General features: G+C 68.0%; 112 protein-coding genes, 3 tRNA genes and 1 pseudogene (1 of these 116 cut by a window edge). 67 read left to right on the forward strand and 49 right to left on the reverse strand.

Translation table 11 applies throughout. From position 1 onward, the window contains the following. The first annotated feature begins 35 nt into the window (after window positions 1-35). On the forward strand, window positions 36-1,982 hold the full coding sequence (locus FHU38_RS24500; RefSeq protein ID WP_167176837.1) for a glycosyltransferase: 1,947 nt from the start codon (window positions 36-38) through the stop codon (window positions 1,980-1,982). Window positions 1,983-1,998: 16 nt separating this feature from the next. On the opposite strand, the gene FHU38_RS24505 is transcribed toward FHU38_RS24500, so the two are convergent. Beyond that, a complete protein-coding gene (locus FHU38_RS24505; RefSeq protein ID WP_167176839.1) occupies window positions 1,999-2,241 on the reverse strand; it encodes a hypothetical protein in 243 nt (80 codons plus the stop codon). Window positions 2,242-2,349: 108 nt separating this feature from the next. Here FHU38_RS24505 and FHU38_RS24510 point away from each other — a divergent pair, with 108 nt between their 5' ends. The 4 genes from FHU38_RS24510 (at window position 2,350) to FHU38_RS27845 (ending at window position 5,830) form a co-directional block, all read left to right on the forward strand. Beyond that, entirely contained in the window at window positions 2,350-3,132 is a 783-nt protein-coding gene (locus FHU38_RS24510) for an ESX secretion-associated protein EspG (RefSeq protein ID WP_167176841.1), read from the forward strand. Between the two features lie 129 nt (window positions 3,133-3,261). Then, complete coding sequence (locus FHU38_RS24515; RefSeq protein WP_167176843.1) at window positions 3,262-3,732, forward strand: hypothetical protein; 471 nt, start codon at window positions 3,262-3,264, stop codon at window positions 3,730-3,732. Window positions 3,733-3,764: 32 nt separating this feature from the next. Beyond that, entirely contained in the window at window positions 3,765-4,319 is a 555-nt protein-coding gene (locus tag FHU38_RS24520) for a DUF3558 domain-containing protein (RefSeq protein WP_167176845.1), read from the forward strand. A gap of 5 nt (window positions 4,320-4,324) precedes the next feature. Beyond that, entirely contained in the window at window positions 4,325-5,830 is a 1,506-nt protein-coding gene (locus tag FHU38_RS27845) for a WXG100 family type VII secretion target (RefSeq protein WP_313886901.1), read from the forward strand. 60 nt (window positions 5,831-5,890) lie between these two features. On the opposite strand, the gene glfT1 is transcribed toward FHU38_RS27845, so the two are convergent. The 3 genes from glfT1 to wzm are packed head-to-tail and all read right to left on the reverse strand — an operon-like array spanning window position 5,891 to window position 8,501. Further along, window positions 5,891-6,805: a galactofuranosyltransferase GlfT1 gene (glfT1, locus tag FHU38_RS24530; RefSeq protein WP_009152065.1), complete on the reverse strand. Its 915-nt coding sequence runs from the start codon at window positions 6,803-6,805 to the stop codon at window positions 5,891-5,893. Next, window positions 6,798-7,604 (reverse strand): galactan export ABC transporter ATP-binding subunit Wzt/RfbE, encoded by an 807-nt coding sequence (gene wzt, locus FHU38_RS24535; protein WP_167176849.1) that lies wholly within the window; start codon window positions 7,602-7,604, stop codon window positions 6,798-6,800. Before wzt ends, glfT1 begins: the two co-directional genes overlap by 8 nt. Before the next feature lie 6 nt (window positions 7,605-7,610). Beyond that, the gene (gene wzm / locus FHU38_RS24540) at window positions 7,611-8,501 is read right to left on the reverse strand and encodes a galactan export ABC transporter permease subunit Wzm/RfbD (protein ID WP_167177227.1); all 891 of its coding nucleotides are present in this window, start codon (window positions 8,499-8,501) and stop codon (window positions 7,611-7,613) included. 224 nt (window positions 8,502-8,725) lie between these two features. On the opposite strand from wzm, the gene FHU38_RS24545 reads away from it, so the two are divergent. Genes FHU38_RS24545 through pseI form a run of 4 tightly spaced genes read left to right on the forward strand, consistent with a single transcriptional unit; the run spans window position 8,726 to window position 11,373 of the window. After that, the gene (locus tag FHU38_RS24545) at window positions 8,726-9,355 is read left to right on the forward strand and encodes a hypothetical protein (protein WP_167177229.1); all 630 of its coding nucleotides are present in this window, start codon (window positions 8,726-8,728) and stop codon (window positions 9,353-9,355) included. A 29-nt stretch (window positions 9,356-9,384) separates the two neighbouring features. Then, window positions 9,385-9,843 (forward strand): hypothetical protein, encoded by a 459-nt coding sequence (locus FHU38_RS24550; protein WP_167176851.1) that lies wholly within the window; start codon window positions 9,385-9,387, stop codon window positions 9,841-9,843. Then, complete coding sequence (locus FHU38_RS24555) at window positions 9,836-10,324, forward strand: GNAT family N-acetyltransferase (RefSeq protein ID WP_167176853.1); 489 nt, start codon at window positions 9,836-9,838, stop codon at window positions 10,322-10,324. The genes FHU38_RS24550 and FHU38_RS24555 overlap by 8 nt, the downstream gene beginning before the upstream one ends. After that, on the forward strand, window positions 10,321-11,373 hold the full coding sequence (gene pseI / locus FHU38_RS24560) for a pseudaminic acid synthase (RefSeq protein WP_167176855.1): 1,053 nt from the start codon (window positions 10,321-10,323) through the stop codon (window positions 11,371-11,373). Before FHU38_RS24555 ends, pseI begins: the two co-directional genes overlap by 4 nt. 12 nt (window positions 11,374-11,385) lie before the next feature. Here pseI and FHU38_RS24565 read toward each other — a convergent pair whose 3' ends face one another. Next, window positions 11,386-12,522: a DegT/DnrJ/EryC1/StrS family aminotransferase gene (locus FHU38_RS24565; protein ID WP_167176857.1), complete on the reverse strand. Its 1,137-nt coding sequence runs from the start codon at window positions 12,520-12,522 to the stop codon at window positions 11,386-11,388. Continuing rightward, window positions 12,515-13,498 (reverse strand): UDP-N-acetylglucosamine 4,6-dehydratase (inverting), encoded by a 984-nt coding sequence (gene pseB / locus FHU38_RS24570; RefSeq protein WP_167176859.1) that lies wholly within the window; start codon window positions 13,496-13,498, stop codon window positions 12,515-12,517. The genes FHU38_RS24565 and pseB overlap by 8 nt, the downstream gene beginning before the upstream one ends. A 48-nt stretch (window positions 13,499-13,546) precedes the next feature. Here pseB and FHU38_RS24575 point away from each other — a divergent pair, with 48 nt between their 5' ends. From FHU38_RS24575 to FHU38_RS24585, 3 genes are read left to right on the forward strand one after another with little or no spacing between them, the layout of a single operon-like run. Then, window positions 13,547-14,278, forward strand: a complete 732-nt coding sequence (locus FHU38_RS24575) for a cytidylyltransferase domain-containing protein (RefSeq protein WP_167176861.1) — start codon at window positions 13,547-13,549, stop codon at window positions 14,276-14,278. 7 nt (window positions 14,279-14,285) lie between these two features. Beyond that, entirely contained in the window at window positions 14,286-15,257 is a 972-nt protein-coding gene (locus FHU38_RS24580) for a spore coat protein (RefSeq protein WP_167176863.1), read from the forward strand. Beyond that, window positions 15,254-16,777: a hypothetical protein gene (locus FHU38_RS24585; protein ID WP_167176865.1), complete on the forward strand. Its 1,524-nt coding sequence runs from the start codon at window positions 15,254-15,256 to the stop codon at window positions 16,775-16,777. The genes FHU38_RS24580 and FHU38_RS24585 overlap by 4 nt, the downstream gene beginning before the upstream one ends. 28 nt (window positions 16,778-16,805) lie before the next feature. Here the strand turns inward: FHU38_RS24585 and FHU38_RS24590 are convergent, their stop codons facing one another. Then, the gene (locus tag FHU38_RS24590) at window positions 16,806-17,393 is read right to left on the reverse strand and encodes a bacterial proteasome activator family protein (RefSeq protein ID WP_167176867.1); all 588 of its coding nucleotides are present in this window, start codon (window positions 17,391-17,393) and stop codon (window positions 16,806-16,808) included. A 182-nt stretch (window positions 17,394-17,575) separates the two neighbouring features. Between FHU38_RS24590 and FHU38_RS24595 the strand changes: the two genes are divergently transcribed. After that, window positions 17,576-18,775 carry a cysteine desulfurase-like protein gene (locus FHU38_RS24595; RefSeq protein WP_167176869.1) on the forward strand — a complete coding sequence of 400 codons (1,200 nt, stop codon included), beginning with the start codon at window positions 17,576-17,578 and terminating at the stop codon, window positions 18,773-18,775. 7 nt (window positions 18,776-18,782) lie between these two features. On the opposite strand, the gene FHU38_RS24600 is transcribed toward FHU38_RS24595, so the two are convergent. Further along, window positions 18,783-19,754, reverse strand: a complete 972-nt coding sequence (locus FHU38_RS24600; RefSeq protein WP_167176871.1) for an NAD(P)H-quinone oxidoreductase — start codon at window positions 19,752-19,754, stop codon at window positions 18,783-18,785. Between the two features lie 120 nt (window positions 19,755-19,874). Between FHU38_RS24600 and FHU38_RS24605 the strand changes: the two genes are divergently transcribed. Further along, window positions 19,875-21,404 carry a M28 family metallopeptidase gene (locus tag FHU38_RS24605; protein WP_167176873.1) on the forward strand — a complete coding sequence of 510 codons (1,530 nt, stop codon included), beginning with the start codon at window positions 19,875-19,877 and terminating at the stop codon, window positions 21,402-21,404. A gap of 58 nt (window positions 21,405-21,462) precedes the next feature. On the opposite strand, the gene ypfJ is transcribed toward FHU38_RS24605, so the two are convergent. Further along, window positions 21,463-22,362, reverse strand: coding sequence for a KPN_02809 family neutral zinc metallopeptidase (gene ypfJ, locus FHU38_RS24610; RefSeq protein ID WP_167176875.1), 900 nt, complete (start codon window positions 22,360-22,362; stop codon window positions 21,463-21,465). Window positions 22,363-22,879: 517 nt separating this feature from the next. On the opposite strand from ypfJ, the gene FHU38_RS24615 reads away from it, so the two are divergent. Then, entirely contained in the window at window positions 22,880-23,356 is a 477-nt protein-coding gene (locus FHU38_RS24615; protein WP_167176877.1) for a MarR family winged helix-turn-helix transcriptional regulator, read from the forward strand. Window positions 23,357-23,376: 20 nt separating this feature from the next. Then, a tRNA-Ser gene (locus FHU38_RS24620) sits at window positions 23,377-23,461 on the forward strand. A gap of 121 nt (window positions 23,462-23,582) precedes the next feature. Here the strand turns inward: FHU38_RS24620 and FHU38_RS24625 are convergent. Next, entirely contained in the window at window positions 23,583-24,185 is a 603-nt protein-coding gene (locus tag FHU38_RS24625; protein WP_167176880.1) for an ImmA/IrrE family metallo-endopeptidase, read from the reverse strand. Between the two features lies 1 nt (window position 24,186). Beyond that, on the reverse strand, window positions 24,187-24,558 hold the full coding sequence (locus tag FHU38_RS24630) for a helix-turn-helix domain-containing protein (protein WP_167176882.1): 372 nt from the start codon (window positions 24,556-24,558) through the stop codon (window positions 24,187-24,189). Window positions 24,559-24,680: 122 nt separating this feature from the next. Between FHU38_RS24630 and FHU38_RS24635 the strand changes: the two genes are divergently transcribed. Next, the gene (locus tag FHU38_RS24635) at window positions 24,681-24,947 is read left to right on the forward strand and encodes a DUF2188 domain-containing protein (RefSeq protein WP_313886906.1); all 267 of its coding nucleotides are present in this window, start codon (window positions 24,681-24,683) and stop codon (window positions 24,945-24,947) included. Window positions 24,948-24,952: 5 nt separating this feature from the next. Then, complete coding sequence (locus tag FHU38_RS24640) at window positions 24,953-26,125, forward strand: glycoside hydrolase family 3 protein (RefSeq protein WP_167176885.1); 1,173 nt, start codon at window positions 24,953-24,955, stop codon at window positions 26,123-26,125. A gap of 19 nt (window positions 26,126-26,144) precedes the next feature. On the opposite strand, the gene FHU38_RS24645 is transcribed toward FHU38_RS24640, so the two are convergent. After that, window positions 26,145-26,555, reverse strand: coding sequence for an SsgA family sporulation/cell division regulator (locus FHU38_RS24645; protein ID WP_167176887.1), 411 nt, complete (start codon window positions 26,553-26,555; stop codon window positions 26,145-26,147). A gap of 352 nt (window positions 26,556-26,907) precedes the next feature. On the opposite strand from FHU38_RS24645, the gene FHU38_RS24650 reads away from it, so the two are divergent. Both FHU38_RS24650 and FHU38_RS24655 read left to right on the forward strand, forming a co-directional pair. Next, window positions 26,908-27,552, forward strand: a complete 645-nt coding sequence (locus FHU38_RS24650; protein ID WP_167176888.1) for a hypothetical protein — start codon at window positions 26,908-26,910, stop codon at window positions 27,550-27,552. Between the two features lie 60 nt (window positions 27,553-27,612). After that, on the forward strand, window positions 27,613-29,907 hold the full coding sequence (locus FHU38_RS24655; protein WP_167176889.1) for a beta-glucosidase family protein: 2,295 nt from the start codon (window positions 27,613-27,615) through the stop codon (window positions 29,905-29,907). Here FHU38_RS24655 and FHU38_RS24660 read toward each other — a convergent pair. Further along, window positions 29,893-30,984: a winged helix DNA-binding domain-containing protein gene (locus tag FHU38_RS24660; protein ID WP_167176890.1), complete on the reverse strand. Its 1,092-nt coding sequence runs from the start codon at window positions 30,982-30,984 to the stop codon at window positions 29,893-29,895. The genes FHU38_RS24655 and FHU38_RS24660 overlap by 15 nt on opposite strands. 166 nt (window positions 30,985-31,150) lie before the next feature. Here FHU38_RS24660 and FHU38_RS24665 point away from each other — a divergent pair, with 166 nt between their 5' ends. Beyond that, on the forward strand, window positions 31,151-32,164 hold the full coding sequence (locus FHU38_RS24665) for a beta-ketoacyl-ACP synthase III (RefSeq protein WP_208416929.1): 1,014 nt from the start codon (window positions 31,151-31,153) through the stop codon (window positions 32,162-32,164). Here the strand turns inward: FHU38_RS24665 and FHU38_RS24670 are convergent. The 6 genes from FHU38_RS24670 to FHU38_RS24695 all read right to left on the reverse strand — a co-directional run bounded on the left by FHU38_RS24670 (window position 32,151) and on the right by FHU38_RS24695 (window position 37,822). Further along, window positions 32,151-33,632 (reverse strand): adenylate/guanylate cyclase domain-containing protein, encoded by a 1,482-nt coding sequence (locus FHU38_RS24670; RefSeq protein ID WP_208417020.1) that lies wholly within the window; start codon window positions 33,630-33,632, stop codon window positions 32,151-32,153. The genes FHU38_RS24665 and FHU38_RS24670 overlap by 14 nt on opposite strands. 62 nt (window positions 33,633-33,694) lie before the next feature. Beyond that, window positions 33,695-34,666, reverse strand: a complete 972-nt coding sequence (gene ku / locus FHU38_RS24675; protein WP_167176891.1) for a non-homologous end joining protein Ku — start codon at window positions 34,664-34,666, stop codon at window positions 33,695-33,697. Window positions 34,667-34,682: 16 nt separating this feature from the next. Further along, the gene (locus tag FHU38_RS24680; protein WP_167176892.1) at window positions 34,683-35,252 is read right to left on the reverse strand and encodes a DNA polymerase ligase N-terminal domain-containing protein; all 570 of its coding nucleotides are present in this window, start codon (window positions 35,250-35,252) and stop codon (window positions 34,683-34,685) included. A gap of 159 nt (window positions 35,253-35,411) precedes the next feature. Next, window positions 35,412-36,224: a SigB/SigF/SigG family RNA polymerase sigma factor gene (locus FHU38_RS24685; protein ID WP_167176893.1), complete on the reverse strand. Its 813-nt coding sequence runs from the start codon at window positions 36,222-36,224 to the stop codon at window positions 35,412-35,414. Continuing rightward, on the reverse strand, window positions 36,221-36,652 hold the full coding sequence (locus FHU38_RS24690) for an ATP-binding protein (RefSeq protein WP_009152096.1): 432 nt from the start codon (window positions 36,650-36,652) through the stop codon (window positions 36,221-36,223). Before FHU38_RS24690 ends, FHU38_RS24685 begins: the two co-directional genes overlap by 4 nt. A gap of 72 nt (window positions 36,653-36,724) precedes the next feature. Next, window positions 36,725-37,822 (reverse strand): Rv2629 family ribosome hibernation factor, encoded by a 1,098-nt coding sequence (locus FHU38_RS24695; protein WP_167176894.1) that lies wholly within the window; start codon window positions 37,820-37,822, stop codon window positions 36,725-36,727. A gap of 156 nt (window positions 37,823-37,978) precedes the next feature. Here FHU38_RS24695 and FHU38_RS24700 point away from each other — a divergent pair, with 156 nt between their 5' ends. The 3 genes from FHU38_RS24700 to glmS all read left to right on the forward strand — a co-directional run bounded on the left by FHU38_RS24700 (window position 37,979) and on the right by glmS (window position 40,924). Next, on the forward strand, window positions 37,979-38,752 hold the full coding sequence (locus tag FHU38_RS24700) for a sulfite exporter TauE/SafE family protein (RefSeq protein WP_167176895.1): 774 nt from the start codon (window positions 37,979-37,981) through the stop codon (window positions 38,750-38,752). Window positions 38,753-38,813: 61 nt separating this feature from the next. Further along, window positions 38,814-39,083 carry a hypothetical protein gene (locus FHU38_RS24705; protein ID WP_167176896.1) on the forward strand — a complete coding sequence of 90 codons (270 nt, stop codon included), beginning with the start codon at window positions 38,814-38,816 and terminating at the stop codon, window positions 39,081-39,083. Window positions 39,084-39,097: 14 nt separating this feature from the next. Further along, entirely contained in the window at window positions 39,098-40,924 is a 1,827-nt protein-coding gene (gene glmS / locus FHU38_RS24710; RefSeq protein WP_167176898.1) for a glutamine--fructose-6-phosphate transaminase (isomerizing), read from the forward strand. Between the two features lie 10 nt (window positions 40,925-40,934). On the opposite strand, the gene hisC is transcribed toward glmS, so the two are convergent. After that, window positions 40,935-41,987 carry a histidinol-phosphate transaminase gene (gene hisC / locus FHU38_RS24715; protein WP_167176900.1) on the reverse strand — a complete coding sequence of 351 codons (1,053 nt, stop codon included), beginning with the start codon at window positions 41,985-41,987 and terminating at the stop codon, window positions 40,935-40,937. Window positions 41,988-42,093: 106 nt separating this feature from the next. On the opposite strand from hisC, the gene FHU38_RS24720 reads away from it, so the two are divergent. The 4 genes from FHU38_RS24720 (at window position 42,094) to FHU38_RS24735 (ending at window position 45,080) form a co-directional block, all read left to right on the forward strand. Then, window positions 42,094-42,744: a dienelactone hydrolase family protein gene (locus tag FHU38_RS24720; RefSeq protein ID WP_167176902.1), complete on the forward strand. Its 651-nt coding sequence runs from the start codon at window positions 42,094-42,096 to the stop codon at window positions 42,742-42,744. 56 nt (window positions 42,745-42,800) lie between these two features. Next, a complete protein-coding gene (locus tag FHU38_RS24725) occupies window positions 42,801-44,780 on the forward strand; it encodes an acetoacetate--CoA ligase (RefSeq protein WP_167176904.1) in 1,980 nt (659 codons plus the stop codon). An 81-nt stretch (window positions 44,781-44,861) separates the two neighbouring features. Then, window positions 44,862-44,951 (forward strand) — tRNA-Ser (locus FHU38_RS24730). A gap of 56 nt (window positions 44,952-45,007) precedes the next feature. Beyond that, window positions 45,008-45,080, forward strand: a tRNA-Arg gene (locus FHU38_RS24735). A gap of 172 nt (window positions 45,081-45,252) precedes the next feature. On the opposite strand, the gene FHU38_RS24740 is transcribed toward FHU38_RS24735, so the two are convergent. Next, complete coding sequence (locus tag FHU38_RS24740) at window positions 45,253-45,537, reverse strand: hypothetical protein (RefSeq protein WP_167176906.1); 285 nt, start codon at window positions 45,535-45,537, stop codon at window positions 45,253-45,255. A 645-nt stretch (window positions 45,538-46,182) separates the two neighbouring features. On the opposite strand from FHU38_RS24740, the gene FHU38_RS24745 reads away from it, so the two are divergent. Beyond that, window positions 46,183-47,358 (forward strand): Fic family protein, encoded by a 1,176-nt coding sequence (locus FHU38_RS24745; RefSeq protein ID WP_167176908.1) that lies wholly within the window; start codon window positions 46,183-46,185, stop codon window positions 47,356-47,358. 355 nt (window positions 47,359-47,713) lie between these two features. Here the strand turns inward: FHU38_RS24745 and FHU38_RS24750 are convergent, their stop codons facing one another. From FHU38_RS24750 to FHU38_RS24775, 5 genes and pseudogenes are all read right to left on the reverse strand, one after another. Continuing rightward, a complete protein-coding gene (locus FHU38_RS24750) occupies window positions 47,714-48,415 on the reverse strand; it encodes a hypothetical protein (protein WP_167176910.1) in 702 nt (233 codons plus the stop codon). Window positions 48,416-48,497: 82 nt separating this feature from the next. Next, a pseudogene (locus tag FHU38_RS24755) lies at window positions 48,498-49,219 on the reverse strand (5-formyltetrahydrofolate cyclo-ligase). 40 nt (window positions 49,220-49,259) lie between these two features. Beyond that, window positions 49,260-49,910 (reverse strand): transposase, encoded by a 651-nt coding sequence (locus FHU38_RS27010; protein WP_208416931.1) that lies wholly within the window; start codon window positions 49,908-49,910, stop codon window positions 49,260-49,262. Further along, the gene (locus FHU38_RS28055) at window positions 49,867-50,037 is read right to left on the reverse strand and encodes a transposase (RefSeq protein ID WP_167176912.1); all 171 of its coding nucleotides are present in this window, start codon (window positions 50,035-50,037) and stop codon (window positions 49,867-49,869) included. The genes FHU38_RS27010 and FHU38_RS28055 overlap by 44 nt, the downstream gene beginning before the upstream one ends. 271 nt (window positions 50,038-50,308) lie before the next feature. Then, entirely contained in the window at window positions 50,309-51,187 is an 879-nt protein-coding gene (locus tag FHU38_RS24775) for a proline dehydrogenase family protein (RefSeq protein ID WP_167176914.1), read from the reverse strand. A gap of 115 nt (window positions 51,188-51,302) precedes the next feature. Here FHU38_RS24775 and FHU38_RS24780 point away from each other — a divergent pair, with 115 nt between their 5' ends. Next, on the forward strand, window positions 51,303-52,280 hold the full coding sequence (locus FHU38_RS24780; protein ID WP_167176916.1) for an NAD-dependent epimerase/dehydratase family protein: 978 nt from the start codon (window positions 51,303-51,305) through the stop codon (window positions 52,278-52,280). Window positions 52,281-52,288: 8 nt separating this feature from the next. Here FHU38_RS24780 and FHU38_RS24785 read toward each other — a convergent pair whose 3' ends face one another. Together FHU38_RS24785 and FHU38_RS24790 are read right to left on the reverse strand one after the other, a co-directional pair. Continuing rightward, window positions 52,289-53,965 (reverse strand): hypothetical protein, encoded by a 1,677-nt coding sequence (locus tag FHU38_RS24785; protein WP_208416932.1) that lies wholly within the window; start codon window positions 53,963-53,965, stop codon window positions 52,289-52,291. 136 nt (window positions 53,966-54,101) lie between these two features. Then, a complete protein-coding gene (locus FHU38_RS24790; protein WP_208416933.1) occupies window positions 54,102-54,752 on the reverse strand; it encodes a DUF4328 domain-containing protein in 651 nt (216 codons plus the stop codon). Window positions 54,753-54,946: 194 nt separating this feature from the next. Between FHU38_RS24790 and FHU38_RS24795 the strand changes: the two genes are divergently transcribed. The 3 genes from FHU38_RS24795 (at window position 54,947) to FHU38_RS24805 (ending at window position 56,858) form a co-directional block, all read left to right on the forward strand. Next, a complete protein-coding gene (locus FHU38_RS24795; RefSeq protein ID WP_167176933.1) occupies window positions 54,947-55,609 on the forward strand; it encodes a YdcF family protein in 663 nt (220 codons plus the stop codon). Between the two features lie 121 nt (window positions 55,610-55,730). Further along, entirely contained in the window at window positions 55,731-56,219 is a 489-nt protein-coding gene (locus tag FHU38_RS24800) for an excalibur calcium-binding domain-containing protein (protein WP_167176935.1), read from the forward strand. Window positions 56,220-56,222: 3 nt separating this feature from the next. Continuing rightward, entirely contained in the window at window positions 56,223-56,858 is a 636-nt protein-coding gene (locus FHU38_RS24805) for a class F sortase (RefSeq protein WP_167176937.1), read from the forward strand. A gap of 4 nt (window positions 56,859-56,862) precedes the next feature. Here FHU38_RS24805 and FHU38_RS24810 read toward each other — a convergent pair whose 3' ends face one another. Next, window positions 56,863-57,645 carry an ArsR/SmtB family transcription factor gene (locus FHU38_RS24810; protein ID WP_167176939.1) on the reverse strand — a complete coding sequence of 261 codons (783 nt, stop codon included), beginning with the start codon at window positions 57,643-57,645 and terminating at the stop codon, window positions 56,863-56,865. Between the two features lie 162 nt (window positions 57,646-57,807). Between FHU38_RS24810 and FHU38_RS24815 the strand changes: the two genes are divergently transcribed. The 5 genes from FHU38_RS24815 to FHU38_RS24835 all read left to right on the forward strand — a co-directional run bounded on the left by FHU38_RS24815 (window position 57,808) and on the right by FHU38_RS24835 (window position 64,568). Further along, window positions 57,808-58,074 (forward strand): hypothetical protein, encoded by a 267-nt coding sequence (locus FHU38_RS24815; RefSeq protein WP_167176941.1) that lies wholly within the window; start codon window positions 57,808-57,810, stop codon window positions 58,072-58,074. Between the two features lie 66 nt (window positions 58,075-58,140). Beyond that, window positions 58,141-62,499, forward strand: a complete 4,359-nt coding sequence (pglW, locus tag FHU38_RS24820) for a BREX system serine/threonine kinase PglW (protein WP_167176943.1) — start codon at window positions 58,141-58,143, stop codon at window positions 62,497-62,499. Beyond that, window positions 62,496-62,888: an Imm1 family immunity protein gene (locus tag FHU38_RS24825; protein WP_167176945.1), complete on the forward strand. Its 393-nt coding sequence runs from the start codon at window positions 62,496-62,498 to the stop codon at window positions 62,886-62,888. The genes pglW and FHU38_RS24825 overlap by 4 nt, the downstream gene beginning before the upstream one ends. A gap of 74 nt (window positions 62,889-62,962) precedes the next feature. After that, window positions 62,963-63,613 (forward strand): GNAT family N-acetyltransferase, encoded by a 651-nt coding sequence (locus tag FHU38_RS24830; RefSeq protein ID WP_167176947.1) that lies wholly within the window; start codon window positions 62,963-62,965, stop codon window positions 63,611-63,613. 73 nt (window positions 63,614-63,686) lie between these two features. After that, the gene (locus FHU38_RS24835) at window positions 63,687-64,568 is read left to right on the forward strand and encodes a YDG/SRA domain-containing protein (RefSeq protein ID WP_167176949.1); all 882 of its coding nucleotides are present in this window, start codon (window positions 63,687-63,689) and stop codon (window positions 64,566-64,568) included. A 22-nt stretch (window positions 64,569-64,590) separates the two neighbouring features. Here the strand turns inward: FHU38_RS24835 and FHU38_RS24840 are convergent, their stop codons facing one another. The 3 genes from FHU38_RS24840 to FHU38_RS24850 are packed head-to-tail and all read right to left on the reverse strand — an operon-like array spanning window position 64,591 to window position 65,464. Next, window positions 64,591-64,854, reverse strand: coding sequence for a hypothetical protein (locus FHU38_RS24840; RefSeq protein WP_167176951.1), 264 nt, complete (start codon window positions 64,852-64,854; stop codon window positions 64,591-64,593). Next, the gene (locus FHU38_RS24845) at window positions 64,851-65,219 is read right to left on the reverse strand and encodes a hypothetical protein (RefSeq protein WP_167176953.1); all 369 of its coding nucleotides are present in this window, start codon (window positions 65,217-65,219) and stop codon (window positions 64,851-64,853) included. Before FHU38_RS24845 ends, FHU38_RS24840 begins: the two co-directional genes overlap by 4 nt. Further along, window positions 65,216-65,464 (reverse strand): zinc finger protein, encoded by a 249-nt coding sequence (locus FHU38_RS24850; RefSeq protein ID WP_167176955.1) that lies wholly within the window; start codon window positions 65,462-65,464, stop codon window positions 65,216-65,218. Before FHU38_RS24850 ends, FHU38_RS24845 begins: the two co-directional genes overlap by 4 nt. Window positions 65,465-65,602: 138 nt before the next feature. Here FHU38_RS24850 and FHU38_RS24855 point away from each other — a divergent pair, with 138 nt between their 5' ends. From FHU38_RS24855 to pglX, 10 genes are all read left to right on the forward strand, one after another. Then, complete coding sequence (locus tag FHU38_RS24855) at window positions 65,603-66,460, forward strand: helix-turn-helix domain-containing protein (protein WP_009152137.1); 858 nt, start codon at window positions 65,603-65,605, stop codon at window positions 66,458-66,460. After that, window positions 66,457-66,657 carry a DUF397 domain-containing protein gene (locus FHU38_RS24860; RefSeq protein WP_167176957.1) on the forward strand — a complete coding sequence of 67 codons (201 nt, stop codon included), beginning with the start codon at window positions 66,457-66,459 and terminating at the stop codon, window positions 66,655-66,657. The genes FHU38_RS24855 and FHU38_RS24860 overlap by 4 nt, the downstream gene beginning before the upstream one ends. 73 nt (window positions 66,658-66,730) lie before the next feature. Beyond that, window positions 66,731-67,081 (forward strand): hypothetical protein, encoded by a 351-nt coding sequence (locus FHU38_RS24865; RefSeq protein WP_167176960.1) that lies wholly within the window; start codon window positions 66,731-66,733, stop codon window positions 67,079-67,081. A gap of 23 nt (window positions 67,082-67,104) precedes the next feature. After that, window positions 67,105-67,305 carry a DUF397 domain-containing protein gene (locus FHU38_RS24870; protein ID WP_167176962.1) on the forward strand — a complete coding sequence of 67 codons (201 nt, stop codon included), beginning with the start codon at window positions 67,105-67,107 and terminating at the stop codon, window positions 67,303-67,305. Between the two features lie 33 nt (window positions 67,306-67,338). Next, window positions 67,339-67,638 (forward strand): NIPSNAP family protein, encoded by a 300-nt coding sequence (locus tag FHU38_RS24875; RefSeq protein WP_167176964.1) that lies wholly within the window; start codon window positions 67,339-67,341, stop codon window positions 67,636-67,638. Between the two features lie 43 nt (window positions 67,639-67,681). Then, window positions 67,682-68,041 (forward strand): hypothetical protein, encoded by a 360-nt coding sequence (locus FHU38_RS24880; RefSeq protein WP_167176966.1) that lies wholly within the window; start codon window positions 67,682-67,684, stop codon window positions 68,039-68,041. A gap of 203 nt (window positions 68,042-68,244) precedes the next feature. Continuing rightward, window positions 68,245-68,844 carry a hypothetical protein gene (locus tag FHU38_RS27575; protein ID WP_313886902.1) on the forward strand — a complete coding sequence of 200 codons (600 nt, stop codon included), beginning with the start codon at window positions 68,245-68,247 and terminating at the stop codon, window positions 68,842-68,844. Then, on the forward strand, window positions 68,841-69,194 hold the full coding sequence (locus FHU38_RS24890; RefSeq protein WP_167176968.1) for a hypothetical protein: 354 nt from the start codon (window positions 68,841-68,843) through the stop codon (window positions 69,192-69,194). The genes FHU38_RS27575 and FHU38_RS24890 overlap by 4 nt, the downstream gene beginning before the upstream one ends. Further along, complete coding sequence (locus FHU38_RS24895; protein ID WP_167176970.1) at window positions 69,191-69,538, forward strand: hypothetical protein; 348 nt, start codon at window positions 69,191-69,193, stop codon at window positions 69,536-69,538. Before FHU38_RS24890 ends, FHU38_RS24895 begins: the two co-directional genes overlap by 4 nt. A gap of 225 nt (window positions 69,539-69,763) precedes the next feature. Beyond that, complete coding sequence (pglX, locus tag FHU38_RS24900; protein ID WP_167176972.1) at window positions 69,764-73,381, forward strand: BREX-2 system adenine-specific DNA-methyltransferase PglX; 3,618 nt, start codon at window positions 69,764-69,766, stop codon at window positions 73,379-73,381. 17 nt (window positions 73,382-73,398) lie between these two features. On the opposite strand, the gene FHU38_RS24905 is transcribed toward pglX, so the two are convergent. Further along, window positions 73,399-74,670, reverse strand: a complete 1,272-nt coding sequence (locus FHU38_RS24905; RefSeq protein WP_243852283.1) for an IS110 family transposase — start codon at window positions 74,668-74,670, stop codon at window positions 73,399-73,401. A gap of 194 nt (window positions 74,671-74,864) precedes the next feature. On the opposite strand from FHU38_RS24905, the gene FHU38_RS24910 reads away from it, so the two are divergent. From FHU38_RS24910 to FHU38_RS24925, 4 genes are read left to right on the forward strand one after another with little or no spacing between them, the layout of a single operon-like run. Continuing rightward, entirely contained in the window at window positions 74,865-78,677 is a 3,813-nt protein-coding gene (locus FHU38_RS24910) for a PglY protein (RefSeq protein WP_167176974.1), read from the forward strand. After that, on the forward strand, window positions 78,674-81,352 hold the full coding sequence (pglZ, locus tag FHU38_RS24915) for a BREX-2 system phosphatase PglZ (RefSeq protein WP_167176977.1): 2,679 nt from the start codon (window positions 78,674-78,676) through the stop codon (window positions 81,350-81,352). Before FHU38_RS24910 ends, pglZ begins: the two co-directional genes overlap by 4 nt. Beyond that, on the forward strand, window positions 81,349-82,671 hold the full coding sequence (brxD, locus tag FHU38_RS24920) for a BREX system ATP-binding protein BrxD (protein WP_167176979.1): 1,323 nt from the start codon (window positions 81,349-81,351) through the stop codon (window positions 82,669-82,671). The genes pglZ and brxD overlap by 4 nt, the downstream gene beginning before the upstream one ends. Further along, entirely contained in the window at window positions 82,668-84,815 is a 2,148-nt protein-coding gene (locus FHU38_RS24925) for a DEAD/DEAH box helicase (protein WP_167176981.1), read from the forward strand. Before brxD ends, FHU38_RS24925 begins: the two co-directional genes overlap by 4 nt. Before the next feature lie 9 nt (window positions 84,816-84,824). On the opposite strand, the gene FHU38_RS24930 is transcribed toward FHU38_RS24925, so the two are convergent. Further along, window positions 84,825-85,427 (reverse strand): TetR/AcrR family transcriptional regulator, encoded by a 603-nt coding sequence (locus FHU38_RS24930; protein WP_167176983.1) that lies wholly within the window; start codon window positions 85,425-85,427, stop codon window positions 84,825-84,827. 51 nt (window positions 85,428-85,478) lie between these two features. On the opposite strand from FHU38_RS24930, the gene FHU38_RS24935 reads away from it, so the two are divergent. After that, window positions 85,479-86,717 (forward strand): cytochrome P450, encoded by a 1,239-nt coding sequence (locus tag FHU38_RS24935; RefSeq protein ID WP_167176985.1) that lies wholly within the window; start codon window positions 85,479-85,481, stop codon window positions 86,715-86,717. Here the strand turns inward: FHU38_RS24935 and FHU38_RS24940 are convergent. Next, complete coding sequence (locus tag FHU38_RS24940; protein WP_167176986.1) at window positions 86,714-87,073, reverse strand: hypothetical protein; 360 nt, start codon at window positions 87,071-87,073, stop codon at window positions 86,714-86,716. The two genes, FHU38_RS24935 and FHU38_RS24940, sit on opposite strands and share 4 nt — an antisense overlap. Before the next feature lie 111 nt (window positions 87,074-87,184). Between FHU38_RS24940 and FHU38_RS24945 the strand changes: the two genes are divergently transcribed. From FHU38_RS24945 to FHU38_RS24955, 3 genes are read left to right on the forward strand one after another with little or no spacing between them, the layout of a single operon-like run. Continuing rightward, complete coding sequence (locus FHU38_RS24945; protein WP_167177237.1) at window positions 87,185-87,562, forward strand: MerR family transcriptional regulator; 378 nt, start codon at window positions 87,185-87,187, stop codon at window positions 87,560-87,562. A 46-nt stretch (window positions 87,563-87,608) separates the two neighbouring features. Then, entirely contained in the window at window positions 87,609-89,198 is a 1,590-nt protein-coding gene (locus FHU38_RS24950; protein ID WP_167176988.1) for a peptide chain release factor 3, read from the forward strand. A 49-nt stretch (window positions 89,199-89,247) separates the two neighbouring features. Continuing rightward, window positions 89,248-90,804 carry an acyl--CoA ligase family protein gene (locus tag FHU38_RS24955; RefSeq protein ID WP_167176990.1) on the forward strand — a complete coding sequence of 519 codons (1,557 nt, stop codon included), beginning with the start codon at window positions 89,248-89,250 and terminating at the stop codon, window positions 90,802-90,804. On the opposite strand, the gene FHU38_RS24960 is transcribed toward FHU38_RS24955, so the two are convergent. Beyond that, entirely contained in the window at window positions 90,801-91,286 is a 486-nt protein-coding gene (locus tag FHU38_RS24960; protein ID WP_167176992.1) for a DUF1203 domain-containing protein, read from the reverse strand. The two genes, FHU38_RS24955 and FHU38_RS24960, sit on opposite strands and share 4 nt — an antisense overlap. Window positions 91,287-91,396: 110 nt before the next feature. On the opposite strand from FHU38_RS24960, the gene FHU38_RS24965 reads away from it, so the two are divergent. Continuing rightward, complete coding sequence (locus tag FHU38_RS24965; RefSeq protein WP_167176994.1) at window positions 91,397-92,254, forward strand: spermidine synthase; 858 nt, start codon at window positions 91,397-91,399, stop codon at window positions 92,252-92,254. 76 nt (window positions 92,255-92,330) lie between these two features. Further along, window positions 92,331-92,843, forward strand: a complete 513-nt coding sequence (locus FHU38_RS24970) for a sigma-70 family RNA polymerase sigma factor (protein ID WP_167176996.1) — start codon at window positions 92,331-92,333, stop codon at window positions 92,841-92,843. Window positions 92,844-92,849: 6 nt separating this feature from the next. Here the strand turns inward: FHU38_RS24970 and FHU38_RS24975 are convergent, their stop codons facing one another. Beyond that, window positions 92,850-93,071, reverse strand: coding sequence for a hypothetical protein (locus FHU38_RS24975; RefSeq protein ID WP_167176998.1), 222 nt, complete (start codon window positions 93,069-93,071; stop codon window positions 92,850-92,852). A 323-nt stretch (window positions 93,072-93,394) separates the two neighbouring features. Between FHU38_RS24975 and FHU38_RS24980 the strand changes: the two genes are divergently transcribed. From FHU38_RS24980 to FHU38_RS24995, 4 genes are read left to right on the forward strand one after another with little or no spacing between them, the layout of a single operon-like run. Further along, window positions 93,395-95,842, forward strand: coding sequence for a sensor histidine kinase (locus FHU38_RS24980; RefSeq protein ID WP_243852761.1), 2,448 nt, complete (start codon window positions 93,395-93,397; stop codon window positions 95,840-95,842). Between the two features lie 5 nt (window positions 95,843-95,847). Then, window positions 95,848-96,258, forward strand: a complete 411-nt coding sequence (locus FHU38_RS24985; protein ID WP_167177000.1) for a roadblock/LC7 domain-containing protein — start codon at window positions 95,848-95,850, stop codon at window positions 96,256-96,258. After that, on the forward strand, window positions 96,255-96,626 hold the full coding sequence (locus FHU38_RS24990; RefSeq protein ID WP_167177002.1) for a DUF742 domain-containing protein: 372 nt from the start codon (window positions 96,255-96,257) through the stop codon (window positions 96,624-96,626). The genes FHU38_RS24985 and FHU38_RS24990 overlap by 4 nt, the downstream gene beginning before the upstream one ends. Continuing rightward, window positions 96,607-97,203 (forward strand): GTP-binding protein, encoded by a 597-nt coding sequence (locus FHU38_RS24995; protein ID WP_167177004.1) that lies wholly within the window; start codon window positions 96,607-96,609, stop codon window positions 97,201-97,203. The genes FHU38_RS24990 and FHU38_RS24995 overlap by 20 nt, the downstream gene beginning before the upstream one ends. 9 nt (window positions 97,204-97,212) lie before the next feature. On the opposite strand, the gene FHU38_RS25000 is transcribed toward FHU38_RS24995, so the two are convergent. Further along, a complete protein-coding gene (locus FHU38_RS25000; RefSeq protein ID WP_167177006.1) occupies window positions 97,213-97,824 on the reverse strand; it encodes a class I SAM-dependent methyltransferase in 612 nt (203 codons plus the stop codon). 55 nt (window positions 97,825-97,879) lie between these two features. Next, window positions 97,880-98,743, reverse strand: coding sequence for a helix-turn-helix domain-containing protein (locus FHU38_RS25005; protein ID WP_167177008.1), 864 nt, complete (start codon window positions 98,741-98,743; stop codon window positions 97,880-97,882). Window positions 98,744-99,149: 406 nt separating this feature from the next. On the opposite strand from FHU38_RS25005, the gene FHU38_RS25010 reads away from it, so the two are divergent. Next, window positions 99,150-99,590: a hypothetical protein gene (locus FHU38_RS25010; protein ID WP_167177010.1), complete on the forward strand. Its 441-nt coding sequence runs from the start codon at window positions 99,150-99,152 to the stop codon at window positions 99,588-99,590. Between the two features lie 7 nt (window positions 99,591-99,597). Here the strand turns inward: FHU38_RS25010 and FHU38_RS25015 are convergent, their stop codons facing one another. From FHU38_RS25015 to FHU38_RS25025, 3 genes are read right to left on the reverse strand one after another with little or no spacing between them, the layout of a single operon-like run. After that, window positions 99,598-100,869, reverse strand: coding sequence for a (Fe-S)-binding protein (locus FHU38_RS25015; protein ID WP_167177012.1), 1,272 nt, complete (start codon window positions 100,867-100,869; stop codon window positions 99,598-99,600). Continuing rightward, window positions 100,866-101,981 carry an FAD-binding oxidoreductase gene (locus FHU38_RS25020; protein WP_167177014.1) on the reverse strand — a complete coding sequence of 372 codons (1,116 nt, stop codon included), beginning with the start codon at window positions 101,979-101,981 and terminating at the stop codon, window positions 100,866-100,868. The genes FHU38_RS25015 and FHU38_RS25020 overlap by 4 nt, the downstream gene beginning before the upstream one ends. After that, window positions 101,978-103,429 carry an FAD-linked oxidase C-terminal domain-containing protein gene (locus tag FHU38_RS25025; RefSeq protein WP_167177242.1) on the reverse strand — a complete coding sequence of 484 codons (1,452 nt, stop codon included), beginning with the start codon at window positions 103,427-103,429 and terminating at the stop codon, window positions 101,978-101,980. The genes FHU38_RS25020 and FHU38_RS25025 overlap by 4 nt, the downstream gene beginning before the upstream one ends. A 161-nt stretch (window positions 103,430-103,590) precedes the next feature. Between FHU38_RS25025 and FHU38_RS25030 the strand changes: the two genes are divergently transcribed. After that, window positions 103,591-103,800 (forward strand): hypothetical protein, encoded by a 210-nt coding sequence (locus FHU38_RS25030; RefSeq protein ID WP_167177016.1) that lies wholly within the window; start codon window positions 103,591-103,593, stop codon window positions 103,798-103,800. Between the two features lie 16 nt (window positions 103,801-103,816). After that, complete coding sequence (locus FHU38_RS25035; protein WP_167177018.1) at window positions 103,817-104,251, forward strand: nucleotidyltransferase domain-containing protein; 435 nt, start codon at window positions 103,817-103,819, stop codon at window positions 104,249-104,251. 18 nt (window positions 104,252-104,269) lie between these two features. Here the strand turns inward: FHU38_RS25035 and FHU38_RS25040 are convergent, their stop codons facing one another. Next, complete coding sequence (locus FHU38_RS25040; RefSeq protein ID WP_167177020.1) at window positions 104,270-104,476, reverse strand: hypothetical protein; 207 nt, start codon at window positions 104,474-104,476, stop codon at window positions 104,270-104,272. Between the two features lie 139 nt (window positions 104,477-104,615). Here FHU38_RS25040 and FHU38_RS25045 point away from each other — a divergent pair, with 139 nt between their 5' ends. Continuing rightward, the gene (locus FHU38_RS25045) at window positions 104,616-105,086 is read left to right on the forward strand and encodes a hypothetical protein (RefSeq protein ID WP_167177022.1); all 471 of its coding nucleotides are present in this window, start codon (window positions 104,616-104,618) and stop codon (window positions 105,084-105,086) included. A 452-nt stretch (window positions 105,087-105,538) separates the two neighbouring features. Here the strand turns inward: FHU38_RS25045 and FHU38_RS25050 are convergent, their stop codons facing one another. The 5 genes from FHU38_RS25050 to yczE form a co-directional block, all read right to left on the reverse strand. Next, complete coding sequence (locus tag FHU38_RS25050; RefSeq protein ID WP_167177024.1) at window positions 105,539-106,120, reverse strand: TetR/AcrR family transcriptional regulator; 582 nt, start codon at window positions 106,118-106,120, stop codon at window positions 105,539-105,541. Beyond that, window positions 106,117-107,478, reverse strand: a complete 1,362-nt coding sequence (locus FHU38_RS25055) for an amidase (RefSeq protein ID WP_167177026.1) — start codon at window positions 107,476-107,478, stop codon at window positions 106,117-106,119. Before FHU38_RS25055 ends, FHU38_RS25050 begins: the two co-directional genes overlap by 4 nt. A gap of 35 nt (window positions 107,479-107,513) precedes the next feature. Beyond that, entirely contained in the window at window positions 107,514-108,215 is a 702-nt protein-coding gene (locus tag FHU38_RS25060; RefSeq protein WP_167177028.1) for a DUF998 domain-containing protein, read from the reverse strand. Window positions 108,216-108,280: 65 nt separating this feature from the next. Continuing rightward, window positions 108,281-109,042, reverse strand: coding sequence for a protein phosphatase 2C domain-containing protein (locus FHU38_RS25065; protein ID WP_167177030.1), 762 nt, complete (start codon window positions 109,040-109,042; stop codon window positions 108,281-108,283). 46 nt (window positions 109,043-109,088) lie between these two features. Then, entirely contained in the window at window positions 109,089-109,745 is a 657-nt protein-coding gene (gene yczE, locus FHU38_RS25070; RefSeq protein ID WP_390623338.1) for a membrane protein YczE, read from the reverse strand. A gap of 25 nt (window positions 109,746-109,770) precedes the next feature. On the opposite strand from yczE, the gene yczR reads away from it, so the two are divergent. Beyond that, window positions 109,771-111,234 carry a MocR-like transcription factor YczR gene (gene yczR, locus FHU38_RS25075; RefSeq protein ID WP_449314282.1) on the forward strand — a complete coding sequence of 488 codons (1,464 nt, stop codon included), beginning with the start codon at window positions 109,771-109,773 and terminating at the stop codon, window positions 111,232-111,234. 478 nt (window positions 111,235-111,712) lie between these two features. Here yczR and FHU38_RS25080 read toward each other — a convergent pair whose 3' ends face one another. Beyond that, window positions 111,713-112,506, reverse strand: the 3' portion of a protein-coding gene (locus FHU38_RS25080; RefSeq protein ID WP_167177035.1) for a hypothetical protein. Its footprint extends 304 nt past the window's final position; only the last 794 of its 1,098 coding nucleotides appear in the window; the start codon falls outside the window, past its right edge; its stop codon occupies window positions 111,713-111,715.

The raw sequence follows: 112,506 nt of genomic DNA on the forward strand, positions 1-112,506 counted from the left end.
CCACCTGAATGTCTCCCTTGGAGGACTGAGGTCTCATGCCCGGCAAAGCCGCACCGGCTGCTCAACCGGCCACCACCGGCAAGGCCACTGCCGCCACACCGAAGGGTGAGGAGCAGGCGACGTTCTCCGAGCACGCCCCACAAGGCAGGCTGCTCGCGCAGCGTGGCCTGTACGCGGGACCGTCCGATGTGGTGAGCAAGGACCTCTACTCCGAGGTCGTCGAGGGAGTCGTCGCCCGCAGGCGGGAAAGCGTGACGCTGGAGCCTTCCGCCCGCGTTTCCGGCAACACCTACTTCGGCCGCTTCCCCGCCAGTTACTGGCAGCGTTGGACGACGGCCGGTTCGGTCACCGTTGAAGCCACCGTCACGGGCGCGGGCATGCTCGCCGTGCGGGCCTCCGATGTGAAGGGAGACCCGCGCACGGTCGCGGTGCGGCAGGTCGAGAACGCCGAGCAGCCCACCCCGGTGCGGCTGGAGTCCCCGCTGGACAAGTTCCTCGATGGCGGCGCGCTGTGGCTCGACCTGGAAACGGAGGCGGGTCAGCGACTCACGGTTTCCGACGTGCGATGGACCGTCGAGTCGCCCGCGACCATCCGCCCGACCGCGGTCACGATCTGCACGATGAACCGGGCGGACGACTGTCTCGCCAACCTGAAGGCACTCGCCGACTCGCTGCCCGCGCTGGACACCCTCGACGCCATCTACGTCGCCGACCAGGGCACGGACACCGTCGACTCGCGAGACGGCTTCGCCGAGGTCGCCGAGGCGCTCAAGAGCAAGCTGCACTACATCAAGCAGCCCAACCTCGGCGGCGCGGGCGGCTTCACCCGCGGTCTGTACGAGGTGGCGGGCCACACGGAGACCGAGCACGCGAACGTACTGTTCATGGACGACGACGTGCTGCTTGAGCCGGACCTGGTCATCCGGCTCACCGCGTTCTCCAACCGGGCGGCCGACCCGATGATCGTCGGCGGCCAGATGCTCAACCTGCTGCACCCCAACCAGCTGCACGTCGGCGCCGAGTACGCCCGGCTGAACACGCTGGAACCCGGCCAGCCGGTCACGCACAGTCTCTCCACCGCCGACCTGCTCGGCGTGGACGAGAAGACCGGCAAGCCCAACCGGCAGGAACGTCGCCTCGACGCCGGTTACAACGGGTGGTGGTCCTGCCTCATCCCGTACGAGGTCGTGAAGGAGATCGGCTACCCCATGCCGTTCTTCTTCCAGTGGGACGACGCGGAGTACAGCTACCGGGCACGCGCCCACGGTTTCCCCACCGTGACCCTTCCCGGCGCGGGCGTGTGGCACGCGGACTTCCACTGGAAGGACTGGGACGAGTGGCACCGCTACTTCAACCTGCGTAACTCCATCATCACCGCCGCCCTGCACAGCCCGTTCGACCTGAACGTGTTGTCCAGGGTGCTGCTCGCGCAGCTGGTGCGTTACCTGCTCGGCATGCAGTACGGACTCTCGGCGACCCTGATCAAGGCGGTCGAGGACTTCCTCGAAGGCCCCGACATCCTGCAAGACGGCGGGGTGGCCGCGATGAAGGAGATCCGCGAGATCAGGGCCCAATACCCTGAGACGAAGCGCCATCCGGCCACCGACGTGCCCGGCATCGCTTCCAACGACATCGGCATCATCAACACCGCGCCGCGACCGAGCATGCAGCGACTTGTGCTGCTGAAGCGCGTCATCACCCGGCTGCTCGGCAAGCACCGGTTCGCGCTCGGGGCCGTCCCGAGCGATGAGGCGCACTGGTGGCATGTCGCGCTGTTCGACACGGCCGTGGTGACCGACGCCTCCCAGGAGGGCGTGCGGGTGCGGCGCTACGACCGGGACCGGATGTTCGAACTGGCCAAGCGTGGCGTCCGGGTGGTCAACCGGCTGCGCAAGGAAGGCAGGGCCGTGCAGGCGCAGTACAAGCGCGCGATGCCGGAACTGACCAGCCGGGAGAACTGGAAGCGCCTCTACCGGTTGTGAGCTCACACGGCCACGGTCAGTGGAGCCCGAACACCTTGCCCTTGCGCTGCAGGTCGTCGATGTAGGCGACCGCGACGTGCGAGAAGTCCACGGCCACGGTTGTTCCTTCCTTGGTGCGGATGGTCTGCGTCGAGCCGTGCTCGACGTGTAGATGCAGCCGCTTCGACAGGTCGCCGACGTCGTCGGGTTCGAGCGCGAACAGCAGCGGTTCGCCTCCGCTTGCCAGGTGCAGGACCAGTGCGGGCTTCTCATCGGGCATGCACCAACGACAGCATCGCGTGATCAGCCGTGCAAGCCGGTTCGCTGTGGGCGCAAGTGCTAACGTGCATTTCCGACACGTTGGAGGGACATCCGGGGGGATCAGGGAATGGCGCACTCATTCTCACTGTCCTTGGCGGCGGTGGACATCTTGCTCGAGCACGTTCGGCTTGGCCGGGCGCCGTTTCCCTTCGAGGTGCCACACATCGGCACCACCCACACCCAGCGTGCGCAGGTGCGCGAGGCGGTGTTTCGCGATCTTGAGGGAAGGGGGCTGCTGCGCGGCGGTGTGCTTGACCCGGACGCGCGGGCGGCGCTCGAGACTTTCGTCAACGGACCCGTCGCCATCACGGCGGCCGCGCGGCTCGGGGAAGCCGAGCGGCTGTTCGCCAGGTCCGCGGTGTCCGGCGAGTTCGCAGTCGTGGCCAGGCAGGACGGCAACCTGATGGTGTTCGAGCAGGTCCGGCCCGCGAGCGCTGTCTCGGCGGTCGTGGACCTGCTTCCCAGCACGAAACCCGGACCGGGCCAGTCGGTCACGGTGGCGAAGCCGGAGGCGCCGAAGCCCACGCGGAGGACCGACGAAGGCTCCTACGATCCGTTCGCGGGTGCCTCCCGTTCTCGATCGCAGGCGGCGCCCCAGTTGCGCGCGGTGGAACGCCTGTTCGAGAAGCCGAAGCTGCGGATCGGTCAGTTCACGGTCTTCGTGCGTGGCACGGACGGCAAGCAGCGCAACCTGACGCCGGTGGTGTGGTTCGACACCGAGGACGGGCGCTACTTCTGCACCCAGAGAGCGGCCGAGGACGGGCAGCAGTGGCTCACCTACGCTCCCGCCGACAACACCAGGATCACCTCGCATCTGCGCTCGCAGTCGGAACAGCTTCGGAACAGCTGAGGTAGCTGCCGAGGAACGGATGGCGGCAGGTGTGCGTCGCAGTGGTGGGTTGTTGTGAAGTGCCGTCATGGGCGTTCTACGGTCGGTAAACTGCCGTCGGACGACGCAGCCGAGGATGTGGGGTAGACGATGCCGATCACCTGGGATGATGCGGGGGCCGGCCAGGGCGCGGTCGGTGCGCCTGTCGGCGCCGCCGCCGGCGCGGTTTCCGCGCTCGACGCCAAGGCCATGGACAAGATGGCGGCGGAGACCAGGGAGATGGTCAGCTCAGCGCGGCAGGGTCACTTCCGGGTCAGCGAAGATGCGGCCGAGCCGATTCGCAAGACGCTCGCAGAAATGCAGACCCGGGTGCAAGAGCTTAGGGCAGACTTCTCTTACAAATTCACGCAGGAACCGCAGTTGGGAAGCCATGCTTATGGGCAGGCTGTGGCGAAGCACCAGGTGAAGACTGCTGTCGAAGCTCCTGGGTCGGCGTTCGACGTGCTTGGCAAGCTCGAGCAAGTCTTGTCTGACGCGGATAAAGCGCTGGAGCTCGCTATGCGGAAGTATCGTGACAACGAGGATTCGGCATCGAGCACGTTTCAGCCTGGGGTGGTCTAGCAATGGCTTTCGTGATGCGGAGGTCCGCGGCTGTGCCGCTGCTCGTCGCGGCGTTTGGTCTGGCCGGATGTTCGGATGCGGAGTCTGGATTGGCTTCGCCCGAGGATTCCCGTCCTTCGGCGCACACTTCGGTGGGGTCGTCGGTACCGACCAGTGATTCTTCTGGTTCGACGTCGAGAGGCATCGATTCTGTGGACCCGTGCTCGCTGCTGACCGATAGTGAAGTGGCCGCGTTCGGCAAGTACCAGGAACCGAACGCGCGGCAGGTCGGAACGGCTCGCGGTTGCGATTGGAATCCGGTGCGTGAAAATGCTCAACAGAAGCTTCCGCTGATCAGTTTTAGTGTGCGAGACAATGTCGGCGTCGACGGTGTGGTCGACCTGGGCACGGGCTTGCAGCGCGGCGAAATGGATTCGGGTCGTGGGGTGGTACGGACCACGACACCGGATCACGGATGCCTGATTGCCATGGCCGTTGGTGAGGATGCCCGGGTCGACGTGGTTGTAGGTGCAGTCGAGCCGGACAAGGCCTGCGATATCGCCTCCCGCATCGCCGAGATCATCGATCCGAAACTTCCCATGGGGTGATCGAAGTGACCAGTGCTAGGCCGGGGCAGCCCACGGCACAAGAGTTCCTCGACATGCCGGCAGAGGAGGTCCGGAATTACCTCCAGAGCGGACAAGAACCGCCCCCACTGTCGGAAGCGCAGATCCAACGGCTCCCGGCAAGCCAGGTCGAGCCGTACCTACAGGCACGAGTCAACGCAGGCGACGCCGGTATCTTCGAGCGGTTCGCCGACCACCTACGGGCGAGTTCTCGCGCCGACGAGATCAGCGAGCAACGAATTCGCGAAGGACAGTCGGGCGACGTCGAGTACATGGGTGGTGTCCCCTCGCCCGACGGGAACTATCTGGGTGAAGATCATCAGCGGCTCAAGGAATACCTCGCCGCGGTGGACCCGGCCCAGGTCGAGACATATTCCGACGGATATTACGACCTGCACAAGCTGTTCCAGGACCTGGCCGACGCACTCAAGGAAAGCGTAGGCAAGTCCCAGCAGGGGTGGGAAGGCGAAGCAGCCGACCAAGCCCACAACTACTTCACCGGGCTGAGCACGTGGGCCGATGGCAACTCCCAGAATGCCCAGTTGGCGTCCGACATCATCCACCAGGAGTCGGAGGCGGCGAGCACCGCGAGGAACAGCATGCCCGAACCCGTGCCGTTCAGCTGGGACACGGAGATGCAGCGCTGGGGTGACGACCCCTTCAACGTGGTTGGCAACGTCAGCAAGAGCATCGAGACCTACAACCAGAGCAAGCAGGCTCACGAGCAGGCCGCGCAGGTCATGACCAGGTACGACACCGACCTGCACGACGCGGGTAACAAGCAGCCGGTGTTCGCAGAGCCGCCTCGGTTCGGCGAGGGCGGTTCCGGTGAGGTGAACCGGCCGGTGCCCACCGTGCAGCAACCAGGTGGCGGACAGGGGACCAATCCTTCCGGTTACCAGGGCGGTGGTGTGCCCGGTGGAAGCGTGCCTGGTGGTGGCGGTAGCGGTTCGTTCTCTCCCGGCGGTTCCACGCCTGGTGGTTCCGGGTCGTTGCCGGGCGGGGTGAGCACGGGCGTGGGGCCGATGCCCAGCGGGACGCGCCCGTCCGGTTATCGTTCGCCGAGTATCCCGCGCTCCCGTGTGCCGGGCGGTGGCGGCAACACGCAGGGGATCGGTGCCATGCCGATGCCCGGCATGGTCCCGGGCGGTGGCGGCGGTGCTGGTGGCGGGGGTGCGGGTGGCTTTGGTCGTGGCGGCGGCGGTTTCGGGCCGGGTGGCGGCTCTGGGGCAGCCGGTGCGGGACCGGGAGCCGCTTCCGGCGCGGGCGCCAGGCCGGGCGGCATGCCAGGGGCCGGGATGCCCGGTGGCGCGGGCGCGGCGGCGGCCGCCGGTCGTGGCGGTATGGGCGGGGCACCCATGGGTGGTGCAGGCCGTGGTGGTCAGGGCGGCGAGGACGAGGAGCATCAGCGGCCGACCTACCTGGTCGAGGGTGACCCCGATGAGGTGTTCGGTACCAACGAGCGCACGGCGCCGCCGGTTATCGGAGAGTAGCCGATGTGCGGTGGCTTCCCGGATCTCGGGGAAGCCACCGCACATCGCGAAAGCCGTTGCTCAATAGCGGAAGAAGCGTTCCCTGCGGCCCTGCCGGACCAGCCGGAGCCACTGCGCGAACGCCTTCGGGTCGCGTTTGACCGCCACGAAGTACAGCCCGAACCGAAGCAGTTCAAGCGCGCCGATCTTGCGCATGCCCGGCTGGGACAGCAGGTAACCGCGGTTGCGGTAGGTGTAGTAGCGCTTGACCTGGTTCTCGGGGTCCTGCGCGTGGAAGCGGCCGCCCAGCATCGGCTTGAACTCGTCGGTGCCGTTGGGGTGCAGGTAGGCGGTTTTCAGCGACGTCCCGAACGGCAGCCCGGAACGCACCAGGCGCCGGTGCATCTCGACCTCGTCGCCGCGGAAGAACAGTCGCAAGTCGGGAACGCCTGTCACCTCGAGCGTGGAAGCACGAAACAGTGCACCGTTCATCAGCGATGCGATGCCCGGAAGGAAGTCGGTGCCGAGTTCGGCGGCGGAGCGTTTCCAGGTGAGTCCCCGACGCAGCGGGAACGCCAACTGCTGGGGGTCCTCGATACTGGTGACAACGGGCGAGACCTCGGCTAGTCCCCTTCGTCGCGCCTCTTCCAGCAGCACGGCGAGCACATACTCGTCGGCGGGCCTGCCGTCGTCGTCTGCCAGCCACACCCATTCGGCGCCCAGCGCCAGCGCGTGAAGCATGCCGAGCGCGAACCCGCCCGCGCCGCCGAGGTTGCGGTACGACGGCAGGTAGGTCGACGGCAGCGGGCAGTCGGCCACGACATCGCGGACCGGCTGCTCGTCGGGGCCGTTGTCCACCACGACCAGATGGTCAACCGGCCTCGTCTGTGCCGCGAGTAGTTTCAGCGATTCAGCCAGCAGTTCACGCCGGTGCCGCGTCACGACAACGGCGGCAACACTGCCTTCGCCAAGGGGTTCGGTAGCCACCTCAGTCACCGCTCATCGCAGGCGCCTCGCCGAGGCGTTCGAGGGTCTCCTTGCTGACGTTCTCGAAGGGGTCCTTGCCCTTGTAGGCGGTGAGTACCTCGCGTAGCGAGCCGTGCATTTTCATCCGGCCCTCGTCCATCCAGATCGCCGACGTGCACAGTTCGAGCAGCAGATCGTCCTGGTGGGAGGCGAACACGAGTAGACCGGAGCGGCGCACGAGGTCCACGAGCCGGTCGCGAGCCTTGTTGAGGAACGCGGCGTCGACCGCTCCGATGCCCTCGTCCAACAGCAGGATTTCGGGGTCGATGGAGGTCACCACACCGAGCGCGAGCCGAACCCGCATACCGGTGGAGTAGGTACGCAGCGGCATCGAAAGGTAGTCGCCGAGTTCGGTGAAGTCGGCGATGTCGTCGATGCGCTTCTCCATCTGCTTGCGCGACATGCCCAGGTAGAGGCCTCGGATGATGATGTTCTCGTAGCCGGAGATCTCCTGGTCCATGCCGACACCGAGGTCGAACACCGGCGCGACCCTGCCGTTGATCCTCGCGGTACCCCTGGTCGGCTCGTAGATGCCGGACAGCAGCCGTAGCAGGGTGGACTTCCCGGCGCCGTTGTGGCCGACGAGCCCAACCCGGTCGCCGTCCTTAACCGAAAGAGTGATGTCGTGCAGGGCCTCGATGACGGGCACCTTGCTGTCGGTGCCGATCTTTCCGCCGACCTTGCCGAGGACCTTCTTCTTCAACGACCTGGTCTTGGCGTCGAAGATGGGGAAATCGACGGAGGCGTTCCAGACGTCGATGCTGATCAAGAGTCGTCACACCCAATACGAGACGCGAGCACGGTAGTTGCGCATGACCAGGAGCGCGAGCGCCCAGCCGACCACGGTGAAACCTGCCACCACTGCCCAATGGTGCCAGCTTTGCTGGTTACCGATGAGCGGAGCACGCAGGATCTGGATGAAGTGGTACAGCGGATTCAGCTCGGCCACCAGATCGCGCCAGCCGACCGATTCGCCGAACTTGTCCTTGAGGATGTCGGTCGACCACACGATCGGCGTCAGGAAGAACAGCAGGTTGATCAGGCTCGCGACGACCTGCGGGATGTCGCGGAACCTGGTGGAGCTGATACCGAACAGCAGCACGACCCAGCCCGCGTTCACGGCGATCAGCGCGAATGCCGGGATGGCGAGCAGCACGCCCCAGTTCAGGCCCGGCTGCGGCACCCCGCCAGCGGTGATCGAGTAGTCGGGGGTGGTGACGTCGTTCCAGAACAGCGCGATCACGATGAAGTAGATGATCATGTTGTGGGCGAACATGATGCTCTGTCGCCATACGGTGCGCAGTACGTACACCGAAAGCGGGGCGGGCAGATGCTTGATCAGGCCCTCGTTCGAGATGAACGTATCCGTACCCTCGGTCAGACAGCCGAGAATGAAGTTCCAGACGATGAAACCCGTCGTGATGTATGGCAGGAACGTGCCGATGGCGGCATCGAACAGCTGGGAGTACAGCAGTCCCAGACCCAGCGCTGTGATCCCCATACTGAGCGTGATCCACAGCGGCCCGAGCACAGAACGCCGATAGCGCTGCTTGATGTCCTGCCAGGCGAGGTGTCCCCAGAGCTCTCTCTGGCCGAACCCCTCTTTGAGGTCGGCGAAGGCACGGGCCCAGGAACGGCTACCGGCGGTGGTAGGTGCCGACGTCATCGTTGTCGTCTCTGTGGGATCGGCGGTGCTTGTGGCTTGCACGAGGTATGAGGGTACTGGCGGCGGGGCGAGCCCATTGCGAGTGCCCGCCCGAACCGGCGATGGGTTCGCCGACCTGCGGTTCTTCGACCGGAGAGCGTTGTGACCGTGCGTGTGCGTGCCACGCGGGATCGAGTGCCTGGTAGCTTCCGCTCATGAACTCCGTCTCGGACGAGGCGAGCCTGCTGGTCAAGCTCATCGAGGCATACGCCGACCGGCCCGATCCCCGCTCGGTGGCCGTCGTCGGCAACCAGCCGCTGGGGCCCGACGAACAACGTGCGAAGGCAATCGACTCCTGCGACGTCGTCTTCAGGGTGAACGGGTATGTGTGCGACGAGCCTGGCGCGGCCCCGACCGTGGGTTGTCGCACCCACGTCGTGGTGTTCAACCGAGCACTGCGTGCGACGAAATGGGTGTTCTCGAATTACCGGTCGAAGCTGTACCTGATGGTGGAACCAGGCAGGCTGCACTGGGAACCGGAGGACATCCCGCAGTGGTGGCCGCCGGATCTGGGGTTCGTTCCGGTGCCCAACCGTGAGGTGACGTTGCCGCTGTCGCGAGCCATGGGGCTGTCCAGCCGTGAGGAGGCGGCGTGGGCGACGACGGGAACCATGGCGGCCTGGATAGCGCGAACGTCCTTCCCGCACGCCGAACTCGTGCTGAGTGGCTTCTCCTTCGTCGACAACCCGAATCAGACATCCTGGCAACATGCCGCGGGCGACTCCTGCATCGTGGGCCCTGAGCACCGGATCGCTCTCGAAGGCAGGCTGCTCGAGTCGTGGACCCGCACCGGCAACACCAAGCTTCTGCGATAACCCACCCAGCTACTCGAAGGACCCAGTCAATGCCGTCATTGAACCCACTCAGACTCATGCGCGAGGGCTTCGCCAGCAGACTCGCGCGGCTCGTGGACTTCCGCATCGACGAGCGCGCCACCAAGCGGCTGGCAGGCCACGAGTCGCGGCTCACCGAGCAGGAGCATTGCACCGTGGACCACCGCCGTCGCCTCGACGCGCTCGAGGCCGGACTCGACCGGCTGCGTGGGGATCTGAACTGGACTTCCAGCGAGGTCAAGCGGCTCATCCCGCACGTGGCCGCGCAGGAGGCGCAACTGGAGGAGCTACGCGTCAAGATCACGATGACCCCGCGTGCCGACGAGCAGGAGGTCGCGGGGGCCAGGTCGCTGATCGAGGAGGTGCAACGCCAGCACGCCCAGATCCGGGTGCGGCTGACCGGCATCGCGATGTACGAGGACCGGCTGCGCAGGCTGGAGGAGCGGGCCAGCGTCGCCGCGAGTGACTGAGTCCGAAGCCGTGCGGCTCAGGCAGGCGACGGAGGCCGACGGGCGGCTACTACTGGCATGGCGCAACGACCCGGAAACTAGGCGCTGGTCGCACACCACCGACGAGATCGCACTCGAAGACCACCTGAACTGGTTACGTGGCGTGCTGGCTTCGCCCGCTCGCGAGTTGTTCGTGGCGGAGACCGACGATGGCACACCCTCGGGCACGCTACGTTTCGACCGGCTCGGCGAGGACACCTGGGAGGTCAGCATCACCGTCGCCCCGGAATGTCGTGGCCGTGGCCTTGCCCGTCGGATACTCGCTGCCGGGGAGCGGGAACTACGTGACCGCGGTGGTGCGGGTACCGTGCTGGCGAGTGTCCACGAGGACAACGCGGCGTCGGTGGCTCTGTTTCACGCGGCGGGCTACGCCGAGGTACGGCAGGCCGATTCACCGAAAGGCCGCTTCCGCCGCCTTGCCAAGGAGTTGGAGGACGGGTGAACTCGTCGGTGCGGATCGGCAGGCACGACATCGGGCCTGAACATCCACCGTTCGTCGTCGCCGAGGTCTCCGGCAATCACAACGGCAGCCTTGACCGGGCGCTGGAGATCATCGACGCTGTGGCGGACTCGGGTGCGCACGCGGTGAAGCTGCAGACCTACCGGCCGGACACCATCACCGTCGACGTGGACGCCCCAGCTTTTCGGCTCACCGACGAACACGAGTTGTGGGGCGGGCAGAACCTTTACCGCCTCTACGAGCAGGCACACACCCCGTGGGAGTGGCACGAGCGGCTGTTTTCTCACGCGAGGAAGCGCGGGCTGGAGGTGTTCTCCAGCCCGTTCGACCCGACAGCGGTGGAACTGCTGGAGTCGCTGGACTCACCCGCCTACAAGATCGCGTCGTCGGAGCTTGTCGACCTGCCGTTGATCGAGCTGTGTGCGAGCACCGGCAAGCCACTGGTGCTCTCCACCGGTATGGCGACCGTCGCCGAGATCGATGCCGCGGTGCGTACCGCCCGTGCGGCGGGAAACGACCAACTCGTCGTGTTGAGCTGCACCGCCAGTTACCCGGCCGCGCCGCAGGAGTCCAACCTGCGCGGCATACCGCTGCTCGCGGGGTTGACGGGCGCGGTGGTCGGGCTTTCCGACCATACGGCGGGCATCGGGGTTCCGGTCGCCGCCGTAGCGTTGGGGGCAGGGCTGATCGAGAAGCACGTGACCCTCTCCCGCGACGACGGCGGGGTGGACTCGGCGTTCTCGCTGGAGCCCGCCGAACTGAGTGCGCTGGTGATCGAAACGCGGCGAGCCTGGCAGGCGCTCGGCGAGGCGACGCTGGGACCCAAACCCAGCGAACGCGAGGGCCTGCGGTTGCGCCGCTCGCTCTACGTCGTCGAGGACGTGCGTACAGGCGATGCGGTGACCAGCCGGAACGTGCGCTCGATCCGCCCCGCGGGCGGGCTGCCACCCGGCGAGATCGGCAACGTGCTCGGCAGGAGGTTTCGGACCGATGCGGCCAAGGGGACCCCGCTGACCTGGGACCTGATCTGAACCGACTCGCGCTCAGTAGCCGAAGAACGAGCGCACGCCGTCGATGACGCGGTCGGCTTCGGCATCGGTCAGCTCGGGGAACAGCGGCAGCGACAACTGCTGGGCGTAGAACCGTTCGGCGTTCGGGCACAACCCGCGCCGGTATCCCAGGTCCTCGAACACCGGGTGCCAGTACACCGGGATGTAGTTGACCTGCACGCCGATTCCCTGCGCCCGCAGGTGGTCGTAAAGCGGCCCGCGCTGCCTGTCGAGCACGCGCAAGGCGTACAGGTGCCACATCACGTCGGCGCCCTCGCGCGTCACCGGGGTCAGCACCTCGGCGACATCGGCCAGTCCCTTGTCGTAGCGCGCGTGCAGTTGCGCCCTGCGCCGTTTGAAGGTCGCCAGCCTGCGTAGCTGGGCGCTGCCCAGCGCGCAGAGTACGTCGGGGAGGCGGTAGTTCAGGCCGAAGGCGTGCACCTCCTGGTGCCAGCCACCTTCGTCGGGGTAGCGCTGAGCCGCGCGGTCGCGCACCAGCCCGTGGTTTCGGAACTGCCGTGCCCGCAGCAGCAGGTCTGCCGAGCGTGTCACCACCGCGCCGCCCTCCGCGGTGGTCAGGTTCTTGGTAGCGAAGAACGAGAACGTCGTCAGGTCCGCGAGCGATCCAACCGGCCTTCCCCGCCACGACCCGCCGATCGAGTGCGCGGCGTCCTCCAGCAACAGCGCCCCTGCGGAGCCGGCCACGGCCCGCAACTCGTCGAGTTCGGCCGGATGTCCGGCGTAGTCGACGGCCGCCACGATCCTGGTGCGTTCGGTGACGGCGGCTCGTGCCGCGGCGGGGTCCAGGTTGCCGGTGTCAGGCTCGACGTCGGCGAAGACCACTTTCGCGCCGAGCAGCGCCGCCGTCGACGCGGTTGCCACGAACGTAATCGGGCTGGTTACCACTTCGTCGCCCGCACCGATCCCGGCCGCGGCGTAGCCGACGTGCAGCGCGGCGGTGCCGGAGGTGACGGCTACCGCGCCACCGCCCTCGGTGAGCTCCGCGAGGTCCGCCTCGAACCTCGAAACGGCCGGCCCGGTGGTGAGCCAGTCACCGCGCAACACCTCGGCTACCGCGGCGATGTCCTCCTCGCTGATCGACTGGCGGCCGTAGGGCAGGAAATCACCCATGGTCGGCGATCAGCTCCCGCAGCTGGTCGGTGTCCAGCCACAGATCGTTGCTGTCGGAGCGGTAGGCGAAACCGTCCGGCACGGGTGTGCCGTCCTCGGGCGGTTCGTAACCCCAGCCCGCGATGTGTGGCTGCACCACGTACCGGTCGGTGAGCCGCAGGGTGCGGCGCGCGTCGTCAACAGCGATCATCTCCTCGTGCAGCTTTTCGCCGGGTCGGATGCCGACCTCGTGCATCGGACTGCCAGGGGCGATCGCCTGCGCCAGGTCCACGATCCGCATGCTGGGGATTCGAGGCACGAACAGTTCGCCGCCGTGCATCATTTCGAAGGAATCCACCACGAACTTCACAGCCTGCGGCAACGTGATCCAGAAGCGGGTCATCTCCTTGTGCGTGATGGGAAGCGACTCACCGCGCTCGGCCAGTGAGCGAAAGAACGGGATCACGCTGCCGCGCGAGGCCATCACGTTGCCGTAGCGCACGACGGAGAACCGCGTCGGATGGGTCGCCGCGTAGTGGTTGGCGCTGATGAACATGCGGTCGGCGCACAGCTTGGTGGCGCCGTAGAGGTTGATCGGGCTGGATGCCTTGTCCGTGGACAGCGCCACGACCTTGCGCACACCGGTATCGATGGCGGCCTCGATGACGTTCTGCGAACCGAACACGTTCGTCTGCACGAACTCGAACGGGTTGTACTCGCCGGTGTCCACCTGTTTCAGCGCGGCGGCGTGCACGACGTAGTCGACGCCGTGCATGGCGCGCTCCAGTCGCCTGCGGTCGCGTACGTCGCCGATGAACCAGCGCAGCCTGGGGTCGTCGCCGAAGTGCCTGCGGACCTCGTACTGCTTGAGTTCGTCGCGGGAGAGAACCACGAGTCGCCTCGGGTCCAACTCCTGTAGTGCGTGCTGGATGAACGCCTTGCCGAAGGAGCCCGTGCCCCCGGTGAGCAGGATGCTCGACCCGCCGAGCTCGCTCATCGATAACCTCCGCGTTTCATCGATGTTGACACCGGCCATGATGTCACCATGCGCGGCAGCCCCACCGTCAACGTCGTCATTCAGGCGAGAAGCTCCTCCACCCGGCTGCCCGGCAAGGTCCTGCGTCGCCTCGGCGACCGCAGCGTCCTCGGCTGGGTGGTGCGGGCTGCCAGTGCCGCCGAGGGGGTTGCCGCCGTCGTGGTGGCCACCTCGCAGGACCAGGAGGACGACGCGGTCGCCGACGACGCGCGGCGGCACGGTGCCTTCGTCGTGCGGGGGCCACTCGACGATGTGCTCGCCAGGTTCCTGCTCGCCTGTGACCGGTATCCGGCCGACGCGGTCGTGCGCCTCACCGCCGACTGCCCGCTGCTCGATCCCGCCCTGTTGACCCAGCTTGTCGCGCTGTGGCGGTCGCAGCCGGACCTGGATTACGTGAGCACCACCCTGGTCCGCACGTTGCCAAGGGGGTTCGACGCCGAGCTGGTGCGCGTGCCGGTGCTGCGGGAGCAGGCGCGGCAGCCGTCCGGCCCGCACCGGGAGCACGTCACCTGCGGTGTGTACGCCGAACCGGAGCGTTACGCCTGCGCTGGGCTTGTCGTGGCGCCCAGCGCCGAGGACCTGCGGGTCACGCTGGACACCGAGGAGGACTGGGCGTTGCTGGAGGCGCTGGTGGCGGAGTTAGGCGGGCGCCCTGCGGGTTGGCGTGCGGTCGTGAGGGTGTTGCGCGAGCGGACCGACCTGGCCGCCCTCAACGCGAACGTCCGGCAGAAGGCAGTGTGAGCCCGCAATGAAGCTGCTGCTGCGGGCGGACGCATCGCCTGCCGCCGGCGCGGGGCACGTGGCGAGGATGGTCGCGCTCGCTGAGGAGGCCGACTCGCGAGGTTGGCAGGTGGCGTTCTCAGGGCGACTTGAGGGCGCGGGCTGGTTGCGTTCGCGCCTTGAGGAGTTGGCGGTGACGTGGCTGGCGCCGACGCCCGAGCTTGCCGAGAGCAAGGGATTCGACGCGGTCGTCGTCGATCACTATGGCCTGGGTGAGGTGTCCGATCGGGTGAACTACGGTGGTGCCCTGCTGGTCTCCTTCGAGGACGGCGCGTTCGGAAGGCGGCGTGCCGACATCGTCGTGGACTGCGGGTTCGAACCGACCGCACGACCGGACGACGGCTCGTCGACGGTGCTCACCGGGGTGGAGTACGCGCCGCTGCGCAGGGCGGTGCTCGAAGCGAGGAGGAGCCGCGTGGCAGCCGCGCCGCGATCGGGCACGCCGCACGTGCTCATGGTGCTCGGCGGCGGTTCCGCGCCGACGGAGACCGTCATGACACTGCTGCACGCGCTGCGTGACACCGACTTTCCGTGCACTGTGGACGCGGTGGTCGCGGGTGATCCCGCGCTGCCCGCGGCCGCGCCGGGACAGCGGTTCTCGGCCGTGGCCCCCGGTCCCGACCTGCTCGACCGGCTCGTAGGGACCGATCTCGCCGTGAGCGCCGCAGGCGTCACGCTGTTGGAACTGTGCTGCATCGGCGTGCCTTCCGCGCTTGTGCGGCTCGTGGACAACCAGGCGGTGGGCTATCGCGCGGCCGTCGAACGCGGCCTGGCCGCCGGCCTTGGCTCCGCGGAGGACCTCACGGGTGCGCGCGACGTGCTCGCGCGGCTGCTCGCCGACCGTCGCGCCCGCGAGACGATGGCCGCGGCCGCCGCTGCGGTGGTCGACGGCAGGGGGGCGGCCAGGGTGCTGGACGCCGTCGCCGGAGCGACGCGGTGACCGCGGACAGGGTTCGGCTCGCCGCTGTCGTGGCCGCGCTCGGGGCTGTGTTCGCCGTCGGCACCTGGGCGGCGTGGGACTTCGTCATCGACGACGCCTTCATCACCTTCCGCTACAGCGCCAATCTCGCGGACGGCTACGGCCCGGTGTGGAACGTCGGGCAGGACCCGGTAGAGGGCTTCACCAACTTCGGCTGGATGCTGTGGCTGTCGGCATTCGCGGCGATGGGGCTCGATCTGGTGGTCGTCGCAAAGGTGACCTCGCTGCTGCTGGGTATCGGCGTGCTCGTGATGCTGTTGCACCACGCTCGCCGCTCGAGCGGGCTGGTGGCCGCGGTCGTGGCGGGTGCGTGCTTCGCGGTGTTCCTGCCGACCTACTTCCACCTTGGGTCGGGGCTGGAGACGATGGCGTTCGCCGCCGTGGTGCTGCGCGCCACGATCGTCGGCCTCGACACGCTCGCAGGGCGCGAGGTCCGGCCGTGGGAACCGCCACTGCTGTTGCTGCTGGCCGGTTTGCTCCGGCCGGAAGGTGTGCTCGCCGTCCTGCCCGCGTTCGCGGTGTGGCTGTGGCAGCGACGCGGGAACCGGGAAGCACTGCTCTGGACGTCGCTGGCAGCCGCCGTGGGGGTGGCCTACTTCGCTTGGCGCTGGTCCTTCTACGGTCAGTTGCTGCCCAACACCTTCTACATGAAGTTCGGGAACCTGGACTCCGGTTCGCGGTGGCTGGAGCACACCGTCGCGATGCTCGGCCCGCTGGCGTTGCTGACGGCGGTGCTGCTGTCGCGGCGCTCGACCAGAGCGGTGGGTGCGCTGCTGCTCGGGGTCGTGGCCGCGACGTATGCGACCTACGCCGTCTCGGGGCCGACCATGGACTACGTCCACCGGTTCGCCTTCCATGCTTTCCCGGTGCTGTGCCTCGGTGCCGGGCTGGCCGTGGGGTCGCTCGGCCGTCGCTGGGCTTACGCGGTGGCCGGGGTTGGGATCGTGGCGTGGACCGCGCTGGCCGGGGTGGTCCCGAGGGACCTGCCGACCATCGTCAACTACGGCGAGGACCTGCGCCGCGCCCATGTGGCGATCGGCCAGGGACTGGCGCGCGCCGATGTGCCGGAGGCCGAGCGCACGCTAGCGGTGAGCGATGCCGGTGCCATCCCGTACTACAGCCGGTGGGACTCCATCGACTACATCGGGCTGAACGACGAGGCGATAGCCCGCGGCGGCGACCGCACCGCGATCGTGCGTCAGGCGCATCCCACGGTGATCGTGGTGACGTCGACCTCGCCACTGCTGCCCAACACCGCCTACGGCCTGCGGGTCAGGGAGGTCACCACCGGCTACCTGCACGTCGCGCAGATCAAGATGCGTGACGGCTACTGGCAGAACGTCTTCGTGGTGCCGGAGTGGGCAACCCAGGTGGCGGCGGCGGTGACGCACAGCACCGAGGAGGCGATGCGCGGCCACGACCCCGGCCGTTACGACAAGACCCTCGGCCGATGGCTCGACCGGCTGCGCGGCCGGGCCTGAGCTGCCCGGTCAACGCGCCGACCCTGACTCACAGGTACTGGCCGGTGTTGCCGATGCCGTGCCCCTGCTGGTCGCCTGCTCCGGCAGGGCCAGGCACCCCGGCGCCGGGCGGAAGGCCACGGCGCATGTGCTCCAACTGCACGCGGGCGGCCATCTGCTGGGCGAACAGCGCTGTCTGGATCCCGTGGAACAGCCCCTCAAGCCAGCCGACGAGCTGTGCTTGCGCGATCCGCAACTCGGCGTCGGAAGGGATGCTGTCGGCGGTGAACGGCGCGACCAGCCGTTCCAACTCGTCCTGCAGTTCCGGTGCGAGTGCCTCCTCGAGTTCCTTCATCGAAGTCGAGTGGATCTCACGTAGCCTGCTGCGGCTGGCGTCGTCGAGTGGGGCCGCGCGCACTTCCTCAAGCAACTGCTTGATCATCGTGCCGATGCGCATGACCTTGGCGGGCTCTTCCACCATGTCGCCGACCGACTCGGTCTTGTCGGTTTCCCCGCCGGGGCCGATCCGTGCCGCTCCCACCGGCGAGCCGTCCGGACCGACGACAACCACGTGTTGTGACTGGTCGGCGTCGACATCGTCGCCCGGGTTCGGATTGGGAGAGTTCGGCTGGGTCATATGCTCCATCCTGGCCTACGTCGGAACGTCACCGCGAACGTCCCCGGGGACGATGTGGCGGTCTTCGAGACGGTCGCGTTGACGCCTTATTCGAACACAGGGTAGCCGCAAACCACGCCCGCGGTGCTCACCAGGCCAACCCCGGACGCGCAGCGAAACTACCCCTCCGTACGGTGTCCAGCATGGCGTTCGACGTCGCTCGGATACGTGGGTTGTTTCCTGCATTGGGTGACGGCTGGATTCATTTCGACGGCGCGGCCGGAATGCTGGTTCCCGAACAGGTCGCCTCCGCGGTGTCGACAGCGATGCGGGCACCGGTTTCCGGGCCGGGCGGAGCGTTCCCGGCCTCGCAGCGCGCCGAAAGCATCGTGGCCGCCGCCCGCCGCGCCGTGGCCGACCTCGTCGGCGGCGAGCCCGAAGCGGTCGTACTTGGGCCCAGTGCGTCGGTGCTTCTCAGCAGGCTCGTCGATGTACTTTCCGGCACCTGGACGCTCGGCGACGAGGTCGTGGTGTCCCGGCTCGACGAGCAGGCGAACATCGCACCGTGGGTGCGGTCGGCGAAGCGGGTAGGCGCGGGTGTTCGCTGGGGTGAGATCGACATCGAAACGTGCGAGCTGCCCGCGTGGCAGTACGAGAGTCTGGTCGGTCCAAGGACCAAGGCGGTGTCCGTCACCTATGCCTCGGGTTCTGTCGGAACGAGGCCGGACGTGCCCACGGTGGTGGAGATCGCCAAGCGGGTCGGTGCGACTGTGGTTGTCGACGCGACGTACGCGGCGCCGTTCCTGCCGTTGGACCTCAACGCGATCGGTGCCGACGCACTTGTGGTTTCCGCGCAGGCGTGGGGTGGGCCCGCGGTGGGCGCGCTGGTCTTTCGTGACCAGCGGTTGCTGGAGAGTCTGCCGTCGGTCTCGCTCGACCCGAACGCAAGGGGTGCGGCGCGGCTGGAACTGGGGCCGCACGCGTATCCGTTGCTGGCGGGCCTGGTCGCCTCGATCGACTACCTCGCGGGCCTCGACGACGCTGCCACCGGCTCCCGTAGGGAGCGCCTGCTCACCTCGCTGGGCTCGGCGAAGTCCTACCACGCCGGGCTACTGGCTCAGTTGTCCACCGAGTTGCGCTCTATGCGGCACGTGATGGTGATCGGGGACGCGATGCGCCGGATTCCCGCGCTCGCCTTCACCGTTGCAGACCGCAAGGCAGCCGAGGTCGCCGAGTATCTCGGCGAGCAGGGCCTGTGCGTCTTCGCCGACGAGGGCACCAGCGGGGTTTTCGCCTCGCTCGGCGTCGGCGAGGTCGGCGGCGCGTTACGGATCGGGCTGGCGCACTACTCGAACGTCTTCGAGATCAACCAACTGGTGCGGGTGCTGGAAGACCTGGGTTGAGCGCCGCTCACCTGGTCAGCAGGATCTTGCCGAAGATCCCGCCTTCCTCGAGCGCTGCGTGGGCATCGGCGGCGCGCTCGAGCGGGAACGCCTGCCCTATCACCGGCCGGACGGTGCCCAGCTCAACCATGGGCCACAGGTGCTCGCGCACGGCGGCCACGATCTCGCCCTTCTCCTCGACCGGCCTCGCCCGCAGCGTGGTGGCCGCGATGCTGGCCCGTTTGGCGATCAGCTTGCCCAGGTTCAGTTCGGCCTTGGTGCCGCCCTGCATACCGATCACGACGAGCCTGCCACCGGTGGCGAGCGCGTCGATGTTGCGGCCGAGGTACTTTGCCCCCATGTTGTCGAGGATGACGTCGGCCCCGCCGGCCTCCCGCTTCACTTCCTCGACGAAGTCCTGCTCGCGGTAGTTGATCGTGATGTCGGCGCCCAGTTGGCCGCACCGCTCGAGCCGATCCGGGGAACCCGCCGTGACCGCGACGGTCGCGCCGAGCGCCTTGCCGACCTGAATCGCGTGCGTGCCGATACCGCCCGCACCTCCGTGCACGAGCAGCACCTCGCCCTCGGAAAGCCCCGCGTGCATGACCACGTTCGACCACACGGTGCACGCCACTTCGGGGAGTGCCGCCGCGGCTACCAACTCGACCTCACCCGGTACGGGCAGGAGTTGCACCGCGGGCACCGCAACTCGCTCGGCGTAGCCTCCTCCCGCGAGTAGCGCGCAAACCTCGTCGCCGACCTTCCAGCCGGACACGCCCTCGCCGACCTCGGCGATCGTTCCGGAACACTCCAGGCCAATGACCTCGCTGGCGCCCGGTGGTGGTGGGTAGTGTCCCTGCCGCTGAAGCAGGTCGGCTCTGTTCACGGCGCTCGCCGCGACGTCGATGACCACCTCACCCGCACCCGGCACCGGGTCGGGGACCTGCGTCCATTCCAGGTTCTGCGGGCCGCCCGGCTCGCGGACCATGATCGCGCGCATAACGCAGACTGTATGTCACGCCGCAACGGCTCGCCCATGCGCGTTCCCTACGAACGGACCTTGACCTTTCCCACAAAAAGATCAAAAGTGACGATCACCCGTCACGAAGGGGAAGTGTCTATGTCATCACTCACGGCGAAACTGAGACCAGCCGTCGCGGTCGCGGCGTGTGCGAGCCTGGCTCTCGTCGGCGCCGGCACGGCGACCGCGAAACCCGCGGCCGACTCGAACCTGCCGGACAACCTGGTCAGGCAGGTCGACGTCGGCAAGGTCAACCGGCATCTGATCGCGATGCAGCGGATCGCCGACAGCAGCGGCGGCAGCCGGGCGGCGAGCACCGAGGGGCATGCCAGGTCGGCCGAGTACATCGCCACCAAGCTCGAAGCAGCCGGGTACGACGTGACCCGCCAGGAGTTCCCGTTCACCTACACCGAGACGCTTGCCGAGCGGCTCGAGTCCGGGGGCACCGAGTTCGGGATCATCATCATGAGCTACAGCCCTTCGACGCCGGAGGGTGGGATCACCGCACCGCTCGCCGTGATCCAGCCGGACGACACACCTGGCTGCGAGGTGTCGGACTACGGCGACGTCACGGGCAAGATCGCCCTGATCAAGCGTGGCGCGTGCACCTTCGCACAGAAGCAGGCGTCCGCCGCCGACGCGGGTGCCGTCGGGGCCGTCATCTACAACAACGTCGAAGGCGACCTCAACGGCACGCTCGGTGACCCGGATGCAGGGCGTATCCCCACCGGGGGCATTACGCTGGCCGCGGGGGAGGAACTCGCCGCGCAGGACGGCGCCGAGGTGACGCTGGAACTGAGGGCGCTGTTGGAGGAGCGCACCAGCTACAACGTCATCGCACAGACAAAGACCGGACGTGCCGACAACGTCGTGATGGCGGGTGCCCACCTGGACAGCGTCACCGAGGGTCCCGGCATCAACGACAACGGCAGCGGGTCGGCCGCGCTGTTGGAGACGGCGCTGCAACTCGGCGGCAAGCCAAGGGTCAACAACGCCGTGCGATTCGCGTGGTGGAGTGCGGAGGAGTTCGGCCTGGTGGGCTCGACCCACTACGTCAACTCGCTCTCGTTCGAGCAGCAGCTCGACATCGCGCTGTACCTCAACTTCGACATGATCGGCTCGCCGAACGCGGGGTACTTCGTCTACGACGGTGATGACTCCGACGGCGAGGGCGCGGGCGCGGGCCCCTACGGCTCGGCACAGATCGAGCAGGCATTCGTCGACTACCTCGACGGAGCGGGCGTCCCGACGCAGGGCACGGACTTCTCCGGCCGTTCCGACTACGGCGAGTTCATCGCGGTGGGCATTCCCTCGGGCGGGCTGTTCACCGGTGCCGAAGGGGTCAAGACGCAGGAGCAAGCCCAACTGTGGGGCGGTGAGGCCGGTGTCGCTTACGACCCGTGCTACCACCAGACCTGCGACAACCTGGGCAACATCGATCGGGTGGCGCTTGACCGCAACGCCGACGCGATGGCCTGGGTGACGGCGACGTACGCCCTCAGCACCGAGGACGTCAACGGCGTCGCCGCGACGGCGGCGAAGGACAGGAAGCAGGTCGCGGCCCAACGCGCGAACGCGCAGACCATGCGGGCCGCGGCGGCCGAACACGGTCACGCCGAGTCCGCCTGACGCGCACCCGGTGGTCGTGGGTGGCGTCGCCGCTCACGACCACCGGGTCACGCGGGCTTCAGCCGAGATCAGGGGCGCCGAAGGTGTCGCAACGGGCCGGGTCCGCGGTGTTGAGGCCGGTGGTGAACCAGTGCTCCCGCTGAGCCGAGGTGCCGTGCGTGAACCGTGATTCGTCCACCTCGCCGCCGAACTCCCGCTGTATGAAGTCGTCGCCGATGCGGCCTGCGGTGTCGAGCGCGGCCGCGATGTCGTCCCTGGTTATCTCGGTCAGCAGCGGCCGCCCGTTCTCGGTGAGCGTTGTGGTGGCGTTGCGCGCCCACACCCCCGCGTAGCAGTCGGCCTGCAACTCCAGTCGCACACTGTCCGACGTCGGTCCGGCGCCTTCGCGGACCCGCGTCGAGATTCCCAGCAGGTTCTGTACGTGGTGGCCGTACTCGTGGGCGAGCACGTAGGCCTCGGAGAACAGGCCGCCCCGCGCGCCGAAGCGCTGCCTCAGGTCGGCGAAGAACGCCAGGTCGAGGTACACCCCGGCGTCGGTGGGGCAGTAGAAAGGTCCGGCGTCGGAGCCCGCGGAGCCGCACGCGGTGTCGATCCGGCCGCTGAAGAACGTGGTGACGGACTCGTGATAGGTGAGTCCGGTGCGGGCGAGTTCGCCCGCCCAGTAGTCCTGGATCGAGTTCACGATCGCCACGACGGCGCACTCGTGATCGGTGTTGGCGTCGGCGCCGGTGCGGCATTCCCTGGCGAGCGAGTCACTGTCGACCTGCTGGCCTGGTTCGACAGTACCGAGGGTCGACGTGTCCACAGGTACGCCACCGAGCTGGCCGAGTACGAAGTAGATGAGCAGCCCGACGATCCCGAGACCGCCTCCGCCGATCGCGACCCGCCCACCCACGCCGCCACCGCGCAGGTCGCGGACCTCGGAGACGTCCAGTTCGGCGTCCTCGTTGAATCTCACGAGCGAAGACAATATGCCAACACAAAACCTGGGTGCGGTGTGCCCGAAAGCATCCGCACCCAGGATTACCGAGGTTGTCCATTTGTCTGAGCGGTCGACCGTTTACCGGGTCGGCGAGGGCACTGCGGCGCGTGCCAGAACATCGCGCCGAAACAGGCCCGATCGACGCCGTCTTGTGCGAGAAGACGCGTAGAACATCCCGGACTGCCCACGATCACGGCCGAGGCGTCACAAGCCGTCTCGACCGTGGGAACACAGTCCCCGCTGCTCCTCGACAGCGGGACGGTCAACCGCGCGTGTCACCATTCGTCACCGCATCACCTGACCCTTTCCCGGCGGAGCACCGAACCGGTACTGGGCTGGAGTCCTCGACTTTGTTCGGTGACTCCGTCCGATGCCTCCAGGGTGCTCCGTTTGGAGTCAGCTCGCAACCAAATCGCAACCCACCATTTGGTGAGTTGCGGTATTGGCCACTCGGCGCGGGAACCCGGGTGCCGTGGCTCTACTCTCCGTTGCCATGACCGAGGTTTCGCGCCGGGTGCGCTGGCTGACCGATACCGAAATGCTGGCGTGGCGCTCCTACATCGTGTCGACACTGAAACTGCGGCAGCGGCTGCACCGGGAACTCACCGATCAGCACGACGTCTCGCTCACCGACTACGAGGTGCTGGTCTGCCTTTCAATGGCCGAGGACGGCAGCATGCGGATGACCGAACTCGCGCAGCTGCTGGGTTCGACGAAGAGCAGGCTGTCGCACCAGGTCGCGCGCATGGAGGAAGCCGGATACCTGCGCAGGGGCAAGGACCCGCGGGACCGCAGGGGCGTCACGGCGGAGTTGACGCAGGAGGGCGAGGGCTTGCTGGAACGCTCCGCGCCGACCCACGTCGAAGGCGTGCGCGAGCATTTCGTCGACCTGCTGACCACCGAGGAGCAGTTGCTGCTGGGAGAGGTGTTCTCGCGGGTGCTCGCACACCTGACAGAGCTTGAGGACTGAGGCGTTACGCTGAGCGCCAGGGAAGCGTGGCAGAGCGGCCGAATGCACTCGCCTTGAAAGCGAGCGACGGGCAACCGTCCGGGGGTTCAAATCCCTCCGCTTCCGCGCCTGTGACCAGGGAAGAAGCCGGGGCGGACCACACGTGCCGCCCCGGCTTCTCCTGTCTCCGTTGCAGTTTGCGTTGCGGTTGTGCCGTTCAGACGGCGGTTGAGGTCGCGGTGATGGTTCAACCAAGCTCGCCGACCGTCGCGTTCACCGTCGGCCGTGGCCATTTCTGCCTTGAGCGGCACGCGATGCGCCGTGCGGCTGTCGCGTTCATCCGCCAGCGCGCCATGCGTTCACTGACCCGGAAGTACCTGGCCACCGTCGCATCCGTCCAGCCACGAAACGCCGCCGTGCGTGCGGCGGAGCAGGGTATGAGCAGCTCACCCGACAACTCGGCGGCTTCCTGTTCCAGCTCCGCGGGCGACGACACACAGCTGTTCTCCGCGCTGAGAAGCACGCCGAAGTCGTGCTCTAGAAGCACGTGAGCCATCTCGTGCGCGATGGTCGAGCGACGCCGCTTCCACTCGTGGACGTGGTTCTCGACTATGACCTTGCCGCGCCCCACGGCCAGCAACGCGGCCGAGAACGCCTCGGCCCGCGGGCCCATGAAGTGCCGCACCGCCGGTTCCGGCAGCCATGGGTGGCTCAGATCGAAGACCTCGATGCCATAGAGCTCGGCCAGCGCGTAGGGGTCCATCGGTGCGAAAGCCGCGATGCCCATCTCCTCGCGCACCTCGAGCGCGAGCCGCTTCGCCGTCGCCTTGAATCCGCGCCGCAGGGACACGCTAGCTCTCCCGCCGGTCGGCCTTGATCCTTCGCATGGTGGCTCCGAAGATCTCCAGCAGGTACTCCCTGTCCGCCTCGGTGAGGTCCTCGTGGGCGCGCAGCAGCAGTGCGAGTTGGGTTTCCAGCGCGGGTCCGCGTTCCTGGCGTGGTCGCGAGTCGGGCCACACCATGAACTCCTCGGCGGGCGAGCCAAGCCACTGCACGAGGGCGATGAACCCGTCGAGGTCCGGCCTGTGGCCGTTGCCCATCCGGCTGAGTAGGGACGGGCTCACCCCTGCCTCCTCGGCGAGCTGTCGCCACGACAACCCCCGAGCCCTGCGCTGGGCGTCGAGCGCGTCGTGCAGCCTGCGCGCGTCCATCCGGCCTTCCATGTCACTGCCCTTTCGTCTCCTCCGTTTCAATATCACAGGGGTGTGTCATTCCTGCCAGCTGTGCCAGTGCTGACCTATCGTTTCAGCAAAGCAACACGAGGGAAGGTGAGGGGGCGGCATTGGTGCGCAAGCGGTTCCTGGTTCGGTTCCAGGTGTCGGCGGACTCGTTGACATGGCTGGTGATCCGCGACGGCGATGTCCTCGAAAGGTACTGCCGCAAGTGCGACGCGATCGGCAGGGCGGCGCGGCTGGCAAGAGCCGACCCGCCCGCCGCTCTCGTGATCGAGCGGATGGACGGAACTGTTCAGGCAACGAGAAGATACGGCCCCGGCTCGCCGGACGGAGCCGATCCGGCGGGCGCGTACCGTGAGCCGGGAAGTACGGTGTGAGCACGATGAAGCGTTTGTTGCCGACGATCGTGGTGGCTGCCCTGCTCAGTGCCTGCGGCGGGTCGGGCGAACAGGCTGGGGACGAACCAGCACGGGAAGTGTCGACTCCGCCGGTCTCCGCGAGTTCCGTGCCCTCCTCGACACCCTCCACGAAACCACCGCCCACCACCCAGCCTTCGGGGCCCAACTGCGAACCCGTGGTCGCGGACATGTCGACAAGGCAGCGGCTTGCGCAGTTGCTCGTTGTCGGAGTCGATCCGGCTGATCCCGCCGCCGCGGTCGCGCTGGTAAGCGAGGAGCAGGTCGGCGGGATCTTCATCGGCGGCAACGCCACCCAACTGCTCACCGATGACGCGCTAGCGCGGGTGCAGCAGGCGGCTCGCGTACCCGTGTCGGTCGCCGTGGACGACGAAGGCGGCCGGGTGCAGCGGCTCGACGAACTCTCCGGTTCCATTCCCAGCGCGCGGGAGATGGCGAGGACCATGACGCCGGAGCAGGTTCGCGCCCTCGCCGTCGAGCGCGGCCGCGCTTTGCTGGCCCATGGCGTCACCGTCAACTACGCACCCGACGTCGACCTCACCGACGGACCGTCGGACGGTGTGATCGGTGACCGCTCGTTCAGCGCGGACCCCGCGGTGGCCAGGCGGTATGCGGTCGCCTTCGCGCAGGGCATGAGAGAGGCGGGTGTCCAGCCGGTGGTGAAGCACTTCCCCGGGCACGGCCGCGCCGACGGTGACTCGCACGCCTCGCTGGTCCGAACGCCACCCCTGGCCGACCTGCGTGGCAGCGACCTGCTGCCGTACGAGCGGATCGGTGAGTACGGCGAGGGAACCGGTGTGATGGTCGGGCATCTGGACGTTCCTGGACTCACCGAAGGTGAGCCTGCCTCGCTTTCCCCGGCCACCTACGAACTGCTGCGCGGCGAGTTCGGGTTCCAGGGGCCCGCGCTCACCGACGATCTCGGTGCCATGCGGGCGATCTCCGACAGGTATGCCTTGCCGGATGCGGTGCTTCGGGCGCTGCAGGCCGGCGCTGACCAACCCCTGTGGTCGTCGGGTGGCCAGGTGAACGTGGTGCTCGACAGGCTCGAGCAGGCCACCTCTACCGATGAGCTGCCGGAAACGCGGGTGCGGGAGGCGCTGGAAAGGGTGCTGTCGGCGAAGGGCGCCTGCGGCTGAGCCAGCCGCAGGCGCCGCGTCAGGGCCTGGCCGTCGTCAGGTCGGTTATCAGGCCGTCGAGGTCCAGGTGGTCACTTTCCACGCCGAGACCCACCAGTTCCACGGTCTGCCCGATGAACCGCAGCACGTCCACCCGGCTCAGTTCCACCACCGCGTACCCGTCGGGTGACTCCAGTTCGAGCACGAGAAGGTCGCGGTTTCCCGACAGGTCAGGGCGAATCCGGACATCCCCGATGCCCGCGACCTCGGACAGGCCCGCGATGAGCAGGTCGCGGGCGAATTCCCATTCGACCCACTCCCCGGGCTCCACACGGAAGGCGAGGGCGATGGTGAACGGCTCGCTCGCCGAATAGGACAGCCGGGAAAGCAGGGGTGTATCGCAGCCGTCGAGGTAGGCGAACTGGCTCTGGTGCACGGTGTCGTTGTCCACGGCACACTCCCGTCGAAGTCCCCTGCCGCTCGCTGGACGCGTGCGGTCCTTCCATAGAAGAAGACGTCCACCCGGCTTCGAGGTGATACGCCATTCGGGCGAATCCTGTCTGTTCAACAGAGGGTAGATCCAACGCGACCGAACCGGCCGGTAATCGTCCGGGCGGGTACGACGCTGGAACTCAAGGTATTTGCCACAAGCAACTTGCGGAATGCGTTCACTCAATCGAGTCGTGTTCGGCGGTAAGCGGGCCTGATCTAGTGACAGGGCACAGAGGGGGCGGTAAACAGCCATCAGATGCCTTGGCCGAGCCAGGAAAACGCTTGGGGACCGTATCCAATGGAGGGACCTGATGGCGCCCAACGTTCCGCGTTGCACGCCGACCGACGCTGACCTGCTCGATCGCACCGGCATCATCACCGCCAGTCTGCCCGCTCAGCGACAGGTCGAGACCGCACTCGACGATCACCCCGAGGCCGTCGCGCCGCATGGCGTGCACCGCTCCCGGTTCGCAGGCGTGACGGTGGCATTCCTGATGCTGATCGTCGCCGTCAGTGCCGTGGTCGACCGCGACATTCCGACACCTTCCGGGGTCGCCGTGGGGGAGCAGCGGCAACCGACCGTCGTCTCCGTGCCCGCTACCACGCCGCCGCGAGCCCCCTCGACCACAAGGTCCGAACCTCGGCGGCCGACCCCGCCCCCGACCCCGAAGCCGCAAGCCCCGCCACCACGGCAGGAGTCGATCGAGCCGCCCGTGCAGCCGGTGGTCACTCCGAAACCCGCCACCCCGACCCAGCCTGAGATCGAACGCCCCAAGCCCGACGTGCGGCCGGGCAGCGATTTCGCGGAGCGGGTGCGTGACCTTATCGGGCCCGCGCTCGATCGCTACGAACATGAGCGGTTCGGCTACCTTGCCCAGGCTGACCCGCGAAGCTACGGCGATCTGCTCACCTACTCGCAGCGGTGGCGGGAACTGTTCTCAATCCGGGACTGGTGACCCGGGCTCGAAATATGTGAAAATAGCTCGCGTTTCTGTGGATCGGCTGGAGGCGAGCACATGCGTCGTTGGGTTGTCCTGCTCACGCTGACGGCACTCACGTCGCTGCTGGTCACGGTGCCATCCACTGCCTCGCCGTCGGCCGACGAGAGTGAGGCCTGCCCGTGGCTGGACTCCGGCCTACCGGTTGAGAACCGGGTGCGGCAACTGCTCGGCGCGATGACGTTGGATGAGAAGCTCAGCATGGTGCACGGCTCGGCGGGTCCGCTGGAGTTCGTCGGGCCGGTATACGCGGGGCTGGTGCAGGCCATTCCCAGGCTGTGTGTACCCGAGTTGGGGCTGTCCGACGGCCCGGCCGGTGTCGGCAACAGCCACACCGGCGTCACCCAGTTACCCGCTCCGCTCATGCTCGGCGCCACCTGGGACTCCGGGCTCGCCGAGGAATACGGCGCCGTACTCGCCGAGGAGGTGGCGGGAAAGGGCGCGGGTGTCGCCCTTTCGCCCAGCGTCGATCTCATCAGGGACCCCCGTGCGGGCAGGGGATTCGAGACTTTCGGGGAGGACCCGCGGCTGGCGGGCGTGCTGGCGCAGGCGCAGATCCGCGCCATCCAGGACCGTGGCGTGCTGGCTCAGGCCAAGCACCTGGCCGCCTACAACCAGGAGACCGCGCGCAACACCCGGTTGGGCAACGCGGTCGTGTCCGAGCGGGCACTGCAGGAGTTCTACCTGCCGCCGTTCGAGCAGGCGGTGGACGCGGGTGCCGCCTCGGTGATGTGTGGCTACAACCATGTCAACGGAGTGCACGCCTGCAACAACACCTACCTGATCTCGCAGGTCCTGAAAGGACAGTTCGGCTTCGACGGCTTCGTGACCTCGGACTGGTTCGCGCTGCACGCCAGCCATGCCGCCGCCAACGCGGGCGTGGACATGCAGATGCCGTCGGGCTGCTACTTCGGTCCGAGGCTGCGTGACGGCGTGCGGACGGGCAAGGTCGCACTGTCCCGGTTGGACGACATGGTCGGTCGTATCCTGCGGCAGATGTTTCGGCACGGCCTTTTCGACAGGTCACGCACCGGTTCCCCCGACGCGGTGGTCACCACGCCTGAGCACGTCGCTGTGGCCAGGAAGGTGGCCGAGCAGGGCAGCGTGCTGCTGAAGAACGGGGCGGACCTGCTCCCGTTCCAAGGGGTCGACTCGATCGCCGTGCTCGGGCGCGCCGCTGGCGCGGGGGTCATCGGCTCGGGCGGCGGCAGCGCGCACGTGATCGCCCCCTCGATCGTCACCCCGTTCGACGGTATCAAGCGGCGGGCAGCTCGGGAGGGCATCGACGTTCGGTTCGCCGAGCGCGCGGACGCCGTGAAGGTCGCCGAGGCAACCGACGTCGCCGTGGTGTTCGTGAGCCAGTGGTCGTCGGAGTCCAAGGACCGTGGCGGCATCGCGTTGTCCCACGCGGACAACGCGATGATCGAGGACGTCGCCCGCGCCAACCCGAACACGGTCGTGGTGCTCAACACGGGCGGTCCGGTGACGATGCCGTGGCTCGACGACGTCGCGGGTGTGGTGGCCGCCTGGTATCCGGGACAGGAGTACGGCAACGCGATAGCGGCGCTGCTGTTCGGTGACGTCAACCCGGCGGGCAAGCTGCCGGTGACCTTCCCAGCCGCGCTGCGGCAGGCGCCCGCGGCCGATCCGCCGCGGTTCCCTGGCGGGCACTACGACGAGGATCTCGCAGTCGGCTACCGGTGGTACGACCAGCAGCGACTGCGACCGCTGTTCCCGTTCGGTTTCGGTCTGTCCTACACCGAGTTCTCCTACAGCGACCTTCGGATCGCCGGGCAGGCGGAGGCCGAAACGGTGACCGTCGAGGCCACGGTCACCAACACCGGCGACCGGCGTGGAACCGAGGTGGCTCAGCTCTACGTCAGCCACCCCGCCGTCGACGGGGAGCCACCGAGGTTGCTGAAGGACTTCGAGAAGGTCGAGCTGGACCCCGGCCGCAGCGCTCGGGTGCGGTTCACGCTGGACGCGCGGTCCCTGTCGCACTGGGATGCCGAGGCTCACCGCTGGGTGCGCAGTGCCGGTGACTACGTGATCTCGGTGGGCGGGTCCTCACGTGACCTGCCGCTCGCCGGCAGCCTGCGGGCACAGCGCACCGTCGCGACCAGCGAGCCGACCCCGCCACCGCCTCCTGGCGCACCCGAGGGAGGCGACGACGCGCTCACCAAGCTGGCCAACGCCGCGACGTGCCCGTCGGAAGGGGCTTACGCCGCCGCGCTCGGCGCCGCGTCCCTGGTGGGCCTTCCGCCGGGTGAGCAGGCGGAAACGCCACCGCGCAACCCGTCATCGGGTGGCTGATCCCAGTCGGACCTCACCTTCGGGCTTGCCCGCGAACCGCAGCAGTCGCCTGCCCTCGGCTTCGACCGCCGCGGCGTTTCGTTTGGACAGTCGCCGGAACGGTTCGACCTCCAGCACCGACTGCTTGAGTTTCCAGCGACCGCTCACGAAGCCGTCGACAAGGAAAACACCAGGCGCGACCGCGTTCTTGGTCTTTATGCGTTCGCGGTTCTCGTCGCTGAGCACGCGGGTGCGGTCGGCATGGGAGAACAGCAGATTGTCGAACTCCGGCACGAACCGTGGCGGTGCCGGGGTGTCCGCGTCGGGCCGTGGCGCCTCCGGCAGGTCGAACAGCTCTCTGCCGTCCTCGGTGCGGAAGGTGCGCAAGCGCGGCCGAAGCCGCTCGACGACCTCGCCGAGCCGTGTCAGGCCGCACCATGTCTGGACGTCGCGAACTGTGGCAGGGCCGAACGCGGCGAGGTAGCGCAGGACGACACCGGCGAGGTCGAGGTCGCGGCGCGGCGCTTGGTGCAGCCAGCTCTCGGCCGTGGCATAGGTGGGTCGGCCGCTGCGGCCCCATATCCCGCGCGGCGGCACCTGCACGAGTGCAAGCCGGTTGCGCGCCGCGTAGACGAGCGCCTTGGGGTCGTGGTCGGGCCAGCGGCGCGCAAGCGCCTCACCAAGGGCCGCGGTATTCAGCGGTGCGGTGAGCAGCAGTTCGCGGGTGGTGTCGGCGAGCTCGTCGATGTCGACGCCCGCGAGCTTCGGGGTGAAGGTGGTGTTGCCCCGAAGCTCGGTTTCCATGATCGGTTGGGTGAGCGCGCGCAGCGGCAGCGCATCGGCCGCGGCGACCAGGTGCACGGTGCCGCGCATGACGACGATCCGGGTCACCTGTCGGTCGAGCAGCAACCGGGACAGCTCGTCGGCACGGAAGTTCCGCAGTCGGGTCCACAGGCCGTAGTAGGGCGGCAGCGGTGCCTGCGCCTGCATGCCGACCAGGTGCTCGATCAGCTGAAGCGCGGAACCCTCCTGCCTTCGCAGCAGTGATTGCCGGGCCAGTAGTGCCCGGTTCAGTTCCCGGGTGCCGAGGGTCGTCATGGGTCCTTTCTAGCCGCCAAAGCGGTCAGATTCTTTCCTGTTTGACGCCTCGGAGTGGAGTTGAAGTGATGTGGGTCACATGGCGAGCCTCTACCGATTGGTAGCCCATAGAAGTTGGCATGGGCCGGTTTCACTCTTCCGCTCCCCACACGCTGGCCCTGGAGGAATGCAGGTGCCCACGCACGACACGCGGAAAGTGGCGGTGCTCGCCGGTATCGGCGCTTGGCTGCCACCACGCGTGGTGGACAACGACGAACTATCGCGACGCCTCGACACGTCAGACGAGTGGATCCGGACCCGCACCGGAATCGGTGAGCGTCATGTGGTCGACCCCGGGATGTCCACGGTCGACATGGCGGTCGAGGCGGGCGCGCGGGCTCTGCGCTCGGCGGGTTCGGCAGACATCGACGCGGTAGTGCTCGCCACGGCGACGCCCGACCAGGTCTGCCCTGCCAGCGCCCCACAAGTGGCCAGTGGACTCGGCCTCGGCAGCGTCGCGGCGTTCGACGTCAACGCGGTCTGCTCCGGGTTCGTCTACGCCCTTGCGACCGCGGCCGGGCTGATCGCGGCAGACGTGGCGCGCAGCGTGTTGCTCATCGGAGCCGATGCCTTCACCACGCTGCTCGATCCTGACGACCGCAGCACCGTGCCGATCTTCGGTGACGGTGCCGGCGCGGTCGTGCTCCATGCGGGCGAGGCGGGCCAGGACGGTGCCGTGGGGCCGTTCGACCTGCACAGCGACGGCGAACTCTCGGAGTTGCTCATCGTGCCCGCCGGTGGGTCGCGCATGAAGCGGTCGACGAACCCGGCCGACCACTGCTTCTCCATGCGCGGGCCCGCGGTGTTTCGGCACGCGACCGCGCGGATGGCGGAGTCGTCGCGCGCGGTGCTCGATCGGGCAGGCTGGACGATCGCCGACGTCGACCGCTTCATCGGTCACCAGGCCAACATCCGCATCCTGCAGGCCACCGCCAAGCAGCTCGGGCTGCCCGCCGACAGCCTCGTCGTCAACATCGAGCGCACCGGCAATACCAGCGCGGCGTCGATACCGCTCGCGATGGCCGACGCGGCAGCGGATGGCACGCTTCAGAAGGGTGACCGGGTGCTGCTCAGTGCGTTCGGTGCGGGCCTCACCTGGGGCTCGACGGTACTGCGCTGGCCCGACGTCATTCCTGGCTAGGCTCATCCAGCCAGGTCTGTGTCGGGGTCTGCCTGCCCCGCAACTGGATCGTCTCGTGCCGCCGCCAACGGGCACGTTCGGAGTCGGTGGCCGCGGCCAAGGTGGGCTCACTGATCAGGATGCGTCCCGGTACCTGCTTGGCGTGCTCGGTGAGGCGGGCGGCCTCGTTGACGGCGTCACCTATCACCGTGTACTCAAGCCTGCTGCTGGTGCCCAGTTGCCCCGCGAATGCCGGGCCGGTGGCGACCCCGATGCCGAGGTCGAGTTCGGCACTGGAACTGACCGCGTCCCTGATGGCCCGAGCCGTCCGCAACGCCGACGTCGCGGGATCGGCGTGCCGGGTGGGTGCGCCGAAGATGCACAGCGCCGCGTCGCCCTGGAACTTGTTGACCAGCCCACCGTTGGTGCCAACGGCGTCGACGACGCTGGCGAACAGCCGGTTGAGCTTGCGGACCACCTCCTGCGGGGGCAGCTTCGCGGCCAGTGCCGTGGAGTCGACCACGTCGACGAACAAGGCGGTGACCTCGCGAACGTCCCCGGACAGCGACACCCCGTGTTCCAGCGCATGGCGGACGACGTCGTCGCCGACATGCCTGCCGAACAGGTCGCGCAGCCGTTCCTGCTCACGCAGGCCCTTGGCGAGCTGGTTCACCGAAGCCTGGAGCATGCCGATCTCGCTGGCATCGTCCACCCCGACCTCGACGTCCCTGCGTCCTTTCGCGATCCGGTCGAGCGCGAGCCGCAGTTGATGCAGCGGCGCGGCGACCGCCTTGGCGAGCAGCGCGGTGGCCAGCGCGCCGACGACCAGGCCGATCACCGAGAGCGACACCAGGCTGTACTCGGTGTTTCCGTTCCCGATGTCGGGCGGCGCGCCGACCAGCAGCACGCCGAGCAGTGGTACCCCGCTGGCCAGCGCCCAGGTCAGCACCAGCCTGGTCAGCACCGTGGCGGGCAGGTTCTCGCGTGGTGGGGCGACGTGAAGTGCTATCGCCATCACCGGCCTGGCGACCCATTCCGCCGCCAGATAGGTGAGTCCCACGGTGGCGAACCCGCCGAGCAGGATCGCCAGCGTGACGCCAAGCGCGTCCAGCCACGAGCTCAGCAGCCCGGTGAGCAGGCCGATCAGGAGCGTGCCCACCGCCCACAGCGTCCCTGTCACGACGGCAAGATCGACCGGTAGCCGTAGTGCCCTCACCGCCTCCTGCGGTGTCGGATCGCGCCCGAGAACGAACCACACGGCGGTGCGGCGTTGCAGGAACCCGGTCCAGGCCGCGCCGACGATCATGGCGAGCAGCACGTAGCCACCGGCGCAGGCCACCAGAACCCAGCGGGCGCCGCCGATGTCGGCGGGGATGCCCTGCAGGAGCAGCAGCAGGAGGACGACGCCCGCTCCGAGGAAGCTCGTCCCGAAGCCGAGGACCGCGAAGCCGAGGCTCGTACGCAGCACCGTCCGGAACCGCGCCGACAACCATCCGCTCACCACCAGGGGATCGTATTCGTGTCGCCCGAGGTGAGGACACGGTTACCCGATCACGAGGCGGGCCTGCGCCGCTGTTGCCTCCCGGCTTGCCTGACCGCCTTCTCCAGCTCGGCGCGGTTCATCTTGGAGCGACCCTTCACGCCGAGTTCGCGAGCCATCCGCTCCAGCTCCGGCTTGCTCAGCTCGGACAGCTCCTGTTCGGCCTGCTCGTCCCGTCCTGCCGGTTCGGGCTTCTTGCCTTTGCCCTTTCGGCTCTCGACGCTGCGGGAGAGGGCTTCGAACAGGTCAACCACCTTGGTGGCCTCGGGCGGGCTCTCGGCAGGCGTGACGGTCCTGCCCTCGCGCTTGTCCTCGATGAGCCGCATTACGCGTTCGGTGTAGGTGTCGTGGTGCTCCTCCGGCTTCCAGTCGTCGGCCATCGACTCGATGAGGCTGACCGCCATGTCGATCTCCTTGGGGCGGGCCTGACCGGGTGCGGGTAGCTTGCTGATCTCCTTGGCCGGTTCGCGGATGTCCTCGGGAAACAGCAGCGTGTTGAGCACGAGCACGCCCTCACCCGCCCTTACGGCGGCGAGGTATTCCTTACCGCGCATGACGAAGCGCGCCAGCCCGGCCCTGTTCGTCCGGTCCATCGCCTCCAACAGCAGGGTGTATGCCCTGCCGAACTCCTCCTTGGCCGGCGCGAGCCAGTACGTCTTCTGGAAGTAGATCGGGTCGATCTGGTCGAGGTCGACGAAGGCGTCGATGTCGATCGTGCGGGAACGGCCGGGCGCGATCTCCTCGAGCTCCTCCGGCTCGATGATCACGTACTCGTCGCCGCCGAGGTCGTAGCCCTTGACGATCTGGTCGTAGGGCACCTCCTCGCCGGTGCGCTCGTTCACCCTGCGGTAGCGAATCCGGTCGGACGTGCCGCGCTGGAACTGCCTGAAGTGGACTGTGTGGTCCTGGGTGGCGCTGTACAGCTCGACCGGTACCGTCACAAGGCCGAAGTTGAGTGCTCCACCCCAGATCGCTCGCGCCACGGGTACCTCCCCCGTTTCAGGACAGCTCTTCGCTCGTCCTGCCGCTCAGCACCGACTCCGGCAGTGTCGCACCCGGGTGGTGTTCGTGGTAGGCACCCTCGTCGTCCTTCTTGATCAGCAGCCACTGTTCCTGGGTACTGCTCGGCCGGGTCCGCACCATGGCGAAGGCGCCGTGCAACTTGTGGCCCTCGAGCCAGATGCTCATCCGGCCGTCTGCCAGGTCCTGCTCGATCGCCGTCTCGGACAGGTTGGTGAACGTTCCGCTGTCCCACACCAGCACGCTGCCCGCCCCGTACTCGCCCTCGGGAATCCGTCCCTCGAAGTCGGCGTACTCCAGCGAGTGGTCCTCGGTGCGGATGGCGAGCCGCTTGTCGCCGGGGTCGAGGGAGGGGCTCTTGGGAATCGACCAGGAGACGAGCACGCCGCCGATCTCGAGGCGGAAGTCGTAGTGCAGGCTCGTGGCGTCATGCTTCTGTATGACGAAACGTGACCGATCCGGGCGCTTGCGCTTCGGCGCCCCATGCTGCTTTGAGCGTGACGCACCCGCCTTCACGTCGGCGTCGGGCGGCGCTTCCTGATCTGCCATGGGCCACAGGTACCCGACGTATTGGCAGGTAAACGCATACGCCACGGGAACAGTCGGCAGGGGGAACTGGCCACTTCGTGACGGCGGTGGGCGCGAATCCGGCCTCGGCCGCTCCGGTCACTCTCGGTGCCCGGCGGTTGGTACCGCCGGGCGCGAGAGTCACCCCGATTGGTTTTCGTCGAGTCCTTCCCGCAGCTTCTTCAGCGTTCTGGCGAGCAGCCGGGACACGTGCATCTGCGAGATTCCGATACGTTCCGCGATCTGGGTCTGCGTCATGTTGTGCACGAACCGCAACGCCAGGATCGTCCGCTCCCGCTCCGGGAGGTCCTTGACCAGCGGCTGCAGTGTTTCGTGGTTCTCGACCCCGGCGAGCGCCGCGTCCTCCTCGCCGAGCGTGTCCCCGAGCGCGAGATTCTCGGTGTCGGCCGACAGCACCTCGTCCAGCGACATCGAGTGGTAGGCGTTGCCAGCCTCGAGTCCCTCGTACACCTCGTCCGGGCTCAGGCCGAGGTGTGTGGCGATCTCGCTCGGTGTGGGTGCCCTGCCGAGCCGCTGCGACAGGTGCGTGCTCGCGTTGTTGATCGACAGGTGCAGTTCCTTCAACCTGCGCGGCACGCGGATGACCCATCCTGTGTCACGGAAATGCCGCCTGACCTCTCCCATCACGGTCGGCACGGCGAAGGAGAGGAAGTCGGACCCCCGGCGAGGATCGAAGCGGTCGACCGCGTTGATCAGCCCCACCCTGGCCACCTGTACCAGGTCCTCCTTGGCCACGCCACGACCGGAGAAGCGCTGCGCGATGTGCTCCGCCAGCGGGAGATGCCCGGTGACGAGCTGATCGCGCAGCTCGGCGCGGCGAGGGTCGCCCTCTTCGAGCGAAACGAACTCCTCGAACAAAGGTGTGAGGTGGTCGTAGTCGTCCGAAGAATTGCGTGATCCCTGAGGTGATCCTTGAGTCGTCGATTCGGTCACGTAAAGGCCGGCTTCCGTTTCGCGAGCTCGATGTGTATCCAGTTGCGCTGACCATTCTGCGAACCCGGCTCGACCCAGGAGTTCGCCGAGTCAGCGAGGGTCGTCAGCACCCGCCACCCGAAGGACCCGGTGCTGGGGGCGTCCTCGTCCGCGGAGGACACCGCACCACGGAACCGCAGCTCGGTCTCACTGATCGTGAATCTGCAGACCATCGTGCTGCCCGGCACGGCACGGGTGATCAGCGTCGAGCAGGCTTCGTCGACGGCCAGTCTCAGATCGGCGATCGCATCGAGGTCGAAATCCGCTCGCATGGCGATACTCGCCGCTACGGAGCGGATTATGGGCAGGTGTACCAGGCTCGCGCCGAGCCGTACCTCGATATCGTCCTGTGCGCCGACGTCGTCGGACGGCGGCCTTGTCTCGGTCACTGTCACCTCGGTAAATTGCCGACCGTTCAAGATTTCCCGCCTACAGTAGACATCATTGACACTGTTGTTCCGTCAGTCGTGGCGGAGAATGGCGCCGAATCCCTCGGTGAGGTCGAGTCGGTCGCCCGTGTGGACGATGTCGGCGTTGACGGCGATCGCTGCCACGGCCACCGCCTCATCCGCGCGCCTGCGGCCGATCGCTTCGGCTCCATGTGCCTTCAGTTCCTCTTCCTGCATGCCAAGCAGCGTGGGGTCGCCTCCGGCGAGGACATCCACCTCGGCGGGTCGGTCGACCAGCAGCGTCTCGACGTTGTGTTCGCGTAGGGCGGTAGTGGTCGCTTCCAGGCCCTGCACGGCCAGTCCGGTCGGCTGTGCGAGCGCGGCACGAAACCGCTCCGCGGTCTGGTCCCTGCGAGCCCGCTGGGCACGGCCCAGCAAGTCCTTGATCTGCTGGTCGAGTTCTTCCTCACCCGAACCTTGGTGCCTGCCGCCGCCCTGCACCTCGCTCGCGTGCGCTCGTACCGACTCCGGCAAGGCGTCCAACAGCGCCTTGCGTGCCTGCGTCTCACCAGCGACCACCACAAGGCCAGCTCCGATGCGGCGGGCGATGTCCGCCACGTGCTCGGCCGCGAGGTCGATGTTGCGCTTGATGAGTTCCTCGGTGTGCTCCTGGAAGTTGCGGTGTGCCCAGCCACCGGAGGGAACCTTGTGGATGTGGTGGTCGGTGCCCTCCACCGTTCTGGCGTCGACGACACGGCCTTGGCGGTCGACGGCTGTGACGTCAGCTCCCACTCGGTCCACGACAGCGACGACGTGGGCGGGCGGCGACTCGCCGAGCTCCGCGAGCGGCACGAGGTAGGGCAGCTCGGAAAGCCTGGCGATCGGCCGGGCGGGTGGCGCCTCGAGGTCGGTGTCCACCAGCACCGTTGCGCCGGCGGCCACGAGCGCACGCCCGCTTCGCCCCACAGGCGGGTGGCTTGAGTGCACGGCTGACTCCAGCGCGTCGAGGATCGGCCTGTTCGCCCCCTGTTCGGACAGCTCCTCTCGCAGCTCACGCCACCTGAGGTCCAGCAACTTGGCGGCGTCCTCGGTGTCGTGCGTGTCATCGAAGTAGACCGAGGCGAACGGCCCTTCGGCCGATACCAAGTCGCGCAGCCTCGCTGTGTCCACTCAATACCTCCCTCGCGCGGGTTTGGCCGGTGGCTACCCGGTAAGGGGAAGGCGAAACGTCTGGAGCACACGGAGCGTGATACCGAACACTGTATACGGGCACTGCCTGTGCTCGGCCGGCCGGCGTTGCCTATCGTCGGCTCGCGTGAGCGAAGGATGATCTGGTGGCATGCCGTCCTGATAGCCGCGGCGGGTATCTGGGCGGGGATGATCAACACGGTGGTGGGTTCGGGGACGCTCGTGACCTTCCCCGTGCTCGTGGCGCTGGGTTACCCACCGCTTACGGCCACCACCTCCAATGCGATCGGGCTGGCACCGGGAACGATCAGCGGAGCCGTCGGCTACCGCCACGAGTTGCGCGGGCAGTTCAGGCGGATGCTGACCTTCGTGCCCGCGTCGCTGGTCGGCGCGGGATGTGGAACGGTGCTGCTGCTGTCGCTGCCGCCCGACGCGTTCGAGACGGTGGTGCCCGCGCTCGTCGGGCTCGCCGTAGTGCTCGTGATCATCCAGCCGCGGGTGTCCACCTGGGTGCTGCGCAGGCGGGAGACCTCCGGCAAGGAACAGGGAACGGGCAGCCAGGTGCTGCTCATCACCTTGATCTTCCTCATCGGCGTCTACGGCGGCTACTTCACCGCCGCGCAGGGTGTGATGCTGATGGCTGTGATGGGCATGCTGCTCAGTGAGCCCATCCAGCGGCTCAACGGAATCAAGAACGTCCTCGCGGCCGTGGTGAACGTCGTGGCGGGCACCGTGTACGCATTCATCGCGCCGGTCAGCTGGCCCGCGATCGCGCTGCTCGCCTCGGGTTCCATCGTGGGCGGGTGGCTCGGCGCCAGGATCGGGCGCAAGCTGTCCCCGGTCGCGCTGCGCGCCGTGATCGTGGTGGTCGGTGTCGCGGCGATGGTGCAGATGATCCTTCGGCAGGTGTAGTTTTGCCCGAAATCGGGCAGGGAAGTTGAACCAGCCGCCTGCCGCTGCGAGGCTGGCGAGCGTGGACCGGTCGCCGCCCGCCGAGCTGGTACGCCACGTCGCCGGGTCCACCGGCCTGCCCGTGCGGACGGCGGCGCGGGTGGTGGCCGACGTCATGGCGTTCTTCTCCGAGACCACAGAGGAGTACGTGCGCAGGCGGCACCGTGAGCTCAAACAGCGCGGCCACCGCAACGAGCGGATCTGGACCGTGCTCGCGGCGGAGCTGGAACAACGCCCGGTGGCGGCGCCACAGCTGACCCGGCGCCAGCTGCGGCGCATCGTCTACGGCTAGGGAGAGCTACTCGTATGTGTGGAATCGTCGGCTACGTCGGGCACCGGGACGCCACCCCGATCCTGCTTGAGGGGCTGCACCGGCTGGAGTACCGCGGCTACGACTCCGCGGGGATCGCGGTGGTCAACCGGGGCAAGCTGCGCGTGACCAAGGCCGCCGTACGCGTCGCCGAACTACGGTCCCTCGTCGGTGACGGATACCCCGCGAACATTGGGCTCGCGCACACCCGGTGGGCCACGCACGGCGAACCGACCGAGCGCAACGCGCACCCGCACGTGGACCCGGACGGCAGGGTTGCCGTCGTACACAACGGCATCATCGAGAACGCCGACCAGTTGCGGGCGAAGCTGACGGCGGAGGGCGCCACGTTCGCCTCCGACACCGACACCGAGGTGCTTGCCCACCTCGTCGCGGCACGCGTCTGGGATGGCGCCGAGTCACTGGAGGACGCGGTTCGCGCCGCGCTGTGGGAGGTCGAGGGCGCCTACGGCATCGTGGTGCTCGACGTGCGAAACCCAGGCGAACTTGTGGTGGCCCGCAACGGCAGCCCCATCGTGCTCGGCATTGGCGACTCGGAGATGTTCGTCGCCTCCGACCTCGCCGCCCTCGTACGGCACACCCAGCAGGTCGTCTACCTCGACGACGGCGAGCTGGCCACACTGCGGACCGACGGCTACCGGACCAGCACCCTGCAGGCGCGGCGCACCGACAAGACACCCACCGTCGTGGAGCTCACCGACTCCGACTACGCGCTGGACGGCTTCCCCGACTACATGCGCAAGGAGATCGCCGAGCAGCCGGAGGCGGTGCGTAGGGCGTTGCTCGGCAGGCTCGACGAACGGTTCTCCACCGCGCGGCTCGACGGGCTGCGCATGGACCCCCACGAACTTCGCTCGGTGCAGCGGGTGAAGTTCCTCGGCTGCGGATCGGCCTTCTACGCGGGCCAGATCGGTGCCGACCTGGTGGAGCAACTGGCCAGGATTCCCGCCGACGCCGAGTCGGCCTCCGAGTTCCGCTACCGCAACCCGGTCGTCGACGGCGACACGCTCTATGTCGCGGTGAGCCAGTCCGGGGAGACCGCCGACACGCTCGCCGCGGTGCAGGAACTGCGCCGAAAGGGCGGCAGGGTGATCGGTGTGGTCAACGCGGTGGGCAGCGCGATCGCAAGGGAGTGCGGCAGCGGTGTCTTCCTGCACGCCGGGCCCGAGGTTTCCGTGGCCTCGACCAAGGCGGTCACCAACATGAGCACCTGCTTTGCCCTGCTGGCGTTGCTGCTCGGGCGGGTGCGCGACCTGTCGGTCGCCGACGGGCGGCGCATCGTCGCCGGCCTGGACGCGCTTCCCGACCGCATCGAGGAAGCGATCGAGGCGGAGGACCACATCGCCGAGATCGCGCGCCGGTTCGCCGGCGCCAGGAGCATGTTCTTCGTCGGCAGGGTCCGGGGCTGGCCGGTGGCGAGGGAGGGCGCGCAGAAGCTGAAGGAGATCTCCTACGTGCACGCGGAGGCCTACCAGGCAGGCGAACTCAAGCACGGTCCCATCGCCCTGATCGACGCCCAGATGCCGTCGGTGGTGATCGTGCCCGACGACGAGTTGCTGGCCAAGAACATCGGCACCATCGAGCAGATCAAGGCAAGGGGCGGTCCCGTGATCGCGGTGACAAACGCGATGCTTCCCTCGGGTTTGGCCGACGCCGAGATCCGCGTGCCACACGTCACCGAGGAGCTTGACCCGATCCTGTTCGGCATCCCGCTGCAACTGCTCGCCTACCACCTGGCCGTCGCGCTCGGCAGGGATATCGACAAGCCGCGAAACCTCGCCAAGAGCGTGACCGTCGAGTAGCTCCTTATCCTCAGAACGAGCGCGCGGCCTCGATGAACACGTCGTTCTCCGACGGGGTGCCGATGGTCACCCGCACGCCCTCACCGGCGAAGGGGCGGACTATCACCTTGTGTTCGAGTGCGTGCTCGGCGAAGGCCATCGTGCGCTCGCCCAGCGGCAGCCACACGAAGTTCGCCTGCGTCGGCGGTACCTCGTAGCCCAGTTCTAGCAGTGTGTCGCGGACCCGGTCGCGTTCCAGCGCGATGTCGGCGCAGCGTGCCAGCAACTCCTCCTTGGCGTCGAGCGAGGCGATCGCCGCGGCCTGCGCCACCGCGTTCACGCTGAAAGCCACGTACACCTTGCGCACCGCGTCCACCAGCTCCGGCGCCGCGATCGCGTAGCCGACCCGCAGCCCGGCGAGGCCGTACGCCTTGGAGAAGGTCCGAAGTACAGCCACGTTGCGCCGGGTGCGGGCGAACTCCAGCCCGTCCGGCACGTCGGCGTCGGTGACGAACTCGCGGTAGGCCTCGTCGAGTACCACCACCACCTGCGGCGGTACCCGGTCGAGGAAGCGCGCCAGCTCTTCCCTGCCCACGGTCGTGCCGGTGGGGTTGTTCGGGTTGCAGACGAACACCAGCCGGGTTTTCGGTGTGATCGCGGCCAGCATCGCGTCGAGGTCGTGGGTGTGCGAGCGGGTCAGCGGAACTCTTACGGGTGTGGCGTTGCCGACCTGCGTGACTATCGGGTATGCCTCGAACGATCGCCACGCGAACACCACTTCCTCGCCGGGGTGGCACGTCGCCTGGACGAACTGCTGGCACAGCGACACCGAGCCGCAGCCGACCGCGATCCGGTCGGTGGGTACGTCGAGTTCTGCCGACAGCCGTTCCACCAGCGCCGTGGCCGCCATGTCGGGGTAGCGGTTGGCCTCGGCCGTTGCCCGCGCGATCGCCTCGGCGACGCTGGGCAGCGGCCCGCCCGGCACTTCATTGCTCGCGAGCTTGATCGCGCCAGGGACGGAAGCGCCCGGCACGTACGAGGGCAGCGCCGCGAGGTCGGTGCGCGTGGGGATCTCGGAGGACATGGCAGCTCCTCGGCATCGAGAAAAGGTTCCGGCGACCAACCTATCTCGCCGGATATCTGCCATCTCACGTTGACCCGGGGTGCACTATCGGTGGTTGAGTATGCACATGAGGCAGATGCTTACGCAGGACTACGAACGTGCGGACGGTCGCGCGCTCCGGATCACCTTCGCCGAGCCGGAAAGCGCGCAGCGCGGAGGTCTCGTGGTCCTGCACGAGGCGGGTGCGGTGACCGACACCGCCCGCGTGCTCGTCAACTCGCTGGCGGCGGAGGGCTGGCTCGCCGTCGCCCCGCACATCGGCAGCGCTCCCGGACCGCTCGCCGGAGCGGACGTGCTGAAGGCGACCGACACGACACTCGCGTGGCTCGTCGACCACGGGGTGCGTGGCGACCTGCTCGGCGTCGTCGGCTTCGACCTGGGTGGCACCGCGGCGCTCGTGGTGGCCGCGAGACGGATGCTCGGTGCCGCGGTCAGCGTGGGCGGGTACGGCATCAGCACCCCCGCTTCCGACGGCTTGCCCGCGCTCGTGGACGTCGCGGCCGAACTGGCGAGCCCGTGGCTGGGGATGTACGGCGACGACGGCGACGAGCTTCTGGAGTCGGAGGTCGAGCGACTGCGCGAGGTCGCGGCCAAAGCGGAAGTCGCGACCAACGTTGTGCGCTATCCCGGTGCCCGCCACCGGTTCGACGAGGATCCGGAGGTGGCCGAGGACGCCTGGCAACGCACCCTCGCCTGGTTCGACGCGCATCTGCGTTAGGGAGTCCGCTCTTCTCGCAGGAGGAGTCGGTCGCCACACTCGCCTAGGCTCAGCCCATGACTGCTGACGCCGACGTCCCAGAAGTGTTGTGGCGACCCACTTCCGAGCAGGTGGAAAGGACCAGGATCGAGGACTTCCGCCGCTGGCTCGGTGCGAACCGCGATGCGCACCCCGGGGATTACCACGAGTTGTGGTCGTACTCCGTGCAAGACCTGCCGGGGTTCTGGTCGGCGGTGGCCGAGTATCTGGGGGTGCGCTGGCACGACCGGCCGGGCGAGGTGCTGTCCGGCATGGAGATGCCGGGCGCGCGGTGGTTCTCCGGTGCGACGCTGAACTACGCCGAGCATGCGCTCAGCGGCGGCGTTGCCGGTGCGGCCAAGGCCGACAACGATCCCGCGGTGGTTTTCCAGCGGGAGGACGGCGTCGAGGAGCGGCTTTCCTACGGCGACCTGCGGGCGCGGGTGGCTGCGGCGCGTGGTGCGCTGCGGTCCCTCGGTGTCGGGAAGGGCGACCGGGTGGTCGCGCTCGCACCGAACTGCCCGCAGACCCTTGTCGCGTTTCTCGCCGCGGCCAGCCTCGGTGCTGTCTGGTCGTCGTGCTCGCCAGACTTCGGCGTGCGGGCCGTTTCCGACCGCTTCACCCAGATCGAGCCGAAGGTGCTCATCGCCGTCAACGGCTACCGCTACAACGGTAGGTCGTTCGACATCAGGCCGACGGTGGAGGAGCTGCGCTCGAAGCTGCCTCGGCTCGCGGCGACCGTGCTCGTGGGGTACGAGGGTGGCGGCACGATCCCGGGCACGCTGGACTGGGAGGCGTTGCTGGCCGAGCACGCGGGTGCCGCGCTGGAGTTCGAGCCGGTGGAGTTCGACCATCCGCTGTGGGTGCTGTACTCGTCGGGGACCACCGGGCTGCCGAAGGGCATCGTGCAGGGGCACGGCGGCATCACCGTCGAGCACCTGAAGATCCTGGCGCTGCACTGCGACCTCGGGCCCGGCGAGCGGTTCTTCTGGTTCACCACCACCGGCTGGATGATGTGGAACTTCCTCATCTCCGGGCTGCTGGTAGGGACGACGATCGTGCTCTACGACGGCAGTCCCGGCCATCCGGATCTCAACGCGTTGTGGCGGCTCGCGCAGCGGCACGAGGTGACCTACTTCGGCACGTCGGCCCCGTTCGTGCAGAGTTGCCTGAAGGAGCGGTTGCGTCCCGCCGCCGAGTTCGATCTTTCTGCGATGCGGGCGCTTGGGTCCACCGGCGCGCCGCTGAGCGTGGAGGGCTTCCGCTGGATCGCCGAGGAGATCGGCGAGCATGTGCAGATCTGCTCCGTCTCCGGTGGCACCGACCTGTGCACGGCGTTCGTCGGTGCGTCGCCGGACGTGCCGGTGTGGCTTGGAGAGTTGTCGTGCCGCTGCCTCGGCGCCGCGGTGGAGGCCTATGACGAGGCTGGCAACCCGGTGGTCGACCAGGTCGGCGAGTTGATCATCACGAAACCGATGCCGTCGATGCCGGTGGCGTTCTGGAACGACCCCGACGGCACGCGGCTGCGGGAGGCCTACTTCGAGGACTACCCGGGCAAGTGGCGGCACGGCGACTGGATCAAGATCACTGATCGTGGCTCGGCGGTGATCTACGGGCGCAGCGACTCCACCCTCAACCGCGGCGGCGTGCGGATGGGCACGGCCGAGTTCTACCGCGTCGTCGAGGGCTTCGACGAGGTGCTGGACTCGCTGGTCATCGACACCTCGGCGGGTGAAGAAGGCGAGTTGCTGTGCTTCCTGGTGCTCGCGCGGGGCGCGAAACTGGAGGATGTGGAGCCCGCCCTGCGCGCCGAGCTACGCAAGGAGTTGTCGCCAAGGCACGTGCCCGACCGGTTCATCGTGGTGGAGCAGGTGCCAAGGACGCTGAACGGCAAGAAGTGCGAGGTCCCGGCGAAGAAGATCCTTTCCGGCGTGGCCCCGGAGCGTGCGGTGAGCAGGGACGCGCTCGCCAACCCGGACTCGCTGGCCCCGTTCGTCGCCTACGCGGCGCGCGAATGACCTGGTCAGCGGGTTGACAGGGGGTGCTTTGCCGGGCTTCGGTGGCGGTGTGTAGTCTATGACGGCAGTGGTCGCGACCTGGGAGGCTTCGCCTAGTCTGGTCTATGGCGCCGCACTGCTAATGCGGTTGGGGGTAACCCCCCCTCCCGGGTTCAAATCCCGGAGCCTCCGCCGGGGCTCGGCCCAGCCGAGCACCACCCCGACCCCGGTCGGGAACAACTGAACATGCGCCCGTAGCTCAACGGATAGAGCATCTGACTACGGATCAGAAGGTTTGGGGTTCGAATCCCTACGGGCGCGCTCTTTTGCCTGATAGAGAAGGTGTGGCGAGGATCTGGCGAAGATCATCACCACACCTTTCCCACACTTTATGACGCTTCTTCGTCGATCACTCTCAGCAGCTCCGCAACCCTCGGACTCGCCTGCTTCCGGCCGAAGTACGTGTCGAGCGTCATGCTCACGCGCTTGTGACCTAGTGATCGGCGATCTCTCGCACGGTTAGCCCCGCATCGTCGAGGAGAGTCGCCGCCGTCTTGCGGAAGTTGTGGCTCGTCACCCAGCCGAAGCCGAGCGGGTCCAGAGCCTCTCGCAGGTCCGCGTTGGTGTTGGAGCGATCCCGTAGCTTGCCCTGCTGGGAGGGAAACACCACGTTCCACTCACTCTCGACCACCTCTCGCGACTTGAGCAGGAGCAAGAGCCAGGCCGGAAGATGCAGCGTGCGCCAGCCAGACTCGCTCTTCGGCTTCGGCTGAAGCACGAGACCGCTGCCCTTCCTGCGAACGACAGTCGCCCGGATCTCGACCTTTCCCGCCTCAAGGCGGCCCCTGCGGGGCCGCTGATCCGGCCTCTGTCTCTATCCCGGCTGCCCAGCGCGGGCGTGCGGCTGAGGCCGGTCCCGCGCGGCAGCCGGGCGAGGCAGGCCGGGCGGCCCCGCAGGGGCCGCAAGAAGAAAGAGACGCCCTCGCCGGGCGGGCAGGTCTCCGGGATAGCCCGACAGGCGCAACGGCTGCGGTACGTCGGTGGGTCCCGAGCGTGTGCCATCCCGTCGACCTCCACTAGGGCTATCACGCCGTGTCAAGGGGGCAAGCCTGGCCACGCCCGTCACCATGCCACGCAAGTTGCCCCCTTGACACAGCGTGATCGGGTTACGCCAGGTCGGCGGGATGGCACACCAGGGCACCCCCGTGCAGGTCGAACACAACTTATGGGATATCTCGCCTAATTCATTAGCGTATATAGTAGTCGAGCCGTAGGGTGTGCCTGGTTGACCACGTTGCGCAACTTCAATTCTGTGGTTGTAATTTAAAGAAAAAGGGCGGTTACTTTAAAAGTCCAAGCCATATTGAAACACTCCTTGAACTCCCCCGTGGGCCGCTAAAGGTAGTGGCTGTATACTTTAAAAGTGCAGGTAGAGGACTTCCGTAACTCCCCCATAGGTAGGCTCGAGCGCATCGCGGGCACCGACATGCGCCTCAGGCAGCCGTACAGTCACTTTGCGTTCGTGCCAGCCCCGTTGCCTTCCAGCGTCCACCTGTCTGCAGCCACCTACAAGCTGTTGAGCGAAGCAGACCGAGCTCTAGGTGTGCTGCATGCGAGTGTCAACCAGTTGCCGAACCCCCATCTGCTGGTGCGCCCGTCGCTCACGCGCGAAGCAGTGAGTACGTCCGCGCTGGAGGGTACCTATGCTCCCTATGCCGAGGTGCTTGAAGCTCAGTATGAGGATGGCAAAGAGCCCACTGCTGAGGTCCGAGAAGTTCAGAACTACGTTCGCGCAGCACATCGCGGTCTTGAGTTAATCAAGACGTACCCCATCATTCTCAAGGTCGTTTCTGAATTGCAGTCAATCCTTGTTCGCAAAACCCGCGGTGATGCTTACGACGCGGGACGTCTTCGAGAGAGAATTGTCTGTATTGGCGACAAGGGGAGAGGGATCGAGCAGTCTAGATTCGTTCCACCGCCGAATGGTGATATCTTAGTGCAAGGTGTGAGCGACTGGGAAAAGTGGATAAATAGTGATCAAGAAATGCCAGTGCTCGTAAAGGTTGCACTTGGTCATTACCAGTTTGAGACGCTACACCCTTTTAGTGATGGAAATGGTCGTATAGGTCGTCTGGTGATCACGCTACAGCTTATAGAGGAAGGGGTACTAGAGTATCCAGTGTTGAATCTATCCCCCTGGCTTGAACCGCGTCGAGAGGATTACATCGACCATTTGCTTGACGTAAGCCGGACTGGCGACTTTGATCCATGGGTCAGGTTTTTTGCTGAGGCTGTCAAAGCTCGTGCGATGGCGGCGACTGACACGATCAACCGACTTCTCGGGTTCTCATACGAAGTAAGTGAGGCTATGAAGGATGCGGGTGCCCGAGGTGCAGTTCATGATCTCACGATCAATTTGATCGGCTATCCACTTATGACCATTCCGGCGGTTGCCGCAGATCTGGGAGTTACTTACCCGACGGCAAGGAGCGCGATATCGAAGTTGGAAGAGGCGGGTTTTCTTCGGGAGATCACAGGAAAAAACTACGGCCGTGTGTATATATGCGACCGAGTATACGATGAGTTGGCTAAAAGTTGAGAAAGTGTGACCGCTGTCCCGCACACAACGCTGCGGAACGAAGAGAAACGTTGATCTACTTCGCGAGACATTCCCGCAGGTCACAGCCACTATCGCAACGTAATGACAAACGTCCAGCGGAGGCCCGCGCGGATCAGAAGGTTTGGGGTTCGAATCCCTACGGGCGCGCAGCGAAGAAACCGCCTCTGAGCAGGCGGTTTCTTCATTTCTGGCCCGGGAAGCGGTCGAATGCTGGTCCCGCAATGAAGCCGGGAAGAGCCGCACCCTCCGCCACCGTGCCATGTGAGTCGGCGGGGCGGGTGCTCGCCGACCATGGCCAGGGCGTCGTCGACCGGAACTGAGCGCGTTCCGAGTGTCACCCCCTCGGCGGGCGGGGGACTTGGGCTGCGATCTCCGCGATCCCGTCCAGCACATCGGTGTCGAAAGCGCCGGTCGCGGCCTCGGCCTCGGCTACCGTGAGACGGGCACCCCTGGGCTCGGAGTGATAGTTCCGCCCGGTGAACCGGATGTCGGCCATTCCGAGCAAGCCAGCACCGAGAGGTCGGATGTCGCCGGTGCCGTATTCGTCGATGACGTCCCGGAATGCGCGTTGCTGTCCGGCGGTGCGGAAGCTCACCCAAGCCACCGAGATCAGCACGACGTTTCCATCCGGATCCGCAGTGGCGTAGAGCTTGCGGTTGAGGCTCTTGCACGGGTTGCGCAGGAACGATTGCTGCACCTTGCCGTACGCCGCGGTAACGCAGTCCCGGTTGGACTTGCTGACTGTCTGTCGAACGATGCGCATTCCAACCCGCCGCAGCGCTGCATCGAGGTTTCTGATTCGTGCAATGTGTTTCGCGTCCGCCTTCCGCGCATTCAGCGACCGCGCATTCACCGACGAACTCCCGGCTGCCGCCCCAGAGCTGCCGCCAGCTAAGGCGGAGAGGCCGCCTGGCATGCCCGTGGCATACAACGCGACGGCCGTGACTGCCGCCCCAACGACGACCTTCGCCGCACCGCCGCCGGTGTTTATCAAGACTTTCCTGCCGTCTTGCAGGGTGACCCAGCGTTTTGCCATTACAAGCCCCCAGTTCCCTACCCTTGTCGATGCTAAGGGTCAGCATCGACAGTTTCCTGCCGTCGGCTACTGAACTGTTGGGTCAGGTAACCCGCTGGCGGCGCAGGCGTGCCGCGAGTGCGGGAATCGCGGCGATCTTGTCGGTAGGGAGGTCATCCCAGAGCAGACCGTGCGGCCGTCGCGGTTCATCGCACCTGATCACGGTGGTGGGGGTCACGACGATGTCCACGCTGAAATCGTGGGTGGTTTCGGGTAGGTCGTCGTCGGTGACCTGTAGGTCGTGCACGGTGGTCACGATTGTCGTCTCGGGTCCGACGAGCCCGGCTTCCTGGAGGAGCGCGACTTCGATGTCGGAGTATCCGGCTCCTTTGCCGAGGCGTACGCCGTGGCGGTTCACGGCGACGCTTCCGCACACGATGAGGTCAGGCGGCCGCATGTTACGTCGACGGGCTGGCCGACCTTGACCGCGGCTTTCTTGCCGGCGGCCTCAGCGGGGGTGACGGGCAAGGTGTCCGGATCGAGCAGGTAGAAGGGCTTCGGCTCGGCGAGTTTGGGCACCGCCATGTAGACCAGCTTGCCTTCGTCGAGAGCGCGGGCGCGCACCGGCTGTTGCGCTGTGTCAGGTACCGCTTTGACGATCTTCGCGGACTGCCATTCCGGCAACTCCGCGAGCCTGTCGGCGGCTTTCTGCGCGCCGAAGAAGGCAGGGATCCGGCCGCGCACACCAGCCGGCGCGGCGTGGTGTTCCTCCAGCAGCGCCCACACCTGCTCGCGGACAGCTCGCTTCATCTCGTCCACGTTCATCGCCACTGCTCCTCACGCCGTCATCAAGGTCAACACCCGCTCATACACGTCCTGTACCAAGTCCACGTTCCGCCATCGCCGGAGTTCGCGGCAAGCACTGAAGACGATGTTCAGCCCGCCCCACCTCGCGTTGCCTCGACGACATCCACGGCCCGATGCAACGCAGGAGGACCTTCCCCTCGTAGACCGCTACCTTGAGGGAATCCGCAAAGTAATCGACAACCACTGGGCGGGTCCGCGTCCGGGACGCGCCACCCGGATCGCGTCGAGTACGGCGGCCATCTGGGGGCTGTCGGCGCGTTGACCGGCGGTGATCAGCAGTGATCAGCAGTGATAACGGTCTCCGGCCTTGTTCACAGGCCAGGTGGATCTTCGTGGTGAAACCGCACCGAGAACGCCCCAGCGCGTGATCGGCCGGTTCGTCACCAGGCGGTTCGACCTGCTCATCTGGGCGGCGGCGGCGGGCTCCAGCGGCATGCTGGTGGGCCCGGTTGATCCTGGAGTCCACCGACACCTGCCAGTCGATCAGTCCCACCGCATCGGCCCAGGCCCGCAGCGCGCAGAGAATCCAGGGCCACACGCCTTCACGCTGCCAGCGACGAAACAGCTGGTAGATCGACTGCCAATGCCCATAGCGCTCCGGAACATCACGCCACGGCGCAACCGACCCGCACACGCCACCGGATCCCATCGAGCAACTGCCGCCGTGTCCACTTCGGCCGACGACCCGCCACGGGTCGAGGCGGCAACACACGCTGCAACGCCACCCATTGCCGGTCCGTCAGATCCTTACGCGCGCCGATCGATACGCTTCCCACCGAGGTCTCCGGTCAGATGTTGATCTTCTTGGTCGTTGATCCATCTAGCGGAGACCTCCCCTCGTGCCCGACAGCACCCCCAAGTTCCTAAACAGCTCCTAGCCGCGAGGCGGCGAGTAGGTCCGGGCGGAGAGTGCTCGGGCCTGCTGCGCTGGTATATCCAGCGAAGGTGTCCGAGGGCAATTGGACAGGAATCCTCGGTCGCCAACCGTGTGCGCTTTGACGTCCTTGTCGGGGCCGGTTGTGTCATCGAGCCCGCCTGGGCCGACGTTCAAGCGCCGCGTGACTCCGCGACCCGGCGCATCCAGTAGCGGAACCAGTTGCCGCCGAAGGGAACGTACACGCGAACCGGTACGTCTCGGGCGACGAGGTCGGTCACCATGTCCGGGCGTACCCCCAGCAGTTGCTCGACCGGCAACGGCCCATGCGCGGCGAGCAGAGCCTCACGGAGGACGCCGTCGTGGGTGGCCAGCGCGAACGGTGTGCTGCTCTCCGCCAACTGGTGCGCCAGGCGAAGGAAAGCGAGATCGGTGGGCTCGCCGTACGGCAAGGCGCGGTCGCGTGCCTCGACGTAGGCGCCCTTGACCAGCCGGATGTGTACGCCGGCGGCCTGCAGCCGCCGGATGTCCCCCGGCGTCCGATGCAGGTTCGCCTGCGCGGTGGCGCCGAGCCGGTCGGCCAGTCCCTTGCCCGCGACGGTGAGCACGCACGACAGCACAGCGTCGGCGCGAGCATGGTCCTCTGCGCCCACCTGTATGCGCCTGCCCTCCGGAAGCGCTCGCGCGATCGCGGCCAGGTGCTCGGCGCAGCGTGCCGGATCGACATCAAGCCCGAGATGCGACAAGTCGATCGCCAGCCAAGTGTGTTGCGGCAGGTGGGCGAGTTCAGTCGCCAGGCTCACGTAGTCGTCGGCGACGCGCTCGGCGACCGGCGGGTGGCTGACCAGTTCGCCGAACTGATCGATGCTGCCGGCCACACCGTGTGTGTGCAGGTCCCGGACCTGCCGGACGGCATCGCCGAACGACGTGCCCGCGACGTAACGCGACGCCGCTCGCCACGCCATTTCCCGTCCTCGCGGCACGGACCGCACGATCCGCTCGAACCGGCTACTGGTGGCCAGCCGGAACAGGATCTCGCGGTCGATCGACATGCTGACATCCTGGCAGATGGTGCGATGCTCGATTTGGCTCGGCGCGCAGGTCGCCGAAGGCGCTCGTGACAATTGCGTTGTTTCCGATGCTGGTTGGCTGCTTCGATCGGTTGCCATGGAGCGGTTTCTGGTCACCGGTAGTTCGGGCCACCTCGGTGAGGCGCTGGTACGCACCTTGCGTGCGCGGGAGCTGGACGTCGTCGGCCTCGACGTCATCGAATCCCCCTTCACGACGGTCGTGGGTTCCGTCGCTGACCGGGAAGTCGTGCGCACAGCGATGGACGGGGTCACCCACGTGCTGCACACCGCAACCCTGCACAAGCCCCATGTCGGGTCCCACGCGCGGCAGGAGTTCGTGGACACCAATGTCTCCGGCACACTGGCCCTGCTGGAGGAGGCCGCTTCCGCAGGCGTGAGCAGCGTCGTGTTCACCAGCAGCACCAGCGCCTTCGGTCGTGCCCTCACCCCGGCGCCAGGGCAACCCGCCGCGTGGATCATCGAAGACGTTCGCCCTGTGGTCCGCAATATCTACGGTGCCACCAAGGTCGCAGCCGAGGAGCTGTGTGAACTGCTCGCACGCGACCTCGGCCTTCCCGCCGTCGTCCTCCGTACGTCACGGTTCTTTCCGGAGCGCGACGATCGCGACGACGTTCGTGCCGCGTACGACGACGCGAACCTGAAGGTCAACGAGTTCCTCTACCGCCGCGTCGACCTCGCCGACGTCGTCGAAGCCCACTTGCTCGCGGCGGCACGCGCGCCGGAACTAGGGTTCGCCCGCTACATCATCAGCGCCACCACCCCGTTCACTCCCACGGATCTCCCCGAACTCGCCGTGGACGCTCCCGCTGTGTTCGCGCGGTTGTTCCCCGAGATCGCCGAGGACTACCGGCATTGGGGATGGCGTATGTTCCCAACGCTGGATCGGGTCTATGTCAACGGTCGGGCCAGGCGGGACCTGGGTTGGGCGCCCGCCTACGACTTCAAGGCCGTCGTGGAACTCGTGCGAGCCAACGAAAAGCCGCGCAGCCCACTTGCCACGGTGGTTGGTGCCAAGGGCTACCACGCCACGCCGACCGGGGTGTACACGGTATGAGCGCGATTTCAGTTCCGGGTGAGCGTTCGGGTGATGCCGGTTGCCACCGTGGTGGCGAGAACCCATCCGATGATGGTGAGTAGGTAGGCGAACCATTGGGTTGTTTCGCTCGGTGCGAAGGCATTCTGCTGCCCCAGCTTCAACACCGGCACGAGTACGTCAAGCGTGTAGAAGAAGGCGTTGAACCCGGTGCCGCTCTGGATCTGCGTCGGGGGATCGAACCAGAACAAGACTGTGCCGATCGAGAGTAGGGTGAGCAGCCACATCGCCGCGCGGCCTGGCAGGTAGCCGTAGCCGACCGTCCAGTCCTGCAACAATCCCCATGTCTTGGCTGGAAGGGACAGCGTCTTGCGGCGGCGCCGCTGCTTCGCCAGCAGGACCCGCCGTGCGTCGGCGTCGTGTCCCAGCCGACGGTAGGTGATGGCGAGCTGCTCATACGGCAGTGGGCGGTAGCCATCCGGTTGCCTGGCCAGCCAGTTCAGCCGGTCAGCGACGCTCAGCAACGGGTCCAGCGCGTCGTAGACCGAACCGTCCAGTTGCACCGTTCCAGAGATCGACGACACGTCGTCGCGCAACAGTCCGAACCGTGCGTAGCGCAGGTCGATGTCCCCGGTAATTTCCCTGGCGGGCAGCAGCTCGAAAACATTGGCCTGACTCCCGATGAGCCGAAGCCCCCCGTCAGCGACGAACCCCTCGTCGCAGCGCAGCCCGCGTTCCACCACCAGGCTGCCCCCGTCAAGCGCGTGGCCTCCGGCGTTGTTGAGGTGTGCGCCGGAAAGCACGAGGTCGCCCGCGATATGGGCGCCCAGTAGACGAAACTCGGCGTTGGCTGTCAGGTTCGCGCAGTACAGGTTCTGGTCCACCCGTAGGTTGTCGGCGATCACAGCCGGGCCGTCCGGGTTGTCGAGGTGTGCACCGGATAGGTTGATCTGGCCGTGAACGTGGGCTTGGACGAGCCTTATGGCGCCGTCGAAGCGGCACCCTTCGACCAGGTTGCAGTCGTCGTGAATCGTGGTCCGGCTGGCTTCGAGTGCGTCACGTTCTCGGCTGGTCACTCGCGCCTCCAGCATGTGCAATCCACCGCCGATCCGCGCCCCGACGAGGTATATCCCGCCCGCGGCTTCGAAGTGCGCGCAGTAGATGCTGTGGTCGATCACCAGGCGTGCCGCGTGCAGCGCATAGCCGTTGGATGCTCCCAGTCGCGCGTAGTTGAGCAACAAGATGCCGCCGAGTTGGGCGCCTGCGAGCCTGATACCGGCAGGTATTTCGCAGTCGCGGAGCACAAGGTCGCCTTCGATGCGAGCCTGCCTGGCGTGCAGGCCAGGCAGGCTCGATCCCGAGAAATCCAGGCGTCGCGTCCGCGCGTTGGCGACCGTGACCTCCTGATCGAAGTGACACTCGGTCAACTCGAGCGTGACGCCGATCTCCGCATCGGTGAGGTCCAAGGGGCCAACGATGCGGGCACCGACGAGGCTGAGCCGCGCCACGTGGCCGGGTTCGGCTGCCCGCCTTTCCAGCAGCAATGTCTTCAGCACACTGGCACGGACGGTGCGCTCCGGCCCCCAGGACTGGCCACGTTCCGGCGTGTCCTTCTCCTGCTCGCCGGTGCGCAGATCCGCCGGCATGCCAGCTGGAAACGCCTCCCACACTTGCTGTTCGGCCTCGGACAGTCCTGCCACGTGCATCCAGTCTCCCGGTTCGCCACGACCGGGTAGATCATCTACCAGGGCTTGCCCACTCGGTAGGAGGCACCATGGCCGATTCCGTGATCGCGGGTCCACTGCGACCCTCGCCGAAGACGACTGATGCCGACCGGATCGGTCAGGCGGGTACCTGTAGCGGCCGGGGCTGTGTCTGCCAGGCGTTGATCCTGCGAATCGCGATGATGATCAAGATGCCCGCGCAGACGTTCAGCAGTGCGGATAAGGCGCTGATTCCGAAGAGCCGCCTTAGCAACTCCACGGTTACTTCCTGCCGGAGCGCCATTTGTTGCGTGACCCTGTCGAGCAGCCAGCTGAACAGCAACAGGGCCCACCACCAGCGCAGCAGGGCCACTCCCGCCTCGGGCTCCGGGCGGCTTGCACGCCAGATGTCGGAGACGACCTGGAACGGGAACCACAGGTTCACCACGGGGCAGAACCAGCCGCCGATCACCCAGCCACGAGCGCGGCGATGCGGCAGCGGCGACAGTTGCTCCGCGTTCTCTCTCACTCGCCAAAGCCACACAAGGAACACCACTGCGGCCGCGATGAGAATGCCAAGCCCCAAGAGCCCGACGCCGAGTGCGATGTCGTCCGCCGCGTACAGGTCCGCCTCGGTGACGCCGGGCTCGCCGTTCACATAGTCGTTGACGACCGTGTAGGTGTGGCGGTAAGACCCGCTGATTGCCAGTTCGGCCACTGTCTCCAGCCAGATCAGGATCACGGCGGCCGTGCCGATCGCGCCCACCTTGCGTAGCGGTCGCGTGGGCATGGCGGGAACGGGCGCCGGTTGGGGATGGGTCATTGAACGGAACGTCCTCTCGCGTTCGATGTCGATTACTCGACCGACCGTCCACAATGCGGCATATCGACCGGTTGGTCGGTTTCGCTTCGATCACGGTTTGACGGTGCGTCGATTTGCGAGTTCAACAGGCGAGCGGCGCGCACCTGACGTATGCAATACCCATGCAGAAACCGCTGGCCACGCTCCCGGAATGGCTACGAGAGGACGTCAATACCCTGTGGGAGTATCACGACCTGGGGCACCCGCACAGCCGCTGCGAGGTCGGGATCGGACTGGGCAGTCACGATCTCGGTGTCGCCGTCCACACCTCGCGGCTGTATCACCTCGGCTTGTTCCCGCTGATCGTGTTCACCGGCGCGAAAACACCGACGACGGCTGATGTGTTCCCACGCGGTGAGGCGGTGCACTACCGGGAGCACGCGATCGGGCTGGGTGTTCCGGAGAGCGCCATCCTGGTGGAGACGCGCGCCCGCAACACCGGTGACAACATCGCGTTCACCCGGGACCTGCTGGCCGGGCTCGGGTTGCACCCTCGAACCGTCATGCTGGTCTGCAAGCCCTACCACCAGCGCCGCGCCTACGCGACCTGCCGGAAGCTGTGGCCGGAGGTGGAGGTGCGTTGCGCGGCGCAGTCACTGTCCCTTGAGGAGTACGTCGGCCACATCGGCGACGCCGATCGGGTGCTCAACATGCTCGTAGGCGACACCCAGCGGATCACCGAGTACGCCGAACGAGGCTTCGCCGTCCCCCAGGTCGTGCCGCCACGGGTTCGGCAGGCGTACGAGCGGCTGGTCGACGCCGGATACACCGAACGACTCGTCTAGTTGAAGCGTGTCACTCACCAGCGTGTTTGAGGTGTGTCGGGTGATTCACCCGCTGATCGAACGCGAACCCTTCCGGCGTTCCGTCGCGACTACACATTCTCAGCACCGAGAGGAGAACCGGATGCGACTTCGCCAAGCCGCCGCCGTCCTTGTCCTGGCAGCGGGCGCCTCACTGACCCTCGCCGGAACGGCGACCGCGCAGGATAGAGGCCTCGACTGTCCCAACTTCCCGAACCAGGCCGAAGCGCAGAAAGTCTACAACCAGGACACCAGCGACCCGCACCGGCTGGACGCCGACAACGACGGCATCGCGTGCGAGCGCAATGGCCCGCCTTCGCTGACCAGCGTCACCACACCGACGACCACGATGCCGACAACCAGCCCGCCGACCAGCAGGCCGACCGAGACCCACTCCGCCACCAGTACCCAGTTCACCAGCACCGCCGCCGGTGACCAGGTGCAGAAGATGCCCTCGGGTGCTGTCGCGGCCGGTGACGGGTCCTCCGGTGGTGGTCCGGGTGCCGCGCAGGTGCTGTTCAGCCTGGCCGGACTTGGCGTGATCGCCACGACCACCGCGGTGGCCGTGCGGCGCGGTCGCAAGACCAGCTGACGAATGCGGCGGCTTTCCTCGCGCCGCTACCCCCGTCGGCCCGCGTTTCGCGGACTGGCGGGGGTAGTCGCGGTTGTCCTGGCTCTGCTCACCGGCTGTACCGATGTCGAGGGCACGGCGACCACGGTCCCGGTCGCGCTGTCGGGAGATCAGGCCGCCGTGGCGGAGCAGCGAGCCCCTGCCGTGCTGGCCGAGTCGCGCCCGCAACGGTTGCGCATTCCCGAGATCGGCGTGGATGCCAGTGGTCTGCTCGATCTCGGGCTCAAGCCCGACGGCAGCATGGAGGTTCCTCCCGACGGCAGCACCGTGGGTTGGTACACCGAGTCCCCCACACCCGGCGAGCAGGGACCGGCGGTGCTGGCCGCGCACGTCGACTGGGCGGGTGAGGAAGGCGCGTTCTACGACCTGCACGAACTCGTCCCCGGTGACGAGGTGATCGTCGATCGCGCCGACGGCACCGTCCCGTTGTTCCGGGTGTATCGGGTCGAGCAGTACCCCAAGGACCGTTTCCCGAGTGCAAGGGTCTACGGCGACGCGCCCGGTGCCGAGCTTCGCCTGATCACCTGTGGCGGTGAGGTGGACTCCGAGCAGGGCGGCTACCGCGACAACATCGTGGTCTACGCGCGCATGGACTCCTGAGTCGCTAGCCGGCCGGCAGCGGCTCGCCAGTCTCGAGCAGGGTCTTCAGCCCGGAGAGCAGGTGGGGCCAGCCCTGGCTGAACAGGCCGAGGGCGGTGCTGCCCGGCTCGCTCTCGTGGATGACGGTGAGCTTGACGGTCTCGCCGAGTGGCTCGAGCTCGAAGGTGACTTTGGACCGGGGTTCCTCGGCGAGCTTGGCGAGGACCTCCTCGCTGATGCCCGCCGCTTTCGCCCACTGCGGCGTGAACGTGTGCCAGGTGTAGGAAAGCCGCCGGTGTGGCTGGGCCTCCAGCACGACTTGTTCGGGGTCGGAGATCGTGTTGCCGCCTTCTTCCCACGTCATCGTGGACCCGACTGCCCAGTCGGTCTCGAAGGCCACGCCCCAGTAGCGGCGGGTGAAGGCCGGATCGGTGAGCGCCTGCCACAGCCGCTGCGGGGTGGTGCGGATATATGTCGTGTAGACGAAGTCGTTGCTGCCCATGGGTTGCTCCAATGCTGATTTCAGGTCGGCCAGAGCCTGCGCGCGTTCGCGGTGGTAGCGGTTGATCCAGCGATCGGCGATGGCGGTGATGGGCTCGGCGTTGAGGTAGTGCAGCTTCTGCCTGCCTCGCCACACGGTCGTGACCAGGTTGGCGTTCTCCAGCACGGCCAGGTGCTTGCTGACCGACTGCCGTGCCATGTCCAGCCCCGCGCACAGCTCACTCAGGGTCTGCCCGTTCCTGGTGTTGAGACGGTCCAGTAGCTGACGCCTGCTGGCGTCCGCCAGTGCCTTGAAGACCTCGTCCATCACGATCCGTTCCAATATGCAGCCGTTCGGCTGCCTCTCTTTATAGGCAGCCTGGAGGCTGCATGTCAAGGGTGCTGCCGAGCCGGTTGACGTGGCAGGATGCCGCCCGTCCGTCGAAGGGCAGCGACGACCATGAGCGAAGACCGTGGAGAGCAGGATGAAATGGCGACACACGAGGAGACCCTCGCCCAACTCGAACAGGGCTCGCAGAACTGCGAGAACATCCACGGTGTCATTCAGAACGCGCTGCAGTTGGCCACGAACCTGTCCGAGTTGGTGCAGAACAGTCTGGGAGGCACGACCGCGTACGACGAGGTCGGCGGCTACTGCGAGAGCGTTACGAACCAACTCGCGCTGTCCGCGCAGACCGTCGAGCAGACCAAACACGCCATCGACAACCTGATGGTCCGCTTCCACGGCGCACCCTGAACCTGCCCACGCCCGGTAGGATCGGGCTCGCCGCACGGGGACAAGGTCGAGGAAGAGGTGGGCGCGTTGGCCAGCGGTGGGAAGTCGGCGCCGAAGCCCAAACCGCCGCCCGCTCTCCAGCGGTGGTTCCAGGAGCGGACCTCGCCGTATCCGTGGGAGCAGGACGGCCTCGACCATGTGAAAGACCTGATGCCGCAGGCCGAGCCGTATCGGGCCTGGGCCACGTTCTCCTTCACTGCCGCTTCCGGCCGCGTCAACGAATGCGATCTGCTGATCGCCGTGCCGGGCGGGCTGTACCTGGTCGAGCTGAAGGGCCACCCCGGCAGGGTGGTGAACAACGGGAACACCTGGAGCTTCTTCAAGGACGGCTCGCGGCGCGAGCGGATTCTTCGCAACCCGCTGCACCTGACCGACCTGAAGTGCAAGGAGCTGAAGAGCCGGCTGGAGTGGGCGGCCAAGCAGTTGCGCATCACCCAGCGCGTTCCCCGGGTCGAGCCCGCGATCTTCCTGTCCGCTCCTGACCTGCGGTCGGAGTTGGACGAGGTGCAAAGCACCCGGGTGTACGGCAGGGATGGGGTGCCCCATGGCTTGCCGTGGATCTGGCGCGACCTGCTCGCCAAGCCCCCGCAGCGCGAGCACCAGCGGGTAAGCCCGGAGTTCTCCCGGCATGTGCTGCCGAAGCTGCTGGAGAAGATCGGCATCAGCGTCTCCACGGCACATCTGCGTTTCGGCGACGACTGGACGCTGTCCGGCGAAGCGCTCGACGCGGGGCCGACGTGGGAAGACCGTCTCGCCGAACACAAGGGTCTGGTTCCGCAGGAGGGCCGGGTCCGGATCTATCTCACCGAGCGGCAGGCGAGCGACGAGCGCAGGCAGTCGGTGGACCGGGCCGCCCGGCGTGAGTACCAGGTGCTGCAGGGCATCAACCACCGCGGGATCGCGCAGGCCGTGCAGATCCGGGAGCACCAGGCAGGGCCCGCGATCCTGTTCCAGCACAAGAGCAGTGACCTGCGACTGGACTCCTACCTGGACCTGCACGGCGATCGGCTCAGCTTGCAGACGCGGCTCGACCTGGTCCGCCAGCTCGCCGAGGCGGTGCAGTACGCGCACCAGCGCGCGCTCTACCACCGGGCGCTGGCGGCCCGCTCGGTCTACGTGTCGGCGAAGCACGACGGCTCCCAACCCGTGCTGCGGATCATCGACTGGCAGGCCGCCGCGCGAGACTTCGACACCACCGGGTTCTCCTCCATCGGCAACACATCGCTGACCGGCGAGCATCTGGCGGGCGCCGCCGAGGTGTATCTGGCACCGGAGTTCGACACGCCCTACGCCGACCCGGTGGACCTCGACATCTTCGGGTTGGGCGCGCTCGCGTATCTGTTGCTCACGGGGCAGCCGCCCGCCACTCAGCGCAGCGGGCTCATCGAACGGCTCGCCGAGAACAAGGGCCTGCACCCGTACGCGGTGTCGGACGGCATCTCCGACGCGCTCGACGCGCTGGTGTTCGACGCCACCCGCACCGACCTCGCGCAACGGCTGGACTCCGCCGACGCGTTCCTCAAGCGGCTCGGCAGCGCGGAGTGGCAGTCGGTGCCGAGCGCGGCCACGCGGACCGTGGACCCGCTGGAGGCGACCACGGGCGAGATCGTCGACGGCGACTGGGTGGTGGAGCGCGTGCTGGGCACGGGAGCCACCGCCCGCGCGCTGCTGGTCTCACGCACGCAGGAGGACGAGGACGGCACCGCGCAAACCGAGCGCCGGGTGCTGAAGATCGCGCTGGATGAGAACAAGGCCGCGCGGCTGCAGGCAGAGGCGCGGGCGCTGGAGGTGGCGGACGGCGGCGTGGTTGTGCGGCTGCTCGACGGCCCGCGCGAGCTGGGTGGGCGCACCGTGCTCGATCTGGAGTACGCGGGCGGGCAGGACCCGGACGGTCGCACGCTCGGCGAATTGCTGCGCGCCGAAGGCAGGCTGAGCTACCACTACCTGGAGCGGTTCGGCCGGGACCTGTTCACCGCGCTGGATCAGCTTGCGGGCAAGGGAGTTCGGCACCGCGATCTGAAGCCGGACAACTTCGGTGTCTACCGCAGGGCCGACCGCTCCACACAGCTGATGCTGTTCGACTTCTCGCTGGCCGACGCCTCGGACCGCGACGTGAAGGCGGGCACGCGGGGTTATCTCGACCCGTTCCTGGACACCGCTCGCCGCCCCGGCTACGACGACCACGCGGAGCGGTACGCGGCAGCGGTGACGCTGCACGAGATGGCGTCGGGGCAGCGGCCGGTGTGGGGCGACGGGATGACCGACCCGCGCACCACCACCGACGAGGTACCGGCGATTGCCGCCGACCTGTTCGAACCCGCGCTGCGCGATGAGTTGACCGCCTTCTTCCTGCGCGCGTTCCACCGGGATGTGGATCGCCGGTTCGACACCTTCCGGCAGATGGAGGACGCCTGGCGGGCCGTGTTCATCTCGGCCGATGCGGCGGCGCCGGTCACCACGCCCGGCACGGTTGGGTTGGAGGAGTCCTCCCTTGAGGAGACCCGTGACGCGCATGCCGCGGCCGCGAAACTCGACACGCAGTTGGAGGCTGCCGGTCTGACGCCTCGCGCGGTGTCGGTGGCGCACTCCTTCGGCGCCACGACGGTCGGTGAACTGCTCGACGTGCAGCTCTACGAGATCGCCAAGGCGCGCGGCGCGGGCGCGGTGGTGCGCAAGGAGCTCAACCGCAGGCACAAGCAGTGGAGCCAGGCACTGCTGACGCCCGGCGAGGACCGGGGTCGCGCCGCGACTCCCACCGAGGGCCAGCTCACCATCGACGATATGGCCGCGCTGCTGGCCCCCAAGTCCGCGCGGCGTGGTTCGAAGCGCGCCGATGTCGTGCGGCTGGTGCTGGGCCTGCCGAACGGTGACGGCCTGCCGCATACCTGGCCGACCCAGTCGGAGGTGGCGCAGCGGCTGGACATCACGCAGGCCACCGTGTCGAACCACTACCGCGCGGCGGTGAAGGAATGGGCGGCCATGCCGTGGCTGGCCGACGTGCGCGACGAGCTGGTGGAACTGCTCGGCGAGGCAGGCCGGGTGATGACCGCGCACGAACTGGCCGCCGCGCTACGTGCCCGGCACGGCGTGGCCAGGGACGACTCCGCGCAGCGCACGGCCGCGCGAGCGGTCGCGATCGTGCGGGCCGCGGTGGAAACCGAGGTCTGGACCGGATTGCAGGCCAAGGAGCCCGACGACGAGCCTCGGCTGGTTGCGGCGCGGAGGGGCAGGCAGGTGCTGGTCGCGTTGGAGTCGATGCCCGGCTCCAACGATCCGAGTGCTCCCGAGCTGGCCGACTACGCGGTGGCGCTGGGTGCGCGCGCCGACGAACTGGTTGCCGAGGAGCCGCTGCCCGGCCGGGGCGTGGTGGTTCGCGAGCTGCGGGCTGTGCCCGCGCCGGAGGGTTTGCCGTCGCTGGCGGACACGCGGCTGGTGGAGCTTGCCGCGGAGTTGTCGGCGCGGGCCGCCGTGTCACCTCGGCTGGAGCTCTATCCCACGGAGTTGGAGCTGGTGCGCGCGTTGCGGATCTCGCAGGCGGGTGCCGGGGTGCGCCGCGAGCCCGGTGTCACCATGGAGGACCTGCTGGCCAAGGTGCGGGCGCGGTTCCCCGCTGTGGTGCTGGACGAGGATCTGACCCACGTGCGGTTGGAGGAGGCGCTGCGCGCGGCGGGCTTCCCGCTGGAGTACGACACCGCGACCAGGCGGTTCCGTGCGCGGGCGCCGGAGTTGTCGCGGGTGGCGACGTCGTCGAGCACCGCCATGAGCGGGCACGGCAGGCTGCGTGCTGCCGGTCTGGACCCGCGCGATGTGTTGGCGGCGAAGCTGACCTCGGCGGTGGAGCGCGGCGGGTTCCTGGCACTGACGTTGCGGGGTATCTACCTGCCGGGGGCGGCGGAGGCGCTCGCGGCGAGCTACCCGTTGCAGTCGGTGAACGTGGACCGCGAGTTCCTGTCGGTTTTCCGGGCGCTGGCCACCGAGCGTGGGCAGGACTGGGACAAGGTGCGCAAGCTGGATGCCCGCTACAGCGAGACGGGGGAGCCGTCGCGGGGCCTGGCCGCCTACGCGCGGGACGCGTGGAACCGGGTGCAGCAACGGCTGCTCGACCTCGCCGAGGGGAAGCAGACCATCCTGTTCCTGCACCACGCGAGCCTGCTCGGCCGCTACTACGACCAGGGCGGCCACCAGCTGTTGACGGGTCTGCAGAACGCGGCGAGGCGATCCGACGAGGTGCCGCACGGGCTGTGGCTGCTGTGCCCGGCGGACTCGGCGCTGGAGACCCCGCAGCTCGACCAGCGCATCGTGGAGGTGCTGACCGACTCCGAACGCGTGGTGCTGGACCGGCAGTTCCTCGCCACACTGCGCGGCGAAGCGGGCAACGTAGCTTGAACTACCACGCCGCTGTTCCGGTCGGGCACGATCAGGGATACGACCTTGAGCTGACCGCAGCCGCCGATGTCGATGAGCTAATTCGGCTGCTCAGCCTGGACGACGCGGGCGCGGCCAGTATCCAGCGCACCGAGGTCGACCCGGTGCTCGACGTGCAGGTACACGACAGGTTCGGATACCTGATGTACGTGGGTGACCAGATGTACGGCTACAGCGTGGGTGACCCGGATTCGCCCGACCTCGCCGACTTATCGGAGGTCGGGTTTCCGGCGGGCACAGGTGTGCCGTTGGAGCGGTTTCGTGCCGCGCTGGTCGAGTTCATTACGAAGGACGGAGCGCTGCCGTCCGTGGTTGAGTGGCGTCCGGTGGAGCAATTCGCGGGCGATTGAGCGTGATGGGTCCGCCCGCTGAGCCCTAGCGAAAAGCACCTGCTTCGCCGCCACCGTTCGGCAACCATGGGTGGATGCTGGTCGACCACTTCCCGCCGCTCGGATTGCTGTTGCGCACGCCGCGCCTGGAGTTGCGAATCCCAACGGGCGAGGCGCTGGCCGACTTGGCCGACCTCGCGGTGGACGGTATTCACCCGCCCGAGACCATGCCGTTCGTCTTTCCCTGGACCGACCAGCCTCCCGCCGAATTGGCACGTGATGTCCTTCGGCATCACTGGCGGCACCTGGCCAACTGGACGCCGCAGAACTGGTCGCTGTTGCTCGCCGTGTTCCGCGACGGCACGGTGGTGGGGCAGCAGGCGCTCAGCGGCCGGGAGTTCGCCACCAGCCGCGAGGTGACTACCGGCTCCTGGCTGGGGCAGCGGTATCAAGGCCAGGGCATCGGCACCGAGATGCGCGCGGCCGCGCTGCACCTGGCCTTCGCCGGGCTCGGGGCTGAAGCGGCGATCTCGGGCGCGTTCACCGACAACCCGGCATCGTTGGCGGTGTCGCGCAAGCTCGGTTACCAGCCGGACGGCATCAGCAGGCACGCCGTGCGCGGAGAACTGGCCATCGAGCAGCGAATGCGTTTGAGCCGGCAGAACTGGGAGCGCCACCGAAGCATCGACGTAACCATCGAAGGCTTGGAGCCGTGCCTGCCGCTGTTCGGGCTCGACGACGGGTGAGGTAGCCACTGCAGCAGTGAATCGTCTTCGCATTGTTACTGGCTGATCGACAACAGCAAGATAGGTTGCTGCCGTGGCGCGGCAACGCGAGTATGGCGAAATCCCCGGCTACCCGGAAGGTACCGAGTTCACCAATCGCAAGGAGTTGGCTGACGCGGGCGTTCACCGCCCGTTGCAGGGAGGCATCTCCGGCGGTAAAGATGGTGCCGACTCGATCGCCGTCTCCGGCGGTTATCCAGATGATGAAGACTTCGGCAACGAGATCATCTACACCGGTCAGGGCGGACGCGATCCCGCTACGGGCAAGCAAGTAAGAGACCAGGAACTCGTACTCGGGAATATTGGCCTCGTCCGTAGCCGGTTGGACAACCGACTTGTCCGTGTTATTCGTGGGGCACACAAAGGCGGTAAACACGCACCCGAGCGGGGCTACCGCTATGACGGACTCTTCTGGGTAGATGACTATTGGCACGACATTGGTCGCGATGGCTACCGGATCTGGAGATTCCGGCTTGTCAAGCTCGTGCCAGACAGCGACTCGGCGAGGCGGTCAGTTCCAGCTTCGACCCGTCGCACTGAATCCGTGAGCTCACGGATCGTGCGAGATCGAACAGTCGCCGAGCAGGTCAAAGCTTGGCACAACTCTGCTTGCCAAGTCTGTGGCACTTGCTTGCAGACAGTTGCGGGACCCTATGCGGAAGGCGCTCACATTCAAGGGTTGGGTCGGCCGCACAACGGTCCCGATGATGAGAGCAACATGCTGTGCTTGTGCCCGAACCATCATGTTCTTTTCGACTCCGGCGCAATTCACATCGACGATGACTTCGTGGTCTGGGACTCGATCGAGCAAACCAGGATCGGGCCGTTGCGAAGGGTCAGTGAACACCGCATCGGGCTGGATTTCCTGCGCTACCACCGGCAGCACTATGCCAGCCCGCAAGACCGCGCGTCTTGAACAACGCCACCGACGCGTATCGCTATGCCGCGTGCCCTGGCAGGCCGTAGGCTCGCGCCACAGCCGACTCCACTTCAGTACAGTCCACTTCGGCCTCCTCCGCGACGGTGAAGCCCAATTCCAGCAGCAGGAAGCCGATGGCTCGAAGGGCCGGGATGCTGTCCGCAAGCCCGGCGTCCTTGCGTTCGTAGAGCCCTTCGGTCTCGCTGTCGATTGCTCGCGCGATGCGCAGCAGCGCCGCCTGGATGTCCTGGTGTGCTGGTGGGTGCAGCACGGTGGGTTTCACGCGAAGTCCCCCTGGGCGGGTGCGGGGTAGGCCAGCATTCGGCGGGAGAGCCGCCGCAGGTCCAGCCCGGCGGCACGAATGGCCGTGGTGTCGCCTGGTGCGGCTTCTTCCAGATGCGCGAGCGAGCCGATGGCTTCGTGGATCGCCGACCACAGCAAGGTGTCGTAGTCGGCGACGGCCGGCGTGTACCATGTGGACGGTCGGCAGGTTTCGAGGATGCCGCGGCCGGTGTCGTGCAGGTACTCCAGACTGCCGCTCGTGAGCCTGCACATCTCGGCGAGCACGTCGTCCAGCGCGTGCCATTGTGACCTGGTGAGAATGGTGTGGGTGGTGCCGAGTCCGGTGCTCGGTCGGGGGTCGTTCATGCGTTCTCCGGCAGCGGTGGGATTTCCTCGGGTGGGAAGCCGTCACGGACGCGCCATTCGTGGTCGCAGCGCCAGCAGGTGGGGGCGTAGCAGCAGCCGCTGAGTTCGACGAAGTCCCGCTCTCGTGGCGTGACTTCCGCCCCGCACAGCGCGGTGAACACCACTCCGGGGTGCGGGATCGCTGTTGTGCCGGTGTCGTAGGCATGCCGTCGCCCGTTTGCCTGCTGCCACCGGAACCTGGTCATCTCGTGCCCCCGCGAGATCATGGCTGCCGACGCGACCCTCGCGTCCTGGGAAAACGCTCTCTGTCTACGCCGCGTAGCCGCAATGTCCCGATCGAGTGACTGATACCAAGGGGGCCCGGATCGCTACTATCCCCCTTCATGGGGGCTGACGCGAACGGCCTGACGACGCGGGCCAGAGCGCTTGTCGCGGCGATCAGGAACCTCCTGGACAACGCCGGGATGAGTGGGCGCGAGCTGTCGGAACGGCTCGGGCTGAGCCACAGCACGGTCTCGCACTGGCGAACCGGGCGTCGCTTGCCGACGCCGGAGGATGTCGCGTCGCTGCTGACCCTGCTGGGTGTGACGGGGCAGGAGAAGCAGCGGCTCGTGGAAATGGCGCGGCACGCCGCTGAGCCGAACTGGCTCGTGGTTGGAATGCCGGGTATCCCGCAGCAACTGGCGGGAGCCATCGAGTCGGAGCGTTCGGCCTCCGCGATTGCCCAATGGGCAAGGGATGTCGTGCCCGGTCTGCTACAGACTGCCGATTACGCGCGAGCGTTGGCAGCCGCCAGTGGTTTGCCGCAGAACGAGAGCGAGGCGCGAGTGCTGCTTCGGATCGGCCGCGCCGAGGTGCTGACTCGGCGTCATCCGGTGCAACTGCTGGCGTTGATCGGTGAGGACGCTCTGCGTGAGCCGGTCGGCTCCGCACTGGTGATGGCGGACCAACTCCGGCACCTCAAGGAGATGAGCGACCGGAGCAACGTCACGATCCAACTGGTGCCAGCACGGGTGGGTTGGCACCCCGGCTGGGCAGGTCCGTTCGTGTTGTATGACTTCCCCGACGCGCCCTCGGTAGTGCACTTCGAGCACTACAGTTCGGGAGCGTTCGTCCTGGACGAGGACGACGTGAGGGCCTACCGCAGCGCCGTGGAGGTCATTCGCGGTGTCGCGAGAAGTCCCGCTGATTCGGCGGAACTCATCGGAAAAATCGCTGAGGAATTGGAGCAGGCGGCATGACATCGCAACCGCAGTGGAAGAAGAGCAGCTTCAGCAACCCCAACGGCGACTGTGTCGAGTTCGCGCCTGCCGTGGACGGCACCGGTGACGTGTTGGTGCGGCATTCGAAGCGTCCGGATGAGGGCGTGATCCGCTACACCGCCGATGAGTGGCGAGCCTTCGTGGCGGGCGTGAAGCACGGCGAGTTCGACCTGTAGCGGGCTCCGGGTCGTGGGTGTCGGGAGCGAGTCTCCGGACACTCACGACCGCAATGCCTCGGCGATCGATGCTATGAGCAGCGTCAGAGACAAGACCGAAATCACGTTGATGTTCGAGTGGTCCGCCGGTCCGTTCTGGGTTTCGGTGAACGACGAGGTTTCCGACGAATACGGTCCGGACGAGATCGACGAGGTCGTGCCGCTCAGCGACGAGCTGATCGCTGCGGTCGCCGAGTGGGACGAGCGGATGCAGTGCACCTACAACGACGAGGTTCCGCAGGACTCGGGCATTCTCGATCCGGAACAAGAAGCTCGGTGGAAAGCCGACGGTCGGGAACTGGCGCGGCGGCTGAAGGCTGAGGTGGGAGCGGACGTGCGGGTGGAGTACGCGCCGCTCGGCGGTCCCGTGGAGGTCGTCCGATGAAACCGACGAAAGGAGCAGGCGGCATGACATCGCAACCGCAGTGGAAGAAGAGCAGCTTCAGCGGCCCCAACGGCGACTGTGTCGAGTTCGCTGCGGCGGTGGACGGCAGTGGTGACGTGTTGGTGCGGCATTCGAAGCGGCCGGAGGATGGCGTGATCCGCTACACCGCCGATGAGTGGCGAGCCTTCGTGGCGGGCGTGAAGGCTGGCGAGTTCGACCTGTAGTCCTCGAAGCAAGCAGTAAGGGGCGGCTCAGGGGTGCCGAAGACGACGCAGTTACGCATCTACCACGTGCGCGATGGTCTGCTCGATGAGTGGGTGGAGAAGTGGCGCACCTTGGTCGTTCCGCTGAGGCTGAAGTTCGGCTTCGAGATCGAGGGCGCGTGGCTGGATCGCGAACGCAACCAGTTCGTGTGGCTGATCTCGTACGAGGGAACGGAGTCATTCGCGGACCGGAACTCGCGGTACTGGGCATCGGCGGAGCGAGCAGCGATGCGACTCGACCCGAAGGACTACCTTGTGAGCACCGAAACCCGCGAGGTCGAGACGGTCCGGTAGCCGCTGCTTTCGGTGACGGTTGCCGTCGTCCAGGAGGACGTTGGTGAGTGATGAGCTGCAAGACCAGCGGGAACGGTTTCGCGACTTGGTAGCGGCCTGGATGTCGGCGATGAACAACGGCACCGAGCGTCCGGGTGAGGCCGACAGGATAACGGCGAAAACTGATGCCACTGTGGAGACCTGGACGGCAGCGGGAACAGCCGAAGCCGTGCTGGAACCGTTGCTGACCGACGAGTCGGCGCACGTGCGGTGTGCTGCCGCCGCGTACCTACTACGGCAGGGAACAGCCGATCGCGCTTCGGAGGTGCTGGAGGCGATAGCGGCCGACGATGAACTCGGGCTCGCGGCGTCGACGGCGGACACGGTGCTGCTGGTGTGGGAACGCGAGCAACGAGGGCCGTAGAAGTCTCTGCTTCCACTGTTCGCCGCACAGGCTGTCGAGTCGTGCGCGACCATGGAGGCGGGACTTGAACTGACACCTGGGGGAAGTAGTTGTCGGTCGAGGAGTTGGCCGCTGCTGTCGAGCGGGTGCTCGCGGCGCGGCCCATGTCGGCGTTACGGGATGCCGCCGAGTGGCTTGCCGAGACTCGGGCTGTACTGGCTGAAGTGGCGCAGGGCAGCAGCGCACCCGAACTGGTCGCGGCCATCGATGGGTTCGGCCAGGCGAGCGGAAAGCTTGCGCAGGCCGAGCAATGCTGCGGGCGCGTGGAGGTGGTCCTGCGGGCTTACCTGACTGGCCTCGGAGTGGCCGCACCGGGAAGCGCCGGTACGGCTCGCGTCGCCCCTGCCGAGTCAACCCGTCCGACGGTGGATGCGTCGGGGCCCGACCCGGCTCTGATCGCCGAGGTCCGGCGGCAGGGGCACAAGATCAGCCCAGAGCGGGTGGTGCGGATCGCGCGGGTTCGTGACCGGCGGGTGGTGTGGCTGGAAGAAGGCGACGACCACAGCGGTCTGCGGCACATCATGGACCCGCCTCGGATAGCAAGTTTCGAGCAGAAGGGGATCAGCGCACATGAGATCGTGGATGCTGTGTTCGCAGCTCTTTCCCTGGGGCGCCCGGTAGGAATTTCCGGCAGAGATCGCGTCGTCTACGAGTTCTCACATCGTGGAGTCAAGCGGCGGATCGCGATTTCCGTTTCGAAAAATGGATACGTCGTTGGGGCTCACCCCATCGCGGCAACCAGGAAGTTGAAACCATTACCATGACCGACGTGAACAGCACGATTGCCATCATGCTCCAGTTCGATTGGGGTACCGGGCCGTTTTGGGTCTCGGTCGACGGCGAAATCCCCTACGACTGCTGTCCGGACGAGATCAACGAGGTTGTTCCCCTCAGTGATGAGCTGATTGACGCGGTTGCGGAGTGGGACGAGCGGATGCAGCGCACCTACAACGACGACGTGCCGCAGGACTCCGGGATCCAAGACCCGGAGGAGGAGGCGCGGTGGAAGGACGAGGGGCGGGAGTTGGCGCGGCGGCTCAAGGCTGAGGTGGGTGCGGACGTGCGGGTGGAGTATGCGCCGCTGGGTGGCGCGGTCGAGATCATCGAGGGGTGAGTCGCGGTCCGTGGGTGGTGAAGCTGCGGTTCGACTGGGGTGCGGGGCCGTTCTGGGTCCTTACCGACGACCGTGGCTTCGACGACTTCGGTTGCGACGAGATCACCGAGGCCGTGCCCGTCAGCGACGACCTACTCGCTGCCGTGCGGGACTGGGATGAGCGGATGCAGCGCACCTACAACCGTGACGTGCCGCAAAACTCGGGGATGGAAGACCCTGTGGAAGAGGCGCGGTGGAAGGCCGATGGGCGGGAGTTGGCGCGCCGGTTGAAGGCTGAGGTGGGTGCGGACGTGCGGGTGGAGTACGCGCCGCTCGGCGGTCCCATGGAGGTCATCGAGGGGTGACCTGCGAGCGGTCGGGCTGCTGTTGAGGGCCGGTAACGGATTCGCGGCGGTTCGACTGTGCTGAGCTGTTCGGCGTAACGTCACGTCACGTGTTCGCGACACATCGCGAGGCCCAGCGCCGAGGTGGCGGCTGGGTCTCGATGTCCTCGGCGGTTTGCCGCCGTCGATGGTATGGCGACTAGCATCATCCGGGCGGTCTGCCCGGGAGCGAGGGGAGCGGTACGGATGGCGACTCGGGACGCTGACCTGGGGGAACTGGTCAAGGACCTGCGCGGGCAGGTCACGCTGTTGGAGGCCGACCTGCGGGCCCGCAGCGAGGAGGTGCCCGAGTTCACCGAGCCGCTGCGCGCCGAGTACGACGAGGCACGGGAGGCCGGGCGCACGGCCGCGACCTACGAGTCGTGGCGGGACGAGCGGGTCACGCAGGTGGCGGCGGCGTGGATGCTGGGCACCGTGTTCGTCCGGTTCTGCGAGGACAACGGGCTGATCGCCGCCCCCTTTCTCGCCGGGCCCGGCGAGCGGCTGGCTGAGGCGGAGGAACGGCACGAGGCGTACTTCCGGCAGAACCCCAAGGACAACGACCGCGACTGGATCATCGCCGCGTTCACCCAGTTGGCGCAGGCGCACCCGACGGCGGCCGGGCTGTTCGACAAGCGGCACAACCCGCTGTGGGAGATCACGCCCTCCTTCGAGGCGGCGACCGCACTGTTGCAGTTCTGGCGGCGGCGCGGCGATGACGGCGAGATCCGCTACGACTTCACCGACCCCGACTGGGACACCCGCTTCCTCGGCGACCTGTACCAGGACCTCTCCGAGCACGCCCGCAAGACGTACGCACTGCTGCAGACGCCGGAGTTCGTGGAGGAGTTCATCCTCGACCTGACGCTGGAACCGGCGGTGCAGGAGTTCGGGCTGAAGGGGCTACGCACCATCGACCCCGCGTGCGGCTCGGGGCACTTCGTGCTGGGCCTGTTCCACCGGCTGCTGGGCAAGTGGCGCGAGGCCGAACCCGGCACCGACCCGTGGGAGCTGATCCAGCGGACGCTGGGCTCGGTGCATGGCTGCGACAAGAACCCGTTCGCGGCTTCCATCGCGAGGTTCCGGCTGCTGGTGGCGGTGCTGCGTGCCGCGGGCACGGCGCGGCTGGACCAGGCACCGAGTTTTCCGATCAACATCGCGGTCGGCGACTCACTGATGCACGGGCGCGGAGCCCCCGGCATCCAGGAGGAACTTTTCGCGGTGCAGGAGCCGCACACCTACGCCACCGAGGACGTCAACGACTACGTGCGAAGCTGCGACCTGCTGGGCAAGGGCTCCTATCACGTGGTGGTCGGCAACCCGCCGTACATCACGGTGAAGGACAAGCGGGAGAACCAGAACTATCGGGAGCGCTACGACGCCTGCTCGGGCAAGTACGCGTTGTCGGTGCCGTTCGCGCAGCGGCTGTTCCAGTTGGCGATCCGCCGCGACGGCGCTGACCGCGACGCGGGCTTCGTCGGCCAGATCACCGCCAACTCGTTCATGAAGCGCGAGTTCGGCAAGAAGTTGATCGAGCGGTTCTTCCAGTCCGTGCAGTTGACCCACGTCATCGACACCTCGGGTGCCTACATCCCCGGCCACGGCACCCCGACGGTGATCCTCGTCGGGCGCAACCACAATTACCGCCAGGACGACCCGATCCGCGCTGTGCTTGGCGTGCGGGGTGAGCCGAGCCAACCGGAAGAGCCAGCCAAGGGCTTGGTGTGGTCGGCGATTGTCGAGCAGATCAGCCAGCCGGGCAGCGAATCCGAATGGGTTTCGGTGGCGGATCTCGAGCGGGGAAGCTTCGCTCAGCACCCTTGGTCACTGAGTGGTGGCGGGGCTGCGGACTTGTTCACTCAAATGCATGAAGCGTCCCGTGCTAGCCTTAGCGATAGCTCTACAGAAATTGGCCGTAGTACTCACACTGGCCTGGACGAGGCATTCTATCTTCCAAATCATAGTGCGATAACGCAACGTATCTATCACGGTTGCGTCCCTGTGGTATTGGGTGAGGGTGTTCGTGATTACCTGCTTGGTGCCGATCTTGTCACATATTTTCCATATGACGGCCGTGGTGAATCTCGAAAGATGGGTCGGACTGAGGGCGAATTCCTTTGGCAGAACCGGACGGTTTTGCGGGAGCGCGTCGATTTCGGTGCGAAACCTGAAGAACGAAAACTGCGTTGGTTCGACCACAGCATGTTCTTCCCCGCTCGGTACCGCACACCGCTGTCGATTGCTTTTGCGTTTGTGGCTACGCATAACCACTTCGTGTTGGATCGGGGTGGGAAGGTATTCAAGCAGTCCGCGCCGGTGATCAAGCTGCCGGAGGGGGCAGGCGAGGCCGAGCACCTGGCGTTGCTTGGGGTGCTCAACTCGTCCACGGCGTGCTTCTGGCTCAAGCAGGTGAGCCATGATAAAGGCAGTCAGGGCGTCAACGAGGGATTCAAATCACAGGAGTGGGAGCGGTTCTTCGAGTTCACCGGGACCAAGCTTCAGGAGTTTCCGCTGCCCGCCGGCCTGCCACTGGAGTTCGGGCGGGCTCTCGACTCGCTTGCTCAGGAACTTGCCGGTCACGAGCCCTCGGCTGTCGCAGAGCAAGCCGCGCCGACGCGGGAGCGGCTCGATGTGGCGCGCAAGGAACATGAGCGCATCCGGGGGCGGATGATCGCGCTGCAGGAGGAACTCGACTGGACCGTCTACCATTCCTACGGCCTGCTCAGTGACACCGAACTCGGCCAGCTCACGGCGTCCGAGATGGACAGTGTGCCGGAGATCCGGCTTGGTGAGCGGGCGTTCGAGATCGTGCTTGCCCGCAAGGTCGCGGCGGGGGAGGCCGAGACCGCGTGGTTCGAGCGGCACGGCTCCACGCCCGTCACCGAGATCCCCTCGCACTGGCCCGACTGGTACCGGCAGATCGTCCAGGCGCGGATCGACACCATCGAACACCGGCGCGATATCGGGCTGATCGAGCGGCCCGAGTGCAAGCGGCGGTGGGCGTCCGAGTCGTGGGAGAAGAAGGAAGCCGAAGCGCTGCGCACCTGGTTGCTCGACCGCTGCGAGCGGCGCGACATCTGGTTCGGGCTGCGGGACGGCTTCGAACAGCCCCGCACCCGCACCGTCAACCAGCTTGCCGACGCCTTCCGCGACGACACCGACATGCACACCGTCGCCCAGCTCTACGTCTCCGACCACCTCGGCAAGCGCGACCTCACCCTCGCCCAGGTCCTCGAACAGGTCGTGGCCGACCAGCACGTGCCCTACCTCGCCGCCCTGCGCTACAAGGACACCGGCCTGCGCAAACGCGCCCAGTGGGAAGACGTCTGGGAACAGCAGCGCGAGGAGGACCGCACCGGGCAGCGGCTCGACATCCCCGTCCCACCGAAATACAAGTCCAGCGACTTCCGCAAGACCTCCTACTGGACCCAGCGCGGCAAGCTCGACGTGCCCAAGGAACGCTTCATCTCCTACCCCGACGCGCACCCCGACGCCGACCCCACACTGCTGCTCGGCTGGGCGGGCTGGGACCACAAGGACCAGGCCCAAGCGCTGGTCAACATCGTCAACGATCGCACCACCGACGCGGGCTGGGAAACCGACCGGCTCACCCCGCTCATCGCCGGGCTCGCCGAGCTCATGCCGTGGGTGCGGCAGTGGCACGGCGAGGACGACCCCGACTGGGGCGGTGTCCCCGCCGACGAGTACGACGCCTTCCTCACCGACCAGCGCAACACCCACCAACTCACCGAGCACGACCTGAAGGCATGGCGACCCGCTCCCTCCGGCCGGGGTCGCCGCGGCGGCACGAAGGGCAACCAGTGAGACACCTTCTGTCAACCTCAGGCGGCGGTAGCTGTTTGGAGGGTTTTGGATCGGTTGCGTATGTGTACGGCTTCGTCGTAGCGGATGCCTTTGGTGAGGCAGTGCCAGAGGATTTCCAGCCAGCGGTTGGCGAGGGCGCGCAGGGCGCTGTGGTGTGCTTTTCCGGCGGTGATTTTCCGGTCGTAGAACTCGCGCGCCCAGGTCGAGGTTGTGAGGGTGCAGAAGGCCCATTGGTGCACGGCGGTGCCGAGATATCGGTTATGGGCCAGGCGGCGGGCGATGACGAGCTCGCTGCGGCCGGATCGTCGGGTTACGGGTGCGGTTCCGGCGTAGCATTGCAGCCCGTTCGGGGTGTCGAATTGCTCGATGTGATCCCCGATCTCTCCGGCGATCCGGGCGGCGAGGATGTCCCCAAGTCCGGGGAAACTCAGGTAGATGTCACCGCCCGGTATCGCTTTTCCCGGATCGGGATTTCTGGGTTGTTTGGCGCGGCCGTACCGGGTGTCGCCGAGGAGCAGTTCTGCCATGCGGCGTTCCCACGATTTCCGAGCCTCACGCAACGCGAGAAGCTGGGTCGCGGTCAACGAGATTGTGGTGGCTTTCGCGCGGATCAGGTAATCGCGAACCGGGAGTTGCTCGACGGTGAGGGCGTCGGCAACACGGGCGGCGAACCGGTCCGGCCAGCCGTGTCGGGAAGACCGCGCGAAGGACTCGATCGCGTCGGTACCGGCGCCGGCGAGTTGGGCGTGTGTGGGCCAGGTGGCCAGCAGTTTCAGCATGACAGGGCTGCCCAGATCGTCACCGGCGATGGTCAGCGCGGCCGGGAAAGTGGCCAGCAGATCGGCGCGAAGACGGTTGAGCAGCCGCCGCTGGTCCCGGGCCGCTCGTTCGTCATCGCGGGCGATCGAACGCAATTCGCCAGCCAGATTGCCGTGCGGGATCAACTTCCGCAATTCCAGAAACTGATCCAACGCCAGCAAACAACAGATCCGGGCGTCTTCGGCGTCGTCTTTCTTCTTCGCCGGGCCACGACGGCGGGCGACCAGGTCAGGGTTGACCGGCAACACGGTAAACCCCGCGTCGGTCAATGCCTCGACCAATACACCGTGCCGGGTTTCCAACACAACACGCACATCAGCCGGGTCGGTTTCCAACTCCAAGCACCGAGCGATCAACCGGCCCACACCGGCCGCGGTGTGGTCGATACGAAACTGTTCGACGATCCCATTATCAGGTCTGCCGAGCGCGACATCGTGAAACGACTCCGCCCAGTCGATACCAACTCCCAACAAGTGCGTCGATTCCTTTCCCGTCTATGGACACGACAACCGGAGCGGGAGGCATTGCATCGTGCTGATAAACCAGTCCTCACCGGGACGACACCTTCCGAGATGACAAGCCTCCGGCTGAAACCTCCAGGGACGCCGTCTCACGACAGTCCTCGCAGGACAAGCGAACAAAGCGTTCCCCGGAGGTCCCGGCCATGAACGAAGGTAGTCGTATCAGACAGCAGTACCTGCGCGACGTTCTCGGCCTCCCCGACTCCGTACACGCGGGCGACTTCAAGATCGAACTCACCGGAGGGTTCACCGAGGTCGAGGCCCGCGTCGCCGAGTACGTCGTCACCGACCAGCTCCGTGGCGCGTTCGGCAAGGCGCTGTCCATCGTGCGCACCGCCGTCCGCGACGGCACCTCGCATGCCGCCTACCTGCACGGCTCCTTCGGTTCCGGTAAGAGCCACTTCCTCACCGTGCTGCACGCCGTGCTCAACAACGAGCCCGTCGCCCGCGCCAAACCCGGCCTGCAACCGGTGATCGCCGAACACGACGACTGGCTGCGCGGCAAGAAGTTCCTCATGGTGCCCTACCACCTGGTCGGCGCCAGCGACATCGACTCCGCCATCCTCGGCGGCTACGTCAACACCGTCCGCAAACTGCACCCCGGCCACCCCACCCCGCCGGTCTATCGGGCGGACGCCATGCTCGAAGACGCCGCCAGGCAACGCGCGTTCTTTGCCGACGACGCGAGGTTCGCCGAATGGCTCGGCAGCGGCGCACCGGCAGCGGCCGACGAGGAAGACCTCGAGCTGCCCCACGACACGGTTCCCTCGTGGTCCTCGGCCGACCTCGACCGCGCCTTCAACGCACCGGCAGGCGACAAGGTGCGCGACGCACTGGTCTCCGCGCTGCTTTCCGGGCCGATGTCGTCCTACATCCGCGGCGCAAGCGGCGACGTCGCGGCGTTCATCCCGCTGGAGAACGGCCTTTCCGTCATCAGCAGGCACGCCCGCGACCTCGGCTACGACGGGCTCATCCTGTTCCTCGACGAGCTGATCCTGTGGCTGCAGGCCCACCTGTCCGACCGGCAGTTCGTCAACAACCAGGTGAGCAAGCTGGTCAAGCTCATCGAATCCGGGGACGCCGACCGGCCGCTGCCCATCGTGTCGTTCATCTCCAGGCAACGCGATCTGTCCAAACTCGTCGGTGACGACGTCACCGGCGCCGACGTGAAGAACCTCGAAGCGCAGGTGCACTACCTCGCCGAACGGTTCGACACCGTGTCGCTGGAAGACCGCAACCTGCCCGCCATCATCAAGGAGCGCGTGCTCAAACCCAAACCCGGCGGGCGCGAGGTGCTGGACGAGGCGTTCGCCGCCATCGAATCCACCAAGTCCGGCGACCGGGAGGTGCTGCTGGACGCCGCGGGCGCCACCGGCGCCACCTGGCAGGACTTCCGCGACGTCTACCCGCTCTCGCCCGCACTGCTCAACGTGCTGGTGGCGCTGTCCGGTGCACTGCAGCGCGAACGCACCGGGCTGAAACTGCTGCAGGAGATGCTGTACCGCCGCCGCGACGACATGAAGGTCGGCGAACTCATCCCGCTCGGCGACCTGTGGGACGTGCTCTCCGACGGCACCGGCGAGGCATTCACCGACCGGCTGCGCCAGGACGCCGCCGCCGCGCAACGCTTCTACGTCCGCGCCCGCGCCACCCTCGCCGACCGCTTCGGCGAGGGCAGCACCACGTTCGTGGCCGTGGACCGCTTCCTCAAGACACTGCTGCTGGCCGCGCTCGCCCCCAACGTTCCCGCGCTGGCGCGGCTCACCGGCCCCCGCCTCGCGGCGCTCAACCACGGCTCGCTGCGCTCGCGCACCGTGCAGCCCGGCGCGATGGTGGTAAGCCGGTTGCGCGAGTTGCAGGCCGAGTTCGGCGAACTGCGCTCCGAAGGCGAGCAGGACCCGGTGTTCCGGCTGCAACTGTCCGATCTAGACATTGAGCCGCTGCTGGACGCCGTCGGCGAGCGCGACACGCTCGGTGCCCGGCGCATCTGGACCAAGAAGCAGCTGTGGTCCCAGCTCAACATCCGCGACACCGACAACTTCGTGTGCGAGAAGGAAATCGTCTGGAAGGGCACGCGCCGCACCGCGGAGTTCGTGTTCGACAACGTGCGCGACACCAGCAGCCTGCCGGACATGCAGTTCACCCCCGGCGTCCCCGGCCGCATCCGCATCGTCCTGGACTACCCGTTCGACGAGGGAAACCACGCACCCTCCGACGACGCCGCGCGGGTGAACCGGATGATCCGCGAGGGCTTCACCGCGCCGACGCTGGTGTGGCTGCCGCACTTCATGTCCCCGCAGAAATCCGCGCAGCTCGGGCGGCTACTGAAGATCCAGTACCTGCTGGAACGCGACCGGCTCGACGACTACGCGGGCACAATGTCGGAGGACAACCGCGTCAAGGTTCGCCACCAGTTGCAGGCGCAGGCCGACAACCTCGAATCGCAGCTCGCCGCCGCGCTGCGGCAACTCTACGGTATCTCCCAGGCCGACGAGGCCACCATCGACAAGGACGTCGGCGAGGACGGGCACGTGCTTTCGCTGCAGCCCGACCACAAACCCCGGCTCGCGGGCGGCGCCGGATTCGAGTACAACGCGCTCGCACTGGCCGACGGGCTGTTCGCCAAGCTCTACCCCAAGCACCCCGACTTCGACCCCAGCGGCAACCGCAAGCCCGTCACCCTCGGCGAGCTGCGCACGGTCTTGAGCTGGATCACCAAGGCCATGGAGGACGGGCAGCGCCGCGTGGTGGTGGATCGCAACCACCTGCCGCTCGTTCGCCGCATCGTGCACCCGCTGGAACTCGGCGAAGTGTCCGACGGCCCGCTCAACGTCTCCACCGAGTGGCGCCGCCGCATCGAGCAGGCCGCCACCCAGCGCGGCGTCACCGGCGACTACCGCGTCGAGGACATCCGCACCTGGCTCGAAGAGCTCGGCTACACCGGGCTGGACAAGCCCGTCAGCAACCTCGTCATCGCCACCTACGCGCTGCTCGCCGACCGCGCGTGGGTGCTGCACGGCTCCCCGCTGCGCGAAGCGCCGGACCTGGACAAGATCGGCCCCGGCCACGCGCTGCGTGCCCAGGAACTGCCCGACGAGGAAACCTTCGCCACCGCACGCCGCCGCGCGGCCACGCTGTTCGGGGTGCACGTGCCTGACACGCTGTTCGCTCGCAACGTCAACCGGCTCGCCGACGAGGTCCGCGAAAAGGTGGCCGCGGTGGAGAACGCTGCCAACGGGGTGCGGCGCGCGCTCGACCGGCACAGCGACCTGCTCGGACTCGACACCCGGCCCGAGCAGGACACCGCACCGCGCATCACCTCCACCCGGGACGCCGCCGACCTGCTCGCTCGGCTCTCCGGCGCGCGAGAGGCCACCACCGTGGTTCGCGAACTCGCCACCGCCGAGTACCGCACCGGCGACCAGGTGCTCGGCGCGGCCATCAGCTCCGCGCCCGCCGTGCTGGCCGCGCTGGAGAACGTCGAGTGGTCGCTGCTGCGGTCGGTGCGCCAGTTCGCGGGCCGGGGCGACCCGGTCGGCAACCGCGCCGACCGGCTGCTCGACGAGGTGACACAGGCCGCCGCGGCCGACGAGTTCACCCGCCCGCTGGCCGACGTGCTCGACGGGCTGGGACCGCGTGCCGTGCAACTCGTCAACGAGGCGGCCCGGCTCGCCGCCGTTGCCCCACCCGCACCGGCCGAACCCGCGCCTGCCGAGCCGCAGCCTGCCAACCCCACGGCCGAGCAGGTCAGCCTCACCGACACCGGGCAACCGCCCGTCGGCGCGACGGTGCCGTCCCGACGCCGGCCGCGCCGGGTGCGTGCCAGCGCCGTCGAGCGCGACCTCGCCAGGATCGTGGCCGAGGTGCAAAGCGAGATCCGCGAGTTCGCAGGCGAGCACCCCGAGACGGAGATCGAGGTGACCTGGCGGGTCGTCGGCGAGGAAGGCGCCGGATGAGCGCTCCCGCGATCGACCACCGCATCGTCGAGGCGCTGGTGCAGACCTGGCTGCCGCACGCCAAGGGGCGGCGGCTGCTGCTGGTGTACGGGCGCTACACCGACAGCGCGGGCAGCTTCGTGGTGAGCACCGACCGCACAGCCAACCCGGTGCGCCGCCGGGTACACGTCAGCGACCAGCACTCCGTGCTCGGCATCGTCGAAGCCTGGGAGGAACACCAGCAGGCACACGAGGCCGACGACGACCTGCTCGTGGTCACCACCAGCGTGGACGACAGCCAACTCGGCTGGGACATCCGCGGCTACGCCATCGGGCGCTCCACCCGCACCGTGGACAAGGTGCGGATCGTGGCGCAACGCTTCGGCGCGGTGGACGTCGACCCCCGCATCCGGCAGGAACCGTGGCTGGTGGACGCGCTGCTGGACGCCGAACCCGCCGACGGCTGGCCTCGCAACGGCTCCGTGCTCACCCGCGACAGCGCCATCCGCGCGCTCATCGGCGCCCGGCTCGGGCAGGACACGATCGGTGAAGGCTCGCTCGACGTCAGTGCGCTGCTGGAGTTCTCGCGCGACCCGGCCGGACCCGCCTACTTCGCCGAACTACCCGCCGCCGAGCGCGACGGGCTCACCCGCTGGCTCGCCGACACCGTCGGTCCCGCCGCCGTGGTGCCGCTGCGGCTGGCCGTGCAGGGGCGCGCGGCCGACGCGATCCCGCTCGGCGTCGTCGGCACCGCCGCCACCAACCCCGACGCCGCGCTCGCCGTCGGCGCGCTGCTGCCGGGAACGCAGGCCGAGGAGTTGCGCGCCTTCACCGACGCCGTGGCGGCCGTGCTGGAACGCTGGGTCAGCGAGGCCGAGACCAGCCGCCACGGCGACGCCGCCCGGCACCGGGTGCTCGACGTGGTGCGGCGGGCCGACGAACTCGCCACGCAGGCGCAGGTCACCGAAGCGCTTGCGGGTAACCCGTTCCTCCCGTCGGCCTTCACAGTCCGGCTGCGCGAACTTGCCGCCGCGCTCACCGCGAAACCCGACCCGACCAGCCTCGCCGAGGCCGAACGCGCACTCGATCGCGTGCGCGAACACGCGCTCGCCCGGCTGGAGCCCAGGCGGCGCGAGGCCGCGGAAATGGCCGTGCGGCTGCAACGCTGGCTCGCCCGCCCGCAACCGGAGCTCACCTCCGTGGCCGAGGCGGTTACCGGCCACCTGTCCGAATGGGCCTGGGTGGACCGCGCGCTGAACACCCTCTGGGAAGGCGACCCCTTCGGCGACCCGGTGGTGGGGCAGGCGTACCGCACCGTGTGCGAAGCCGTGCGAGCACGGCGCACCGCGCTGGACGAGGATTTCGCGACCCGACTGGCCACCTGGGTCAAGCACGCCGACTCCACCGACACCGGCGGCTGCCTGCTGGTGGAGCAGGTGCTCGGCGAGGTCGCCGCGCCGCTGCGGGGCAAGCTCGCGCCGCTGATCGTGGTGCTGGACGGCATGAGCGGCGCCGTTGCCGTGGAGCTGGGGCAACGCCTCGCCGGACGCGCCTGGACCGAGGTGTCGCCCGTGGCCGGTCGCAGGGCGGCTGCCGTCGCGGCGATCCCGTCGGTCACCCGCGCCAGCAGGGCGAGCCTGCTCACCGGCGCCATCACCGCGGGGGACCAGGCGGCGGAGAAGGACGGGTTCAAGGCGCTGTGGAAACGGCACGGCGACCCCAAGGCGGAACTGTTCCACCGCGGCGACATCGCAGGCGACGCGGGGCACCGGCTGTCCGACCCGCTGCTGGCGGCGCTGTCCGAAAGCGGCAGCGTGGTCGGTGTCGTGCTCAACACCATCGACTACGCGCTGGACCACGGCCAGGAGGGCCACCGCACCGGCTGGGCCCCGGAAGACATCACCTACCTGCCGGAACTGCTCGACGCCGCCCGCAGCTACGGCCGCCCCGTCGTGCTGGTGTCCGACCACGGCCACGTCCTCGACCGTGCCACCGAGGACCGCGTGGATGCGGGCGGTGTGGAGTCCGCCCGCTGGCGCACCGGAACCCCCGACGACGGTGAGATGGCGCTGACCGGGCCCCGCGTGGTGTACGGGGAAGGATCGGTGGTCGTGCCGTGGCGCGAGGACATCCGCTACACCACACGCAAGGCCGGCTACCACGGCGGCGCATCGCTGGCGGAGCTGACCGTGCCGGTGCTCGTGCTGCTGCCCGCGCCCGCACGCGCCCCCTCCGGTTGGCACGTGCTGGAACCCGAGCAGCTCACGCCGAAGTGGTGGACGCGGCAAACCGCCGCCACGCCGGCAGCGGAGCCGAAGCCGAGAGCTCGCAAGCCCAGCAAGCCCAGCGACGCCGTGCCGCTGTTCACCGTGGAAAGTAAGGCAGAGTCGCTCGGCAACAGGGTGGTGGCCAGTGGCACCTACGACGCGCAGCGCGCGTTCGTCCCGAAGGCACCCAACAAGCAGGTGGTGGCCGCCGTCATCGACGCACTCGTGGCCGCCGACAACCGGCTGCCGCTCAGCACGGCCGCCGAACTGGCAGGCAAGGCCGGGCGCAGGCCCGAGTTCTTCGCCACGATGCTGGAGCGGCTGCTCAACGTGGACGGCTACCCTGTGCTCTCCAAAGTGGACGGTGACCGCCGGCTGAAGCTGGACGTGGAGACGCTGCGCATGCAGTTCGGGGTGCGCGAGCCGTGACGGCGGCCGCGAGCGAGGCACGCCGCCGCGACGTGATCGACGCGTTGCGGCGCGGCACCGTGCCGCGATCCGGCCTCGACCTGCTCGCGGTGGGCCTCGACCGGTTCGCCACCGCGATGGACGAGGACCTGGCCACCGTTGCCCGAGGCGGCGCGGCCTTCCACGCCGTGCGCGGCGAGTACGGTTCCGGCAAGACCTTCTTCGCCCGCTGGCTGTCCGAACGCGCCAAACGCAAGGGCCTTGCCACCTCCGAGATCCAGATCTCGGAGACCGAGACACCGCTGCACCGGCTGGAAACCGTCTACCGGCGCCTCACCGAGCGGCTGACCACCGCCACCCACCAGCCAAGCGCGCTGCGCGCCGTGATCGACTCCTGGCTCTACACGCTGGAGGAGCACGTCCTGGAAACCGGCGAGGTCGCAGAGGACGACGAGCAGGCGCTCGCGGCAGCCGTGGACACGCTGCTGGAACAGCGGCTGGCCGACGTCGCGCGCACCACCCCGGCGTTCGCGGCGGCACTGCGCGGCTACCGGCAGGCGCTGGCCGACGGCGACTCCGCCACCGCCGAATCGCTGGTCGCGTGGCTGGGCGGGCAAAAGTCCGTCGCGGCCTCCGCCCGCCGCGCGGCAGGGGTGCGCGGCGACCTCGACCACTTCGGCGCGCTCGGCTTCCTGCAGGGGTTGCTGACCGTGCTGCGCGACTGCGGCCACCCCGGGCTGCTGCTGGTGCTGGACGAGACCGAAACCCTGCAACGGGTGCGCGGCGACGTGCGCGAGAAGGGCCTCAACGCGCTGCGGCAACTCATCGACGAGATCGACGCAGGCCGCTTCCCCGGCCTGTTCCTGGTCCTCACCGGCACGCCCGCGTTCTTCGACGGCCAGCAGGGCGTGCAGCGGCTACCCCCGCTGGCGCAGCGACTGGCCACCGACTTCAGCGCCGACGCCCGGTTCGACTCGCCAAGGGCCGTGCAGTTGCGGCTGGGTGGTTTCGACCTGGAACGGCTCGGCGAACTCGGCCGCACCGTGCGCGACCTGTACGCCGGCGTGGCCCGCAACCCCGAGCGGATCGCCGCCGTGGTGGACGGCGCCTACGTGGACACCCTCGCCAGGGCGCTCACCGGGGAACTCGGCGGCAAGGTCGGCGTGGCGCCCCGGCTGTTCCTGCGCAAGCTCGTGGAAGCGGTGCTGGACCGGGTGGACGAGTTCGCCGACTTCGACCCCCGCCGCGACTACCCGATCACCGTCACCGACTCCGAACTGACCGAGACCGAGCGCAACGCAGCCGCAGGCGCCGACGACGTCGAGCTGGACCTGCCGTGACGCAAGCGTTCGCGCGGTTGCAGCCCGCGCTCGCGCACCACGTCGTCAACACGCTGGGCTGGCGGTCGCTGCGCCCGCTGCAGGAGCAGGCCGTCGAGCCGGTGCTCGCCGGGCACGACGCGCTGCTGCTGGCCCCCACCGCGGGCGGCAAGACCGAGGCCGCGTGCTTTCCCGTGCTCAGCGCGATGGAGGAGCAGGGCTGGAGCGGGCTGTCGGTGCTCTACGTGTGCCCGCTGAAGGCACTGCTGAACAACCTGCTACCCCGGCTGGAGACCTACACGTCCTGGCTGGGCAGGCGGGCGGCGCTGTGGCACGGCGACGTGAGCGCCCCGGTCCGGCGGCGCATCCTGCGTGACCCGCCCGACGTGCTGCTGACCACGCCCGAATCGCTGGAAGCCATGCTGGTCAGCGCGAACGTAGAGCACCGGCAGTTCTTCGCCGGGTTGCGCACGATCGTCGTGGACGAGGTGCATGCCTTCGCGGGCGACGACCGGGGCTGGCACCTGCTGGCCGTGCTTGAGCGGCTGACCACGGTGGCGAACCGGCCGATCCAGCGCATCGGGTTGTCGGCCACCGTCGGCAACCCCGAGGAGTTGCTGGCGTGGCTGCAGGGCTCCGGGCGTGATACCCGCCCCGGCACCGTGGTGGCGCCCGGAGTCGGTGCCGCGCCCGCCGCTGACGTGCAAGTGGACCCCGAACTGGACCCCGAACTGGACCCCGAACTGGACATTGAACTCGACTACGTCGGTTCGGTGGACAACGCCGCCACCGTGATCGCGGCACTGCACCGGGGCGAGAAGCGGCTCGTGTTCTGCGACTCCCGGCAACTCGTGGAAGAACTCGGCGCCGGGCTGCGTGCCAGAGGCGTCACCACGTTCCTTTCCCACGCCTCGCTGTCGGTCGACGAGCGCCGCCGCGCCGAACAGGCCTTCGCCGAGGCACGCGACTGCGTGATCGTGTCCACCTCCACCCTGGAACTGGGCATCGACGTCGGCGACCTCGACCGCGTGATCCAGCTCAATGCCCCGGCAACCGTCGCGTCGTTCCTGCAACGGCTCGGACGCACCGGCCGCCGCCCTGGCAGTGTGCGCAACTGCCTGTTCCTGGCGATCAACGAGGACCAACTGCTGTGGGCGGCGGCGTTGCTGCGGCTGTGGGGCAGCGGTTATGTCGAACCGGTGGTGGCCCCGCCGCAGCCCCGGCACATCGTGGCGCAGCAGCTCCTCGCGCTGTGCCTGCAGGAAAACGCTGTGGGCAGCCGGTTGTGGACCTCGGCGTGGAACGGGCTCGCACCGTTCGATCGCAGTGCCGAGCCCATCGTGGCGTACCTGGTGGAGCAGGGCTACCTCGACCGGGACGGGGAGCTGCTGTTCATCGGCCCGGAGGCGCAGCGGCGCTTCGGGCACCGGCACTTCATGGGCATGACGGCCGTGTTCACCGCGCCGCCGCAGTTCACCGTGCTGGACGGGCGCCGCGAGGTCGGGCGCACCGACCCGGCGCTGCTGACCGAGAAGGTCGATGGCCCGCGCTTGCTGTTGCTGGGCGGGCGAAGTTGGAAGGTCACCTGGATCGACTGGAAGCGGCGGCGCTGCTTCGTGGAACAGGTCGACAGCGGCGGCAAGGCCCGCTGGTTCACGCGGGGCCTGAGCGGGGGCAGCCGGGCGCTCACCGGCTCCGCTCGGGAGGTTGTGCTCGGTGCGGACCCGCCGGTGAAGCTCACGCGGCGCGCGCAGCGAGTGCTGGCCGAACTCCGCGACAGCCGCCTGCACACGGTGCACCCCGGCGGCACGGTGATCACTCAGCGGGACGGTGACGTCCGGTGGTGGACGTGGGCCGGGTTCCGGGCCAATGCCACGCTGGCGGCGACGCTGGGTCCGCTGGCCGACGAGAAGCAGTCCTTCGCCGACGAGTGGGTGCGGTTGCGCGCCGACGTGGACCGCGAGCTGTGGAGTGCCGCCGTCGCCGACGCCACCGAGCGGCTGTGCCTGCCCGAGGTGAACGAGCAAGCACTGGTCGGGTTGAAGTTCAGCGAGGCCCTGCCGCACCGGCTGGCGGTGGCGACCCTGGCCGCGCGGCTCGCGGACCTGGAAGGGGCGGCCACGGTGCTGCGTGAACCCGTGCGGTTCCTGGTGCGCCCCGGCTGATCGCCGGGCTCAGGGCCGCAGGCCCGCGAGTGCGCGTTGCATGAGTCGGCCCCATTCGTCGCGCACTCGTTGCTTGTCGGTGTCCGGGGTGTTCACCAGCGCCAGGCCCGCTCCGCCCAGCATCCAGAAGCAGAAGTCCACTGTGGTCTCCAGTGTGGCCGCCGTCTCGATGCCGCCGGATTCGCGCAGGTTCTCGATGAAGCCCGCCACCAGCCCGTAGGCGTACTTCTGCTCGTATTCCTGCCAGCGCTGAAAGCCCAGCGCCGTCGGGGCTTCCTGCCAGCACAGCCTGCCGTAGACCGGCTCGCAGCACCTGTCCAGAAAGGCGTCGAGCGCCTGCATCGCCGCCTGCCAGGGATCGGGCGAGGTCGCCGCGGCCCGCACGGCTTCCATCATCCGCGACTCCTGCTCGTCGAGCACCGCCTCGAACAGCGCCTGCTTGCCCGCGAAGTGGTGGTACACCGCGCCCCTGGTGACCTGCGCGGCCGCGGCCACGTCCTCCAGCAGCGTGCCCGCGTACCCGCGCTCGGCGAACAACGCCGTCGCCTGCTCCAGCACGGCGGCGCGGGTGGCCTCGGAGTACAGCTCCCGGCGGCTCTTGACGCCTGTCATACTCTGAGTCTATTCACATACACGGTGTATGTGAAATACGGAGGGAATGTCATGGCCGAGGGCACCGTCGCCGCGGGCGAGGCTCCGCTGTTCGATCCGTTCGCCGAGGGGTTCACCGCCGACCCCTACCCGCAGTACGCCCGGCTGCGCGAGAGCGCGCCGGTGTACGAGCACCCGCTGGGGTTCTGGGTGCTCACCCGCTACGCCGACGTCTCGGCCCTGCTTCGTTCGAACTCCTCGGTGGAGGAGCGCCACGTCAACCCGGGCCCGCTGAGCCAACTCCGTGAAGAGGTCTACGGCGACCGCTTGCCCCGCGCCGACGGGCTGTCCATGTTGGACCGTGACCCGCCCGATCACACCAGGCTGCGCAGGTTGGTGGCCAAGGCGTTCACCCCGAAGGCCGTGCGGGCGCTGCGGCCACGGATCACCGAACTCGTCGACGGCATGCTGGACGAGATGGTCGCCGCGCGCCGGGTGGACCTGGTGCCCGCTTTGGCCTTCCCGCTGCCGTTCGCGGTGATCGCGGAAATGCTCGGCACGCCACCCACCGACCACGAGCGCGTACGCGACCTCAGCGGCATGGTCGTGCGCTCGCTGGAACCGGTGCTCGATCCCGACGTGCTGCGTGCCATTGACTCCGCGTACCAGGAACTCAGCGGCATCGCCGCCGACATGATCGCCTGGAAACGCCACAACCCCGCCGACGACCTGCTCACCGCCCTCATCAACGCCGAGGAGGACGGCGACGTCCTCAGCGACGAGGAACTGATCGCCCAGGTCCTACTGCTCTACATCGCCGGGCACGAGACCACGGTGAACCTCATCTCCGGCGGCACGCTGGCGCTGCTGCGTCACCCGGACCAGTTCGCCGCGCTGCGGGCCGACCCCGGCCTTGTCCCCAACGCGGTGGAGGAGATGCTGCGCTACGACAGCCCGGTGCAGGAGAGCAGGCGGATCACGCTGGAGCCCACCACCATCGGCGGCGTCGAGATCCCCAAGGGCACCTTCGTGCTCGCGATCCTCGCCTCCGCCAACCGCGACGAGCGCCAATGGGGCGAGGACGCCGACTCACTGCGGCTGGACCGCGAGGGCGCGCGCAACCACCTCTCGTTCGGCTCCGGCGTGCACCACTGCCTCGGCGCGTCGCTGGCGAGGCTGGAGGCGAGCGTGGTGTTCGAGCGCATGGTGAGCAGGTTCGGCGATCTCGCCCTGGACGGCGACGTGACCTGGAACGGTCGCATCAACCTGCGCGGACCCGCCGCCCTGCCGGTGGTGACCCGGCCCGCCTAGGTGCCGAGGTCGGACAGTGCGGCGCGGACCTCGGAAAGCCGGGTCGGCCAGTGCCGCTTGACGGCCTCCCATGCCGCGCGCAGTGACACCGCCTCGGCGAGCACGAGCACCGGCCCCTCGCCCCAGCGGGTCGCGACCACGGTGCCGATCCGGTCCGGCCCTTCGGGAGACGGCGCACCGCCAGGAAGGAACTCCACGGTCAGCGACGCGCCGGTATCGGCGACATCATCGGTGACACCTCGCATCGCGGCGTGATAACCCCGCAACCCGTTCCGCCCTGGCGCCTCAGTGGGCAGCGGCGAGTCCGGGTGTGCGGCGTTGTATGCCTCCACGGTGGCGAAGTGCGCTGTACTCACGACGGGCAAGCCTACCGTGACGTTAGGGAAGGTTTTCCGCTGGTCGGTCGCGTGTGGACACCCTGCACGCAGTGTCACCGAGCCGGTACCGTGACGATCGTGAGCGAGCACATGCGGATCGGCGAGGTGGCCGCTCGCACGGGACTGTCCCTGCGCACCATCCGCTACTACGAGGAAGTCGGCCTCGTGGAGCCGAGTGCCCGTAGCCAGGGCGGGTTCCGGCTCTACACCGAGCCCGACGTCGCGCGACTCGACCTGGTCAAGCGGATGAAGCCGCTGGGCTTCCAACTCGACGAGATGCGCGAGGTGCTGCTGCTCCTGCACGACCACGGTCGCGGTGAACTGCGCCCGGAGCACGCGCAACGGCTGCGCCACTACGCCGAGATCGCGCAGCGGCGCTGCGCCGAACTGCGGGAGCGGCTGGAGACGGCCGAGGCGTTCGCCGTTGAGCTGCGAGCCCCCATCCAGTGCGAAGGTACCGTGACGTAACGGTAGAGTCGTGGTATATGCGTGAACTCAGTTACAGGCCGGCGTGATGGCCACGGGCGACGACGTGCTCGCGGAGGCCGGCCGCAGACGCTCCTTCGCGGTGATCAGCCACCCCGACGCCGGTAAATCGACGTTGACGGAGGCGCTGGCGTTGCATGCGCGGGTGATCTCCGACGCCGGTGCGGTGCACGGCAAGGGCGGGCGCCGTGGCGTGGTCTCCGACTGGCTGGAGCTGGAAAAGGCCCGCGGGATCTCCATCACCTCCGCCGCGTTGCAGTTCTCCTACCGAGACACCGTGATCAACCTGCTCGACACCCCCGGCCACGCCGACTTCTCCGAGGACACCTACCGGGTGCTTTCAGCGGTGGATTCGGCGGTGATGTTGCTGGACGCCGCCAAGGGGCTGGAGCCGCAGACGCTGAAGCTGTTCGACGTGTGCAGGCACCGGGGCATCCCCGTGCTGACGTTCGTGAACAAGTGGGACCGGCCGGGCCGCGAGGCGCTGGAGCTGTGCGACGAGTTGGTGGAGCGCATCGGGCTGCAGCCGATGCCGTTGACCTGGCCGGTCGGTGAGGCCGGTCACTTTCGCGGTGTGCTTGATGTCGCCGACGGCTCGTTCGTGCGCTACCAGCGCACTGCGGGCGGCGCCACGGTCGCGGGCGAGGAACGGCTGAGCTCGGCCGCCGCCGAGGCCGAGGTCGGCGAGGACTGGGTGCGCGCGGGCGAGGAGCTGGAACTGCTCGCGGCATCCGGCGGCGAGTTCGACGCCCGGCGCTTCCTGGCGGGGGAGGCGACCCCGATGCTGTTCGGGGCGGCGGTGCTCAACGTCGGAGTGCGGCACCTGCTGGACCTGCTTGTGGAACTCGCGCCGAGACCGGCCCCACGACTCGACGCCGACGGCGAGCCCCGACCGCTGGACGCCGACTTCTCAGCCTTCGTGTTCAAGGTGCAGACCGGCATGGACCGCGCCCACCGCGACCAGGTGGCGTTCGCGCGGGTGTGTTCCGGCGTCTTCGAGCGGGGGATGGTGGTCACCAACGCCACCACGAAGCGACCCTTCGCCACCAAGTACGCCCAGCAGGTCTTCGGGCAGCAACGCTCCACAGTGGACACCGCGTACCCAGGCGACGTGATCGGGCTGGTGAACGCCTCCGCGTTGCGGGTCGGCGACACCCTCTACGCGGGAAAGCCCGCCGTCCGGTTTCCCGGTCTGCCCAGCTTCGCGCCCGCGCACTTCGCGGTGGCGCGCCCCACCGATCTCAGCCGCGCCAAGCAGTTCCGCAAGGGTGTGGACCAGCTCGGCTCCGAGGGAGTGGTGCAGGTGCTCACCTCCGACCTGCGAGGCGACGCCGCGCCGGTGTTCGCGGCGGTGGGGCCGATGCAGTTCGAGGTGGCCGCGCACCGGCTGGAACACGAGTTCTCCTGCCCGGTGCGGCTGGATCGGTTGCCCTACACCGCGGCACGCAGGCTCGCCGATCCCGCGCAGCGCTCGCTCGTCGACTCCGGGCGTCGCAGCGAGGTGCTGACTCGCACCGACGGCCTCGACCTCGCCCTCTTCGACGACGAGATGGCGATGCGCATCCTGCTGCGCCACCACCCCGACCTCGCGCTGGAACCGTTGGTGGCAGAGGGTTGAGGCTGGCGCGCGGTTGACCGCCGCGACGGCCGCGAACGATGCTTGCCTCATGACGGGTGACCTCTCGTTCGAACCGCTGACGCCGGTGTCATACCTGGACAGGGCCGCCGCAGCGCACGGAAGCCGAACTGCCGTCGTCGACGGCGAGCACCGCTGGACCTACACGCAACTGCACGACCGTTGCCGCCGCCTCGCGGGTGGGCTCGCCGGGCTGGCCGAGGGCCGTCCGGTGGCGGTGCTCGCTCCCAACACGCACGTGCTGCTGGAGGCCAACTTCGGGGTGCCGTGGGCGGGAGTGCCACTGGTGGCGGTGAACACGCGGCTTTCCGCCCGCGAGGTCGCCTACATCCTCGAACACTGCGGCGCGCGGGTGCTCGTGCACGACCCGGCGTTCGACGAGCTCGTCGAACAGGCGCGCGGCGAACTCGCCGAACCACCTGTCGTGATCCGCGCCGGTGAGGAGTACGAGAAACTGCTGGCGGGTGCTGATCCGACGGCACGCACACCCGCCGACGAGCGTGCGCTGCTGTCCATCAACTACACCTCCGGCACCACGGGCAGGCCCAAGGGCGTGATGTACCACCACCGGGGCGCCTACCTGCAGGCGTTGGCGATGGTGGCGCACACCGGGCTGTCGCCGTCGGCGGTGCACCTGTGGACGCTGCCGATGTTCCACTGCAACGGCTGGTGCTTCCCGTGGGCGGTCACCGCCGCCGCGGCCACGCATGTGTGCCTGCCCAAGGTCGACCCCGGCGAGGTGTGGCGGCTGCTGCGGGAGGAAGGCGTCACGCACTTGGAAGGCGCGCCGACTGTGCTTTCCATGCTCGCCTATGCCGAGCAGGCCGCCCCGCTGGAGCACGCGGTCCACGTGGCCACCGGCGGAGCTCCACCGACGCCCGCGATCCTGCGGCGGATGGGGGAACTGGGCTTCGACGTCACTCACCTGTACGGGCTGACCGAGACCTTCGGCCCCGCCATGATCTGTGACTGGCGTCCGGAGTGGAACGCGCTCGCCGCCGACGAGCAGGCAAGGCTCAAGGCACGGCAGGGTGTCGGCAACATGATCTCCTGCCAGGTGCGCGTCGTTGCTGACGACGGCACCGACGTGCCCGCCGACGGCGAGTCGGTCGGCCAGATCGCGTTGCGTGGCAACAACGTGATGCTCGGCTACTTCCGCGACGAGGAAGCCACAAGGCAGGCCGCGCCGGACGGCTGGTTCCGCACCGGCGACCTCGGTGTGCGACACCCGGACGGTTACGTCGAGCTTCGCGACCGCAGCAAGGACGTCATCATCTCCGGGGGAGAGAACATCGCCTCGGTGGAGGTGGAGCAGGTCATCGCCGAGCATCCGGCGGTGTTCGAGGTCGCGGTGATCGCCGTTCCCGACGACCACTGGGGCGAGGTACCCGCCGCGTACGTGACGGTGCACGACGGCGCCTCGGTGTCGGGGCAGGAGCTGATCGCCCACGTCCGCGAGCGGCTGGCCCACTTCAAGGCACCGAAGTCGGTCGTGTTCGGTGAGCTGCCGAAGACGTCCACTGGCAAGATCCAGAAGTACGTGCTGCGGGAACGGGCCTGGCACGGGCGGCGGCGCGGCGCCGACTAGGTGCGCTCGGCGCTGTCCGCGGGCACGGCGGTGCACAGGTAGCAGCCGGCTCTCGCGGAGCGCACGTGTACGTAGTCGACCCCGGGACGGGCGAGCAGTTCGCGGAGGTTGTCGGCCACTTCTTCCGTGTCGACCCGCTGCTCGCTGAGCAACCGCCTGCCCGCCTGGTAGGCGTCGAGCACGAACGCCTTGCCGAGCCGGTGCGGGAACTCACCGGTGCGCTCATAGGGGGTGCAGTCTCGCTCATGCACGAAGATCGGTCCGGGAAGCGGTAGCTCCTCCCTGCCGAGGAACGCGTCGTAGGTGAACGCGATCAGGGATTCACTGCCCGGCTCGATCGGTTCGAGACAGAGCCGGCACGGGGCGGTTCCGGTTCCGTTCGCCACCGCTTTCCACGCCGGATGGTCGTACTCGTAGGCCCGCATTGTCGTGCGTACGTGTTCGGCGACCGCACGTTCGATCGGGACGATCCTGAAATTCATCGACCCATCGTGCTTCGGGAGTCGCCTGCCCACCGGCGCGTTTCGGACACCGAGTCCGCGGCTATGGTGCTGGGCAGTCGACAGGTTGGCAGGGAAAGGAGCGAGGTTAGTTGCGTGAGTTGACCGAACCACTGGCGCCGGGGCTGGCCCAGCTGTGGGAGCTGCGGGAAGTGCTCTGGGAGGGCGACACCGACTACCAGCACGCGGTGATCGCCAGGACCTCCCAGGGGGTGTCGCTGTTCTGCGACAACGATCCGCAGAGCACCGAACTCGCGCAACTGCACTACCACGAGGCGCTGCTCGTGCCCGCGCTGCTGCTCGCTGAGCGGGTCGACCGCGTGTTGGTGATCGGCTCCAGCGAGGGGGTGATCAGCCAACTCGCCGTCGCGGCGGGTGCCACCCGGGTCGACCACGTCGACATCGACAGGGAGGTCGTCGAGCGCTGCGCCGAGTACCTGCCGTACGGCTACACGCCAGAGGAACTGGACCGCGCGGTGCGCGGCGAGGGCGCGGTGCGGATGCACTACGCCGACGGCTGGGAGTTCGTGCGTCGCGCCGCCGAACCCGGTGCCGAGCGCTACGACATCATCGTGGCGGACCTGCCGGGGGAGCGGGAGGACGAGTCGCAACACAACCGGCTGTTCGGCACCGAGTTCCTGCGCCACTGCCGCGCCGCACTTGCCGAGGGCGGCGTGGTCTCATCCCAGGTGGGCTGCCCGACGCTGTGGCTCAACGCGATGCTGCGGCGCGCCTGGGGCCGGTTCAACGAGGTCTTCGACACCGTGGCCTACTACGGCTCCGACGAGTTCGACTGGGGATTCCTGTTCGGTCGTGCCGACTACGTCGAGAACCCGGCCGGCCGCATGATCGGGCGGCTCGCCGACCTCGCCTACCAGCCCGCCACTCTCGACGCGGAGGCACTGGTGGCCAACTCCGTGCTGCCTTACAGCATCCGTAAGGAGCGTTAGCCCGCCTGGCTGCGTAGTCCTACGCGAATGTGACGCGACGTGAATCCGCGCAGTGTGGTGGGTCGGTCTGACTGGCATGAACGGACCACGTGTCGATGCGGACCTGGTCGCCAGGCTGACGCCGGCGGCGCTGACGGCCGCACGCCGTCGGCTGCCGGACCGGGAGGACCAACTGGACGCGGTACAGGACGGCTGGTTACTGCTGCTCGCCAGCGCGGACACCATCAGGGACCCGGCCCGCGTATCCCGCTGGCTGAATACCGCGGTGGGAAGGCAGGCCGGACGGCTGGCGCGCAGGCGGCTGCGCGAGATCCCCTCGGAGGCCACCGCGGACCACTGGTGTCCATGGGTGCCATCCACCGAGAACAGTTGGTTATTGACCGACCGCGACCGTACTTTGTGGACATTGGTATCCCGGCTGCCTCCGCCGGAGCGGGCACTGGTGGAACCGCTCGCCTTCGAGCCAGGGCTGTCTCATCGGGAGCTCGCCGCTCGCCTCGGGATCTCAGCGGCCACGGTCGCACGGTGGCGATCCCGGTCGTTGCGCCGGTTGCGGGAATGGTCGACGGCGGAAGGGATGCGGCTGTGAGTTGTTTCACCTCAGCCGCCCACGCCGGTCGCCGTCGCAGGCCCTGGCCGCCGTGGCCAGGCACCAGCTTGCCGACAGGGCGAGCAGTGCGGCGAGCACAACGGGCCACCACTCCGACACCGACATGGCGAGTAGTGCCTGCAGCACCGAGGTAGTCGCGAAGGCGAGCGCGAGTACGAGTAGGAACACTCGCTGCGGAAAGCTCATTCTCTCGGCGCGTTTGAGCATCGAAACCGCCTCCTGCGCCCCCGAGTTGTTCGCGGGGCTTATCGCGCGGGCCGCCCCCGGAGTTACCGGCCCGGAAGAGACGATCGCAAGACGCATGTCACATGTGCCTTTGCCGACCGTGAGGTCGCCAATAGAGTGCGGCTCACCATAGTCGCCTACCAAACGGGCCTCGTTGACCGATGATGGCGTTTCGGTCGCAGAGTCGGACATATTGACTCACCCAGGTGTGGCTGAATAACCTGCCCTGGCTAAGCGGCGGCTTAGCGGCGCGATGTCGGAGCACCGGGTGCGGGGACCCGAACGAACCTGTCGCTGAAAGGGCCTTGAGCGCGGTGTTGAAGAAGAAGACCGGGTCACGTCGTGGACGTTCGTCGATCCGTGCGAAGGTGCTGGCCATCGCGTTCGTGCCCAGCGCCATTTTTCTGCTTTCCGGGATCGCGCTCGCCAGTTACCTGATCTACGACGCCGTCCAGGTGCGTACCTTCGCGACGAAGATCCACGACTCGGCCGAACCCGCGGGCCGCTTCTTCGCCGCCGTGCGCGAGGAGCGCAGGTTGACGCTGCAGGAGCTGGCGAACCCCGGATCAGTGCGAGCGGAGCTCGAGCAACTGCGCCAGCAGACCAACGCGACCGCGGCCGCGACGGCCGCGGAGCTGGAGGGCATGACCGGCGACGCGCCGGACAACGTGAAGGCGAGCATCGCCGCCACCCAGCGGCAGTTCGCCGCGCTACCGCGGTTCCGGCAGAAGGTCGACGCGGGCGATGCGTCCCTGCAGGAGGCTTACGACTTCTTCAACGGGATCATCGACCAGTTCACCACCGGGCTCAACGGTGTGGCACAGACGACGCCGAACGCCGAAACCGCATACAAGCGGCTGATCGCGATGCCGCTGTTCACCAGTGCCGACGGCATGTCCCGTGGCGACGCGCTCGCGGCCGCGGGAGTGTCAGGTGGCGGACTGACGGAGCAGGAGTTCCGCACCTACATCGAGCAGGTAGGCGCCTACCACTCGGCGCTCGAGTCCGCGGTGGCGGACATGATCCCGCCGGTGCGGCAGCAGTACGAGCAGCTCATCGCCAGCGACGCCTGGGACCGGCTCACCACGGTCGAGAACGCCTTCCTGCGTGGCAACCAGAGCCAACTGCCGGTACCGGAGTCGCAGTGGCGCGAGGCCGCCCGCGACGTCGGCGCGAAGCTGTGGATGCTCTACGTGCAGCAGAGCACCAACGCCACGAACCTGGCGCTCGACGAGGCGGACCGCACGCTGATGACAGCCATCATCGCGGCCGCCGCGGTACTGGCGGTGGCCGCTGTCGCCCTGCTGATCGCATGGCGGTTGTCGAACCGGCTCGTAAACCGGCTCACCACACTTCGAGAAGAAACCCTCGACATGGCTGAGGAACAGATGCCGAGGCTGGTCGAGCGGGTCAGGTCGGGGGAGCCGGTCGACCTCGACCGCGAGGTCGCGTTCCTCGACCACGGCACCGACGAGATCGGTCAGGTCGCCGACGCCTTCAACGCGGCACAGCAGACCGCCATCGCCGCCGCGGTGGAGGAGGCCAAGACCAGGGAGGGCACCAAGCGCGTCTTCCTCAACATCGCACACCGCAGCCAGGTCATCGTGCATCGGCAACTGCAGGCCCTCGACGCGGCCGAGCGCAAGCAGGAGGACCCCGACCAGCTGGACATGCTGTTCAGGCTCGACCACCTGTCCACTCGCGCGCGGCGCAACGCGGAGAACCTGATCATTCTCGGCGGCGAGCAGCCGGGTAGGCAGTGGCGCAACCCGGTGGCACTGGCCGACCTCACCAGGGGTGCTACGGCCGAGACCGAGGAGTACAAGCGGGTCAGCGTCGGCAAGATGCCCGCGGTGGCCGTCAGCGGCCCGGTCGTCGGCGACCTCGTGCACCTGCTCGCCGAACTCCTCGACAACGCGACCTCGTTCTCACCGCCGCAGGCCAACGTCGAGATCAGGGGCGAGGTGGTCGGCCGGGGTGTCGTCATCGAGGTGGAGGACCAGGGGCTGGGCATCGAACCGGACCATCTGGCCGAGCTCAACCAGACGCTGGCCAACCCACCCGACTTCAGCTTCATGGCACTGTCGGAGGAGCCGAGGCTGGGGCTGTTCGTGGTCGCGCGGCTGGCGGCGAAGCACGGGATCAGGGTGACCCTGCGCGAGTCCGCCTACGGCGGCACGCGAGCCATCGTGCTGGTTCGCTCGGAGTTGCTCAGCCAGCTTTTCGAGCCGGAGGACAGCGGGCCCGCGATCGAGGACGTCGTGCCGCGACAGCAGTCGACACTTGGCGCTCGGCGCAGGCCCCGGCAGTCGCCGCGGACCGAAACGACGGTGGTACCGAACGACTCCTCCGGCACCGACAACGGCTCTTCCGTTCACGGCGAGGCGACCCGGACCCTCGCTGCCGTGCAGGAGCTGTACCCGCCGCAGTCGAGGCAGCAGGAGAACCAGCCGCCCGAGCCCGGGCAGCAGCAGCTTCGGCCCCGGGACTCACGGCCACCGCAGCCAGCGCCACCGGAGCCAGCACCACCGCAGCAGGGTGGCTCGATGCCGACGGGCAGGCCGCCGCTGCCGAGGCGCCGCCGGCAGCAGAACCTCGCTCCGCAGCTTCAGGACGAGGCTCCGAGCATCGAGCAGGCCGAACCGACATTCGAATCCCCGGAGCAGGCCCGTAACAGACTTGCCGCCTTCCAGCGGGGAACGCGGCAGGCCCGTCAGCAGGAACCTGGCCGCGACGACATTCGTGGAGACTGAACACCATGGCGAACTCGGGAGCGAACGAACTCGACTGGCTGCTCGACGACCTGATCCGTCAGGTCGCAGGCGCCGACCGCGCCGTTGTGCTGTCGTCGGACGGCCTGCTCATCGGCAGGTCAAGCAACCTGTCCGAGCAGGACGGCGAGCACCTTTCCGCCGTGGCGTCGGCGTTCCAGAGCCTGGCGAAGGGAACGGGCCGTCACTTCGGTGGCGGCCAGGTGCGGCAGACGGTGGTGGAGATGGACCGCGCGTTCCTGTTCGTGACCGCGGCAGGCAGAGGTGCCTGCCTCGCGCTGCTGACGTCGGAGAGCACCGACATGGGCATGGTCGCCTACGCGATGAACATGATGGTCAAGCGGGTCGGAGCGGTGCTGAGCGCGGCTCCCAGGGTTGAGCAACACAGTGTGACATGAGTGAGCACGACGAGGCTTGGTTCGACGAAGCGGCCGGTCCGCTCGTGCGGCCGTACGCGGTCACCGGCGGGCGCACCCGGTCCGACAACTTCGGCCTCGACATGATGACGCTGGTGGTGTCGTTGCAGCCGCCCTCGGAGGCCGCGACACTACCGACCGAGTACGCCAAGATTGTCCGGCTGTGTCAGCGGCCGATGTCGGTAGCCGAGGTCGGCGCCCATGTTGATCTGCCCCTGCCTGTGGTAAAGGTTCTCCTCAGTGATTTGATCGAGCAGAATTACGTGATCTTCCGCAGAGCTGCGCCTCCGAGCGAAGTCCCTGACCAACAAGTACTGCAGGCGGTTCTCGATGGCATCCGGAAACTTTGACGACCGGCGGCGGTTGACCGCGACCGCCGTGAAGCTGCTGATCGCCGGTGGGTTCGGGGTCGGCAAGACAACCATGGTCGGCTCGGTCAGTGAGGTACCGCCGCTGCGCACCGAGGAGATGCTCACCTCCGCGTCCGAGGGGGTGGACGATCTCTCCGGTGTCGAGCGCAAGAACACCACCACCGTGGCGCTGGACTTCGGCCGCATCACGATCAGCAAGGACCTGATCCTCTACCTGTTCGGCACCCCAGGGCAGGACCGGTTCTGGTTCATGTGGGACGAGCTGGCGCAGGGTGCGCTCGGTGCCGTGGTACTCGCCGACACCCGGCGGCTGGACAGCTGCTTTCCGGCTGTGGACTTCTTCGAGCGGCGAGGGCTTCCGTTCGTGGTGGGGGTGAACTGCTTCGACGGTGCCTACCGGTACGGAACCGAGGAGGTCAGGGCAGCGTTGGACGTCGACCACTCTGTGCCGCTGCTGTTGTGCGACGCCCGTGACCGCGAGTCCACCAAGCAGGTACTGATCACTCTTGTGCAGCACGTCATGAGCACAACGCGGATGGCGCCTGCCCGGTACTAGCGTCCGCCGCTACGGCCGCGCGGTCCCCTCCAGCATCGTCCTGGTCAGTACCCAGCGCGGGAACGGTTCGGATTCGCTGACATCGTCGAAGGTGAAGCCCGCGCCTTCGATGGTGGCCCTGGTGTCCCTGTTGGGCATGCAGCCCGCGGCGAAGTAGGACCACACCGGGGCGAGCCGGTCCTGCCAGCGCGCGCGATTTCCACTGCCGCGCACGTGCTCCAGCACCACGATCCTGCCTCCGGGACGCAGCACCCGGCGAGCTTCCGCCAGCGCTTTGGCCGGGTCGGCCACGGTGCACAGCACGAGCGTGAACACGACCGCGTCGAAGGTCATGTCCTGAAACGGCAGGTCTTCGGCTCCCGCGGTGCTGACCTCCACCGGCGCGTGAGCCCGATCGAGTCGGCTGTTCAGTCGAGTCCGCATCGCGGCGTCGGGCTCGGCCGCGACGATGCGTTCCGCGCTCCGCAGGTGCGGCAGGTTCGCGCCCGTGCCCGCACCGATGTCGAGCACCTGCCCGGTGACGTCCGCCAGCAGCCGTCGCCTGCGCTCGCCGAGTACCTCCCGCTCCATCGGTTCGGACATCCGGTCGTATACGGCGGCGAAAACCCGATGTGCGCGCATGGCGACCAGCCTAGCCGGGCACGCGAATCGTTGATGTGCTCGTTGCCCGTGCGGGTCAGGAATAGCGTTCGGTGAGTACCGTACGAATGAGCTTGCGGGTCTCGTCCTGGTTCAACGAATGGCGGTGCAGATTGTCGTGGTATCCCCGGTACTGTTTCACGGTTTCGGGGTCCTCGAGATGATGCATACCGGCGTGGTTCTCGATGCCGACAACGTCGTGGTCGAGCGGTTCGTTGAATTCGTAGTAGCCGTACGTGCAGGAGTTGGTGAACAGTGGGGGCGCCGAGAAGGGTAGCACCCGAAGATCGATGTTCGGCGCGGTGGAACGCTCGATGAGCTGCGACAACTGCTCCCGCATCACGGTGTTCGAACCCACGATCTGATAGAGAGCCGACTCGTGCATGACGGCGACGAACTCCAGCGGTGGCATTCCGTCCCGCTTCAGGAGTGCCCTTTGCCGGTGCTGCCGGATATCGACGTACTCGGCGATCTGCCTCGCCGTCAACGACGGTTCGTTGGCCAGATAGAAAGCGCGGGAGTAATCGGCGGTCTGTAGCAGCACCGGCACCATCGGAATGGTGTAGATGCGCACGGTCGTGGCTTCGGATTCGTAGGCGAGCCGGGTGCTGAGTTGCTTGGAGATATCTCGGTGGGACCACCAGACGTCTCGCTGTGCCGCCCTGGTCCAGTGATGCAGCTTTTCCGCTACTCGCGTGCCCTCGACGCCGTACAGCCGGATGAGATCGCGGACGTCGCGTGGCTGAGGGTTACCCTGCGCGTTCTCCAGCCTGGACAGCTTGGAGGTGGAGATCATGAGTTCGGCCGCGACCTCTTCGAGTGTGTGACCCGACTCTTCTCGTAGCCGACGCAGTTCGTGTGCGATGCGGCGCCGCGGAACGACCGGGCCCTGAACCGTCATGTGACTTCGCCTGCCTGTGTTGAGTGTCCACGGGATGTTCAGCTTGGGATTCCCAGCGCGAAATCCTATGGCAGCCAGGCGCCCATGCCGCGGCTGGTACCCCGTCCGCCCAGGCACGACAACCCGAACGGCCTAGTGAGCGCTCGTCGGTGGCGCCTCGGTACTACCCAGAGCTTTCCGTTTGGGACGCGGTCCTAGGCCAACCGAGGCAATTCCCATGGGATTTTCATCGTGGGAATTGCGCTCGCGTCGCGGCCTCGGCCACACTTCAGCGACCAGTTCCCCTCGATTCCACGCCCGCCAGGAGAAGGAGCCAGTCAAGGAGCCAGCCAAGTAGCTACCGGAGCGAACGCGGCGCTGAATCCGACGGGGACTGACCGAGCCCGTCGAGTGGAGGAGGTCGACCGTGTTCGTGTCGTTGCGACTTGGAGTGCTGGTCCGGCTGCTGCTTGCGGTCGCGGGCGTCGCCGGAGTGCTGGCGCTCGTTCTCACCGCCGTCCCCGCGCCACGAGTAACCGAGGCCGGAACCCCCGAACCCGCCTCGGAAGGCCCCCGCTTTCCTGCCGAGCGCGTCGAGGCCGACTACCGCGTGCGGGGCACTGGAGACGAAGGGCTGAACGTACGCGCCTGCCCCGCCCTCCACTGCGCCAGGATCGGGCGCATCGGGGAGGGGCAGACATTCGCGGTGACCTGCTGGCGGAGTGGGACCGCGGTCAACGGCGAAACCAGGTGGTTGCGCGGCACGGTCGACGGCCGTGACGGGTTCGCCTCACGGCACTACCTGCGGGCCGACACCGGCCGGGGTGTCCCCGCCTGCGCCCGGCGCGGCGGCGACGCGGTGACGTGAGCGGCGATCAGCGTGGGGTCTCGATGGCGGCGTCCAGCAACTGCACCGGGTGCAGCAAGGGGACGTCGCCGCCGAGGTACCGGCCGATCTGCAGCAAGCACCCGGGATTGCCGGTCACCAGTATGTCCGGTTCCACCGAGCGGATGTTGCGGGCCTTGCGCTCGCCCAGTTCGGCGGCGGGCTCGGGCTGGATGAGGTTGTAGATGCCGGCCGAACCACAGCAGAGCTCCGCCTCGGGCAGTTCGAGCAGTTCCAGCCCCGGTATGGTGCGCAGCACCGCTCTCGGCTGCTCACGCACACCCTGGGCATGACCGAGATGGCAGGCGTCGTGGTAGGCGACCTTCGCGTTGATCGGCTTCCTCGGCGCACGCGGCTCCAACTCGGCCAGCAGTTCGGTGACGTCGCGCACCTTCGCGCTGAAGTCGGCCGCCCGGCCTGCCCAGGCCGGATCGTCGGCGAGTAAGGCGCCGTACTCCTTCATCGAGGAACCACAGCCCGCGACGTTCACAACCACGTTGTCCACGGCAAGCTTCTCGAACGTCTCGATCGTGCGCTTGGCGTTTCGGACGGCGTGGTCCTCGCGCCCGGCATGCAGACCGAGAGCGCCGCAGCACCCCTGCCGCCTCGGCGTCAGCACCTCGCAGCCCTCTGCTGCCAGCACTCGCTGCGTCGCGGCGTTGACCTCGTGGAAGAAGACGTCCTGCACGCAACCGGACAGCATCGCGACCCGGCGCCGCCGCTCACCGCTGGCCGGAACCCTCCTCGGCAGCGACGCGAACGCCTCACGCAGCCGGACCGAGGGCAACAGCGCCTGCGTTGCCCGTAGCCGGGGCGGCAGCACCCGCTCCGCCAGCCGGTCCAGCCGCAGCTTCTGGTAGGCCAGGCCGAAAACCGCGGCCACGCGAAGCCGTCGCCGGTAGGGGAACAGCGCGAAGATCGCGTCGCGGAACAGCCGGTCGGAGCGCGGGCGAGGCACGTTGCGCTCGATCTGCGGGCGCGTCGCCTCCAGCAGGCTGTCGTACTGCACTCCGGACGGGCACGAGGTCACACAGGCCATACAGCCCAGACAGGCATCGATGTGCTGGGTGAACGCCCCCTCGAGCCCGATCTCGCCGCGTTTGGCCAGGTCCATCAGGTAGATGCGGCCGCGGGGCGAGTCCATCTCCTCGCCCCACAACTGATATGTCGGGCAGGTAGGCAGGCAGAAGCCACAATGCACGCAGTCGTCCAGCAGTTCCCGCGACGGCGGCTTGTTTGCGTCGAAACTCGACTCCGTCACGAGGTCGCCTCCCTGCCATCGGATTCACCATCGAACCAGGACTCGAACCGGCCAGGGCTGAGCCGCCGGTCCGGGTCCAGCTTGTCCTTCAGCGCCCGCAGCACGCTGATCGCGGAAGGACTCCCGCCCCACGCGGGTGTCGGCTCGGGTGGGCGTCGCCTTGTCACCGACGTGCCGCCGGCGGCCGAGACGGTTTCGTGCACGTCCCCGATGCCGGAGTCGGGGACGGTGACGGTGCCGATTCCCGTGCCCAGCCCGGCCGTGGCGGCGCCGCCGCAATCGGCCAGCACGCCAGGCAGCCTGCTCGGGCGGCAGCCGATCCGTACTGAGGCGTCGTCGACCAGCTCGGCGTGCCGCGCCCACGCCGACTCCGCGTCGTCCTCGTCCAGCACCGTGCCCGACAGCGACCTGGCCAGCTCCCCTGCCCGTGCCTTGGCACCTTCTCGCGTCCCCTCCACCCGGATGAGCAGCATGCCGTCGGCCCACTCCAGGCAGACCGGTTCGAGCGCGCCCGCCAGTACCGTCGCCGCCCGCTCGGCCCCGGTGTCGAGCGTGCAGTCCAGGCGCACGGTCAGTGTCTGTTCCGGTATCGGATGCAGCCGCAGTACCACCTCGGTGAGCAGGCCGAAGTTGCCGTAGGAGCCGTGCAGCAGCTTGGCGAGGTCATACCCGGCGACGTTCTTGATGACATGCCCGCCGGTCCTGGCTACGGTGCCGTCGGCGAGCACCACCGTCGCGCCGATCACCAGGTCGCGCATCGAGCCGTAGGCCAGCGCGAGTGGGCCGGAATCCGCCGTCGCGATCAGCCCGCCCACCGTGGCGCCGCGCAGCACCCTGGCCGGGTCGAAGGCCACCCGCTGCCCGTTCGCGGCGAGTTCCGCCTGTAGTTCGCGCAGCGGGGTGCCTGCCCGCACGGCGACCGTCAGGTCCGCCGGGTTGTAGGTCAGCACGCCGGTGAGTCGTGTCGTGTCGAGCACGGCGTCGGTGGGCAGCGGTGCGCCTGCCCAGGTGTCGGCGGTACCCGCACCCTGGATTCGGATGGTCCCCGGCGTGCCCGCCATCGCTTCGTAGGCTTCGCGCAGGTTGGTCGGCGCGAGCATGGTGGCCGTCATAGCCGTTCGATCACTCCTGCCTCCTCCAGCGGGTGCGGCCGGTAGCGGCCGGGGGCCTCGCCACACAGCCGTGGGGTCGGCAGCAGTTTCCCGGGATTGCACAGCCCCGCCGGGTCGAACGCCGAGCGGACCCGGTCCATCGTCGCGAGGTCGTCTCTGGAGAACATCGTGGGCATGGAGCACGCCTTGTCGGTGCCGATGCCGTGCTCACCCGACAGTGAGCCGCCCAGCTCCACACACAACTCGGCGATCTCCTTGGACAGCTGTTCCGCACGATCCAACTCGCCCGCCGACTCGTCGAACAGCACAAGCGGGTGCAGGTTGCCGTCCCCGGCGTGGAAGACGTTGGCCACCCGCAGCCCGGCGGCGCGACCCATGTCCTCGATGCGGCCGAGCACCTCGGCGAGCCTTGTCCTCGGTACCACGCCGTCCTGCACGATGTAGTCGGGGCTGATCCGGCCGACCGCCGCGAACGCGGCCTTCCGGCCCTTCCAGATCTTCGCGCGTTCCGCCGCGTCGCCCGCGATGTGCAGGCGGGTGCAGCCGTGCCGTTCGCAGATGGCTTTGACCTGCTCGAACTGCTCGCCGCACTCGGCGGCCGGGCCGTCCAGTTCCACGACGAGGGCAGCCGGTGTTTCCAATGTGTAGCCGGCTCCCACTGCCTGCTCCGCCGCCTGGATGGCGAGGTTGTCCATCATCTCCACGGCGGCGGGCACGATCCCCGCCGCCACGATGTCGCTGACGACCTCGCCCGCCTCGGTCACCGAGGGGAAGTCCGCCAGCAGCGTGCGCACGGTCTGCGGGACCCGCAGCAACCGCACGGTGATCTCGCAGGCGATGCCCAGCGTGCCCTCCGAGCCGATGAAGACACCTCGCAGGTCCGGCCCGAGCTGTTCGGCGGTGTCGCCGCCGAGGGTGACGACCTCGCCGTCCGGCAGCACGACGGTCAGTTCGAGCACATGGTTGGTGGTGAAGCCGTACTTCAGGCAGTGCGCGCCGCCGGAGTTCTCCGCCACGTTGCCGCCGATGGTGCACACCTGCTGGCTGGAGGGATCGGGCGCGTAGTAGAGCCCGAACGGCGCGGCGGCCTTGGTGATGTCCAGGTTCGTCACACCGGGCTGGAGCACCGCGCGCCGGTCGACCGGGTCCACCTCCAGCACGCGGCGAAGCCGCTGCAACGAGATCACCACCCCGTCGGCGACCGGGAGCGCGCCACCGGAGAGGCCGGTGCCAGCACCCCGAGCGACGAACGGCACTCCGTGCTGGTGACAGACGCGCGCCGCGGCCGCCACTCCCGCCGTGTCGAGCGGCAGGACGACCAGGCCGGGCACCTGCCGGAAGCCGGTGAGCCCGTCACACTCGTAGCTGCGTAGTCCGACCGGGTCGGAGACGATGTTGTCTTCCCCGACCGCGGAGGCCAGCGCGGCGTGTACCGCCGCGTCGAGCATCCTCGCCCACCTGCTTTCCGCTTCATGGAACAGAAATGCCACTCCAAGGAAACGTTACATCCGTCTTGTCCCTGGGCGTCAAGCCTTCGGCCCGCCGTCGTCGAAGCCCACCCCCGCGTGTCGTCCACGGTCGGGCCAGTGCCGGGTGGTACCAAGAGCGCATGACGTGTGCGAGCTGCCGGAGCGGATTCGACCATTGCCACGGCACGCTGGTGCTGCATAGCGACGGCGAGGTCGACTGCACCGAGCAGGGCTGCGTCGACGGCGACATCGTGCGGCACACGCTCGTGATCGAATGCCACGACATCGAGGGCGGGTGTGGCTGTGCGGAGCCGCCGTCGGGTCACGAGGAGCTGCGCCGGGCCTCGTAGGGCGTCGTAGGGCTCAGTGGCCCTGGCCGTCGACATCGCGGAGGCGATCCGCCGCATCGCCCGCTGGGCAGCCGAGCGTGACGACATCGCCGGTGTGCTGCTGGTCGGTTCCCGTGCACGCGGCACCGCGCGACCCGAATCGGACATCGATGTCGTCGTGCTCAGCCGCGACACCAACCGCTACCGCGACGGTGCCTGGGTCGACGAACTCGCGATCGCAGAGTTGACCGGGACCCGACCCTGGGGAGCGATCACCGAGTATCGGCTTGTCGCGGCCGGTGGCTTCGAAGTCGAGATCAACATTGGTCACCCTGACTGGGCCCGCACCGATCCCATCGACCCAGGCACCCGGCGCGTCGTGACCGAAGGGGCCCGCATCGTGCACGACCCGGGAGGCGTCCTGGCGGCCCTGTTGCACGCTTGCGGACGCCTACCGGGCCCGCGGTCTTGAAGCGGCGGGCACATCACGTCAGCGGCCGCGTTGCGATGGCACGTGCCTGCCTTCCTCGGGGGCGAGACCCAGCGCGTCCAGCAACTCGGCACAGTCCTCGGCGTCGGCCGCCGCCGAGGCGACGGCACGTACGGCCCTGCGCCGCTGCTCAGGGTCGGGTTCCTCGGTGTAGGGCAGGACCGGCCGGGGGTTCTGGCTCGGAGCGGTCGGGCTGAATGCGTTCACGGCTGCTCCCGCGGGATCGATGTCGGTCTTGGTAGCTGCTGTTACCCACTCGGCGGGAGCCCTACACGCGCGGTTTCTCCCCGCAGGCGCTTGGGTACGCAACGTCAGTGGCTTTTTGTCACGCAGAAAGGAGGCTGAGGTGGCTACCGACGCTTACCTGGCGTTCATCGGCCTGGGCCTGGTCATGATCGTCGCAGATGGGCAACTGCTTTACCACAGCGGAAAGCGGTACTTGTCCGACGTAGACACCGAAGGCGAGCAGGTCGGCTCGATGGCGTCACTGGTCACCGTGCTGTTCCACCTGGTGATGTTCGGGTTCTTGGCGTTGCTGTCCGTGCTGGACTTCGACTTCGGTGACCCGATGCGCTCCATCGTGGGCAACCTCGGCGTGTTGCTGCTCCTGCTGGCGCTTGTGCACGCCGTGACCATGGCCGTTGTGTCGCAGATCCACGACAGCAGGGCGGCCGACGACCGGTTCAACCGGCCCGCCACCCGCCCTTCGGCAAGCACCAACTCCCAACTACAGCGTGGTCCAGTGGTGACGCCGGTGCCCGGTCAGCACGGCCGCGACCCTCGGATGAGCCCGACGATCGAGGACCAGTCGCCGTAACGACGCGGTCGTTTCGGTCCCTTCGGTTCTCTGGCAGCGAGTTCGTAGCAGGCGAGCAGGCGAAGCCCGTACCACTCGTCCGGGCTCCACTCGGCCGCTGTCCGAGGTGGTTGTCAACCTTCCCGCAGCACTCGCGACCTGATGTCGTAGGCGTGGGAAGCCAGCAACACGAGCTGGCTCGCGGGGGACGGCGCGGTCGGGATCGCGTTCGCGCTCTGCGATGGTTTGCACCACGTTATCGAGATGGCGGTCGAACTGCCTGCGTGCGGCGGGTTGGGCGAGCGCGGCCCAGCCACTGTGCAGGTCCTCGCCTATCCTGCTCGACCAGCGGCGTGCGGAACGATCCGTCGCCGAGTCCAGCCAGCCCACACCTGATGATGCACACGGCCGTGACGTGATCGCTACTCGGGGTTCGTAACCGATACTCTTCGCGCACGTCGAGGCGTGTGTCGCTAACCGGCGTCGCGGGGAGGCGGGGAGGTTTCCTGACCGCCCCTTACCAGCATCGTCAGTGCCTCGGCCGTGGAGGTGGTTGGCGCCTCGCCGGTAGCAAGGCCACGAAGCTGCAACCCGGCGAGCAAGGCGACGACCGGTCCGGCGAGCTGTCGCGGCCGTGGCACCCCGAGTGTGCGCAACACGGTCTCGGCCAACTCGTCGTACGCGGCGAAGCAGCGCCGCGCCGCCTCCCGCAACGAGGCGTCGCGCCCCGCCTGCAGGTACAGCTCCAGCGAGGCGATCTCCTCCACGCTCGCAGGCAGCCGGGCGAGCACGCCGGCCACCACCTCGGCTGCCTGCTCCACGGTCAGTTCGGCCGCACCGTGCGCCCGCGCCAGCTCGGCAAGTCGGCCGGCCTCCTCGTCGGCGAACAGCAGCATCGCCTCCCGCAGTAGCGCGGTCTGGCTCGGGAAGTGGTAGGTGAGCGAGCCGAGGGAGATGCCCGCTCGCGCGACGATCCGGCGGTTGGTCAATCCGGCGACGCCGTGCTCGCCGACCACGCGCAACGCCGCGCGCAGGATGGTTTCCCTCGTGTTCATGGCCGACGCTCGTGCCAGCGAAGCGCCTCCTCGAGTTGACCCGCCAGCTGGAGCAGCAGCTCTTGCGAAGCGTTCGGTCCCATGAGTTGAGCCCCGACGGGCAGCCCTTCGCGGGTGAAGCCCGCGGGCACGTTCACGGCAGGCCAGCCGAGCACGTTCCAGGGCCAGGTGTAGGGGCAGGCGGCGATGATTTCCCGGTCGGTGCGCCAGTTCGGCATGCCAAGGAAGTGTCCAGCCCTCGGCGGTGGCGTGGCCGTGGTGGGGGCGAGCACGACGTCCACGTCGGCGAACACCGCACCCACCCGGTCGCGGAAATGCCGCTCCGCACGCCTGGCGAGTCCGAGCGCCGGTCGCAGCCACGAGCCGGTGCGCCGGTTGCCGAGTGTGCGGGGATCGAGCAGTTCCGGCTGCGGCACCCGGTTCACCCAGTCGGCAACACCGGCGAGTGAGCGGGGCAGGAAGTCCAGACCCAGCAGCCCGAACCTCGGCTCGGTCTCCACCAACTGGTGACCCAGCTCCGCCAGTGCGCCCGCGACGCCCTCCACCGCGGCGCGCACCTGCTCCTCCAGTGGGGTGCTCATGCCGGTGAAGGCAGGACGCAGCGAAAGCCCGATGCGCAGGTTGCCGGGGCGTTGGCAGGCGGCGTCGCGGAAGCGGCTGCCCGTGCCCGCGACGACGTCGAGGAGCAGCGCCGCGTCGCCCACGGTTCGCGCCAGCGGCCCGAACACGGTGAGGCCGTGGAAGAGTTCCGGCTCCGGCGCGGTCGGCACCAGTCCGCGCGGGGTCTTGATGCCGACCAGATTGGTCCACGCCGCCGGGATGCGCACCGAACCCGCACCGTCGGAACCGAGCGCGCCCGCGACGATGCCCGCCGCGACGGCGGCAGCCGAGCCGCCCGACGAACCGCCAGGTGAGTACTCGGGGTTCCACGGGTTGCGGGTGATCCCGAACGCCGGACCTTCGGTGAACGGCCACTGCCCGATCTCCGGTGTGTTCGTCTTGCCGACGATCACGGCACCGGCGTTCTTGAGCCTGGTGACGACCTCGGCGTCGGCGCCGCGCACGTCGAACTCGCCAGGGCAGCCGAACGCCGTGGGCAGTCCCGCGATGTCGGTGTCGTCCTTGATGGCGACCGGGACGCCGAGCAGCGGTGCGCGCTCGCCCCGCGCCCTGCGTGAGTCCGCCTCGGCGGCTTCCCTCATCGCCGCTTCGGGGCGGACGAACCGGAAGGCGTTGAGGCTGTGACGGGTGGACTCGATGCCCTCCAGCGCCGCCCGCGTCAGTTCGACCGAACTGAGCCTACCGTCGGCTACCAGTTCCGCCTGCCGGCGCAGTCCGGTGAACGCGACGTCGTGCATGGCCGCCCATCCTCTCGTTCGTTCGAACGAACGTATCAGCCACGCAGCGGTGGTGACAGCTTTGCCGCCCGGTTGGCCAGTACCAGCAGGCCGGCGAGCAGAGCGAAGTCCACGAGGAAGACAAGGCGCTGCGTCATGCCGACGGGCAGCGCGAGCGCCAGCGCGGAGACGGCGGAGTCCGGTGGCAAGGCGTCGCCGACATAGCTGAGCCCGAACACCGCGAGGCTGACGACGCCGACCTGGCACAGCCGGGCGAGCGCCGCTGCGGTCGCCGCCAACGCGGGCACATCCCGGGCCCGTTCGGCAAGGGTCCAGGTGAGCGCGGGCAGGCAAAGGAAGGCAACGAGACTGGCGTACTGGTGGATCCGTCCGCTGGCCGGGTCGATGTCGGAGGTGAAGGTGGCGGGGAACAGCGCGGCCGCGACCAGGCCGAGCGCCGTGGCGCCTGCCAGGACACTCGTTGTGCGGCCGAACGCGATCCCGCTGGACCGCAGCGCCGCGCTGACCGCGAGCACGCCGATCGCGAAGGACAGCAGGCTGGCCTCCAGCATCCCGCCACCTCGCTCGGTGAACGCGTAACGGCTGACGGGGTCCAGCAGCGGATGAAACGCGCTGACGGCGTGCAGGACGGTGAGTGTGAACAGCGCCCAGCCCAGACTCACCGACGCGGTCAGCGTCCAGGTGCGTGTGCGACCCGCCGAGCGCGATGCGGCGGCTTCGACCCCCAATTGCGGCATATCTCCAGCGTTGCCGCGCGCGCCACGGTTGTGATCAGGGACGACCCTGATCGTTCCCGGACTTGTCAGGCGAAGTCGATCAGGGCCAGCGCCTGGTCGTCGTGGCGTTTCACGCGCGGCCACCGCTGCCCTTGCGGGTCGGACAGTTCAGCCGCTCGCACGGCGTCGAGCACGCGTTCGAGCCCTTGTTCGCGAGCCAGCGCGAGCATCCCCGGCCAGTCGAGTACCCCGTAGGTGTCGACTCCGACCGAGACACCGTCGGTTGCCAGCAGCACGGCCTCCACCTCCCCGCGCGGCCAGCTTCGCAGCAGTGCCTGCTCGGCCGCGGTCGGGTCGGCCTCGGCGACCCAGAAACCGCCCGAAGCGTTGCGGAGCCGGTTGACGTCGGCGCGGGTGCGAAGGACTCCGCTGTCGCGAAGGTGCGTCAGCCTGGTGTCGCTGAGCACGTCGGGCCCTGAGGGGGTGAACACGACGACCGGACTGTCGGCCAGCACGAGCGCGTCCACGGTCCGCGCGCTCCAGCGCAGCATGGCCACCGTGCTCGATGGGCAGTCGCGGGGCCGCAGGTCGTACTCGGCGGCCACCTCGCGGATGGAGTCGGCGAGGACCGCCGCGAGATCCCGCTGCGGCGCGCTGACGAGGTTGGCCTCGACCCTGCGGGCGAGGCGGCAGGCGTACCAGCCGCCGCTCGGTAGGTTCGCGCGGAACTCGGTAGCTCCGTCGAGCAGGGCGACGGCGTTGTCGGTGCGCACCACGTAGTCCTCGCTGGGTCGCTCGTCTCCGGCGAGACCGACGCCCGCACGCTCCGCGATCTCGATTCGTGGCACAGCCCGACAGTAGCCAGCGGCGAAGCACCGGCCGCGCCGGTGTCCATCACCGCTTCCGGTAGGCGACGAGCGGCAGGAAGGCCTGCGTCAGCGGTCCGATGGCGAGCGCGTAGAGCACCGTTCCGACCCCGACCGTGCCGCCGAGCAGCCAACCGATCGCGAGTACGGTCAGTTCGATCAAGGTGCGGACAAGCCGCACGGACCGGCCCGTGCGGGCGGCCAGCCCGGTCATCAGCCCGTCGCGGGGGCCTGGGCCGAGCCTGGCGCCGACGTAGGCGGCGGTGGCCAGGCCGTTCAGCACGATGCCGCCGATGAGCAGCAGAGCCTGCCACGCGAACGCGTGCTGATCCGGCAACACCAGCCGAACCAGGTCGACGGTCACCGAGATGACCACCACGTTGGCGATCGTGCCGATTCCGGGCCGCTGGCGAAGCGGCACCCACAGCAACAGCACGGCCACGGCGGTCACCGCCGTCACAGTGCCGAAGGTGAGACCGGTCCGGCCCGCGACCCCCTCGTGCAGCACGTCCCACGGGTTCAGGCCGAGACCGGACCTGGTCATCATCGCCATGCTCGTGCCGTAGAGCACCAGACCGGCGAACAGTTGGCCGAGGCGGCGGGTGGGGTCGTTGGTGACGGAGACCGGATGCAGTTCGACGTGAGCCACCAGCAAACTATCGCCAGCATTGGCTCGCCGAACCATAGCCAATTATGAAGAATTGGCTCCCATGCAAGGCAGTCTCGCCCACCTTCCCCTGGCCGGCCGGGTATCGCCTACCCGATTGGCGACGCTGCTCGGCGATTGGCGCCAGGGTGGCTCCCGCAACGGGGCAACCGACCTGGCGGCCGCCATCGAATTGCAGGTGCTGGACGGCCAGCTGCCGCTTGGCACAAGGCTGCCCGCGGAACGGCAACTGGCCTCGGCACTTGGCGTCAGCCGCACCCTCGTCGGCGCCGCGCTGGAGCGGCTACGCGAAGCCGGTCTCGTCGCCAGCCGCAGGGGCGCGGGGTCATGGATCACCGCGCCGTCGGGTAAGCGCGTGGCGCCTGCGCCTCCGGAGCGACTCGATCTCATCGACCTCGCCCGTGCCTCACCGCCCGCGGTGGCGGGGATCATGGCCGCCGTGGACGCCGCCCGCTCGCGCCTCACCGACGAACTGCTCGATCACGGCTACAGCGTGTGCGGGCTCGCGGTGTTGCGGGAGCGCATCGCGCAGCGCTACACGGCAAGGGGGCTGCCGACCAATCCAGCGCAGGTCATGATCACCAATGGTGCGCACCATGCCTTCGTACTGGCGCTGCGCCTGCTCGCCGGCCCCGGCGACCGCGTGCTCGTGGAGCAACCCACCTACCCGAACTCGCTCGAAGCCGTGCGGTCGGTGCACGCGCGACCGATCCCGGTGGCCCTCGACCCGCACCGAGGCTGGGACGTGGCGGGCATCGAGGCGGCGATCAGGCAGGCAGCGCCACGGCTGGCCTACCTTGTCGCAGACTTCCAGAACCCCACCGGCCTGCGCATGGACCTGCCCACCAGGCAACGCCTCGGCACCGTGCTCGCCCGCTGGCGGACGCCGGTCGTGGTGGACGAGACCCTGGTGGAGCTGGACCTGGAAGCGGACCCGCTCGACGGCCCACCGCCACTCGTCTCCTTCGCGGGCGAGGCGGCCATCACCGTCGGCTCCTCCTCGAAGGCCTACTGGGGCGGTCTGCGCCTCGGCTGGTTGCGCGCCGCCGAGGACATGATCGACCGGCTCGCGGCCGCCAGATTCACGTCCGATCTCGGTTCGCCGGTGCTTGAGCAACTCGTGCTCGCCGAACTGCTCGGCGACGACGGTGCCCTGCTACGGCGCCGCCGTGAGCAGACCCGTATCGCCCGCGACACGCTGCTCGACGCACTCCGCGGCCACTGCCCCGACTGGACCGTGCGCGCGCCCGAGGGCGGGCTATCGCTGTGGTGCAGGCTGCCGGAGCCGATGAGCACAAGGCTGAGCGTGGCAGCCGTCAACCATGGCGTGCGGCTCGCTCCCGCCTCGCGGTTCGCGGTGCACGGCGGCCTCGAACGTTGGCTGCGGCTGCCGTTCGCGCAGCAGCCTCGGTCGCTGGTCGAGGCGGTGCGCAGGCTGAGCCTCGCCGCCGCGGCGGTACGCGGTGGCCGTGGTGGTGAAGGCGTGGCCGAGATGGCCGTGACCTGACCCGGGAAGAGCCGGTGTGCCGAATGCGGAGACTCCTGCCGTCACTCCAGGGAAAACGACGGTCGGCATTCGGCACACCGGCTCCTGGCCGTGCCCGGGGGTGGGCACGGGCGCCGTGGGCCGTTCCCGGCATCGCCCCTCGCCATGCCGGGAAGGCCCACCGGCTCAGGCGCGCATCGGGATGGCCTTCCTGCTCGGCGCGGTGAGCGGAAGTGCCATGCGCGCGCCCGGGTGGGGCCCCGGTACCGCTGGGGCAGTGCGGTACCGGGGCCAGGCCCCGTCACGGCCGGGCGCGGTCGGCCGAGCGGGAAGTAACGAATGCACGGGGACTACCTCTTGGTGACTCGTGGAAACTTGTCGCGTTCGACGGTTTGGTGCCGTCGCGGGCGTCGGGTTCGCCGCGAGCCGGACGTGGACAGGGTCCGGCAGAAAGTTGATCTTGATTTGGACGCAGCTCTCCCGGCTTACGCCGTGGCGGTCAGTCGGGAGAGGTGGTGGGCAGGGCGGCTTCCCTGCCCGTGCTGCCTGCGTCGCCGTCACGGCTGACGCCGAGCAGGCGCAACTGCGTGAGTGTGGGCGCCCAGCTCAGCATGCCGTGCTCGGCACGCGGACCGTTGCCCCCGTCGGATGAGGAGGCGAGCTGGCTGGGCACGGTGCTGATCGAGACCGGAGCCACGGGCGGAGGCCCACCGCCGCCTGGCGGACGGTTATCGGCGCTGGTCTCGGTGACCGGCTCGGCGGCGGGCGGGGCCGGGGCCACCGTGGCCTGCATCGTTTCGGTGAGCGGGTAGGAGAGCGGGGTGTCGCCGGGGTCGGGGGCGGCCTCGGGCGGCGCTGCTGGCGGTGGTGCGAGAAGCCCGGGCGCGGCCGGAACGGCTACGTCCGGTCCGGTGCCAGTGCCGGGTCGCGGTGCGGGCAGTAGCCCCGGGAGCACCGAGCCGAGGTCGGGCTCCGGCAGCATCGAGGGAAGGTCCAGGATCGGGTTGATCACGCCCCCGAGCGTGCCGCCCACGCCGTCTACGGTGCGGCTCACCGTTCCCGCCGCACCGCGCAACGTGCCGAGCAGAACGCCGTCGCGGCCGGGCGGTTGTTCGGCCGCGGGCCACGGTCCGGGCTCCGCTGTGGCGGCTTGCCCGTCACCGTTGGCTTCGGTGTCGGTGGGCCCGGCGTCGGTGCGCACCTGCTCGGCCCGCTCCGCCGACGTGGCACCGTCCTCGCACACCATCGCCCTGCCGCCCGGCTCGGGCTGCTCCGCCTGCTCGGCGGGTTCCG

It is taken from the genome of Saccharomonospora amisosensis, from assembly GCF_011761185.1.
In the GTDB taxonomy this organism is placed as follows: domain Bacteria; phylum Actinomycetota; class Actinomycetes; order Mycobacteriales; family Pseudonocardiaceae; genus Saccharomonospora_A; species Saccharomonospora_A amisosensis.

Bases quoted from the DNA above. Each gene is read 5' to 3' on its own strand.
- FHU38_RS24500 (WP_167176837.1), top strand. From the start codon at position 36: ATGCCCGGCAAAGCCGCACCGGCTGCTCAACCGGCCACCACCGGCAAG.
- FHU38_RS24505 (WP_167176839.1), bottom strand. From the start codon at position 2,241: ATGCCCGATGAGAAGCCCGCACTGGTCCTGCACCTGGCAAGCGGAGGC.
- FHU38_RS24510 (WP_167176841.1), top strand. From the start codon at position 2,350: ATGGCGCACTCATTCTCACTGTCCTTGGCGGCGGTGGACATCTTGCTC.
- FHU38_RS24515 (WP_167176843.1), top strand. From the start codon at position 3,262: ATGCCGATCACCTGGGATGATGCGGGGGCCGGCCAGGGCGCGGTCGGT.
- wzm (WP_167177227.1), bottom strand. From the start codon at position 8,501: ATGACGTCGGCACCTACCACCGCCGGTAGCCGTTCCTGGGCCCGTGCC.
- FHU38_RS24550 (WP_167176851.1), top strand. From the start codon at position 9,385: ATGCCGTCATTGAACCCACTCAGACTCATGCGCGAGGGCTTCGCCAGC.
- FHU38_RS24565 (WP_167176857.1), bottom strand. From the start codon at position 12,522: ATGGGTGATTTCCTGCCCTACGGCCGCCAGTCGATCAGCGAGGAGGAC.
- pseB (WP_167176859.1), bottom strand. From the start codon at position 13,498: ATGAGCGAGCTCGGCGGGTCGAGCATCCTGCTCACCGGGGGCACGGGC.
- FHU38_RS24575 (WP_167176861.1), top strand. From the start codon at position 13,547: ATGCGCGGCAGCCCCACCGTCAACGTCGTCATTCAGGCGAGAAGCTCC.
- FHU38_RS24580 (WP_167176863.1), top strand. From the start codon at position 14,286: ATGAAGCTGCTGCTGCGGGCGGACGCATCGCCTGCCGCCGGCGCGGGG.
- FHU38_RS24590 (WP_167176867.1), bottom strand. From the start codon at position 17,393: ATGACCCAGCCGAACTCTCCCAATCCGAACCCGGGCGACGATGTCGAC.
- FHU38_RS24595 (WP_167176869.1), top strand. From the start codon at position 17,576: ATGGCGTTCGACGTCGCTCGGATACGTGGGTTGTTTCCTGCATTGGGT.
- FHU38_RS24600 (WP_167176871.1), bottom strand. From the start codon at position 19,754: ATGCGCGCGATCATGGTCCGCGAGCCGGGCGGCCCGCAGAACCTGGAA.
- FHU38_RS24605 (WP_167176873.1), top strand. From the start codon at position 19,875: ATGTCATCACTCACGGCGAAACTGAGACCAGCCGTCGCGGTCGCGGCG.
- FHU38_RS24615 (WP_167176877.1), top strand. From the start codon at position 22,880: ATGACCGAGGTTTCGCGCCGGGTGCGCTGGCTGACCGATACCGAAATG.
- FHU38_RS24630 (WP_167176882.1), bottom strand. From the start codon at position 24,558: ATGGAAGGCCGGATGGACGCGCGCAGGCTGCACGACGCGCTCGACGCC.
- FHU38_RS24640 (WP_167176885.1), top strand. From the start codon at position 24,953: ATGAAGCGTTTGTTGCCGACGATCGTGGTGGCTGCCCTGCTCAGTGCC.
- FHU38_RS24650 (WP_167176888.1), top strand. From the start codon at position 26,908: ATGGCGCCCAACGTTCCGCGTTGCACGCCGACCGACGCTGACCTGCTC.
- FHU38_RS24655 (WP_167176889.1), top strand. From the start codon at position 27,613: ATGCGTCGTTGGGTTGTCCTGCTCACGCTGACGGCACTCACGTCGCTG.
- FHU38_RS24660 (WP_167176890.1), bottom strand. From the start codon at position 30,984: ATGACGACCCTCGGCACCCGGGAACTGAACCGGGCACTACTGGCCCGG.
- FHU38_RS24665 (WP_208416929.1), top strand. From the start codon at position 31,151: ATGCAGGTGCCCACGCACGACACGCGGAAAGTGGCGGTGCTCGCCGGT.
- FHU38_RS24680 (WP_167176892.1), bottom strand. From the start codon at position 35,252: ATGGCAGATCAGGAAGCGCCGCCCGACGCCGACGTGAAGGCGGGTGCG.
- FHU38_RS24700 (WP_167176895.1), top strand. From the start codon at position 37,979: ATGATCTGGTGGCATGCCGTCCTGATAGCCGCGGCGGGTATCTGGGCG.
- glmS (WP_167176898.1), top strand. From the start codon at position 39,098: ATGTGTGGAATCGTCGGCTACGTCGGGCACCGGGACGCCACCCCGATC.
- hisC (WP_167176900.1), bottom strand. From the start codon at position 41,987: ATGTCCTCCGAGATCCCCACGCGCACCGACCTCGCGGCGCTGCCCTCG.
- FHU38_RS24720 (WP_167176902.1), top strand. From the start codon at position 42,094: ATGAGGCAGATGCTTACGCAGGACTACGAACGTGCGGACGGTCGCGCG.
- FHU38_RS24725 (WP_167176904.1), top strand. From the start codon at position 42,801: ATGACTGCTGACGCCGACGTCCCAGAAGTGTTGTGGCGACCCACTTCC.
- FHU38_RS24750 (WP_167176910.1), bottom strand. From the start codon at position 48,415: ATGGCAAAACGCTGGGTCACCCTGCAAGACGGCAGGAAAGTCTTGATA.
- FHU38_RS27010 (WP_208416931.1), bottom strand. From the start codon at position 49,910: ATGGGATCCGGTGGCGTGTGCGGGTCGGTTGCGCCGTGGCGTGATGTT.
- FHU38_RS24775 (WP_167176914.1), bottom strand. From the start codon at position 51,187: ATGTCGATCGACCGCGAGATCCTGTTCCGGCTGGCCACCAGTAGCCGG.
- FHU38_RS24780 (WP_167176916.1), top strand. From the start codon at position 51,303: ATGGAGCGGTTTCTGGTCACCGGTAGTTCGGGCCACCTCGGTGAGGCG.
- FHU38_RS24785 (WP_208416932.1), bottom strand. From the start codon at position 53,965: ATGCACGTGGCAGGACTGTCCGAGGCCGAACAGCAAGTGTGGGAGGCG.
- FHU38_RS24790 (WP_208416933.1), bottom strand. From the start codon at position 54,752: ATGCCCACGCGACCGCTACGCAAGGTGGGCGCGATCGGCACGGCCGCC.
- FHU38_RS24795 (WP_167176933.1), top strand. From the start codon at position 54,947: ATGCAGAAACCGCTGGCCACGCTCCCGGAATGGCTACGAGAGGACGTC.
- FHU38_RS24800 (WP_167176935.1), top strand. From the start codon at position 55,731: ATGCGACTTCGCCAAGCCGCCGCCGTCCTTGTCCTGGCAGCGGGCGCC.
- FHU38_RS24805 (WP_167176937.1), top strand. From the start codon at position 56,223: ATGCGGCGGCTTTCCTCGCGCCGCTACCCCCGTCGGCCCGCGTTTCGC.
- FHU38_RS24810 (WP_167176939.1), bottom strand. From the start codon at position 57,645: ATGGACGAGGTCTTCAAGGCACTGGCGGACGCCAGCAGGCGTCAGCTA.
- FHU38_RS24815 (WP_167176941.1), top strand. From the start codon at position 57,808: ATGGCGACACACGAGGAGACCCTCGCCCAACTCGAACAGGGCTCGCAG.
- FHU38_RS24830 (WP_167176947.1), top strand. From the start codon at position 62,963: ATGCTGGTCGACCACTTCCCGCCGCTCGGATTGCTGTTGCGCACGCCG.
- FHU38_RS24845 (WP_167176953.1), bottom strand. From the start codon at position 65,219: ATGAACGACCCCCGACCGAGCACCGGACTCGGCACCACCCACACCATT.
- FHU38_RS24850 (WP_167176955.1), bottom strand. From the start codon at position 65,464: ATGACCAGGTTCCGGTGGCAGCAGGCAAACGGGCGACGGCATGCCTAC.
- FHU38_RS24855 (WP_009152137.1), top strand. From the start codon at position 65,603: ATGGGGGCTGACGCGAACGGCCTGACGACGCGGGCCAGAGCGCTTGTC.
- FHU38_RS24860 (WP_167176957.1), top strand. From the start codon at position 66,457: ATGACATCGCAACCGCAGTGGAAGAAGAGCAGCTTCAGCAACCCCAAC.
- FHU38_RS24865 (WP_167176960.1), top strand. From the start codon at position 66,731: ATGAGCAGCGTCAGAGACAAGACCGAAATCACGTTGATGTTCGAGTGG.
- FHU38_RS24870 (WP_167176962.1), top strand. From the start codon at position 67,105: ATGACATCGCAACCGCAGTGGAAGAAGAGCAGCTTCAGCGGCCCCAAC.
- FHU38_RS24890 (WP_167176968.1), top strand. From the start codon at position 68,841: ATGACCGACGTGAACAGCACGATTGCCATCATGCTCCAGTTCGATTGG.
- pglX (WP_167176972.1), top strand. From the start codon at position 69,764: ATGGCGACTCGGGACGCTGACCTGGGGGAACTGGTCAAGGACCTGCGC.
- FHU38_RS24910 (WP_167176974.1), top strand. From the start codon at position 74,865: ATGAACGAAGGTAGTCGTATCAGACAGCAGTACCTGCGCGACGTTCTC.
- pglZ (WP_167176977.1), top strand. From the start codon at position 78,674: ATGAGCGCTCCCGCGATCGACCACCGCATCGTCGAGGCGCTGGTGCAG.
- FHU38_RS24930 (WP_167176983.1), bottom strand. From the start codon at position 85,427: ATGACAGGCGTCAAGAGCCGCCGGGAGCTGTACTCCGAGGCCACCCGC.
- FHU38_RS24935 (WP_167176985.1), top strand. From the start codon at position 85,479: ATGGCCGAGGGCACCGTCGCCGCGGGCGAGGCTCCGCTGTTCGATCCG.
- FHU38_RS24945 (WP_167177237.1), top strand. From the start codon at position 87,185: ATGCGGATCGGCGAGGTGGCCGCTCGCACGGGACTGTCCCTGCGCACC.
- FHU38_RS24950 (WP_167176988.1), top strand. From the start codon at position 87,609: ATGGCCACGGGCGACGACGTGCTCGCGGAGGCCGGCCGCAGACGCTCC.
- FHU38_RS24955 (WP_167176990.1), top strand. From the start codon at position 89,248: ATGACGGGTGACCTCTCGTTCGAACCGCTGACGCCGGTGTCATACCTG.
- FHU38_RS24960 (WP_167176992.1), bottom strand. From the start codon at position 91,286: ATGAATTTCAGGATCGTCCCGATCGAACGTGCGGTCGCCGAACACGTA.
- FHU38_RS24970 (WP_167176996.1), top strand. From the start codon at position 92,331: ATGAACGGACCACGTGTCGATGCGGACCTGGTCGCCAGGCTGACGCCG.
- FHU38_RS24975 (WP_167176998.1), bottom strand. From the start codon at position 93,071: ATGCTCAAACGCGCCGAGAGAATGAGCTTTCCGCAGCGAGTGTTCCTA.
- FHU38_RS24985 (WP_167177000.1), top strand. From the start codon at position 95,848: ATGGCGAACTCGGGAGCGAACGAACTCGACTGGCTGCTCGACGACCTG.
- FHU38_RS24990 (WP_167177002.1), top strand. From the start codon at position 96,255: ATGAGTGAGCACGACGAGGCTTGGTTCGACGAAGCGGCCGGTCCGCTC.
- FHU38_RS24995 (WP_167177004.1), top strand. From the start codon at position 96,607: ATGGCATCCGGAAACTTTGACGACCGGCGGCGGTTGACCGCGACCGCC.
- FHU38_RS25000 (WP_167177006.1), bottom strand. From the start codon at position 97,824: ATGCGCGCACATCGGGTTTTCGCCGCCGTATACGACCGGATGTCCGAA.
- FHU38_RS25005 (WP_167177008.1), bottom strand. From the start codon at position 98,743: ATGACGGTTCAGGGCCCGGTCGTTCCGCGGCGCCGCATCGCACACGAA.
- FHU38_RS25020 (WP_167177014.1), bottom strand. From the start codon at position 101,981: ATGACGGCCACCATGCTCGCGCCGACCAACCTGCGCGAAGCCTACGAA.
- FHU38_RS25025 (WP_167177242.1), bottom strand. From the start codon at position 103,429: ATGCTCGACGCGGCGGTACACGCCGCGCTGGCCTCCGCGGTCGGGGAA.
- FHU38_RS25030 (WP_167177016.1), top strand. From the start codon at position 103,591: ATGACGTGTGCGAGCTGCCGGAGCGGATTCGACCATTGCCACGGCACG.
- FHU38_RS25050 (WP_167177024.1), bottom strand. From the start codon at position 106,120: ATGAACACGAGGGAAACCATCCTGCGCGCGGCGTTGCGCGTGGTCGGC.
- FHU38_RS25055 (WP_167177026.1), bottom strand. From the start codon at position 107,478: ATGCACGACGTCGCGTTCACCGGACTGCGCCGGCAGGCGGAACTGGTA.
- FHU38_RS25060 (WP_167177028.1), bottom strand. From the start codon at position 108,215: ATGCCGCAATTGGGGGTCGAAGCCGCCGCATCGCGCTCGGCGGGTCGC.
- yczE (WP_390623338.1), bottom strand. From the start codon at position 109,745: ATGGTTCGGCGAGCCAATGCTGGCGATAGTTTGCTGGTGGCTCACGTC.
- yczR (WP_449314282.1), top strand. From the start codon at position 109,771: ATGCAAGGCAGTCTCGCCCACCTTCCCCTGGCCGGCCGGGTATCGCCT.